The organism is Dehalococcoidales bacterium, from assembly GCA_028716225.1.
GTDB lineage: Bacteria > Chloroflexota > Dehalococcoidia > Dehalococcoidales > UBA5760 > UBA5760.
The window spans coordinates 1-115343 of the sequence record JAQUQE010000003.1; the positions used below are offsets into that span (position 1 = coordinate 1).

At 51.7% G+C, this 115343-nt stretch carries 110 protein-coding genes, 3 tRNA genes and 1 rRNA gene (1 of these 114 running past the window's edge); 47 read left to right on the plus strand and 67 right to left on the minus strand.

The genetic code is table 11. The annotated features are described in order from the left end of the window. Positions 1 to 1613, plus strand: a 1613-nt coding sequence (locus PHI12_02595; protein ID MDD5509691.1) for a response regulator, incomplete at its 5' end; no start/stop codon positions are given. 7 nt (positions 1614 to 1620) lie between these two features. Here the strand turns inward: PHI12_02595 and PHI12_02600 are convergent. Beyond that, positions 1621 to 1696 (minus strand) — tRNA-Ala (locus tag PHI12_02600). Between the two features lie 146 nt (positions 1697 to 1842). Here PHI12_02600 and PHI12_02605 point away from each other — a divergent pair. The 6 genes from PHI12_02605 (at position 1843) to rsfS (ending at position 8132) form a co-directional block, all read left to right on the plus strand. After that, the gene (locus PHI12_02605; protein MDD5509692.1) at positions 1843 to 3177 is read left to right on the plus strand and encodes a glutamine synthetase family protein; all 1335 of its coding nucleotides are present in this window, start codon (positions 1843 to 1845) and stop codon (positions 3175 to 3177) included. A gap of 26 nt (positions 3178 to 3203) precedes the next feature. Beyond that, positions 3204 to 4676, plus strand: coding sequence for an Asp-tRNA(Asn)/Glu-tRNA(Gln) amidotransferase subunit GatB (gene gatB, locus PHI12_02610; GenBank protein MDD5509693.1), 1473 nt, complete (start codon positions 3204 to 3206; stop codon positions 4674 to 4676). After that, the gene (secG, locus tag PHI12_02615) at positions 4677 to 4895 is read left to right on the plus strand and encodes a preprotein translocase subunit SecG (GenBank protein ID MDD5509694.1); all 219 of its coding nucleotides are present in this window, start codon (positions 4677 to 4679) and stop codon (positions 4893 to 4895) included. It begins immediately after the preceding gene. A 247-nt stretch (positions 4896 to 5142) separates the two neighbouring features. Continuing rightward, positions 5143 to 6249 (plus strand): alanine dehydrogenase, encoded by a 1107-nt coding sequence (gene ald, locus PHI12_02620; GenBank protein ID MDD5509695.1) that lies wholly within the window; start codon positions 5143 to 5145, stop codon positions 6247 to 6249. 92 nt (positions 6250 to 6341) lie between these two features. Then, positions 6342 to 7685, plus strand: a complete 1344-nt coding sequence (locus PHI12_02625; protein ID MDD5509696.1) for an aspartate aminotransferase family protein — start codon at positions 6342 to 6344, stop codon at positions 7683 to 7685. A gap of 102 nt (positions 7686 to 7787) precedes the next feature. Further along, positions 7788 to 8132, plus strand: coding sequence for a ribosome silencing factor (rsfS, locus tag PHI12_02630; GenBank protein ID MDD5509697.1), 345 nt, complete (start codon positions 7788 to 7790; stop codon positions 8130 to 8132). Positions 8133 to 8156: 24 nt separating this feature from the next. Here the strand turns inward: rsfS and ndk are convergent, their stop codons facing one another. The 6 genes from ndk to thiL are packed head-to-tail and all read right to left on the minus strand — an operon-like array spanning position 8157 to position 11925. Then, positions 8157 to 8573 (minus strand): nucleoside-diphosphate kinase, encoded by a 417-nt coding sequence (gene ndk / locus PHI12_02635; GenBank protein ID MDD5509698.1) that lies wholly within the window; start codon positions 8571 to 8573, stop codon positions 8157 to 8159. Between the two features lie 30 nt (positions 8574 to 8603). After that, complete coding sequence (locus PHI12_02640; GenBank protein MDD5509699.1) at positions 8604 to 9272, minus strand: HAD family phosphatase; 669 nt, start codon at positions 9270 to 9272, stop codon at positions 8604 to 8606. Between the two features lie 4 nt (positions 9273 to 9276). Then, a complete protein-coding gene (locus PHI12_02645) occupies positions 9277 to 9705 on the minus strand; it encodes a PaaI family thioesterase (GenBank protein ID MDD5509700.1) in 429 nt (142 codons plus the stop codon). Beyond that, positions 9695 to 10402: a tRNA (adenosine(37)-N6)-threonylcarbamoyltransferase complex dimerization subunit type 1 TsaB gene (gene tsaB, locus PHI12_02650; GenBank protein MDD5509701.1), complete on the minus strand. Its 708-nt coding sequence runs from the start codon at positions 10400 to 10402 to the stop codon at positions 9695 to 9697. The genes PHI12_02645 and tsaB overlap by 11 nt, the downstream gene beginning before the upstream one ends. Before the next feature lie 12 nt (positions 10403 to 10414). After that, positions 10415 to 10897, minus strand: coding sequence for a tRNA (adenosine(37)-N6)-threonylcarbamoyltransferase complex ATPase subunit type 1 TsaE (gene tsaE, locus PHI12_02655; protein MDD5509702.1), 483 nt, complete (start codon positions 10895 to 10897; stop codon positions 10415 to 10417). Positions 10898 to 10908: 11 nt separating this feature from the next. Further along, positions 10909 to 11925 carry a thiamine-phosphate kinase gene (thiL, locus tag PHI12_02660; GenBank protein MDD5509703.1) on the minus strand — a complete coding sequence of 339 codons (1017 nt, stop codon included), beginning with the start codon at positions 11923 to 11925 and terminating at the stop codon, positions 10909 to 10911. Between the two features lie 136 nt (positions 11926 to 12061). Between thiL and PHI12_02665 the strand changes: the two genes are divergently transcribed. The 3 genes from PHI12_02665 to ispE all read left to right on the plus strand — a co-directional run bounded on the left by PHI12_02665 (position 12062) and on the right by ispE (position 14619). After that, positions 12062 to 12796, plus strand: coding sequence for a metallophosphoesterase family protein (locus PHI12_02665; protein ID MDD5509704.1), 735 nt, complete (start codon positions 12062 to 12064; stop codon positions 12794 to 12796). A gap of 79 nt (positions 12797 to 12875) precedes the next feature. Then, on the plus strand, positions 12876 to 13739 hold the full coding sequence (gene rsmA / locus PHI12_02670; protein MDD5509705.1) for a 16S rRNA (adenine(1518)-N(6)/adenine(1519)-N(6))-dimethyltransferase RsmA: 864 nt from the start codon (positions 12876 to 12878) through the stop codon (positions 13737 to 13739). A 1-nt stretch (position 13740) separates the two neighbouring features. After that, a complete protein-coding gene (gene ispE / locus PHI12_02675) occupies positions 13741 to 14619 on the plus strand; it encodes a 4-(cytidine 5'-diphospho)-2-C-methyl-D-erythritol kinase (protein MDD5509706.1) in 879 nt (292 codons plus the stop codon). A gap of 107 nt (positions 14620 to 14726) precedes the next feature. On the opposite strand, the gene PHI12_02680 is transcribed toward ispE, so the two are convergent. Further along, positions 14727 to 15992, minus strand: coding sequence for a CCA tRNA nucleotidyltransferase (locus PHI12_02680; GenBank protein ID MDD5509707.1), 1266 nt, complete (start codon positions 15990 to 15992; stop codon positions 14727 to 14729). 97 nt (positions 15993 to 16089) lie between these two features. On the opposite strand from PHI12_02680, the gene PHI12_02685 reads away from it, so the two are divergent. Next, positions 16090 to 16635, plus strand: a complete 546-nt coding sequence (locus PHI12_02685; protein ID MDD5509708.1) for an AAA family ATPase — start codon at positions 16090 to 16092, stop codon at positions 16633 to 16635. Between the two features lie 2 nt (positions 16636 to 16637). Beyond that, complete coding sequence (locus PHI12_02690) at positions 16638 to 17120, plus strand: cytidine/deoxycytidylate deaminase family protein (protein MDD5509709.1); 483 nt, start codon at positions 16638 to 16640, stop codon at positions 17118 to 17120. Positions 17121 to 17136: 16 nt separating this feature from the next. Here the strand turns inward: PHI12_02690 and PHI12_02695 are convergent, their stop codons facing one another. From PHI12_02695 to aroF, 9 genes are read right to left on the minus strand one after another with little or no spacing between them, the layout of a single operon-like run. Further along, positions 17137 to 18009 carry a prephenate dehydrogenase gene (locus tag PHI12_02695; protein ID MDD5509710.1) on the minus strand — a complete coding sequence of 291 codons (873 nt, stop codon included), beginning with the start codon at positions 18007 to 18009 and terminating at the stop codon, positions 17137 to 17139. A gap of 18 nt (positions 18010 to 18027) precedes the next feature. Next, positions 18028 to 19095 carry a prephenate dehydratase gene (gene pheA / locus PHI12_02700; GenBank protein ID MDD5509711.1) on the minus strand — a complete coding sequence of 356 codons (1068 nt, stop codon included), beginning with the start codon at positions 19093 to 19095 and terminating at the stop codon, positions 18028 to 18030. Next, positions 19092 to 20183: a chorismate synthase gene (gene aroC, locus PHI12_02705; protein MDD5509712.1), complete on the minus strand. Its 1092-nt coding sequence runs from the start codon at positions 20181 to 20183 to the stop codon at positions 19092 to 19094. The genes pheA and aroC overlap by 4 nt, the downstream gene beginning before the upstream one ends. Beyond that, the gene (aroA, locus tag PHI12_02710; protein ID MDD5509713.1) at positions 20164 to 21438 is read right to left on the minus strand and encodes a 3-phosphoshikimate 1-carboxyvinyltransferase; all 1275 of its coding nucleotides are present in this window, start codon (positions 21436 to 21438) and stop codon (positions 20164 to 20166) included. The genes aroC and aroA overlap by 20 nt, the downstream gene beginning before the upstream one ends. After that, on the minus strand, positions 21422 to 21949 hold the full coding sequence (locus tag PHI12_02715) for a shikimate kinase (GenBank protein MDD5509714.1): 528 nt from the start codon (positions 21947 to 21949) through the stop codon (positions 21422 to 21424). The genes aroA and PHI12_02715 overlap by 17 nt, the downstream gene beginning before the upstream one ends. After that, a complete protein-coding gene (locus PHI12_02720) occupies positions 21946 to 22815 on the minus strand; it encodes a shikimate dehydrogenase (protein ID MDD5509715.1) in 870 nt (289 codons plus the stop codon). Before PHI12_02720 ends, PHI12_02715 begins: the two co-directional genes overlap by 4 nt. Next, complete coding sequence (locus PHI12_02725; GenBank protein MDD5509716.1) at positions 22812 to 23468, minus strand: type I 3-dehydroquinate dehydratase; 657 nt, start codon at positions 23466 to 23468, stop codon at positions 22812 to 22814. Before PHI12_02725 ends, PHI12_02720 begins: the two co-directional genes overlap by 4 nt. Position 23469: 1 nt before the next feature. Further along, positions 23470 to 24543, minus strand: coding sequence for a 3-dehydroquinate synthase (gene aroB, locus PHI12_02730; GenBank protein ID MDD5509717.1), 1074 nt, complete (start codon positions 24541 to 24543; stop codon positions 23470 to 23472). Beyond that, positions 24512 to 25600: a 3-deoxy-7-phosphoheptulonate synthase gene (gene aroF / locus PHI12_02735; protein ID MDD5509718.1), complete on the minus strand. Its 1089-nt coding sequence runs from the start codon at positions 25598 to 25600 to the stop codon at positions 24512 to 24514. The genes aroB and aroF overlap by 32 nt, the downstream gene beginning before the upstream one ends. A 365-nt stretch (positions 25601 to 25965) precedes the next feature. On the opposite strand from aroF, the gene PHI12_02740 reads away from it, so the two are divergent. Both PHI12_02740 and ispH read left to right on the plus strand, forming a co-directional pair. Next, positions 25966 to 26532 (plus strand): O-acetyl-ADP-ribose deacetylase, encoded by a 567-nt coding sequence (locus PHI12_02740; protein ID MDD5509719.1) that lies wholly within the window; start codon positions 25966 to 25968, stop codon positions 26530 to 26532. A gap of 43 nt (positions 26533 to 26575) precedes the next feature. Next, a complete protein-coding gene (ispH, locus tag PHI12_02745) occupies positions 26576 to 27424 on the plus strand; it encodes a 4-hydroxy-3-methylbut-2-enyl diphosphate reductase (GenBank protein MDD5509720.1) in 849 nt (282 codons plus the stop codon). Positions 27425 to 27457: 33 nt separating this feature from the next. Here the strand turns inward: ispH and PHI12_02750 are convergent, their stop codons facing one another. Then, on the minus strand, positions 27458 to 28639 hold the full coding sequence (locus tag PHI12_02750) for a glycerate kinase (protein MDD5509721.1): 1182 nt from the start codon (positions 28637 to 28639) through the stop codon (positions 27458 to 27460). A 204-nt stretch (positions 28640 to 28843) separates the two neighbouring features. Between PHI12_02750 and PHI12_02755 the strand changes: the two genes are divergently transcribed. Both PHI12_02755 and PHI12_02760 read left to right on the plus strand, forming a co-directional pair. Beyond that, on the plus strand, positions 28844 to 29074 hold the full coding sequence (locus PHI12_02755; GenBank protein MDD5509722.1) for a hypothetical protein: 231 nt from the start codon (positions 28844 to 28846) through the stop codon (positions 29072 to 29074). A gap of 215 nt (positions 29075 to 29289) precedes the next feature. Beyond that, entirely contained in the window at positions 29290 to 30846 is a 1557-nt protein-coding gene (locus tag PHI12_02760; protein MDD5509723.1) for a B12-binding domain-containing radical SAM protein, read from the plus strand. Positions 30847 to 30930: 84 nt separating this feature from the next. Here the strand turns inward: PHI12_02760 and nusB are convergent, their stop codons facing one another. The 6 genes from nusB to PHI12_02790 form a co-directional block, all read right to left on the minus strand. Further along, positions 30931 to 31341: a transcription antitermination factor NusB gene (gene nusB, locus PHI12_02765; protein MDD5509724.1), complete on the minus strand. Its 411-nt coding sequence runs from the start codon at positions 31339 to 31341 to the stop codon at positions 30931 to 30933. A 74-nt stretch (positions 31342 to 31415) separates the two neighbouring features. Beyond that, a complete protein-coding gene (gene fabD, locus PHI12_02770; GenBank protein MDD5509725.1) occupies positions 31416 to 32336 on the minus strand; it encodes an ACP S-malonyltransferase in 921 nt (306 codons plus the stop codon). 10 nt (positions 32337 to 32346) lie between these two features. After that, entirely contained in the window at positions 32347 to 33297 is a 951-nt protein-coding gene (locus tag PHI12_02775; protein MDD5509726.1) for a nitronate monooxygenase, read from the minus strand. A 14-nt stretch (positions 33298 to 33311) separates the two neighbouring features. Further along, a complete protein-coding gene (gene rpmF / locus PHI12_02780) occupies positions 33312 to 33515 on the minus strand; it encodes a 50S ribosomal protein L32 (GenBank protein ID MDD5509727.1) in 204 nt (67 codons plus the stop codon). 69 nt (positions 33516 to 33584) lie between these two features. Beyond that, on the minus strand, positions 33585 to 34064 hold the full coding sequence (locus PHI12_02785; GenBank protein MDD5509728.1) for a DUF177 domain-containing protein: 480 nt from the start codon (positions 34062 to 34064) through the stop codon (positions 33585 to 33587). A gap of 183 nt (positions 34065 to 34247) precedes the next feature. Beyond that, positions 34248 to 37212 (minus strand): 23S ribosomal RNA (locus PHI12_02790). 291 nt (positions 37213 to 37503) lie between these two features. Here PHI12_02790 and hisS point away from each other — a divergent pair. Then, a complete protein-coding gene (gene hisS, locus PHI12_02795) occupies positions 37504 to 38760 on the plus strand; it encodes a histidine--tRNA ligase (GenBank protein ID MDD5509729.1) in 1257 nt (418 codons plus the stop codon). A 6-nt stretch (positions 38761 to 38766) separates the two neighbouring features. Here hisS and recJ read toward each other — a convergent pair whose 3' ends face one another. After that, positions 38767 to 40449 carry a single-stranded-DNA-specific exonuclease RecJ gene (gene recJ / locus PHI12_02800; protein MDD5509730.1) on the minus strand — a complete coding sequence of 561 codons (1683 nt, stop codon included), beginning with the start codon at positions 40447 to 40449 and terminating at the stop codon, positions 38767 to 38769. Between the two features lie 148 nt (positions 40450 to 40597). On the opposite strand from recJ, the gene mtaB reads away from it, so the two are divergent. The 3 genes from mtaB to PHI12_02815 all read left to right on the plus strand — a co-directional run bounded on the left by mtaB (position 40598) and on the right by PHI12_02815 (position 44163). Next, positions 40598 to 41863: a tRNA (N(6)-L-threonylcarbamoyladenosine(37)-C(2))-methylthiotransferase MtaB gene (gene mtaB / locus PHI12_02805; protein MDD5509731.1), complete on the plus strand. Its 1266-nt coding sequence runs from the start codon at positions 40598 to 40600 to the stop codon at positions 41861 to 41863. A 37-nt stretch (positions 41864 to 41900) separates the two neighbouring features. Then, entirely contained in the window at positions 41901 to 42392 is a 492-nt protein-coding gene (locus PHI12_02810) for a ribonuclease H-like domain-containing protein (protein ID MDD5509732.1), read from the plus strand. A gap of 262 nt (positions 42393 to 42654) precedes the next feature. Further along, positions 42655 to 44163: a phosphoenolpyruvate carboxykinase gene (locus PHI12_02815; GenBank protein ID MDD5509733.1), complete on the plus strand. Its 1509-nt coding sequence runs from the start codon at positions 42655 to 42657 to the stop codon at positions 44161 to 44163. A 26-nt stretch (positions 44164 to 44189) separates the two neighbouring features. Here PHI12_02815 and folP read toward each other — a convergent pair whose 3' ends face one another. From folP to PHI12_02830, 3 genes are all read right to left on the minus strand, one after another. Next, on the minus strand, positions 44190 to 45089 hold the full coding sequence (gene folP / locus PHI12_02820; GenBank protein MDD5509734.1) for a dihydropteroate synthase: 900 nt from the start codon (positions 45087 to 45089) through the stop codon (positions 44190 to 44192). Positions 45090 to 45169: 80 nt separating this feature from the next. After that, positions 45170 to 47212 carry an MFS transporter gene (locus tag PHI12_02825; GenBank protein MDD5509735.1) on the minus strand — a complete coding sequence of 681 codons (2043 nt, stop codon included), beginning with the start codon at positions 47210 to 47212 and terminating at the stop codon, positions 45170 to 45172. An 82-nt stretch (positions 47213 to 47294) separates the two neighbouring features. After that, on the minus strand, positions 47295 to 47600 hold the full coding sequence (locus PHI12_02830) for a winged helix-turn-helix domain-containing protein (protein MDD5509736.1): 306 nt from the start codon (positions 47598 to 47600) through the stop codon (positions 47295 to 47297). Positions 47601 to 47841: 241 nt separating this feature from the next. On the opposite strand from PHI12_02830, the gene PHI12_02835 reads away from it, so the two are divergent. The 9 genes from PHI12_02835 to PHI12_02875 all read left to right on the plus strand — a co-directional run bounded on the left by PHI12_02835 (position 47842) and on the right by PHI12_02875 (position 57120). Continuing rightward, complete coding sequence (locus PHI12_02835; protein ID MDD5509737.1) at positions 47842 to 48171, plus strand: hypothetical protein; 330 nt, start codon at positions 47842 to 47844, stop codon at positions 48169 to 48171. Positions 48172 to 48247: 76 nt separating this feature from the next. After that, on the plus strand, positions 48248 to 49600 hold the full coding sequence (locus PHI12_02840) for a KamA family radical SAM protein (GenBank protein MDD5509738.1): 1353 nt from the start codon (positions 48248 to 48250) through the stop codon (positions 49598 to 49600). A gap of 14 nt (positions 49601 to 49614) precedes the next feature. Further along, positions 49615 to 50622 carry an ATP-grasp domain-containing protein gene (locus tag PHI12_02845; GenBank protein ID MDD5509739.1) on the plus strand — a complete coding sequence of 336 codons (1008 nt, stop codon included), beginning with the start codon at positions 49615 to 49617 and terminating at the stop codon, positions 50620 to 50622. 6 nt (positions 50623 to 50628) lie between these two features. After that, positions 50629 to 51633 carry an ATP-grasp domain-containing protein gene (locus PHI12_02850; GenBank protein ID MDD5509740.1) on the plus strand — a complete coding sequence of 335 codons (1005 nt, stop codon included), beginning with the start codon at positions 50629 to 50631 and terminating at the stop codon, positions 51631 to 51633. Positions 51634 to 51635: 2 nt separating this feature from the next. Then, on the plus strand, positions 51636 to 52115 hold the full coding sequence (locus PHI12_02855) for a GNAT family N-acetyltransferase (protein ID MDD5509741.1): 480 nt from the start codon (positions 51636 to 51638) through the stop codon (positions 52113 to 52115). Positions 52116 to 52192: 77 nt separating this feature from the next. Beyond that, on the plus strand, positions 52193 to 53971 hold the full coding sequence (locus tag PHI12_02860) for a histone deacetylase family protein (GenBank protein MDD5509742.1): 1779 nt from the start codon (positions 52193 to 52195) through the stop codon (positions 53969 to 53971). Between the two features lie 342 nt (positions 53972 to 54313). Beyond that, a complete protein-coding gene (locus tag PHI12_02865) occupies positions 54314 to 55642 on the plus strand; it encodes a CotH kinase family protein (protein MDD5509743.1) in 1329 nt (442 codons plus the stop codon). Between the two features lie 11 nt (positions 55643 to 55653). Further along, entirely contained in the window at positions 55654 to 56424 is a 771-nt protein-coding gene (locus tag PHI12_02870; GenBank protein MDD5509744.1) for a VTC domain-containing protein, read from the plus strand. A 36-nt stretch (positions 56425 to 56460) separates the two neighbouring features. Further along, on the plus strand, positions 56461 to 57120 hold the full coding sequence (locus PHI12_02875; protein MDD5509745.1) for a DUF4956 domain-containing protein: 660 nt from the start codon (positions 56461 to 56463) through the stop codon (positions 57118 to 57120). Between the two features lie 40 nt (positions 57121 to 57160). Here the strand turns inward: PHI12_02875 and phoU are convergent, their stop codons facing one another. The 7 genes from phoU to PHI12_02910 form a co-directional block, all read right to left on the minus strand. Then, the gene (gene phoU, locus PHI12_02880) at positions 57161 to 57829 is read right to left on the minus strand and encodes a phosphate signaling complex protein PhoU (protein MDD5509746.1); all 669 of its coding nucleotides are present in this window, start codon (positions 57827 to 57829) and stop codon (positions 57161 to 57163) included. Between the two features lie 19 nt (positions 57830 to 57848). Then, complete coding sequence (gene pstB / locus PHI12_02885; GenBank protein MDD5509747.1) at positions 57849 to 58631, minus strand: phosphate ABC transporter ATP-binding protein PstB; 783 nt, start codon at positions 58629 to 58631, stop codon at positions 57849 to 57851. 35 nt (positions 58632 to 58666) lie between these two features. Then, positions 58667 to 59527, minus strand: coding sequence for a phosphate ABC transporter permease PstA (pstA, locus tag PHI12_02890; protein ID MDD5509748.1), 861 nt, complete (start codon positions 59525 to 59527; stop codon positions 58667 to 58669). 7 nt (positions 59528 to 59534) lie between these two features. Continuing rightward, a complete protein-coding gene (gene pstC, locus PHI12_02895) occupies positions 59535 to 60467 on the minus strand; it encodes a phosphate ABC transporter permease subunit PstC (GenBank protein MDD5509749.1) in 933 nt (310 codons plus the stop codon). A 20-nt stretch (positions 60468 to 60487) separates the two neighbouring features. Further along, complete coding sequence (locus PHI12_02900) at positions 60488 to 61405, minus strand: phosphate ABC transporter substrate-binding protein (GenBank protein MDD5509750.1); 918 nt, start codon at positions 61403 to 61405, stop codon at positions 60488 to 60490. A 97-nt stretch (positions 61406 to 61502) separates the two neighbouring features. Then, positions 61503 to 63254: an ATP-binding protein gene (locus PHI12_02905; protein ID MDD5509751.1), complete on the minus strand. Its 1752-nt coding sequence runs from the start codon at positions 63252 to 63254 to the stop codon at positions 61503 to 61505. Positions 63255 to 63256: 2 nt separating this feature from the next. Further along, positions 63257 to 63952 (minus strand): response regulator transcription factor, encoded by a 696-nt coding sequence (locus PHI12_02910; protein ID MDD5509752.1) that lies wholly within the window; start codon positions 63950 to 63952, stop codon positions 63257 to 63259. A 377-nt stretch (positions 63953 to 64329) separates the two neighbouring features. Here PHI12_02910 and PHI12_02915 point away from each other — a divergent pair, with 377 nt between their 5' ends. Next, a complete protein-coding gene (locus tag PHI12_02915; GenBank protein ID MDD5509753.1) occupies positions 64330 to 65457 on the plus strand; it encodes an InlB B-repeat-containing protein in 1128 nt (375 codons plus the stop codon). A gap of 46 nt (positions 65458 to 65503) precedes the next feature. Here the strand turns inward: PHI12_02915 and PHI12_02920 are convergent, their stop codons facing one another. From PHI12_02920 to PHI12_02955, 8 genes are all read right to left on the minus strand, one after another. Further along, the gene (locus tag PHI12_02920) at positions 65504 to 66331 is read right to left on the minus strand and encodes a metal ABC transporter permease (GenBank protein ID MDD5509754.1); all 828 of its coding nucleotides are present in this window, start codon (positions 66329 to 66331) and stop codon (positions 65504 to 65506) included. After that, positions 66328 to 67098 (minus strand): ABC transporter ATP-binding protein, encoded by a 771-nt coding sequence (locus PHI12_02925; protein ID MDD5509755.1) that lies wholly within the window; start codon positions 67096 to 67098, stop codon positions 66328 to 66330. Before PHI12_02925 ends, PHI12_02920 begins: the two co-directional genes overlap by 4 nt. Before the next feature lie 5 nt (positions 67099 to 67103). Next, positions 67104 to 68054: a zinc ABC transporter substrate-binding protein gene (locus PHI12_02930; GenBank protein ID MDD5509756.1), complete on the minus strand. Its 951-nt coding sequence runs from the start codon at positions 68052 to 68054 to the stop codon at positions 67104 to 67106. A gap of 33 nt (positions 68055 to 68087) precedes the next feature. Beyond that, positions 68088 to 68528 carry a Fur family transcriptional regulator gene (locus PHI12_02935; GenBank protein MDD5509757.1) on the minus strand — a complete coding sequence of 147 codons (441 nt, stop codon included), beginning with the start codon at positions 68526 to 68528 and terminating at the stop codon, positions 68088 to 68090. Between the two features lie 324 nt (positions 68529 to 68852). Next, on the minus strand, positions 68853 to 70313 hold the full coding sequence (gene hpt, locus PHI12_02940) for a hypoxanthine phosphoribosyltransferase (protein MDD5509758.1): 1461 nt from the start codon (positions 70311 to 70313) through the stop codon (positions 68853 to 68855). 157 nt (positions 70314 to 70470) lie between these two features. Continuing rightward, positions 70471 to 70543, minus strand: a tRNA-Arg gene (locus PHI12_02945). Positions 70544 to 70849: 306 nt separating this feature from the next. Further along, positions 70850 to 73594, minus strand: coding sequence for an AAA family ATPase (locus PHI12_02950; GenBank protein MDD5509759.1), 2745 nt, complete (start codon positions 73592 to 73594; stop codon positions 70850 to 70852). A 2-nt stretch (positions 73595 to 73596) separates the two neighbouring features. After that, complete coding sequence (locus PHI12_02955) at positions 73597 to 74823, minus strand: DNA repair exonuclease (protein MDD5509760.1); 1227 nt, start codon at positions 74821 to 74823, stop codon at positions 73597 to 73599. A 328-nt stretch (positions 74824 to 75151) separates the two neighbouring features. Here PHI12_02955 and PHI12_02960 point away from each other — a divergent pair, with 328 nt between their 5' ends. From PHI12_02960 to PHI12_02975, 4 genes are all read left to right on the plus strand, one after another. Beyond that, entirely contained in the window at positions 75152 to 76936 is a 1785-nt protein-coding gene (locus PHI12_02960; protein ID MDD5509761.1) for an AAA family ATPase, read from the plus strand. A gap of 81 nt (positions 76937 to 77017) precedes the next feature. Then, positions 77018 to 77989: a TerB N-terminal domain-containing protein gene (locus PHI12_02965; protein ID MDD5509762.1), complete on the plus strand. Its 972-nt coding sequence runs from the start codon at positions 77018 to 77020 to the stop codon at positions 77987 to 77989. A 532-nt stretch (positions 77990 to 78521) separates the two neighbouring features. Continuing rightward, positions 78522 to 80474 carry a DNA methyltransferase gene (locus tag PHI12_02970; GenBank protein MDD5509763.1) on the plus strand — a complete coding sequence of 651 codons (1953 nt, stop codon included), beginning with the start codon at positions 78522 to 78524 and terminating at the stop codon, positions 80472 to 80474. 3 nt (positions 80475 to 80477) lie between these two features. Beyond that, positions 80478 to 83072: a DEAD/DEAH box helicase family protein gene (locus PHI12_02975; GenBank protein ID MDD5509764.1), complete on the plus strand. Its 2595-nt coding sequence runs from the start codon at positions 80478 to 80480 to the stop codon at positions 83070 to 83072. Positions 83073 to 83398: 326 nt separating this feature from the next. Here the strand turns inward: PHI12_02975 and PHI12_02980 are convergent, their stop codons facing one another. From PHI12_02980 to PHI12_03015, 8 genes are all read right to left on the minus strand, one after another. Next, positions 83399 to 84559, minus strand: a complete 1161-nt coding sequence (locus PHI12_02980) for an META domain-containing protein (GenBank protein MDD5509765.1) — start codon at positions 84557 to 84559, stop codon at positions 83399 to 83401. A gap of 168 nt (positions 84560 to 84727) precedes the next feature. Beyond that, a complete protein-coding gene (locus PHI12_02985) occupies positions 84728 to 85483 on the minus strand; it encodes a hypothetical protein (protein MDD5509766.1) in 756 nt (251 codons plus the stop codon). Between the two features lie 119 nt (positions 85484 to 85602). After that, positions 85603 to 85678: transfer RNA gene (locus PHI12_02990), tRNA-His, on the minus strand. A 92-nt stretch (positions 85679 to 85770) separates the two neighbouring features. Beyond that, positions 85771 to 86040, minus strand: coding sequence for a Smr/MutS family protein (locus PHI12_02995; GenBank protein MDD5509767.1), 270 nt, complete (start codon positions 86038 to 86040; stop codon positions 85771 to 85773). Between the two features lie 108 nt (positions 86041 to 86148). Further along, positions 86149 to 87366 carry a hypothetical protein gene (locus PHI12_03000; protein MDD5509768.1) on the minus strand — a complete coding sequence of 406 codons (1218 nt, stop codon included), beginning with the start codon at positions 87364 to 87366 and terminating at the stop codon, positions 86149 to 86151. A 102-nt stretch (positions 87367 to 87468) separates the two neighbouring features. Beyond that, positions 87469 to 88116, minus strand: coding sequence for a thymidylate synthase (locus PHI12_03005; GenBank protein MDD5509769.1), 648 nt, complete (start codon positions 88114 to 88116; stop codon positions 87469 to 87471). Positions 88117 to 88229: 113 nt separating this feature from the next. Continuing rightward, complete coding sequence (locus PHI12_03010) at positions 88230 to 88931, minus strand: hypothetical protein (GenBank protein MDD5509770.1); 702 nt, start codon at positions 88929 to 88931, stop codon at positions 88230 to 88232. Between the two features lie 16 nt (positions 88932 to 88947). Next, on the minus strand, positions 88948 to 89538 hold the full coding sequence (locus tag PHI12_03015) for a hypothetical protein (GenBank protein MDD5509771.1): 591 nt from the start codon (positions 89536 to 89538) through the stop codon (positions 88948 to 88950). Positions 89539 to 89670: 132 nt separating this feature from the next. Between PHI12_03015 and PHI12_03020 the strand changes: the two genes are divergently transcribed. Further along, on the plus strand, positions 89671 to 90087 hold the full coding sequence (locus PHI12_03020; GenBank protein MDD5509772.1) for an archease: 417 nt from the start codon (positions 89671 to 89673) through the stop codon (positions 90085 to 90087). A gap of 13 nt (positions 90088 to 90100) precedes the next feature. Continuing rightward, positions 90101 to 91561 (plus strand): RtcB family protein, encoded by a 1461-nt coding sequence (locus PHI12_03025; GenBank protein MDD5509773.1) that lies wholly within the window; start codon positions 90101 to 90103, stop codon positions 91559 to 91561. Here the strand turns inward: PHI12_03025 and PHI12_03030 are convergent. From PHI12_03030 to PHI12_03080, 11 genes are all read right to left on the minus strand, one after another. Further along, positions 91558 to 91719 (minus strand): hypothetical protein, encoded by a 162-nt coding sequence (locus PHI12_03030; protein ID MDD5509774.1) that lies wholly within the window; start codon positions 91717 to 91719, stop codon positions 91558 to 91560. The genes PHI12_03025 and PHI12_03030 overlap by 4 nt on opposite strands. Positions 91720 to 91820: 101 nt before the next feature. Further along, on the minus strand, positions 91821 to 93422 hold the full coding sequence (locus tag PHI12_03035; GenBank protein MDD5509775.1) for a cytochrome c biogenesis protein CcdA: 1602 nt from the start codon (positions 93420 to 93422) through the stop codon (positions 91821 to 91823). Positions 93423 to 93435: 13 nt separating this feature from the next. Continuing rightward, entirely contained in the window at positions 93436 to 94080 is a 645-nt protein-coding gene (locus PHI12_03040) for a hypothetical protein (GenBank protein ID MDD5509776.1), read from the minus strand. Positions 94081 to 94390: 310 nt separating this feature from the next. Next, a complete protein-coding gene (locus PHI12_03045; GenBank protein MDD5509777.1) occupies positions 94391 to 95110 on the minus strand; it encodes an aromatic aminobenezylarsenical efflux permease ArsG family transporter in 720 nt (239 codons plus the stop codon). Then, positions 95110 to 96078: a nitrophenyl compound nitroreductase subunit ArsF family protein gene (locus PHI12_03050; GenBank protein ID MDD5509778.1), complete on the minus strand. Its 969-nt coding sequence runs from the start codon at positions 96076 to 96078 to the stop codon at positions 95110 to 95112. The genes PHI12_03045 and PHI12_03050 overlap by 1 nt, the downstream gene beginning before the upstream one ends. Before the next feature lie 95 nt (positions 96079 to 96173). Continuing rightward, entirely contained in the window at positions 96174 to 96425 is a 252-nt protein-coding gene (locus PHI12_03055) for a thioredoxin family protein (protein ID MDD5509779.1), read from the minus strand. A 114-nt stretch (positions 96426 to 96539) separates the two neighbouring features. Beyond that, complete coding sequence (locus PHI12_03060) at positions 96540 to 96803, minus strand: thioredoxin family protein (GenBank protein ID MDD5509780.1); 264 nt, start codon at positions 96801 to 96803, stop codon at positions 96540 to 96542. Continuing rightward, the gene (locus tag PHI12_03065; GenBank protein ID MDD5509781.1) at positions 96800 to 97063 is read right to left on the minus strand and encodes a thioredoxin family protein; all 264 of its coding nucleotides are present in this window, start codon (positions 97061 to 97063) and stop codon (positions 96800 to 96802) included. The genes PHI12_03060 and PHI12_03065 overlap by 4 nt, the downstream gene beginning before the upstream one ends. 2 nt (positions 97064 to 97065) lie before the next feature. Beyond that, positions 97066 to 97323: a thioredoxin family protein gene (locus tag PHI12_03070; protein MDD5509782.1), complete on the minus strand. Its 258-nt coding sequence runs from the start codon at positions 97321 to 97323 to the stop codon at positions 97066 to 97068. Positions 97324 to 97344: 21 nt separating this feature from the next. Next, entirely contained in the window at positions 97345 to 98379 is a 1035-nt protein-coding gene (locus PHI12_03075) for a permease (GenBank protein ID MDD5509783.1), read from the minus strand. A 58-nt stretch (positions 98380 to 98437) separates the two neighbouring features. Further along, entirely contained in the window at positions 98438 to 98797 is a 360-nt protein-coding gene (locus PHI12_03080) for a metalloregulator ArsR/SmtB family transcription factor (protein MDD5509784.1), read from the minus strand. A gap of 169 nt (positions 98798 to 98966) precedes the next feature. Here PHI12_03080 and PHI12_03085 point away from each other — a divergent pair, with 169 nt between their 5' ends. Further along, a complete protein-coding gene (locus PHI12_03085) occupies positions 98967 to 100505 on the plus strand; it encodes a trehalose-6-phosphate synthase (GenBank protein ID MDD5509785.1) in 1539 nt (512 codons plus the stop codon). Here PHI12_03085 and otsB read toward each other — a convergent pair. Continuing rightward, on the minus strand, positions 100468 to 101277 hold the full coding sequence (gene otsB / locus PHI12_03090; GenBank protein MDD5509786.1) for a trehalose-phosphatase: 810 nt from the start codon (positions 101275 to 101277) through the stop codon (positions 100468 to 100470). The two genes, PHI12_03085 and otsB, sit on opposite strands and share 38 nt — an antisense overlap. Positions 101278 to 101388: 111 nt before the next feature. Between otsB and PHI12_03095 the strand changes: the two genes are divergently transcribed. From PHI12_03095 to PHI12_03120, 6 genes are all read left to right on the plus strand, one after another. Beyond that, positions 101389 to 102375 (plus strand): ROK family protein, encoded by a 987-nt coding sequence (locus PHI12_03095; GenBank protein MDD5509787.1) that lies wholly within the window; start codon positions 101389 to 101391, stop codon positions 102373 to 102375. Positions 102376 to 102386: 11 nt separating this feature from the next. Further along, positions 102387 to 103256, plus strand: coding sequence for a UTP--glucose-1-phosphate uridylyltransferase GalU (galU, locus tag PHI12_03100; protein MDD5509788.1), 870 nt, complete (start codon positions 102387 to 102389; stop codon positions 103254 to 103256). A gap of 116 nt (positions 103257 to 103372) precedes the next feature. Beyond that, complete coding sequence (gene alaS / locus PHI12_03105; protein MDD5509789.1) at positions 103373 to 105991, plus strand: alanine--tRNA ligase; 2619 nt, start codon at positions 103373 to 103375, stop codon at positions 105989 to 105991. 100 nt (positions 105992 to 106091) lie between these two features. Continuing rightward, the gene (gene ruvX / locus PHI12_03110) at positions 106092 to 106484 is read left to right on the plus strand and encodes a Holliday junction resolvase RuvX (protein ID MDD5509790.1); all 393 of its coding nucleotides are present in this window, start codon (positions 106092 to 106094) and stop codon (positions 106482 to 106484) included. Between the two features lie 116 nt (positions 106485 to 106600). Further along, entirely contained in the window at positions 106601 to 107497 is an 897-nt protein-coding gene (locus tag PHI12_03115; GenBank protein MDD5509791.1) for a helix-turn-helix domain-containing protein, read from the plus strand. Between the two features lie 62 nt (positions 107498 to 107559). Then, complete coding sequence (locus PHI12_03120) at positions 107560 to 108795, plus strand: cation:proton antiporter (GenBank protein ID MDD5509792.1); 1236 nt, start codon at positions 107560 to 107562, stop codon at positions 108793 to 108795. 21 nt (positions 108796 to 108816) lie between these two features. Here the strand turns inward: PHI12_03120 and PHI12_03125 are convergent, their stop codons facing one another. Beyond that, positions 108817 to 109566, minus strand: a complete 750-nt coding sequence (locus PHI12_03125) for a UPF0280 family protein (protein MDD5509793.1) — start codon at positions 109564 to 109566, stop codon at positions 108817 to 108819. A 3-nt stretch (positions 109567 to 109569) separates the two neighbouring features. Further along, positions 109570 to 109980: an NIL domain-containing protein gene (locus tag PHI12_03130; GenBank protein ID MDD5509794.1), complete on the minus strand. Its 411-nt coding sequence runs from the start codon at positions 109978 to 109980 to the stop codon at positions 109570 to 109572. 261 nt (positions 109981 to 110241) lie between these two features. On the opposite strand from PHI12_03130, the gene PHI12_03135 reads away from it, so the two are divergent. From PHI12_03135 to folE, 4 genes are read left to right on the plus strand one after another with little or no spacing between them, the layout of a single operon-like run. Further along, positions 110242 to 111534 carry a peptidylprolyl isomerase gene (locus PHI12_03135; protein MDD5509795.1) on the plus strand — a complete coding sequence of 431 codons (1293 nt, stop codon included), beginning with the start codon at positions 110242 to 110244 and terminating at the stop codon, positions 111532 to 111534. A gap of 17 nt (positions 111535 to 111551) precedes the next feature. Further along, positions 111552 to 112859 (plus strand): homoserine dehydrogenase, encoded by a 1308-nt coding sequence (locus tag PHI12_03140; protein ID MDD5509796.1) that lies wholly within the window; start codon positions 111552 to 111554, stop codon positions 112857 to 112859. Positions 112860 to 112869: 10 nt separating this feature from the next. Further along, positions 112870 to 113922, plus strand: coding sequence for a threonine synthase (gene thrC / locus PHI12_03145; protein ID MDD5509797.1), 1053 nt, complete (start codon positions 112870 to 112872; stop codon positions 113920 to 113922). A 33-nt stretch (positions 113923 to 113955) separates the two neighbouring features. Then, positions 113956 to 114534 (plus strand): GTP cyclohydrolase I FolE, encoded by a 579-nt coding sequence (folE, locus tag PHI12_03150; GenBank protein ID MDD5509798.1) that lies wholly within the window; start codon positions 113956 to 113958, stop codon positions 114532 to 114534. A 10-nt stretch (positions 114535 to 114544) separates the two neighbouring features. On the opposite strand, the gene PHI12_03155 is transcribed toward folE, so the two are convergent. Beyond that, positions 114545 to 114955: a secondary thiamine-phosphate synthase enzyme YjbQ gene (locus PHI12_03155; GenBank protein ID MDD5509799.1), complete on the minus strand. Its 411-nt coding sequence runs from the start codon at positions 114953 to 114955 to the stop codon at positions 114545 to 114547. Further along, positions 114921 to 115343 carry the end of a CHASE4 domain-containing protein gene (locus PHI12_03160; GenBank protein ID MDD5509800.1) on the minus strand. 2166 nt of this gene lie beyond the right edge of the window, so only the last 423 of its 2589 coding nucleotides appear in the window; the start codon falls outside the window, past its right edge; its stop codon occupies positions 114921 to 114923. Before PHI12_03160 ends, PHI12_03155 begins: the two co-directional genes overlap by 35 nt.

Below are 115343 nucleotides of genomic sequence, written 5' to 3' on the forward strand. Positions count from 1 at the left end.
GGAGACTATTTTTTGAGGCGCGTATTATTCCAGCATTTGAAAAAGAGGCTTTTGCTCTTATCCGCGATATAACCGATCAGAAGAAGGCAGAAGAGGAGTTGAAACAGGAGCGTGCGCTGTTTGTCAGCGGCCCCACCGTCGTCTTCAAATGGATTGCCGCCGACGGCTGGCCCATCGATTACGTCTCTCCCAACGTATACGGCTTGCTGGGCTATACCGCCGCGGAGCTGACGGTTGGTAAGCACCTATTCGGGGATATGTTACATCCCGACGACGTTCGTCGAATAGCCGAAGCAAACGAAAGGGCCGAAGAACAGGCGAACTGCAGACAATTTGCTGTTGATTACCGCATTCTGACTAAGGATGGTGCAATCAAGTGGGTGCATGAGCACACGATGCTGGTCAGGGATGACGAAGGAGCGGTCAAGTACCATCACGGCTACGTTACCGACATCACCGAGCAGAAAAAGGCGGAGGCGGAGAAGCGGAAACTGGAGAGCAGGATCCAGTTTACCGACAGGATGGCTTCCATCGGTGAGATGGCCTCCGGCATCGCCCATGAGATAAACAACCCACTAACCAGCGTGGTCGGCTTCTCCGAGCTGCTGATGGAAAAAGACCTGCCCGAAGACTTAAGGGAAGATGTTGAGACTATCCACAGCAGTGCCAGGAGGGTAGCCGACATCGTGAAGGGTCTGCTTACCTTCGCCCGCCAGCATAAGCCGGTACGAAATCGTACTAGCATTAACGAGATAATCGAAAGTACTCTGGCCCTGCGCAAGTACGCCATGGAGACCTCCAACATCGAGGTGATTACCATACTCGATAACGGACGGCCCTGGACGGTGGCCGATGCCGGCCAGCTCCAGCAGGTATTCCTCAACATCATCGTCAACGCCGAGATGGAGATGACGAAGGCTCACGGCAGGGGCAGGCTTACCATCAGGACGGAGCAGGCCGGTGACAGGATACGGATATCGTTTGCCGATGACGGGCCCGGCATAGCCGGGGAGAACCTGGAGAGGATATTCGACCCCTTCTTTACCACCAAAGAGGTAGGTGAAGGAACCGGCCTGGGCTTGAGCCTGGCCCACGGCATCGTCGCCGAGCATAACGGTGATCTGTATGTCGAGAGTGAGGAGGGCAAGGGGGCCACTTTCTTCGTCGAGCTGCCCGTCGTGATGGAGGAGGAGAAGAAGATAGAGCGGTTCGAGGAGGTCGAGACAGCCGGGAAGACCGTCGGGGGCCGGATACTGGTGGTGGATGATGAGCCGGCCATAATGGCGTTCCTGAAGAAATTACTCGGCGGCGAGGGTTATGATGTGGCGACGGCAGGCAGCGGCAGAGAAGCCCTTGAGATGACTAAGGAGCAGAGGTACAACCTTATCATCTGTGATATTAAGATGCCCGGCTTAAGCGGCGCCGAGCTGTACGACGAGCTGGGGGGAATAGCCCCTTCCCTGCAGAAGAGGGTCATCTTTATCACCGGAGACGTGATTGGCCCTGCCACCAATAAGTTCCTCAAAGCGACCGGAGTCCCTCACATAAACAAGCCCTTTGATATCGCCGGGCTGAAGAAAGAGATAAACCGGGTGATAGGTGAAAGGGTATAGCTATGAGTGGTGGAGATAGGGGGATTCGAACCCCCGACCTCTGCGATGCGAACGCAGCGCTCTCCCAGCTGAGCTATATCCCCCTCCGGGGAAATTATAACACACACTATTTTGCTATTGCGAGGGGTTGGAACTCACCTTTACTGTGCTGGACAGGAAGGTGGTAAGTAGGTTAATATTAGTAGGTTAATTTCCAGCTGAAGCTGGAGAACCGATAGGAAGTCTTAAGATGGACGAAAAAGATAAGGCCAGGGAATACGTCGCCAGAACGGTTAAGGATAGCAATATCAGATTCATCAGCCTGTGGTTCACCGATATCCTGGGTTTCCTCAAGAGCCTCACCATTACCCCCCGTGAGTTGGAGAGCGCTATGGTCGATGGGATTGGTTTCGACGGCTCCTCCGTTGAAGGGTTTGCCCGTGTTGATGAGAGCGATATGATGGCGCTCCCTGACCCGGCTACCTTTTGTATCCTGCCCTGGAGTAAGCCGGAGTACCCTGTCGCCAGAATGTTCTGCGATATTATGAGACCGGGCGGTCAGCCGTTCGAAGGCGACCCCCGCTATGTGCTGAAGAAAAACCTGGCCAGGGTCGCTGATTTGGGTTATGTCTTCAATGTCGGGCCGGAGCTGGAGTACTTCTATTTCCGGAACGATGAAGGAACACATATCCTGGACGAGGGTGGTTACTTTGATTTGACGCCTCTTGATGTCGCCAGCGACTTGCGGTTGCAGACGGTGGATACTCTGGAGCAGATGGGTATCCCCGTACAGACCAGTCATCATGAAGTGGCTACCAGCCAGCATGAAATTGACTTATCTTATTGTGATGCCTTGACTATGGCAGATAGCGTCATGACCTGTCGCCTGGTGATCAAGGAGGTTGCCCATCAACATGGTGTCTATGCCACTTTTATGCCCAAGCCTATCTTTGCTGTTAACGGCAGCGGCATGCACGTGCACCAGTCATTGTTTGCCGGTGCTAATAACGTCTTCTTTGATAAAAATGATAAGGACTACCTCTCGAAGATAGCCCGGCGTTACATGGCCGGTCTCTTGAAGCATGCCCCTGAGATTACCTCTGTAGTCAGCCAGTGGCTTAATTCCTACAAGCGTCTGGTTGTCGGCTATGAAGCGCCGGTATATATTTCCTGGGCGAGGCGGAATCGCTCGGATATGGTCAGGGTTCCTGATTATCAGTTTGGTAAGGAGAAGGCTACCAGGGTTGAGTTCAGAGTCCCTGACCCGGCCTGTAACCCTTACCTCGCTTTCAGCGTAATGCTGGCCGCCGGGCTGGAGGGTATCGAGCGGGAGTATCAGTTGTGTGCTCCCTCCGGGAAAAATGTCTTCGAAATGAGCGCTGACGAAAGAGAGCAGAGGGGTATTGGCTGCTTGCCGATGAATCTGTCTGATGCGATAGCCCTGACCGAAAAGAGCGAGGTGGTGAGGAAGGCTCTCGGCGACCATGTCTTTGACAGCTTCATTAGGAACAAAAAGATCGAGTGGGAGCAGTATCGCGTTCAGGTAACCGAGTATGAACTGAAAAGGTACCTGCCTGTTCTCTAAAATGGGGTATCGTCTTAGCAAGGACTATGAACTTTGAGACTGTCATCGGGCTGGAGGTACACGCCCAGCTGCTTACTAAGAGCAAAATGTTCTGCCGTTGTAGCGCCGGCTATTCTGATGCTCAAGCTAATACCTTTGTCTGTCCGGTGTGCCTGGGAATGCCGGGAGTCCTGCCCACCATCAATCAGCAGGCGGTGGAATATACCGTAATGACTGCTCTGGCGCTTGGCTGTGCCATCCCCGGCTATACCAAGTTCGATCGTAAGAATTACCCTTATCCTGATTTGATGAAGGGCTATCAGATTTCGCAGTATGACGCTCCTCTGGGGCAGGGGGGCTGGCTTACCATTGAGGTTGGTGGTGAGCAGAAGAGGATAGGCATAACCCGTGTTCACCTGGAGGAAGATGTCGCTAAACTGCTGCACCGTACCTCGCCGGACGGTGAGCACTATAGTCTGATCGATGTCAATCGTTCCGGAGTACCGCTGATGGAGGTAGTCGGTGAGCCCGACCTGTCGTCTCCGGAGGAGGCCAGGCAGTATTTGATGAAGCTGCGCAGCATACTGCGCTATCTTGGCGTATCCTCCGGTAATATGGAGGAGGGCAGCTTCAGGTGTGATGCCAATATCAGCATACGTCCTGAGCATACCACTGAGACGATGGCTAAGGTTGAGGTCAAGAACATGAACAGCTTCAGGGCGGTCTTCCGAGCTCTTCAGTACGAGGAAAAGAGGCAGAGGAAGGCGGCCGGCGAGGGCAGGAAGCTGGTTCAGGAGACCAGGGGGTGGGTCGAAGAAACCGGGAAAACGGTCTCTATGCGGAGTAAGGAGTATGCCCACGACTACCGTTACTTTCCTGAGCCGGATCTGCCGCCATTGACCCTGAGTAGGGAATGGGTAGAGGAGGCAAGATCAAGACTGCCCGAGCTGCCCGAAGCCAGGCGTGATCGTTTTGTTGGTGATTATGGCCTGTCTCTCTATGACGCTAATTCACTTACCGCCTTAAAGGAAATGGCTGACTATTTTGAGGCCTGTCTCAGGACTGAGGGATGCCAGAAGATACCCCCAGGTAGCGGCGCCAAGGAGGTCAGCAATTGGCTTTTGGGTGAGGTTAGCCGTATAATGAATGTGGCCGGTATTGATATCGTCTGTTTCGGAGAGCATGTTACTCCTGAACGGCTATGTGAGTTGATACTATGTACCCGCGGCGTTATTAATATCGCTACTGCTAAGTCTGTTCTTGAGGAAATGTTCAAGACGGGGAGGAGTGCCGCTGATATTATTGAAGAGCGGGAGCTTAGCCAGATTACTGATAGCGGGGAAATCGGAGCGGAAATTATTTCCGTAATAAAAAGCAATGCCCAGGCTGTAGCCGATTATCGGGCAGGTAAAATTCAGTCCCTTAAGTTTCTCGTTGGACAGGTAATGAAGGCTACCGGAGGGCGTGCCAATCCACAGGTAGTGACCGAATTACTTAGGCGAAGGTTAGAGGAAGAATAGATGCAGACCTATCTTAATATAGCTCAGATTGTACTGGCGATAGCCCTGATAGTAGTTATCCTGTTTCAGGTTAAAGGTGGTGGGTTGGGAGGCATCTTCGGCCAGCAGAGTGGTGTCTACCGGACCCGGCGTGGTGTGGAAAAGATGCTATTCAGGCTGACTATCGTCTTCGTCGTTATCTTTCTAGTAATCTCAGTGCTGACGCTCAGAATTGGCTGATAGTGCTGCTGTGAGCAGTTAGTTAGTGTAACTGGTGAGCTAATTTCCAGCTTACGAGCCGGGGCCACTTGAGTGATAGATTGGTAACAAAATTAGTGACGAAATAATAAGGGAATTGATGGCGGAATCGGTGGAGTGCAGAGAGCATTCGGTTGTATTTGATGGTATAATATATCTGGTGTCTTGCGGTAATATCGTTTCGCATAATATATCATAATTAATTTATAAGGAGGCAAGAGGATACAGGATGATCATTGGTGTTGTCAAGGAAATTAAGACTCAGGAGTACCGTGTTGGTGCTCCGCCCCTGGCGGCGGGTGTGCTTGCCAAAGCCGGCCATCAGGTGCTGGTTGAGACCAAGGCCGGAGAAGGCAGCGGTTTCAGCGATGAGGAATATGTCAAGGCTGGTGCTACCATCGTAAAGACGGCGAAAGAGGTCTGGGACAAGGCAGAAATGATCTACCATGTTAAGGAGCCTATTCCCAGTGAGTACCCTTTCTTGAAGAAGGGGCTGATTCTCTGGACCTATCTGCATTTGGCTGCGGCCAAGGAGCTAACGCTCACTCTTCTGGAGAAGGGAGTCACCGGTGTCGCCTTTGAAACAGTGGAACTGCCTGGTGGCAGCACACCCTGTCTTGACCCGATGAGCGAGGTCGCCGGCAGGTTGGCGGCTCAGATGGGGGCTCAGTATCTGGGCAAAGTGTATAAGGGCTGTGGTAAGCTGATGGGCGGTGTTACCGGTGTTCTGCCGGCGAAGGTAGTCGTTCTTGGTGGTGGTATCGTCGGTACCAATGCTGCTAAGGTTGCCCTTGGTATGGGTGCCAGCGTCACTATGATGGACATTGATGTCAAGCGTCTGCGCTACTTGAGCGAAACAATGCATGGTGACTTTAAGACGCTGGTTTCAAACCCCGCCAGCGTAGCTGAAGCAACCAAGGACGCGGATATGGTCGTCGGGGCTGTCCTTGTCAAGGGAGCCCGGGCGCCTATCGTACTGACTAAAGAGATGGTCAAGAATATGAAGCCCGGCTCGGTTATCGTCGATGTCGCTGTTGACCAGGGAGGGTGTGTCGAAACCACCCATGCTACTACTCATGATAACCCTGTCTATATCGTTGACGGCGTTCTCCACTACGGTGTCGCCAATATGCCCGGTATGGTTCCCCGGACATCTACGGTGGCTCTGGCTAATGCCACCCTGCCCTATGCCTTGAAGATGGCCAATATGGGGGTCCGGGAGGCTATGAAGGCTGATGAAGCGTTAGCTAAGGGGATGAATGTCTATGACGGGAAGGTCACCAATAAGAATGTTGCCGAAGCCCTGGGCCTGGAATACACTCCTTTTAAACCCTAACCGTATCGGGTACTGATTAAAGGCCGAAAGAGCTATTGGTATAGCAGATATATTATCGAAAAACAATAAATGACCAAGTAAGGAGGGCAAGAATGGTTTCCAAGCAAGAGTTGATCAAGAAGGATACGGCACACTGGTTCCACCCGCTGGGGATGCCGGCGGAAGCTCCCCACTTCATCTTCACCAAGGGAGAAGGTTGCTATCTGTGGGACATTGATGGCAACAAGTATCTCGACTTTTCCTCCGGTGGTGTTCATCTCTGCAACCTGGGCCACAATCATCCCAAGCTGATTGAGGCTGCCACCAAGCAGATGAGCGAGTTCATCTACTATTCTTCGGGCGCACCGGTAGCGAGCAACATACCGGCCATTGAGTACTGTGATGAGCTGGCGGGGGCACTGCCTGCCGGTATCGACCATGTTTACCTGACCGTCACCGGTACCGAGTCCACCGAGTCGTGCGTACAGATAGCCCGGGCCTACTGGGAGTCGGTTGGTGAGCTGGGCAAGTACAAGGTTATCTGTCTGGACCGTGCCTACCATGGTTCCTCGCAGCTTTCCCGGAGCATGACCGGGGCGCACGTTGGGCTATCCTGTTTCTCCCGCCGCAGTCCGGAAGTGGTCAAGATGCCTAACTTCGTTACCGGTATTGAGAACTGTTTCAAGACTGATGAAGAGAATGCCCGCTATCTGGAGCAGGTTATTCAGCAGGAGGGTGCCGATACCATTTCCTGTGTTATGGCCGAGGTAGCCCAGGGCAACGGTGGTGTGGTCTGGCCCGGCGAGAAGTGGTGGCCGATCACTCGTGAGATATGCAGCAAGCACAACATACTGCTGATTGCCGATGAGGTACAGACCGGTTTCTGCCGTACCGGCAAGTTCTGGGGAGTGGACCACTATGGTGTGATCCCCGATATGATCAGCATGGCCAAGGGTATTAACGGCGGCATCCTGCCCTTCGGAGCGGTTGGTTTCAGCAACAAGATATTTGATGCCATGGTCAACAGCAAGAAGAAGCTGATGAGCTACACCACCTCCGATGGTAATGCCGTTGTGCTGGCGACCGCGCTGGCTGCCCTGCGGATATACAAAGATGGTATGGCGGACCGTGTCGCCAAGCTTGGAGCTCTGCTCAGCAAGCGTCTTAACGAGTTCACCAAGCTGCCTGTTGTCGATGCTCCGATGGGCAAGGGTCTCTACCAGTCGTTCCTGATTTCGCTCAATAAGACCACCGGCAAGCCCTACAATGCTGCGGCGACCGTAGCGGCCAGGGAGAAACTCACTGCCGAGTGTCTCAAGCAGGGGCTTATGCTGACCTACTGTGACGGCTACCCGCACCGGCAGCCGATTGTACCGCCCTTTATCATCACCGAGGAAGAGCTGAATCACGGCCTCGATATCATCTACAGCGTCCTCAAGGATATCAAGCCGGTATAGTTGCCTGTTTCTTAGAGAGCCGATATTCGGAAAGGTTGAAATGGTAGTGCTACACCTGATAGCATTATAGCTATCAGGTGTAGCTTTTGTGGAGGGTAGTCTCTGGAATCACTAGAGGTAGCACGTCGGGCAGTAGAAGCCGCCAGCGATAAGAAGGCTGCCGATATCGTGCTGCTGGATGCCCGGGGTGTGTGTAGCTTTGCCGATTACTTTGTCATCTGTAGCGGTGATAGCGGCAAACAGCTTGAAGCTATTCGTGATGAAGTTAGCCAGGTGTTAAAGAAGACAGGGGTTACTCCCCATCACTGTGAGGGTACTACGGAGTCGGGGTGGCTGCTGGTGGACTTCAGTGATGTCATCGTGCATATCTTTGCTGCCCTTGAGCGGGAGCGCTACCAGTTGGACGAACTGTGGAGTAAAGCTGTCCCCGTAGTCCGAATACAGTAGGCCGCCGATCGCTTCACCAACGGGTTAAGCAAAGATTTCATTCTCTTTAAAAAACAGCGTGATCTCTCCGGCGGCGTTTTCTCTTGAGTCGGAGCCGTGGGTGCTGTTACGTTCGATGTCCAGGCCGTAATCACCACGGATGGTGCCGGTTCTGGCTTTGGATGGGTCGGTCACCCCCATCGTTTTTCTGATTACCTCCACCGCGTTATCACCCTCGAAGACGGCGGCCACTATCGGCGACGAGGTAATATAGGTCACCAGGTTCTTAAAGAAGGGCTTGTCCCTGTGGATTGCATAATGGCGCTCGGCCAGTGTTCGGTTCATGTGTAGCATCTTCAGCGCTATCAGTTTCAGCCCTACCTCTTCGAAGCGGCTGATGATAGCACCCGCCAGCCCCCTCTGCACCGCATCCGGTTTAACCAGTACTAAAGACCTTTCCATATTTTCTGAAGCTCCTTTGATAATATTCTGCTAATTGCTGTGGTCAAGCAGGCTCTCTAAATCACCCGGTGTTACCTCCTTGAGGCTGTCGACAATCAGGTCTGCCCCCTTAAGGCTTGTCCTGGGGTTGGTGTTGGTAACTGCCAGACAGTGCATTCCCGCCTTCCTTGCCGCGGCAACGCCGGCAATGGCATCCTCAATGACGATACAGTCCTTTGGTTCGACACCCAGTTTCTCGGCGGCCAGCAGGAAGCCTAAAGGACTTGGTTTCCCCTCTTTTACCTCTCTACCGGAGACAATGACCTGGAACAGGCTCTCTATCTTTAACTCGCGGGTAATCAGCCGGACGTTTTCCGGGGGGGCTGAAGAGCCTAAAGCCTGCAGAAAGCCGTATTCCTTCAATGATTTGATTAACTCTACTGCTCCCGGCAGGGGCTTCAGGTGGTTCTTCGCCCTATTACGGAAGCTCTCCTCTTTTTCTGTGGCAACGCTTTCTAATTCGTCCGGAGATATGTCTGTCCCCAGCACTATCCTGGTGATCCTATCGTTTCTCTGCCCGAAGTTACGCTTGAAATCATCCTCGGTGATGGTTACCCCTCGTTTCCGGAAGACTTCCTGCCAGGCCTTAAAGTGATAGGGGGCGGTGTCGGCAATAACGCCGTCCATGTCCCATATTACCGCTCTGGTCTTATTGGACATCACTTTAGAAGTCGCATCCTTTCTTGCTGATGATGTACTGGGTGGCTTTAGCTTCGGTTACCACCGTGCCGTCGCTTAAGGTCAGTTGTGCCCTTGTTTCGGCAAACCTCCGCTCGCGCTTGGCTATCCAGGCCGTTATCTTGAGGTGTTGGCCTATTGAGACCGGCCGTCTGAATTTTACCTCCATGGTTCCGGTGACCCCGGCAACATTCTCGAAGTAGGCGGCATAAGCCATTGCCTCATCAAGGAGAGTGGTCAGGATACCGCCATGGATAATGTCCTTCCAGCCCTGGTGTAACTCGGTCGGGGTAAATTCGGATTTCGCCGCTTTACCATCCCAGTGGAACCTTAGTCTCACCCCGCAGGGGTTATTCCTGCCACAGCCGAAACACATATCACTGGGGGCGATTGATAGTTCAGGTTCAGTTGTCATTTTGGCTCTCTGTATTCCTTGGCTTTTTCGGTCTGGTAATATGTGGTCGTCTCAGGTATAGCGGGCTTAAGGCAGCCGGGTTATCGTAGTTTCCTGTCTTAAGCTGCCGCTCTCCCAGTTCGGCGAGGAAGCTGCTCCGGCGCAAGCTGGCTGCTGGCGATGCTATCACGGCTTTTTGTCTGAGCAGCTCTATCAGTCTGGTGCCGGTAAGGGGTGTGATTTCACCACAGAATATCGTCCTGGTGGTTATCTCCGAGCATAGAGTCTCCAGAGTGGTGATTTGTTCGCTAAATATCTTTTGCCAGCAGTTATATCTTGTCCGGTAGACAGCGGTGGCAATTTCTCCTCTCCCGGCCTGAAATATCGGGCAGATGGGTAGATTGGTTACCGCATACTGGTAGGCGGCTACTTCCAAGGTGCTGATGCCTACTATCGGAATTGCCAGACTGAAGGCCAGACCTTTGGCTGTACTGATGCCGACCCTTAATCCGTTGTAGCTGCCCGGTCCCTTGGCCACGATAATCCCGCTTAGTGAAGCGGGGCTTAACCTGGCCTGGCTGAGCAGGTTAGCCAGGCGTGGCAATAACTGGATAGAGTGGTTCTGGCCGCAGCGCCAGGTCAGTTCGGTATACACTGTGCCATCTTTTGTTAGCGCCAGGCTAGCCGTATCGGTTGATGTGTCTATTGACAGTCTCATCGCGCGCTCTTTCTAAGTGACTTTTGGGGACGGGTATTTTAGTTTTGTCAGTAGTTCTTGATAGCGCCTTCCGTGTGGTCTAAAATGTAAGCTGCGTTTGCTATTGTCCAGATAGCCTGTCTCTATCAGCAGGTGCTCTGGTGGCAACAGGCTAAGCCCTTTGTCCGCCCATTCAACTACAGCAACGCCGCTACCATAGAGATAATCGTCCAGACCCAGGTCGCTTATCTCTTCCAGACGGTCAAGCCGGTAGAGGTCTATGTGGTATAACGGTAATCTGCCGTAAAGCTCTCTCATTATAACAAAAGATGGGCTCAGCGCATAATCCTTTATCCCCAGTCCTCGGGCAATGCCCTGGGTGAGGCAGGTTTTGCCGCTGCCCAGTTTACCGGTGAGGAGGAAAACGTCACCGGGTAAAGCTAATCTGCCGATGCGGATTCCGATTTGTTGGGTCTGTACCGGGCTGTTACTGACTAAATCGGTCTGGTGAAAAATATGCCTCTCCTTTAGTTTTGCGTTTTCTTGAAATGTTCCCAGCCTCCCCCGTTAAGTTCTAGCTGTTTTCCCCTGTTGTCGATCAGGGTTACCTGGCCCATCTTATCAGCGGTCATTTCACCGATGATAGTTATTGGACATGAGGAGAGCTCTCTTATCCTGTTAATCACCTCGGCGCTTCCGGTAAAGAGGAGTTCGTAGTCTTCTCCTCCCGATAGTGCCAGTTCAAGCGCTTTATTGCTGAAGTTAGCCTTGACATCGGGGTGAACAGGTATGTGGTCAACCTCTATCCTGGCGCCAAGGCGGCTGGCCCGGCAGATGTGGCCTAGATCTGAGCATAGCCCGTCACTGATATCTATGGCTGCCCCTGCTCCTTCCTTAAGGATTAGCTGTCCTTCCGATATTCGGGGAAAGGGGTGAAGAAAAGCCTCTTTCAAGGTGGCGATGTTCTTAGCCTTAATATCGGGCCTTCTCAGTATCTCCCAGCCGGCGCTGGCGGCGCCCAAGTAACCGGTAACGGCTATTTTATCTCTTGCCCTGGCTCCCGAACGGGTGAGGATATTATCCTTCCCGTCCTGCGTGATGCCCAGAACGGTGATGTTAATCATAATCTGTGCTGCGTTGCAGGTATCGCCGCCGACGATAGCTACTCCCGTCTGCTCGGCTAGCTCAACCATGCCCCGGTATAGAGTGGTGATATCTTCCACATCGGTTGTTTCCGGTAGGGCTATTGATACTACGGCATAACGGGGTATGCCGCCCATTGCGGCGATATCACTCAGGTTGATGGCCAGAGCTTTCCACCCCACTTCTTTCCAGGGGGAGACCGCCAGAGAGAAGTGTATATCCTGGATGAAAGAATCAACGGTTACCAGCTGTGTTGCGGTGCCGCTGTGCCAAGCGGCGGCATCATCGCCGATTCCGATTAACAGTTGCTGCCAGGCGGGATTCTGTTCATCCCGGGAGCGCTGTACTATTTTAACCAGGAGGTCGATCAGCCCGAATTCGCCCAGTTCAGAGACCTTCATAGCTAGGATTATAGCATGCCCTTATCGGGGCAACAACAGAACCCGGTATCGGTCTGTATCAGGATGAAAACCAGGGTAATGGGGTAGAAAACCCCTCTAGCTATATCGACGAAAAGTTGTTATATTGTTAAGCAGGATGCGTTGCGCGATTATTGCCGATATTCATGCCAATCTGGCCGCTTTCTCTGCCGTACTGGCTGATATCAAGCAGCGGGGAGGGGTAGATGAAGTATGGTGTCTGGGAGATATTGTCGGCTATGGTCCTGACCCCTGCCAGTGTATCGAGATATTGCGTCGGCTGGAAAACGTCTGTATTGCGGGTAACCACGATTGGGCGGCAATCGGTAAGCTCAGTCTCTCCGAATTTAACCCTGACGCTGCTTACGCTTGCCGCTGGACAGCGGAGCAGTTAAGCGCTGAGGATGTGGTCTACCTTGATGGCTTACCCGAGGTTGCCGAGAAGGGTGATTTTACTCTGGTACACGGTAGCCCGAGGCAACCGATTTGGGAATACCTTCTCTCCATCGGCAGCGCCAGAGAGAATTTCGCTTACTTCAGCTCGCAGTTCTGTCTGGTGGGTCATTCTCACGTACCTTCTATATTCAGATGTACCGAGACCGGTGATTGCTCCTTCAACCCGTTTTCGGCTAACGTCGGGCTTGCTCTGGGTAAGAGTCGTTTGATTATTAACCCTGGTAGTGTCGGCCAACCCAGAGATGGTGACACCAGGGTTAGTTATGCTATTCTTGATGATGAAATCATGATGCTTCGGCTCTACCGGGTCCCTTATGATATCAGTCTCACTCAGGCCAGGATGGTGAAACATAATCTACCGATGCGTCTCGTCTCTCGCCTGAGCCGTGGTATCTGACTACTTTAGATAAAGGCGGTCGTTACTTTTCCTCGCAGTAGTTTTCCAGGAGGTTTTTTCGCTGAAGGCGGGATCACTTTTGGCTCAGACCAGGGGGCAGTTGCGTCGCTTTGACCTGCGGGCGAGAAAGGGTTTGGGACAGCACTTTCTTATCGATGAAGAGGTACTTAAACTGACCACCTCGTCCGCAGAGCTGACTGCCACTGATGTGGTGATAGAGGTCGGCCCCGGGCTTGGCGTGTTGAGCAGGGAGTTAGCCAGCCGGGCGGGTCGGCTGTTTACCATTGAACTGGACAGCAAACTGGCCGTTATTTTAAAAAATGACCTGGCCCATTTTCTTAACGTTACCGTGATTAATGATGACGTCCTTAATATTGACCCGGCATCCCTGCTGCAGGGGGGGCAGGTCGGCTTTTCTCCGGTAACAGACAGCCCCTTACACTATAAGGTGGTGGCTAACCTTCCCTACTATATTACCTCTGCCGTGCTCCGCCATTTTCTGGAAGCCTCCTTGAGGCCCCGGTTAATGATATTAATGATGCAGAAAGAGGTGGCTCAGGCGATTGTGGCCGGACCGGGGGGGATGAGTCTGCTCAGTATCAGCGTGCAGTTTTATGCCCGACCGGAGATAATAGAATATGTGCCGGCGCACTGTTTTTACCCCCAGCCGAAGGTTGACTCGGCACTGCTCAAGGTGCTCTCCTATCCCGAACCGCCGGCAGTAGACCGGGTTAGCTTTTTTAGGTTGGTGCGCGCTGGTTTTACTGCTTCCCGCAAGCAGATATGTAATTCACTAGCCCGCGGCCTCGGCTTACCCAAAGATGAAGTTATTTCCTGGTTAGTGAAGGTCGGGATAGCGCCGCAGCGCCGGGCTGAGACGCTTGCTCTTGACGAGTGGGTGGAGCTGTGGCGGGTGTTTACTCAAGTGGAGAGAGGAGAGTAAAATGCTTGAGTTCATGGCGCCGGCGAAACTGAACCTGACCCTTGAGGTCCTTGCCCGGAGGGAGAACGGTTTTCATGAAATCCGTAGTGTTGCCCAGACGATAAATCTATGCGATACCATCCGTTTCCGGCCGGGCGAAGGTGTCGAGTTTAGCTGTTCTGACACCGATTGGGCTGCTTCGGAGAGCCTGATGGCTAGAACCGTCAATTTGCTGAGAGAAGCTACCGGCTGTTCTAGAGGTGTGTTAATCGAGGTGGAAAAGCGTATCCCCTTGCTTTCCGGATTGAGCGGTGACAGCAGTGATGCGGCGGCTGCTCTACGCGGGCTTAATCGGCTCTGGGAACTGGGTTTATCTCAAGAAGAACTGCTCGGTCTGGCCGCGCGTTTGGGCTCTGATGTTACCTTCTTTCTCTACGGTGGTACCGCTTTACTTGAGGGTAGAGGCGAAGCGGTGACTCCGCTGCCTCCGTTTCCGCATAACTGGGTTGTATTGGTGCTGCCGCCGGTACCCAGAATGCCGGGTAAAACGGCACGGCTCTATAGCGGCATCAGGGCGAGCCACTATAGTGACGGAAGCATTACGGATAGGCTGACAGCCTGCCTTAACCGGGGTGGCGGAATGCCCTACTCCTTGCTGTTTAACGTGTTCGATGAGGTTGCTCTGGTTAGTTTCCCCGGCCTTGAATCATACCGGCAGCAGTTCCTGGAGGCCGGAGCTCCTGAGGTCCACCTGGCCGGCTCGGGGCCGGTCCTCTTTAGCTTGGTGCGGGACAGGGCCGGGGCGGAGGAGATATGCCAACACCTTAGCGAGTTGGGGCTCAATCACTATCTCACGGATACCATGACCGCCTTTGAAGGTACCGGAGCAGAATTACTGTAATTAGCCAGTGCTGTTGACGGTTGGATTAAGAGGGGCATTAGTACCATTCTCGCCTGCTGGTTCTGTAGCTAGCGTTGTTGCTGGCGGAGCTATTTAGTTTGTACCCCTTATTCCAGTTGCTCTTCGCCCAGCCACTCCCTGGCCAGTTTCTCCTCATCCGCTTTGCTGCTTGCTCTTCCATCCAGTCTGGCATTGTGTAGCAGCTTAAGGATCTCCTTAATCCGGGGGGAGGGGGGAAACCCCATTGCTATCAGGTCGTGGCCGCTTAAGGCCGGTTTGACATAACGTAGCTCATGCAGGAAGATTTCCAGGTGCTGGCGGGCAATAGGAGAACCTACGGCGAGTAAATTAGCGGTTATGGCTGATTGAGTATGGCCGTGAATGATTTGATAGACCTTACTGCGTTTGAGCTCGGGGTAAGCCAGTGTTCTCAGTTTGCTCTTTAAGGCGATGGTGTCTTTTATCACCTGGGCTATCGAACCGGGTAACCTCAGGTATGAGATAAACTGCTCGCTGTTTTCTTCACTTAGCCGGTAGACCAGCAGGGCTAGATAAAGGCTGAATGAAGATTGGTCCGGCGCAGTCTGCTTACGGGCCGCCTGAAATCTATCGCAGAGCCAGCCGTTACCCTTAATCTCCGGATGTAATCTGGCCAGTACCCCCAGCTCTTCGGCACGGCTCAGAATCTTCTCCGGTTCTTCCTCCTGAAAGATGCATTCCAGCTCGTATCGTATTCGGTCGCCGCTTATGGTATCCAGCATGGTGATATCCCGCTTAAGCAGCCTGAGGGTGTCCTCCTCCAGTTGAAAGCCCAGTCGCTGCTCGTAGCGCAGCCCGCGCCAGATACGGGTGGCGTCGTCAATGAAGCTTTTTTCGTGTAGAATACGGATGAGTTTATTCTCAAGGTCACACTGACCTGCGTGGCGGTCAATCAGTTCGCCATAGCGCTCGGGACTGAGACAGACCGCCATTGCGTTGATGGTAAAATCACGGCGGAAGAGGTCTTTCTCAATTGAGCTCGGCACTACGTTGGGCAGTGCCCCTGCCTTTGCGTAGCTCTCTGAGCGGGCAGTGGCAAAATCGATGCTCCATTTCCCCCACTCCAGCTTGGCGGTATTGAAGCGGGGATGGGTGGTCAGTCTTGCCGGTCCGGTTCCGGCTAGCTGTTTGGCTAGCTCGATGGCGTTACCCTCTATCACCAGGTCAAGGTCAAGGTTAGGTTTCTCTAGAAGCAGGTCGCGTACTACCCCGCCGACGAGGTAGAGACTATCTCCCTGCCTGGCCGCTGTGCTGCCGGCGGTCTGTATCAGGTTGACCATCTCAGCCGGTAGCTGCGCTATTATTCTGCTGCTTAGATTGGTCGTCCTGCCCATTTTCCCGCATTATAGCACAGCTTGCCGGCGTATGTATGCAGTACTGATTGCCATTTGCGGGGAATTCTGCTTATAATGAAGCTCGTACGGGTGTATTATGAGAGTGGTTTCGATTGTTGGTATGGCCGGCTCCGGAAAATCCGAGGTGGCCAGGGTATTTGAGACAAACGGTTTTAGCCGGATCAGGTTCGGGGATATTACTGACGATGAGGTAAAGAAGCGGGGGCTTCCGCTAAATGAGCAGAACGAGCGTATCATCAGGGAGTTACTGAGAGAAGAGCATGGTATGGCGGCCTATGCCCGGCTCAATCTGGACAGAATCGATCTGGCATTGCGATACTCCGACGTGGTCGTAGACGGGCTTTATTCCTGGGAAGAGTACACTCTGCTTAAGGATTACTACGGAGGGACTCTCTCGTTGGTCGCTGTTTGGGCTTCACCCAGGACGAGGTATAGCCGGCTGTGTGTCAGGAGAGAGCGTCCCCTGACTATGGCAGAGTCTGCCAGTCGGGACAGAGCGGAAATAGAGAAAGTAAATAAGGGTGGGCCTATCGCGATGGCTGACTTCACTCTGATAAACGAGTCCTCTCTGGATGAGTTGAAGAAAGAAGCGGAAAGGATCGTCTCGCGAATGCGGGATTAGAAGTGGGCATAACGGTCAGACTTTGTAGCGACGAGTATTTTTTGAAGATAGCTTCGGTGGTTGCCGAGCGCTCCACCTGCCGTCGGCACCATGTCGGGGCGGTTGCCGTAAGAGATAAACACATACTGGCGACTGGCTACAACGGTGCTGCCGCCGGCATCAAGGACTGCCTTGAGCTTGGTTGTCTCAGGGATGAAATGAAGATACCGTCAGGGACGAGGCATGAAATATGCCGCGGTATCCATGCCGAGCAGAATGTAATCGTTCAGGCCGGTCTTCACGGTGTCAGCCTCGAGGGGAGTACTATCTACTGTACTCATACTCCCTGCATACTTTGTGCCAAGATGCTGGTTAATGCCAAGATCAGGCGGTATGTTAGCTTTGGCAGATATAATGATAATCAGTTTGCCGCACTGTTCGAAGAGGCCGGTATAGAGTTTGACTTAGAAAAAAGGCCGTCTTCCCGGATAAGCTATCTTGATTAGCTCGCTTGCGTCGCTTTTATAGCATATCGAGGAGCTTGTACATATCTTCATAGGCCTTGCCAAAGTCAGGATTAATGGTATTAAACCTGGCTTTCAGGGTCTTCATCTTACGGGCAAACCCGTCCCTGTCTTTCTTTGCCACCAGGTCGGCCCAGGCTTTTGCTTTTTCCTGAAATTCCTTCTCAGCTTCGGCCAGATTGGGCAGGCACATCTGCAACGAGGCGTAAAGCTCGGGGTCCTCGGAAATAACGCTTTCGGTCAGGGTCGACAGCAGCTTAAAGGTGATGCCGCTAGCATTGCCAACTTGTCTTAAGCGGTTGAATCTCAGTATCGTATCACCGGCGACTATTGCGATGAAGTGGGAAAGACCCAGGACGACAGTCATAATTTCATCGTGTTCTTCCGGGCTGACCAGGGTTACCTTGGCCTCTCTTTTTTCCAGGTATTCCCTGGCTCTCTCGGCTATGGTCTGCTCCTCTTCGTTAGTGGGGGTTAACATAAAGCTCCTGTTGGCGATATCTCTGGCACCGGGGCCAAACATCGGGTGCATGCCCAGCACCTTCCTTGATTTTATGTGTCTGTGAATTGCTGCCATCGGAAGTACTTTTACCGAGGTAATATCTATAATGATCTGCTCGCTACTGGTATGGGGGCCGATTTGTTCTACAACCGCCTCAAAATTATCTATCGGCACCGATATCAGGATGACCTGGGATCTCCGCACCGCTTCTATATTGTCTGTGGTGGCTTCAACAGTAAGCTGTTTGCCGGCCTCCCGCAGCTTTGCCTTGTTTCTCCCGGTTATTGTTACCTGGTGGCCTTCTTTCAGGGCAAAGCGGGCGAACCAGCGCCCCATATTTCCCGAGCCGCCGATGACTGCAATTTTCATGATTACCTCGTGGTTTGCTTAATTCGTCTTGGGGTAAGAACCCAGCACACGCAGGAATAGTGTGGCCTCCTCCAGATTGGCTAATACTTCTTTCGGTGCCTTGTCTTCCCGGTGGCCTTCAAAGTCGAGATAGAAATTGTATTCCCAGGCCTTTTGCCTTGTCGGGCGGGACTCAATCTTGGTCAGGTTGACGCCCTTGCTGGCGAATTTATTCAGCATTTCGTAGAGCGCCATCGGTTTGTGCTTTACTGAGAAGACTATCGATGTCTTGTCGTTTCCCGACGGGGGACAGTCCTCCTTGGCCAGTATGAAGAACCGGGTGAAATTGCTCGGGTTGTCCTCTATCTCCCGGGCCAGTATCTTCATCTGGTAGATTTCAGCGGCCCGGGCACTGGCGATTGCCCCGGCGTCAGTTAAGCCTTTCTCCTTGATCATCTTTACGCTGGTGGCGGTATCCGAAGTTGGGGCTAATCTGCAGCCCAGCTGTTTTAAGAATGTCCGACATTGTCCCAGGGCTTGGGGGTGCGAGTAGACCTTCTTAACCGCATCCAGTCGTGTCTCGGGGTTGGCTACCAGGCAGTGAGTAACATGGAGCTCTAGTTCACCGCACACCTTAAGGCTTGATGTCAGCAGCAGATCGTAAGACCTGCCTATTGTTCCTTCCAGGGAGTTCTCTATAGGAGCAATGCCGAACTGTACCTCGTCCTGCTCTACGGCCCTGAAAACGCTTTCCAGGCTTTCCTGAGGCTTGGTTATTGCCAGCGGGCCAAAAAACTTAAGGGCGGCCTCTTCGCTGTATGCCCCTGGCTCACCGGGAAAGGCGACCTCAATACCCTGTGTCCTGCGGCAGGCCGTCATTATCTGCTGGTAGATGCTCTCGATAACTCCCTGGTCCATATTTTCACTGCGGGCAATACTCCTGATATGTTCGGAGACCTTTTTCTCTCTTGCCCGGTCATTGATTTGTTTCCCCTCCCTTATTTTCTCTTTCCCTATCTCCCGCGCAATCCTTATTCTCTCACTGATTAGCTTGACAATCTCAGCATCGGTTTTATCGATTCTTTTTCTTAAATCTTCCAGGCTCATTTTATCACCCTCGGTATTATTCCTGCCCGCATCGCCATGTCACAGATGGTTACCGCCATCATTGATTCTACAACAACCGCCGCCCGCGGTACGATGCAGGTATCATGCCTTCCCTGGATGGACAGACTGGTACTCTCCATGTCCTTGATGTTTATCGTTGGCTGCTTCTTTCCGATAGATGGCGTTGGCTTAATCGCTACCCTAACCACTATCGGCATACCGTTACTTATTCCTCCCAGAATGCCTCCCGAGTTGTTAGTTGTGGTGACTATATTGCCGTCTTTGATGGTGAAAGGGTCGTTATTCTCAGAGCCTTTCTTAACCGCTACGGATAAACCAGCTCCGAATTCGATCCCCTTAACGGAAGGGATAGCCAGAATAGCTTTGGCCATTTCACCGTCCAGTGTGTCAAAGACCGGTTCTCCTAAACCGGCAGGTACGTTAAGCGCGATTCCTTCTATGATGCCACCCAGGCTGTCCCCTTCTTTTCTGACCTCTTCAATAGCCTTAATCATCTCTTTGGCAGCATCAAGGTCAGCACATTTTAGCGGGTTCTTCCCCAGGTTTCCCCTTATTCTGTCAAATTCTTTCGGCTCGGCTTTGATACTGCCTATCTGAATAGTATGGGCTATGACCTCAATGCCGATCCGGCCGATCAATTTCCTGGCAATAGCACCAGCCATAACAAAGCCGGCGGTAATTCTCCCGGAAAACCTGCCGCCGCCTCTGAAATCGTTGAATCCTCCGTACTTAACGAAGGCGGTGTAGTCAGCCTGTCCCGGTCTCATTAGGAATCTGGTCTGCTCGTACTCTCTTGAGTCTATGTCTTTGTTCCATATCACCAAGCAGATAGGGGCGCCGGTAGTGATACCATTTCTGATTCCGGCAAGGACTTCAACTCTATCCTCCTCTGCCCTCTGTGTGGAGGCCATATCCGCCCCCGGCCTTCTTTTATCAAGGTCTTTCTGTATATTATCTTCGGTAACGGCCAGTCCGGCCGGGCAACCGTCGATAATGATCCCGACACATCTGCCGTGGCTTTCTCCAAAGCTTGTTATGGTGAAAAGCTTACCCAGACTGTTCTCCATTTACCTTCACCTTACCTCCGATGCTTCTTAATACCTCCCAGAAATCAGGAAATGTTTTGGAGACGCATTCCGCATCGTTTATTATCGTTCCTCCGGCGACAAGCCCGGGTATACTGAATGCCATAGCAATACGGTGGTCATTCTTACTATCGATGGCTGCACTCTTCGGTTGGCTGCCGGTAACAGTTAGTCTATCCTTATCTTCCTGTACTTCTACCCCCATTTTCTCCAGCCCCTCCCTTAATGCGGAGACCCGGTTTGATTCCTTTATGCGTGCCCTTGCCACCCCGCTAAACTCGCTCCTGCCGCGGGTCAGTGCCGCCAGAACCGCCAGCGTCGGCAGCAGGTCTGTACAGTCGGATAAATCAGCCTGTATCGCCTTCAGGCTGGATTTTCTCACCGTTATAGCGCTCTTGCTTAACTCTATTGAGGCGCCCATATTCCTGAGAAAGTCCAGCATTATCCTGTCGCCTTGCCGGCTTTCCAGGTTCAGGTTCTTTACCGCTACCGTTCCTGATAGCGCCCCCATAGCCAGGAAATATGAAGCCGATGACCAGTCTCCCTCCACCCGGTACCTGGAGGGCTGGTATCTCTGCGGCGCTATCAGGAATTCTCTCAAATCCGGAGAGGCGGCCACATTTACGCCGAACCTTTTCATACAGTCCATGGTCATCATAAGGTAAGGCTTTGACTCTACCGGTGTGGTCAGTCTGATCCGGACTTCCTGTTTGGCAAGCGGGGACGCAATGAGCAGCGCTGAGATATACTGAGAGCTGATATTACCGGGTAGCTCCGTTACGCCGCCTATTAGTCCGCCTCCCTTGACGGTTACCGGGGCTACTTCACCCTGGCAGGAGCAGTCTACTCCTAATTGCCTTAGTGCCTGAACCAGCGTTTTGACCGGCCTCCGGGCCAGGGAAGTGCCGGTAACTAAGCGGAATTTCCCTGATATTGACGAACAGACCGCCGTCATTAATCTCAAGGTGGCGGCGGAATCGGCGCAAAAGAGGTCTGCCGCTGCCTCGTGCAACTCTCCACCGGCAACCCGCCATAGGCCGTCTTCCTGCTGAATTTTTACTCCGATACTACCCAGTACATCCCGGGCAGCTTCAGTGTCCTCTGAGATCAGGGGATTTATGATTTCACTCTCGCCTCTGGCTAAGGCAGCGCAGATAAGCCCCCTGATAGTATAGCTCTTCGAGGCCGGGGCGATAACTTCCCCTGTTAATATGCTTTTCTCAACTAAGGCTTTCATACTCTTTTATCTTGGCTGTTATTTGCCTGACCACGGAGTCGATATCCAGCCCTGAGGTATTTACTGTGACGTCGGCAGCCCGTTCGTAAAGCGGCCTGCGGAATCTTAACAGATCTTTAATGGTCAGGGCAGGGTTAGCTACAGCAAGCAGTGGCCTCTCATCGATATCTCTTGATATCCGCCTTAGTATTACCCGTGGTGAGGCAGTGAGGTATACGATTACCGCTTCCTTTCTTAGCCGGTCAATGTTTATTTTGTTTAATATAACACCACCCCCGCAGGCAATAACAGCATTCCTCTGCTGGCTGACTTCCTTAACGACCTCAATTTCGAACTCTCGAAAGGATATTTCCCCGTCCTCCTTGAATATTGCGGGAATAGTCTTCCTTGCTTTCTTTTCAATGAGGAGATCAAGCTCAAAGAACTCCTTACCCAGTTTCTCGGCCAGGGCCTTACCCACCGCAGTCTTTCCTGTCCCCATGAAACCGATCAGGGCGATACTCGTCTTCACTTTCCTAAGGCCTTCATAGCTTCTTTTTTCATCAGCTCGAGGGGAGCTTTAAGACCCGTCCATTTTTCAAAGGCCAGTGCTCCCTGCCAGGCAAGCATATCGAGCCCGCTTATTGTACTGGCACCGGCTGCTTGCGCTTCTCTGAGCAGCCTCGTCTGTATAGGGTTATATACGATGTCGAAAACAACCGGGGTTGATTTCAGCAACCTCATCGGGACCGGTGTCTCATTGGTATCGGGGCTCATGCCGACGCTGGTTGTATTAACCAGGATATCGGTTCCTTCCAGTGCTTCTGCCAGATTTGCATCGTTTAGTTCCAGCGCTGCCGTCTCTTTCTTAAAGGCCCGGGATATCTCACGAGCCAGGTTTTCTGCCCATTCTATCTCCACCTGCCGGTTCAGAATAACCAGATTGGCGCCGCTTTCCGCAAGGATGAAAGAAATCCCTCTTGATGCGCCGCCAGCGCCCAGGACAACTACTTTCTTGCCCTCTGGTTTGATCCCCTTGTCCAGTAGTGCCTGTAGGAATCCGGTAGCATCGGTGTTGTAACCTCGCAAAGCCCCATTGTCATTGACTATGGTGTTAACGGCACCTATCCGCTCGGCAATGGGGTCCAGCTCATCCAGAAATGAGATGACGGCTACTTTATGAGGGATGGTGACGTTCAAGCCGGCCAGGTTGAGGGCTCTGGCTCCTGCAATCGCCTGGCCCAGGTCATCTTTTTTTACCCGGAAGGGAAGATAGACGTAGTCTATGCCCAGTTCGCTGAAGGCAGCATTATGCATCACCGGTGACATGGTGTGCTCGATAGGGTCACCGATGACTCCGCAGACCCGTGTTTTCCCCGATACAACTCTATTTGTCATCTTGGCACCATATCATAGAGTTTCCTTAACTGTCTGGCAGTTATCTGGCCGGGTGCGGACTCTCTGCCTTCTTCGATCGATGCGTAGGTAAAATCGCCACCGACCAGTGGACAGAGAACCCGGCTCACCAGACCCAGCGGGCCCATGGCAAAGGAAACCATCCTTGTTTTAGGGAACTCGGTGATGAGCTTCAGTATGGTCAGGTTATCCTCCAGGCTCCCTGCTGTGGTGATCACCTTGCATACATCGGCGCCGGCTTCCATCTGTTTCTTGACTATTTCTTTGAGGCTGTCGAGGGGGGGCGTTTTTTTTAGTTCGTGGAATGACAGGAGGCACTTTGTTCTCTTCTTAATCTGCGGTATGATTTTTCCCAGTTCTCTTGTCTCGACCTCGATGTCAACCATTGCGCAGCCAAGCTCACTGGCTTTCACCAGCTCCTCCGTCCGTTCTGCTTCGCTCTTTTCCCACCTGCCTCCTTCAACAGCGCTCCTGGCGCAGGCTATCCATGGTTTCTCAAGCCGCCTGGCTATGTCCTGCCATCCCTCTCCAATGAAGTCTATCCGGACCTCGAATAGTTCAGCGAAAGGCTCAATCTCCCTCAGCGCTTTCTCGTCCCTGTTTGTGATAACAGCACAGATTCCGGGCTTTTTCATCCTAACCTATCAGGGCCTGCTCTACTAAGGACAGATCCACCTCTTCGGTAATGAACACCTTACCCAGCGATTCGGGCAGGATAAATCTCAGCCTTCCTTTCCAGACCTTTTTGTCCTGCTTCATCGCCGCAACCAGTTTTCCCATTCCCGGGTCGGGCAGTCTGGTGGGTAATCCAGCCCGCTTGATAAGGTCCTCCAGTCTGTCCAGTTCATTTTGTTTAAGTATGCTCATCCTTTGGGAAATTCTGGCCGCTGCTAACATCCCGATGGCTACCGCTTCACCGTGGCTTACCTTGAAATTTGAGACTGACTCAACGGCATGCCCCACGGTATGGCCGAAGTTCAGGATGGCCCTTAGCCCCAAGTCCTTCTCGTCCTTTTCCACTACCTCCGCCTTAATCTTAGCCGACCGGAAGACGATTTCCTCAACCGTCTCCGCATCGAGCAGTTTGATCTTATCGAGGTTATTCTCGAGGTAGGTAAAGAATCCTTCGTCTCGAATAACTCCATATTTTATCACTTCAGCCAGTCCGTTGGTAAACTGCTTGTCGTCAAGGGTTCTGATGGTATCAATGTCGCTGATTACCAGCCTTGGCTGATAAAAGGCCCCGATTTTGTTTTTTAACCGGTCGTGATCCAGCGCCACCTTACCGCCGATGCTGCTGTCAACCTGTGCCAGCAGGGTGGTTGGTAACTGTACCAGCGGGACTCCCCTCAGGTATGTAGCAGCCACGAATCCGGCTAAGTCCCCGATAACCCCTCCCCCCAGGGCTAGAATAGGCGTGGTTCTTTCCGCATGGCATTCGGCTAATTCACGGTATAGTCTGCCGGCCGTTTCCAATGACTTTTGCTCTTCCCCATCGGGGATGGTGAGGTTGGTTACCGCAAATCCTGACGCGGTCAGGCTACGCCCGACGACGTCACCGTACAGGTCATGCACTACGGGGTTGCTGATGACCACCAGCCTGCCGTCAAAGCCTATTTCCTTTAGCTGATGGCCGCTTTGCTTCAGTATTCCCGGCCCGATATCAATATCGTAGCTGTTACTGCCCAGCCTTAGTCGAATTTCTTTCATTTTTTCTTGTTGGGATCAGTTTGCTGATTTTACGACAGGTTTCAATAGTCTCCTTAAGTTCGTCAGGTGTGATAGCTTGCTGTGCATCAACCAGCGCTTCCGCCGGGTTGTAGTGCATCTCAATCATCAGGCCACTGGCACCTACGGCGATAGCGGCACAACTCATTTTGAAGATAAGGTCTCGGCGTCCGGCCGCATGACTGGGGTCTACGATGATAGGCAGGTAGGTTTCTTTTTGAATGATCGGGACGGCGGACAGGTCGAGAGTATATCTGATGTAGTTCTTACCTTTGCCTACAGGTAATACTCCTCTTTCACAGAGAATAATGTCCCGGTTGCCTTCAGCGGCAATGTATTCCGCAAAAGACAGGAATTCTTCAATGCTGGCGCCGAAATGGCGTTTGAACAGGATAGGTTTCTTTGTCCTGGCGACCTTCGTAAGCAGGTCTTGATTATACATGTTTCTCGTCCCTATCTGGAGTATGTCGGCATACTCAGCAGCCAGTTCAACCTGTGTTTCTCCCCTTACCTCGGTTATCGTTGCCAGGTCGAATCTGTCCCCTGCTTCGCGGAGCCATTTAAGGGCCTCTCTGGCTTCTTCCCAGCCTATCGAGCCCAGCCCCTGGAAAGAGTGTACCGAGCTCCTCGGCTTGAAAATACCTCCTCTCAGGATATGAGCTCCGCACTTAGCTGCGTCTTCAGCAATTCTCAGCAGTTGCTGGTGGCTCTCTACGGCACAAGGCCCGGCAATAAATACCGGTTCGTCTCCGCCTATCTCAATGTTCTTTACCCTAACCGTCGTGTGCTCTGTGCCATCGTCGAAGAATTTGGCGTATTCCTTACTGATTAGCTTGTAGGGGACTTCAACCATGGCGGCCTCTTTTACACCGGGTAGTGCGGTCAGTTGTTCAAACGGCACCTTGCTTTCGTCTCCGACCAGTCCGATTATGGTACGGAATTTCCCCTTGGAAACATCGGCTCTAAGACCGAGTTTATTTATTTCTTTAACCACATTGTTTACCTCATCTTTTGTGGCGTCGGTTTTCATGATTATCATCTGTCCCCTCACTTTTCATCTGGATATAATATTTCGATGCTGTTTGCTCTTGTTTTGCTTTTAAAAATAGAAAGACCCTCCCGCTTTAGGAGGGTTTCTGAGCTTCGACTGTTCAATTTGTTGGCTCGTAATGCATCTATTTAATGCTGATCCCTCCAGGCGCACCTTATGCGCCAGGTAAATGCAAAACGGGTATAATAACACAATTTGTGAAGAGCAACACTCAACATATTGACGTTCACCTCGTCTATGTAGACTAAGTTAGCATAAGGAACACGGTTTGTCAATATATTTCCCCTGATGCTATGCTGTTCGGGCGGATGGTTGCCGATGTGGTAGAATGGGAGAAATCAGGGAGTGTGAATATGGAGAACCGGGTTACGGAAGTTAATGTCGGTAGTGCCAGGCTGCATATAATCCAGGGGGACATTACCAAGCAGAGTACCGATGCCGTTGTCAATGCCGCTAATTCCAGTTTAATGGGTGGTGGTGGCGTCGATGGCGCTATCCATAAGGCCGGTGGTCCCACCATTTTAGAAGAGTGTAAAAAGATTGTATCCCGGCAGGGGCGGTTGCCAACCGGTAAGGCGGTAATTACCACCGGCGGTAATCTTAGGGCAAGGTATGTGATCCACACCGTTGGTCCCGTCTGGCGTGGCGGTGATAAGGGAGAATCGGAACTGCTGGCCAGTGCCTATCAGGAGAGTTTACGTTTGGCTGTGGGAAACAAGCTGCACAGCATCTCCTTTCCCTCAATAAGCACCGGCATCTATGGCTATCCGGTTGAACTGGCGGCCGAAGTGGCTCTCGGTACTGTCGTCGCCTTCCTGCAACAGGGTCCTGCCGCTCTTGAAGAAGTGGTCTTCGTGCTGTTTGATAGCGAGACATTTGCTGCTTACTCAAGGGCTCTAAAGGAATTGGTTGAGCAATGATGAGCCGGGCGGGGTTTTGTGGGGCGTATTGCAGGACTGAGTTATGCTAGAGATTAAAAAAGACAGTGGCATAGGGTTTTGTTTCGGGGTTAGACGGGCTATTGATATTGTTGAGAAGATTGCTCGTGAGCGTGGTGCTTTAGAGACGCTGGGGGCTATTGTGCATAACCAGCCGGTACTGCAGAAACTGGCCGGTATCGGGGTCAGGATGGCCGGAGGAGTGGATGATATCAAGGGGAATATCGTAGCTACCAGCGCCCATGGCATAAGTCCCCGGATGGAGGAGGATCTTCGGGCCCGTCATATTGATATAGTCAGTACTACCTGTCCCTTTGTTCACCGGGCTCAGCTTGCCGCTCAGAGGTTAGCTCAAGCCGGCTTCCGGGTGGTGATATATGGCGATGCCAATCACCCGGAGGTTGAGGGGGTTATCGGATGGGCTAAGGGTAAAGGGGTAGCTACACTGGATGAGAAGTTCGTGTACGGGATTAAACCTTTGCCAAGCCGGTTGGGGGTTCTATCTCAGACAACTCAGATTCCGGCCCATTTTACTGACTTTGTCAAGAAGCTTGTTGATCTTACCTTCACGAAAGACTCTGAGTTATATGTCATTGATACTATCTGCCACGAGATCAGGGAACGGCAAGCGTCTGCTCTTGAACTGGCTTGCAGAGTGGACTTGATGCTTGTTATCGGTGGTCATAACAGTGCCAATACCAACTGTCTTGCCCGGTTATGTTCTCGAGTTACCAAAACTTATCTCGTTGAGACGGTTGATGAGATTGAATCCGCCTGGTTCAGAAGTCAGCGCTGTGTAGGCATAACCGGTGGAACCTCTACGGCTGAAGAGACCATAAATGATGTAGTTGTCAGGCTTGAGTCAATAGGCTGAGCCTGGACATGAGTATGGAATTCAAGTTTCCCCTTATCGGTAGCCCGGCTGTCTTTTACAGATGAATAGCCGCATGGCACGTTCGGTAACATCAGTAATTAGCTCCTCCGCAATCTCGGTGGACTGACTGAAGGTGATAGGACCGGGGGCGATACTGAAGACCGTGTCAATCCCCTCTCTGTATACTGCAGAGTAACCGTTGCCAATTTCACCGGTGATAGCAATGACGGGTAACCCGAAGTCCTTGGCCTTTCGGGCGACTCCCACCGGCGTCTTGCCACTGGCGGTTTGGCTGTCTATTCTACCCTCTCCGGTAAAGACCAGGTTGGCACCCCGCATTTTTTCGGCGAGGCTGGTCGCTTGAATAACGATATCTATACCAGGGAGCACCTGGGCTTTGAGGAAGGCGATTAAACCGGCACCCAGGCCGCCGGCTGCGCCGGCTCCGGGGATATCCCTGATGTCGGCGCCGAGTTTTTCTTGGATAACATCTGCGTAGTGGGCTAACGCTGCGTCAAGTTGTACTATCATTTCCGGAGTAGCTCCCTTTTGCGGACCGTAGATAAAGGAGGCTCCCTCGGGGCCGCAGAGAGGATTGGTAACATCAGAGGCCAAGAGAATATCACAGTCGGCTAGTCGCGGGTCGATAGTCGTTGTGTCGATGTCTTCTAGGTCAATCAGCGCCGCTCCTCCCGGGGCGATGGCTGCTCCCTTGGCGTTGATCAGTTTGATGCCAAGAGCCTGGGCCATTCCGGCGCCGCCGTCATTGGTAGCGCTCCCGCCGATACCGATGATGAATTTCCGGCAGCCTCTGGCAAGTGCGTCGCGGATCAATTCGCCGGTGCCATAGGTGGTAGTCAGCAGGGGATTACGTTTCTCCGGTGGGACCAGATCAAGACCGGAGGCCTCTGCCATCTCGATAACGGCGGTCACCCCATCGCTTAACATGGCCCAGCGAGCCGTGATGCGCTCTCCAATCGGGTCGGTTACCTCCACTGATATGATGTTTCCCCCGATGGCATCGACCAGGGCCTGCATCGTACCCTCTCCACCGTCTGCCATCGGCACAATTACAGTTACCGCATCGGGAATTACCTGTTTAATCCCTCTGCTGATTGCCCGCGATACCTCTAGAGCGGTAAGATTTCCCTTGAAGCCCTGCGGGGCGATAACAATCTTCATGACATCACTGTTCCGATAGTGTCTCCATGCCACGGGGCCATCCTGTGAGTATCTGGATACCGGGTATGATAAATCTACTTATTATAGTTCATTTCCCCTGACTGTCAACACTAACTTACTAACTTCCGGTGAAACAACCATATTAAATTACTATGCCATATTAGATTAGAGGTAAGACTTTGACACATTACCGCTGGTTACCTATAATAAACCTGATAATATCTGTCAGGAGGGGCTTTGGCGGAGAAGCATAGACCTAAGGTGTTGGGTCAGGAGCATATGCTGGACGCTAAGGATATTGAGCGGCAGCTTGATATGATAGACCAGCGTTTGGATAATATCGACTCGGTGGTTAGCGCGGTTGTGGAACGCGTAATGAATCAGCCGCTGATTATTAATGTAACCTGTCCTCACTGTGGGAAGACCGTTGATATCGCTGTCATGGGTAGTATGAAACCGGCGAAATAATAGAGAGTTTGGCCCGCATTGAATTATCCCTAGCGGTAGTGCCCCCTTACCGGTTAACCGGTTTCTCAGTAACAGAACCCCTGCCAAGCGTAGGATTATCTGTCGGGTGTGGAGTAGTGTGGAGATTTGCAGCATGATATTTGACTTTCGCTTTGGAAGCGTTTATGCTAGAAATTTGAACTATAGAAAAGTTCAAACGCAAAAGGAGCGGTAATTTGAAAATACTTCTAGTTTATCCACAGTATCCAGATACCTTCTGGAGCTTTAAGCATGCTTTGAAGTTAGGCCCGAGGAAGGCATTGAATACGCCTCTGGGCCCGTTGACTGTCGCTGCCATGCTCCCCGGCGATTGGGAGAAAAAATTTGTCGACATGAATGTAAACAAACTGACCGATAAGGACATCAGGTGGGCTGATTACGTCTTTATCAGTGCTATGGTGGTACAGCAAAGGTCTGCCCAGGAGGTCGTTAAGCGCTGCAAGAGCTTCAATACTCGAGTTGTGGCCGGTGGGCCCTTCTATACTACCGGATACGGGTTGTTTGATTTTAGTGAGATCGACCATATCATACTCAATGAAGCGGAGGTTACTCTGCCTCTCTTTCTGGCAGATCTGGAAAAGGGCTGCCCCCAGCACGTCTACAGGTCTGATGAGAAGGCTGATGTACATAAGACTCCCATACCCCTCTTCTCGCTGGTTAACCTTAAGAAATATGCGCAGGTTACTATCCAGTACTGTCGCGGTTGTCCGTTCGATTGCGAGTTCTGCGATATTGTCGTTATGGACGGGCATAAGCCCCGTACCAAGACACGAGCCCAGATAATTGGGGAGCTGGAAGCGATATATGCCCAGGGCTACCGGGGTACCATCTTTATTGTTGATGATAATTTTATCGGAAACAGGAAGAAGCTTAAGTCAGAAATTATGCCGGTCATAATTGAGTGGCAGAAGGCCAAAGGTTATCCTTTCCGGTTTCTTACCGAAGCATCGGTTAACCTTGCCGATGACGAAGAGTTGATGCAGTTGATGTCCGATAGCGGCTTTACCCGGGTATTTGTCGGCATCGAAAGCCCGAATGAAGAAAGCCTGACCGAGTGTCATAAGTTCACCAACAAGAATCGCGACCTGATAGCTTCTGTGAAGAGGCTGCAGAACTATGGTTTTGAAGTAATGGGAGGTTTTATCGTCGGTTTTGATAGCGATCCGGTCTCGATCTTCAAGAGTCAGATCAATTTCATCCAGAATAGCGGCATCGTTACCGCTATGGTAGGCTTGCTCAATGCTCCTCCTAAGACGAAACTTTGGCATCGTCTGATCAAGGAAAACCGTGTCCTGCCGGGAGGTAACGGCGATAACACCGATGGTACCACTAACTTCATACCTAAAATGAGGTATGATGTTCTGGTTAATGGCTACAAGCAAATCCTGCATACGATCTACTCCCCCAAGCAGTATTATGATCGGATCCAGACGTTCTTTCAGGAGTATCAGCCTAATGGTAACTTAGGCTCTCGGTCCAGGCTCAAAGTTCATCACATAGTAAGCATGATCAAATCTGCTCTGGTTCTGGGTGTTAAGGATGGAGCCAGGATGCACTACTGGAGGCTGATGTTTACCACACTGCTGAAATATCCGAGGCTTCTCGGGCTTTCGATAACACTGGCTGCCCAGGGTTTTCACTTCCGTAAGGTCTACGAGAAGGTCAGTAAGATACAGATTGATGACACCATGCTGGCCCGGCAGCTAGAGGTATTGGACGGCGGGTCCCTTTAAGCACTGATGGTATCAGGCTAGCCCGGCTAAGCCGTGTGAATCTGCGGGGCACTGGGGCAGCGCAGTTAATAAATGCCGGTCCCTTTACCTGCTGGTGAGAGTGCTGACTGAGCCCAGGACTCCGTTGATGAACCGGGGGGAACTATCGCTGCCGAACTCCTTGGCTAGCTCAACCGCCTCATTTACCGCTACCTTAATCGGTACCTCATCGTCGAACAGCATCTCGAATATCGCCATCCTCAGGATATTCCGGTCGACCATGGGTATTTGTTCCAGCGGCCAGGCGGGAGCAAAGTGTTGAATATTGTGGTCGATTTCCTTCTTGTTGCTCATGACTCCGCTGACCAGTCGACAGGCAAAGGTGTTATTATCTTCACTTAGCCTCGCATTTTCTAGGAGATGAACTATCGCCTGTTCTGCTTTATGTCCTGCGGAATCAGCTTCATAAAGTGCTTGGAGAGCCAGCATTCTTGCTTTTCGCCGTGCCCCCGACATGATTACCCCCTAGCCCGAGCTGATGCTGCGGCGATACCTGAAGCTAGTAACGAGATTGATGGGCCGAAATCTATTCAATCAGAGAGGCTATTAATGGCTTGTGCATCGCCTATATTGATGGTCTCAGCATCACTATCTATTCTTTTAATCAGTCCGCTGAGCACCTCTCCCGGGCCTATCTCGATGAAGGTGGAGATACCACCTGCTATCATGTATTCGACGGAGCGTTGCCACTGAACACTATTGCATAGCTGTCTGAGTAGCTCCTCCTTGATCTGCTCGGCAGTAGTCATCGGCTCAGCCGTAGTATTGGCCACAATAGGGATAATCGGCTCACGGAAAGAGATGTTGGCTATTATTTCAGACATGCCCTGGGCTGCCTGCTGCATCAGCGGTGTATGAAAGGCACCGCTTACGGGTAATGGAATAGCACGCCTGGCTCCTCTGGCTTTGGCTAACTCTGCAGCTTTGGCCAAGTTTTCCTCCGCCCCGCTGATGACCATCTGATTCGGACAATTAATGTTAGCCAGCCAGGTACCGGTCTCATCACAAACTTCTGCCAGTGGTGCTTCGTCGAACCCGATTATTGCTACCATACCACCCGGTTGAAGCAGCCCGGCTTGATACATCAGTCGTCCCCTCTCTCGAGCCAGATAGACGGCGGTGGCGAAATCGAGCACCCCGGCGGCTGCCAGCGCGGTATACTCACCCAGGCTGTGACCAGCAACAAATGCTGCCGGAGGCAGCCCGTTGTTTTTCACGTCGCGGACAGCCTGTAGGCAGGCATAGCTGGTTGTCAGTAGCGCCGGTTGAGCATTTATCGTTAAGCGAAGTTCTTCTTCCGGACCCTCGAAGCACAGCCGTGACAGAGGAAAGCCCAGGGCCTCATCGGCCTGCTCGAAGATTGCCCTGGCGGAAGGGAAATTGTCGTGGAGATCACGCCCCATACCTACCTTCTGAGAACCTTGTCCCGGGAAGACATGGGCTACCTTCATAATATTGAGTTTAGCCGCCCTTCGTAGAATTATTGAGCCGTGTTATTATCGCCTCAGCCTCGCGGACTATTTCTTCAATGATAGTCTTGACCGGCTTGATTTCATTTATCATACCGCAAATCTGTCCTGCCAGAAGGGTACCCCCTTCGATATCACCATTAATCATGCCCTGTCGCATCTTACCGACACCGAGCTGGAACAGCTCTTCTATCGGAATACCGGCGCTCTCCTTGTCCATGAACTCCCGTGTGAACTTGTTCTCCAGAGCACGTAAGGGGTAGCCGGTGCTCTGACCGGAAAGGACTGTGGAGCGGTCACTGGCGTCGACGATCGCCTTTTTGTAGTTGGGGTGAGCGATACATTCCTCGCTGCAGACAAAGCGGGTTCCCATCTGAATACCCTGAGCCCCGAGTGCTAGAGCGGCTGCCAAGCCTCGTCCGTCGGCAAACCCTCCGGCCGCCACTACCGGTAGCTGGACTGCGTCGACTACCTGGGGTACCAAGGCCATCGTGGTTGTCTGCCCTGTCTCTCCTCCCGATTCCATCCCTTCAGCCACGAAAGCGTCGACGCCGGCTCGTTGCAGCCGTCTGGCCAGGGAAACACTGGCCACTACCGGCATTACCCTTATCCCGGCTTCCTTGAATCTGGGGATATAGGGTCCGGGATTGCCGGCGCCGGTAGTTACTACCGCTACCTTCTCTTCCAGAATTACCTTGATAATCTCCTCCGCTTTGGCGGCTATCAGAACGATATTCGCTCCAAATGGTTTATCCGTTTTCTGTTTAGTCAGGCGTATCTGTTCCCTGACCCACTCCGGTTCTGGAGCGCCGCCGCCGATAATACCTAACCCACCGGCATTTGAAACGGCTGCAGCCAGCTCGGCTGTAGCAAGGTGGGCCATTCCCCCCTGAATAATCGGGTACTCAATACCGAGGAGGTCGCAAATGTCGGTTTTAATCATAAAGTAGTTCTCCCTTAACCAGTTTTCTTTTGCGGGCTCTTGATCTCAATGACTTCCCTGCCGTCGTAGGTGCCGCAGGTAGGGCAAACACGGTGGGACAGTTTGGGGCTGTTGCATTGAGAACAAGAACTTAATTGAGTTACAGGTAGCAGCTTGAGATTGACACGTCTTTTACCCTGACGCGCCTTGGCGTATTTCCGTTTTGGTAAAGCTCCCATAATCTACCTTGTTCCTTTCCTTTTCGCTACCGAGTCATCACTAACCGAGAATTGGTTGCCCAGTCCGGACTAGCGGTGCTCTATCTCTTGAGATGAACATTGGCAGGGTCCCTTATTCAGGTCGTGACCACAGGTCGGACATAGCCCGGCACAGTCCTCACGACAGAGCAGTTTCATCGGGACAGCCAGCAGAGCATATTGGCGCACCGCTTCGGTCAGGTCAAGAATATGCTGTCCGTTGATAGTAAAACACCCCGGTTCATCAGGTAGAGACTGCGGAATCCCGCTATCTATGTTGACGACGGGGAAATACTCCTCTTCAATTTCTAGTGTCAGCGGAGCACGAAACAAATTCAAGCAGCGACCGCAACTGACCTCAACCCCGGTATGTAGTGTTGCCTTAACCAGGATGCCCCGGTTGGTGCGCACCAGGGAAACATCACCCTGGACCAAGCTGTCACTACCGGAGATATTAACGGTATCACTTACCCTGTAATTTCGTGTTGCCCCAATGGATGATTTAAGCAGCCCGGATACGTTGGTCTGCATTACATCCGACCTCCACCCGAACCAAACTCAGCTTATTATAAGCTGAGTTGCATACCTGATGTCAAGCGTGCTTATTTCTTTTTGGCATTACTGATCCCGGACCTTGGACAAACATAAAGAGCCCAGATTCCATACCTGAGCCCTCTTTACTTTCGGTTAAATCGACTAATATCAATTCTGAAGCAGGTCAAGCCCTCGACCATTAGTACGGCTAAGCTAAAAACATTACTGCTATTACACACGCCGCCTATCAAACAAGTAGTCTACTTGCGGTCTTACCCCCGGTGACGAATCACCGGGATGGGAGATCTAATCTTGGGATGAGCTTCGCACTTAGATGCTTTCAGCGCTTATCCCGAACAGACTTGGCTACCCAGCACTGCCCCTGGCGGAACAACTGGCACACCATAGGTCTGTCCCTCTCGGTCCTCTCGTACTAGAGAGAGCTTCCCTCAAATCTCCGGACGCCCACGACGGATAGAGACCGACCTGTCTCACGACGGTCTGAACCCAGCTCGCGTGCCGCTTTAACGGGCGAACAGCCCGACCCTTGGGACCTGCTCCAGCCCCAGGATGCGACGAGCCGACATCGAGGTGCCAAACCTTGCCGTCGATGTGAACTCTTGGGCAAGATAAGCCTGTTATCCCCGGGGTAGCTTTTATCCGTTAAGCCACGGCCCTTCCACTCGGAACCGTGGGATCACTTTGCCCGACTTTCGTCCCTGCTCGACTTGTTGGTCTCACAGTCAAGCTCCCTTATACCAATACACTCTACGAGTGGTTTCCATCCACTCTGAGGGAACCTTTGGGCGCCTCCGTTACTTTTTAGGAGGCGACCGCCCCAGTCAAACTACCTACCAGACACTGTCCCCCAGCTTGCTCTAGGGTTAGAGGCTAAACTTATCAAGAGTGGTATTTCAACGCTGGCTCTACCGAGGCTGGCGCCCCGGTTTCTCTGCCTCCCACCTATCCTACACATGGTAAGCCCAGACTCAGTGCCAAGCTATAGTAAAGCTCCACGGGGTCTTTTTGTCCTGTCGCAGGTAACCCGCATCTTCACGGGTATTTCAATTTCACCGAGTCCCTCGTTGAGACAGCATCCAAGTCGTTACACCATTCGTGCGGGTCAGAACTTACCTGACAAGGGATTTCGCTACCTTAGGACCGTTATAGTTACGGCCGCCGTTCACTGGGGCTTCGGTTCAGAGCTTTGGATTACTCCTGACCCCTCCCCTTAACCTTCCAGCACTGGGCAGGTATCAGCCCCTATACATCAGCTTACGCTTTAGCAGAGACCTATGTTTTTGTTAAACAGTCGCTTGGATCCATTTAGTGTCACCCCTAAAAGGGGCACCCCTTCTCCCGAAGTTACGGGGCTAGATTGCCGAGTTCCTTAACGAGGGTTGTCTCGATCACCTTGGGACATTTATCCCCACCTACCAGAGTCGGTTTGCGGTACGGGCACTCTTACTTCATCGGTAACGAGGCTTTTCTTGACGGCCTGGAATCAGATGAATCGTCTTGGGTCTCCCCTCAACTTCCCCCCACCTTCAGCTACATATCCGGGGTGGATTTGCCTGCCCCGGCATTGCCTATAGTGGGTGACGCACCATGTCCAGTAGGTACGCTCAACCTATCCTCCCGTGTCCCCCCTTCACCTCCGTAAGAGTGGTACGGGAATAATAACCCGTTGTCCATCGCCTACGCCTTCCGGCCTCGGCTTAGGCCCGACTAACCCTACGCGGATTATCCTTCCGTAGGAAACCTTAGGTTTTCGGTGGGTGTGTTTCTCACACACCTTTATGCTACTCATGCCGACATTCTCACTTCCCTTGACTCCACCACTGTTCACGCAGCAGCTTCAACGCTAAGGGAACGCTCCCCTACCCTCCCTGATAAATCAGGAAGCCATAGCTTCGGTGACGAACTTTAGCCCCGCTGGATTATCGGCGCAGCACCACTCAACCAGTGAGCTGTTACGCTTTCTTTAAAGGATGGCTGCTTCTAAGCCAACCTCCTGGCTGTCTGTGCAATCCTACTTCCTTTACCACTTAGCTCGTTCTTAGGGACCTTAGCTGATGGTCTGGGCTGTTTCCCTCTCGACTATGGAGCTTAGCCCCCACAGTCTCACTCCCAGATTTTGACTAATGGCATTCGTGGTTTGGTTGGGTTTGGTAAGATACTATCCCCCTAGTCCATCCAGAGCCCTACCTCCATTAGTGAACATCTGAGGCTGCACCTCAATGCATTTCGGGGAGAACCAGCTATTCCCGGGTTCGATTGGCATTTCACCCCTATCCACAGCTCATCCTACAGCTTTGCAACGCTGACAGGTTCGGGCCTTCACTCCGATTTTATCGGAGCTTCACCCTGGCCATGGATAGCTCACCCGGCTTCGGGTCTAATCCGTGCAACTAAACCGCCCTATTAAGACTCGCTTTCGCTACGGCTCCGCAATGACAATTGCTTAACCAGCTACACAGATTAACTCGTCGGCTCATTCTTCAATAGGCACGCCATCACCCCAATAAATTGAGGCTCTGACTGCTTGTAAGCACACAGTTTCAGGTCTATTTCACTCCCCTCCCGGGGTACTTTTCACCTTTCCCTCACGGTACTAGTTCACTATCGGTCATCAAGGGTATTTAGCTTTGCCCTGTGGTCAGGGCGGATTCCCACAAGATTCCTCGTGTCCCGTGGTACTCAAGTACAGATGGAGAGCCTACCCCTTTCATCTACGGGACTTTCACCCTCTGTGGTAGCTCTTTCCAGAGACTTTTGATTAGGGTTTGGTTGATAACTCTCTGACTCTCTCTGAGCTGAGTCTCACCTGCCTTACAACCCCCCATAAGCTTAGGCCTCAGAACCACTTAGCTTACAGGGTTTAAGCTTTTCCCCTTTCGTTCGCCACTACTCAGGGAATAATTTCCTTTCCTCGGGGTACTGAGATGTTTCACTTCCCCCGCTTACCTCCTCCCAGCCTATGTGTTCGGCTGGGGGTACTCAGGTTTTACCTGAGTGGGTTGCCCCATTCGGGAATCCCCGGTTAAGCTTGCTAGACAGCTAACCGAGGCTTTTCGCAGTCTTGCCACGCCCTTCTTCGGCCCTTGATGCCAAGGCATCCACCGTGTGCCTTAACCGCTTGACCTGCTTCAGATTTGATATTAGTCCTTATTCAGTTATTAAGGTACAACAGACACAAAAACGGCCTGGTGACTTACCACCAAGCCGCTCGCCTGGTTTTCAATCACCCTGCTTCCCTTTTTATGTCTTAAACATCCTCATAGGCTATTACAGCAGCACCTTATGCTGATAGGAAATAGTAGCATATAATAATAGCCTTGTCAACTCGGTGTGCCGGGCCATATGATTAGGATACCTGTCCTTCTTTACAAGTTCACATCGATACTGTATTCTAGCTTAAGGTAAGGAGGACGAGTTGTATCAGGCACCACGTGGGACCTTCGACATTCTGCCCGATGAGCAGGCATACTGGCGTTATATTGAGCAAAAAGCCGTTGAACTCTGTCAGCTCTATGGTTATCAGCGTATCGATACACCCGCATTCGAAGAAACACGGTTGTTCTCTCGCAGCATAGGCGAGGTTACCGATATTGTGGAAAAGGAAATGTATACCTTCGAAGACAAGGGAGGTAAACAGATAACCTTAAGGCCTGAGGGAACGGCACCGGTCTGTCGGGCCTATCTGGAACACGGGATGCATAATCTACCGCAGCCGGTGAAGCTGTTTTATTTGGCATCTATTTTCAGATACGAAAGACCCCAATCGGGAAGATACCGTGAGCATCACCAGTTCGGCTGCGAGGTTTTTGGGGATGGTGCCCCTGCTCTTGACGCCGAAGTGATTGACATCGCCTGGCAATTCTTCTCGTCATTGGCCATCGGTCAACTTTCCTTGAATCTGAATAGTATTGGCTGCCGGGAGTGTCGGCCGGGGTATCTAATCGTGCTGCAGGAGTATTACTCCCGTTACAACCGGGACCTATGCCCGGATTGTAGGGCCAGGCTTAAGAGAAACCCCCTGCGCCTGCTTGATTGTAAGCAACCGTTGTGTCGGCAGGTGGCCAGTTCGGCACCGCAGAGTGTTAACAGCCTTTGCCCACAGTGTGGTGAGCACTTCGAACAGTTGAAGAGATATCTGGGGTTGCTTGAACTTCCCTTTGTGGTGAACCATTGTCTGGTCAGGGGGCTTGATTATTATACCAGGACGGTTTTTGAGATTCAGCCTGAGGCTGAGGGTGCCCAGAGCACTCTGGGGGGTGGAGGAAGATACGATTACCTCATTGAGGAACTGGGCGGTAATCCTACCCCGGCGATAGGTTTCGCCAGTGGTATCGAGCGTATCGTCCTGAACCTGAAGAGGCAGGAGGTTGCCGTCCCGGCGCTGCCCCGGCCCCGGGTCTTTGTTGCCCATCTTGGTGACGAGGCCAGGGTTGAGACAGTGAGGCTGGCATCGGTGTTGAGACGGGCTGGCATCGGTGTACTGGAGCCTGTCGCTGGCAAAAGCCTGAAAGCTCAGTTGAGGCAGGCCAATACCCTTAATGTTGCTTATACGGTGATAATCGGTGAGCAAGAAATAGATACTGGCACCGTGATGCTGCGCAATATGGCTACCTCTGAACAAAAAAATATCCCGGTTGCCCAATTGCCGGGCTATCTTCAGCGCCTGGATTGAAGTAGGTTACTCTACCGGGGCGAAGTCCAGGATGTTGAGCCGTAGCCTTTCCGCTCCGCACCAGGAATCCACTTCCAGGTTATAGACGATGTCGAGCAGCGGGGTTATCCCTTTTGAGTAGTTGCCGGCGTGAAAGGCTATCCCGTCCCAGGTGGAGCCGCCCTGCCTTAGTTTGAGATTGAGGTGTGCCCCTTTATTGCCGATTACCCTTAAGTTGGTTACCTCTAACTTGCGACTGATGAAGGTGGGTACCGGATTACCCTTGCCGAATGGAGCCAGCTTCTGCAGGTTGTGAAAAGTTTCACCGGCCAGTTCAGCCAAGGTAACCTCGGCGTCAATATCAAGGTGAGGGCGGAGGTCAATCCCGGCCAGCGTGGTGGTTGCTATCCTGATGAGGGCTTCTTTCAGGCGGGGCAGGTCCTTGGTCGGCAGGGTAAAACCGGCTGCCTGAGGATGTCCGCCGAATTGAGAGAGGAAGCTCTGGCATTGCTGCAGGGCCTGGGTGATGTTAAACTCCGGGATGCTGCGACAGCTCCCGATACTTGTCTGTTTGCCGGTCTTGATTACCACTACCGGGCGGTAGAATTCCTCGCGCAGTCTGCCGGCCGCCAGCCCGATGACTCCCGCCGGGAATTCCTCATCGCTGGCGATCAGAATCGGGGCAACCCCTTCAGCCAGTATCTGCTCTCTGGCCTTGCTGATTACTTCGCTGGTCATTCTTTGTCGCTCCGTGTTTTTCTGTTCCAGCCATAGGCTAAGCTGGCGTGCTTCCTCTGCGGAGTCTGTTATCAGAAGCTGGTAGCTGGGCATAGCGTGCCCCAGCCTGCCGGTAGTATTCAAGCGGGGGGCTATTACCCAGGAGATACTCTCCGCGTCGAGACTGCCGATGGTCAGGCTGGACTGATTCACCATTCCCCTTATGCCGGTGCGTGGCTTGGCGTTGAGCAGCCTTAGACCTTGCTTGACCAGATAGCGGTTTTCTCCTACCAGGGGCATCACATCGGCTATTGTGCCCAGGGCTACCAGGTCGAGAAGGTCGTCCAGCCCTTCCTCCTTGCCGATGCTCTGTAGCAGGGCCTGAAGGAACTTGAAGGCTACGCCGACGCCGGCCAGCTCTAAAAAGGGGTACCGCGAACCGGGTAGTTTGGGGTTAACTACGGCAACTGCTGGAGGAATGGTGTCCGGGGGGGTGTGATGGTCGGTAATGATAATATCGAGCCCCTTCCTTTGTGCCTTCTTGACCTCAGCGAGGGCGGTGATACCGCAGTCAACGGTGATAACCAGGCTGATACCCTGCTGGCGGAGCTTCTCCAGAACGGGTGTCTTGACGCCGTGTCCTTCATTCAGGCGATGCGGGAGATAGGGGATAACATTACCGCCGAGCCTGCTGATTCCCTGAACCAGCAGGATGGTGGCAGTGATGCCGTCGGTATCGAAGTCGCCATAGATAGCGATGTTTTCTCCGCAGAGCAGGGCACGGTAGGTACGGGTTACTGCCTGGTGCATATCAGGTATCAGAAAGGGGTCGGCTGATAGGCGTTTGTCGGCGGCGATAAAGGATGCCAGATGGGTTGGTTCGGTGAGGCCGCGATTGTAGAGGATTTGGGCTATTAAAGGAGAGAGGTGCGGATTTTCAGCGAAATAATCGGCTGGAGCCGGTGGCAGGACGTTCCATCGGCTTTTATTCAAACTCGTCTCTCCTTAATCACTGCGGAATATTTCTTGATGGGGTTGTCCTCCTTCCGTTTGACCGGCTGGTGTAGGAAAATTATAATGCCATTAGAGCTAGTCGGTCAATTCAGAACCGGAAGCCTGCTTTTTGGATAGAGGATTTTGATTGGTAAGTATCAAGGTTGCCCTGGATAGTTTGGGCTGCAAACTAAACCAGGCGGAGACAGATGATCTGTTCCGTCAGTTTGCTGGGGCCGGCTATCAGATGGTTTCACCCGATGAGGCTGATATCTACATCTTAAATACCTGCACGGTTACCCATATCGCCGACCGTAAGTCCCGTCACCTGTTGCGATCGGTCCATCGTCGTAATCCTGGTGCTGTGGTGGTGGCTACCGGGTGTTATGCCGAACGGGCCCCTGCTGAACTGGCTGGAGTTAAAGGGGTCAGGCTTGTCCTGGGAAATAGTGATAAACCGAACCTGCTGCGGTTGCTGGAGGAGTCCGGTTGTTTTGACAACCGGATTGTTGGACAAGATGGTTTGGCGAGTGACAGCCGTGATAGTTTCCGGACACGCGCTATGGTCAAGGTTCAGGATGGCTGCAGCAACTTTTGCACCTATTGTATCGTCCCGCTGGTACGTGGTGGGGAAAGGAACCTTGATGTCGGCGGGGTAGTTGGTGACATCAAGCAACGGGTGGCTCAGGGCTATCGGGAGGTGGTATTGACCGGAGTCAGGATTGGTTCTTATTCCGATAACGGGGTTACCCTGGCGGGTTTGATTGAGCATATTCTGGCGGAGACCGGCGTGGAAAGGCTAAGGCTATCCTCGCTTCAGCCCGGTGAGATCTCCCCCGAGCTGATTTCTCTCTGGCGTGACGGGCGGTTGTGTCCTCATTTTCACCTCTGCCTGCAGAGCGGCAGTGATAGTGTTTTGGGTAGAATGGGGAGGCGCTACTCCACTGCTGAATTCGAGCGGGTGGTATCCTGCATCAGAAATGCTGTAACATGTGTGGCAATCACTACTGATGTTATGGTTGGTTTCCCCGCTGAGACTGACCGGGAGTTTGAGGAAAGCTATCGCTTCTGCCGCCGCATGGAGTTTGCCCGCATTCATGTCTTTTCCTACTCACGCCGCAGAGGTACCGAAGCCTCCGGGTTTCCCGAGCAGGTTGGCGACAGGGTGAAAAAGGAGCGGGCAGACAGGATGCTGGCGCTGGCCCGGGAGAGTGCCGGGGATTTCAGGCGGCAATTCCTGGGCATGATGCTCATGGTACTCTTCGAGCAACGCTCCGGCGCTACCTGGTCCGGCCTCACCGCTAACTATATCAAGGTGTATGTTAAGAGTAGCACTGATTTGACCAACGTATTAAGGCCGGTAAGGCTGTTGCGGTTTTATCGGGATGGGGTGTGGGGGGAAATAGTAGCATAGCCGGAGAATCTGCCAAATAAAAAGAAGGGGCGTTTAGTTGCGGCAGTATCTAGAGGCGTTTCTCGATATTGAGACGACCGGGCTTTCTCCTGAATACGGAGAGATCACTGTGATAGGTATTCACCTCTCTAACGGGCTTGATACCAGCTTTGTCCAGTTGGTATGGCCGGAGATCACGGCTGACAGCCTGTCTGAAGCTCTGGCAGGTGTAGATGTTATCTACACCTATAACGGCAGCCGTTTTGACCTTCCTTTTATCTGCTCGCGTCTGGGGCTTGACCTGACCGGACTTTTTAGGCATCAAGACCTGATGTATGACTGCTGGCGGAAGAATCTCTACGGTGGCTTGAAGTGCGTGGAGAGGCAGTTGGGCATACCGAGGCGGCTGACGGAGGTAAACGGATATCAAGCGGTGATTCTCTGGTGGCGGTATATAAACGATCATGACCGGGATGCCCTTGCCACGTTGCTTGATTACAACAAGGAAGATGTCATTAACCTGAAGGCATTAAAAGAAGTGCTGCTATGACATCAAGACTATAGTCCCGTAGCCGTAATAACTAATAGCCGTTATTCTATTTTGCCGCGCAGTTTCCTTACCGGATTACAGGATTCGCAGGGTACTTTGGTCTGGCAGAGCCCGCAGCTGATCATACCTGCTTCATACTCCTTACTCAGGTAAGCAATGTTATTACGCATATAGGTTTCACACTTTACCTTTGTATAATAATTGATGGCTAGTTATAATAGTTATAAATTGGCCGGTCAGATTGATCCGACGGGGGTGTGATATGGAGAAGATGCGCCATAAGTATCTCGGGATGTTCGAGCCGAAGAGGATAATTGATAATCCCTCGGATGGGGAGTTGAAGGAGTGGGCTTTTGAGAAAGGGGGGGTGATAACGGAGTTCGGTAACCTGGCGGTAACCACCAATGTACGGAACAGGATTGCCAAGTTTACCGAGGTGGTGATGAGTGAGCCTGCTCCGGAAGACGACCGGCTTATCCGTAATGTTATGGATTACCTGAAGACTAAAGAGATGATACAACTCGACCGGGTGATGTGTCATAATCCTGCATTCAAGAGGAATTGTCGTGTCTATGTCACTGCCGATTATCCCCGTATACCGCTGATGTGGGGCAATACCCTGTTTCCCTCACAGGGTGGTGAACCTGATTTCGTTAGTATTACTGTTCCGGAATGGCCGGAGAAGAGGACCCTGGTCTTTCCCGGCTCGGGTCTGACCATCATTCTGGGTAGTGATTATAAAGGCGAGAACAAGAAGGCGATGTTGCGTCAGGTGATGTACTGGGCGAAGCAGGATGGCAACCTGGGGCTTCATGCTGCCAGTAAAATAATAAGGGTATTCCGTAGCGGGGAGCTCAAGGAATTCGGTTTTCTCCTCTTCGGTCTCAGCGGTACCGGCAAGACCTCACTCTCCTGTCACTCTCACTGGTTGCGTCCTCCGGAGAGGGTGGTCATCCGTCAGGATGATGTTGTGATACTGAGGGTTGATGGCAGTGCTGTCGGTACCGAAGAGTCTTTCTATCTTAAGACTGATGGACTGGAGCCTGACTCGCAGCCGCTTTTATATGCGGCGGCGATAAGCCCGCGGGCAATACTGGAAAATGTCTTCGTTGATCCTGAGACAGGTAAGGTGAACTTCTTTGACACCACATTGACCTCCAACGGGCGGGCGATGGTGAAAAGGGGTGACATCGCTTTTACCGATGGTAATATTGATTTGCAGAAGGTCGACTTCGTCATCTTTATCACCAGGCGTCAGGATATTCTCCCTCCGGTGATGCGGCTTACCCCGGAGTGGGCTGCCGCTGCCTTTATGCTCGGTGAGTCGGTAGAGACCTCAGCCGGTGATCCGGCAGAGGCGGGCAAGCTGCGGAGAGTGGTCGGCACCAACCCCTTTATTGTCGGTTCGGCCGACGAGGAAGGTAATACCTTCCTCAACATCCTGAAGCGTAATCCCGACATACAATGTTTTATTCTGAATACGGGAACAGTGGGTGGAGCCGAGAGAGGGCAGAAGATTACGGTGAAGGACTCGGTGAAGATATTGGAAATGATTGCCCGCGATGAGATTGTATGGCAGCAAGATAAATTCTGGGGCTATGATGTCCCGGTGCATATACCCGGTATTGATATGACCCGGTTTTATCTTGATAATTACTACTCCAAGGAGCAGATACAGGGAATCTCGGCGGATCTGAAGCAGGAGAGACTGGCGTGGCTTTCCCGTTTTGAGCGTCTGGATAAGGCTATTCTCCGTGCCATTGCGCCTTGAGTCGGCAGCGAATTTACTGCTTGAATCTAACCTGCTTTTCTCAGTCTGCGCATACGTATCCGGTCGGAGGCCGAGCGGGCGATAGCATCGCTGACCCGGCAGACTCTTACCATCTGCTGCACATCATGTACCCGTACGATATCGGCACCCTTGGCAATACTGATGGCTACGGAGGCGGCGGTACCTTCGGTACGTTCATCAGCGGGAAGGTCAAGAACTATACCGATAAAGGATTTGCGGGAAGGCCCGACCAGAATCGGTCTTCCCAGTTCGTTCAGCTCTTCCAGCCGCTGTATGATTTCCAGATTTTGCTGCCAGGTTTTGCCGAACCCGATACCGGGGTCGACGATAAGATTCTCCCAGGGTACCCCCAGGCTTAATGCCATCTCCAGGCTTTTCCGAAGGGATGAGGTTATCTCAGTGATGACATCATCATAATATGATACTTCGCTCTTAATTCTCGGGTCGTAGCCTGATTTGTCACGCTGGTTGCTCATCAGAATAAGAGGAATTCCCTTTTCCGCAGCCAGTTCAGCCAGCCGGGGGTCTCGTTTCAGTCCCCACTGGTCATTGAGCATCGTTGCTCCGACCTCAACCGCCTGGCGGGCTACCTCCGATTTGTAGGTGTCAACACTCAGGGGGATGTTTACCTCGGAAGCCAACCGCTCTACTACCGGAACAACGCGCTTAATCTCCTCGTTTATTGAGATTGGGGTTGAGCCGGGGCGGGTGGATTCGCCGCCGATGTCGAGGATGTCGGCGCCTTCACTTACGAAGCGCTGTGCCTGTGCTGCTGCTGCTTCGATGTTACTGATTCCGTCACCGGAAAAAGAGTCCGGGGACACATTGATAACTCCCATAACATAGGTCCGCTCCCCCCAGTGAAACTCGGTATTACCGCATCTGGTAGTGCCGAACCGGTTCATAATCAGCCCCCCTCCCTCTTTTCAATATTATATCGCTAAAGTCAGGAAAGAGCACTTCTTCAGGATTGGTTAGTATCATCTTACTTAGGCAGGTCTGCTGCGGGTATCGCCTCCTTGACTCTGGCAACCGCCTCTGAGCCAATGGCCTCGGCGGCCTGTAAAGCACCTTCAACCGCCTCGGTCGCCGCTAATTTTTCCGGTACGCCTGACTGAATAGACAATTCTTTGGCTGTCTCTATTGTCTTGGCAGCAGCGGCCACCAGATCACCGTGTGTTTCAGCAGTCCCCTGTATGACGCCCTGGCTGGCTCCCAGTATGGCATCGTGCGGGTCTGCCCCCGCCCGGGTGGAGGCTTCCACCACACCTGTCACCACAGCAGCGGCCAGTTGTCCTGAGTCCACCGGTTTGTCATCGGCAATATGTACCGCTCCGCGTGCTGCCTGCCTTGAAATCTCTTCTCCGTGTATCCTTACCTCTGCCTTTTTACCTTTCAATACTCCATTCAGGCCGTCCTCCAGGGACTTGCTGACTTTCTTGGTTACCCGTCGGCCGCGCATGGCTGCCATGGCAGCCACCCGGCCAATCTCCGCAATTTGATAAGCAGTAACGCCCAGGGCAGCATCCAGTCCCATCGGTAGCCGCCTTAGATTACCGAAGGGGAAGTTGGCTGTCAGGTTGAAGGCGGGTACGGAACTCATGGGACGGGAGAACTCGCGAGTTGGGAACATCAGTGATTCAAGTATTACTTCGCGACTCACCTCTCCCTCCTCTCGCAGCCTTGCCAGCATGGCTAGAGTAACCAGTCCTGCAATAAAGGTGATACCGAACAAGAAATCGTAGCCCATCATATTGACAACCGGAAACTGAACCGAGCCGGTCGGGGCAATCCAGGTAAGAGTAAGGTCTAGCTGACGCGTGCCGAAGAAGATGGCCAGCAGACCGCCTACCAGAGGGCCTAAACCGGCCCCCAGATTAGTCGCCAGTGATGAGGCTGCCAGGTAGGAGGTTGCCTCCCCTTTAGGGGCCAGTTTCAAACCGATGGTACCTACGGTCAGTGTCACCCCGGCGTTGGCAATACCGGCGAATATATGCAGGATGAATAGCAGGGGTAAGGTAAGGAAGTATCTTTCCGGCATAGTGGTAAATATCCAGCCGAGAATGACCAGCAGGTAGAGCGAGGCGCATATGGAGAGGATCACCTTATTGCCGAATCTATCGACGAAATTACCCCATACCCGCAGAAATAATATATTGAAGATTTGCCCGGTGATGCTCAGGATAATCACCCATGTTAGCGATAGCCCAAGTTGCTCGAACATATAGACAGCAAAAAAGGGAACCGCGAGGTTCAAAGCAAAATTCCACGAAAACAGAAATTGTACCAGCCGCTTGAAGTTCGTGTCCCTGAAGGGTACCATGAGTCTTTGCCAGAGAGAGGTTTGAGGCCCGGTTACCGGTTGCATTAACGGTTCAGGCATGCGTGACATGAAGATGGGACTGAGCAGCCCCAGACTCAATGCTCCGAAGAGAAGGACGTAGGTATAGCCAAAGACAGCACTACCTGTGGCGGCATGATGAAGCCAGTAGTCAACAAATAGCGCGGCTGCCAGGCTGAAGGCGATGCCGGTGGCTGTAGCGAAGATTAGCCTTCTGGAAAAGAATCTCCCCAGTATCGTTTGGGGAACTAGGTCGCGGACCCAGCCATTCCAGGCGGTGTTGGTCGAGGCATGGAAAAGGCCGCGGATGGCCATCAGAGCCAGTAGTAGGGATATCGCTTTATCCCCGGGGATTGCTATGAAGGTTGGGATGAGGGCGATGGGAATCCAGAACGACTGGGCGATAAACCAGCTAATCACAGCTATCGCCTTACGCTGCCTGAATTTCTCCACGAGAGAAATGGCGGGTAGCTGCAGTATTTGCATCAGGAACGGTAGCGCCGCCAAAATGCCGATTTGCAGACTGTTGGCGCCCAGTGCCAGGGCATAAGCCACCAGGAAACCGCTGGTGGTAATGCTGTTAAAACCGAGAGATACTGTTCCTTCCAGTGTTAACCAGCGTAAACCGGAGGCTAGCTCCGCCTCGGAAATGGTGGGTTTAGGCTTGAAAGTCCGGGGGAATTTCACGGGAAATAGACCTCAGGGGGCTAATATTACGGTGCTCTCCTCTACTTCTTCGTCGAAAGAGCTGGATTTATGGCGGATCACGCTACGGCGTCCCGGTTTTTGGCTTTCGTGTTTTACTCTTCCACCCCAGCATTACCAGCAACTCTCCTACTGCAGCGTCACCCATTTCTTCCTTCATTGGCATGTTAGAGTGGATCTTGTATTTATTCTGCCGGCCTACTTTGATTTTTGTAATATATCCCTCTGCTTCAAGATCCATGATGATCCTGTGGGCAGTTCGTTCTGTTACTCCGATATTGTCTCCGATTTCTCGGGCGGTAAGATTCGGGTGCTTGGCAATGGTTGCTAAAACCAGTCCGTGATTGGTGATAAAAGTCCAATCGCCCATTTCAAACCTCCTCAAAAATAATTTTTAAAATCACCCCAAAAATACTTGACAAAGTCCCCAAAATATTTATAATTCTATTCCAGACATATATTTCTAGTCTTTTATATGTTGTATTATGTTACCAGAAAAGTAATGCGAAATCAATAGAGGTGGCCGGCTGATTAAAGTCATAAAGTTCAACTGACGGTAGTATACAGTCCGAGAGGACTAATTACAGCTAATTTTTTAAATGGGGGGTTAGTTGAAGCATCTGCATTTGAGGAGGAATAGCGAATCGAGAACATTACCGGATGCGGCACAAAAGTATCTGAGGCGGCAGTTTATGCTTCAGAACGAATATGTTGACAAGCTCAGGTGTTTTGAGATGGATGGCATCTTCCGTGAGCGACCGGTAAAGCGTATCCGTGTCTTTAACCCCGCCCTGGCTAAAAAGAACCGGGTAGCTATTCGTACTAATTCAGACCTGGAGCTTCATCCTGAGGTACTGGTCTTTGAGGGACATATTGATGCGGAGGATAAAATTTACTTTGCCGATCGGCGAGCGATGATGCGCAAGATGGAGGAATCATAGTGCGGTATCGGTGGACTAACAGGGTTATTTGAGTATTTTACCGTTATAGAACGGGGAAAAGGAGATAGGAAACAGAGTGAACACATCAGCAAGGGCTATAAAAGACCGGCCAGTAATCGGATGTAAAGAAAGATCAGATAGGGCAGAAAATAGCGGGGGTGTCGTCGAAGACGAACCTCCCGGTAAAGCCGATACCTTCGGCAATTGCGCAGAGGAACCACCAAGTAAGACCGCCACCAACAGAGACAGGTTTTTCGGTAATGTACCGGACAGTAACTGGAACGACTGGAGGTGGCATTTTCGTAACCGCATCACTACTGTTGATAAACTGGCTGGCTTTATCCCGCTGTCCGGTAGTGAGAAGGCTCAGATCAAGCTGGTCACCATGAAGTACCCCCTTTCCGTGACCCCCTATTATCTCTCGCTGATCAACCCGGACGATCCGGAAGACCCGATTAGGAAACAGGCGATACCATCTATCCTGGAGATCACTATGGGGATGGTGGGTCTGGAAGACCCTCTTGATGAGATGAGGGATTCGGTAGTGCCAGGTCTGGTTCACCGCTACCCCGACCGGGTCTTGATGGTGCTTACCGATATCTGTCCTATGCTCTGCCGGCACTGTACCCGTAAGCGAGAGTGGCGGAACGGCGGTTGGGTACGTAATCCCGCCGAGGTTGAAGCCATGCTTGACTATATTCGCCACCATGAAGCCATCAGGGATGTCATCATATCGGGCGGTGACCCCTTGACGCTTTCCACGCCTCATCTGGAGGGGGTCATCTCTAAAATCAGAGCTATTAAACATGTGGAGATCATCCGTATCGGGACTAGATTTCCGGTAGTGCTCCCGCAGCGTATTGACGATGAGCTGTGTGCGATGCTGTCCCGGTACGGTCCGATATGGCTCAACACGCATTTTAATCACCATCAAGAAATCACCCCGGAAGCGGCGGCGGCCTGCGACCGGTTACTCCGTAGCGGTATTCCGGTCAACAACCAGTCGGTGCTCTTGCGCGGAGTGAATGACAGCGTGGCGGCTCAGATGAAGCTGTGCCACGGACTACTCAGAATTAAGGTGCGCCCCTACTATCTGTTCCAGTGTGACGAGGTGCAGGGTACCGAGCACCTGCGCACCCCGGTTGATGCTGGTATCAGCATTATTGAAGGGCTACGCGGACATACCTCAGGGCTGGCGGTACCTACCTTTGTGATAGACTTACCTCAGGGGGGTGGCAAGGTGCCCGTACAGCCAAACTATGTCCTGACAAAGAAGAAGGGAGAGCTGCTGCTGAGAAACTACGAGAGACGCTTCTTCCGTTACCGCAATCTGAAAGTACCGGCAGATCTGGAGCCGGAGCCGGCACCGGAGGTAATAAGTCCTTTAAGCGGTTCTGATTCCGGCTTACTGGTAGAAACGGGGGCCTAATCCGGGGGTTAGTGATGCGTATTGGTCTGGCCTATGATCTTAAAGAGGTTATCAATCCGGAGGCGGATGGTCCTGAGGATGCCCTGGAAGAGTATGATTCCGGTGAGACGATTGATCTGATTAGCACGGCGTTTAAATCAGCCGGTCATTCGGTAGTCAATATGGGCGGGGGATCTGATTTTCTTCTTAATATTCTCAGGGAAAGAGTTGACCTGGTCTTCAACATAGCTGAGGGTAGGGGTAACTACCGAAGCCGGGAGGCCCAGGTGCCCTCCGTTCTGGAGATGCTGGACATCCCTTACTCCGGTTCTGATCCTCAGTGTCTGGCGATTTGCCTCGATAAGCCCCTTACCAAGCAGTTGATTAAAGCCGCGGGTGTCCCTACTCCGGCCTGGCATGTTATTGATACTCCGGAGCATCTATCAGCGGTGTCCTGGAACGGACTAGCCTACCCGGCGATTATCAAGCCCGCTTACGAGGGTTCAAGCAAGGGCATTCATGTTGGCTCTCTGGTAAGCAACCCGGAGGAAGCAGTTGAGGTGGTAGGGCGTCTTCTTAAATGCTATCGGCAGCCGATGATGCTGGAGGAGTTTATTCCCGGTGATGAGGTCACTGTAGGTGTAGTCGGTAATACACCGCCCGCAGTACTGGGTATGATGAGGATAGTGCCCAAGAAAAAGGTTGACCATTTTGTCTACTCGCTTGAGGTGAAGCGTGACTACCTCAATCTGGTTGACTACGAGTGCCCGGCCCGTCTTGAAGAAGATGTCTTAGCGGAGATAGCGGCATCCAGCCTTAAGGCCTTTTCCGTGCTGGGGTGCCGGGACTTTGCCCGGTTGGACTTTAGAGTTGGCCCGGATAGAATACCCTATTTTATTGAGGTAAACCCTCTGCCCGGGCTTGGTACATACAGCGACCTGATTATCATGGCACTCAAGCTGGGCTGGCGTTATGAGGAACTCATCGACACTATACTCAGGGCGGTGGTAAAGAGATATCCGCAATGCGTGCTGGCTCGGTGAGAGGGTATGGTATCAAGGAGACGTATTGCAGTTGTCTATAACGAGCCCTCCCCCTCGCGTTACGATACCACCGGGGAAGAAAAGGCTGCTCTGGGTGTTCTGGAGTCGGTGGAGGCGGTCAGCCGTGCTCTTCTTGACCTTGGCTATGACACCCTCAATATTCCGCTGGCCTCTCCTATCGAGGCAGCCCGGGAAAAGCTCGGGTCTTTGAAGGTAGATCTGGTCTTCAATCTCTTCGAAGGCTTTTGTGGGCAGCCGGAGACCGAAGCGATGGTACCCGATTTTTTAGCCGGGCTTGGTATAGCTTACACCGGCTGCCCGGCTAGCGCGCTAAAAGTAGCCCTGGATAAGGCTAAGTCCAAGCAGATTATGAAAGCGGCTGGAATCAAGACGCCCGATTCCCAGCTGCTTACTTCCGAGGCTCTCTCCCGGTTTAACCTGGGTTATCCCTGTATCGTCAAGCCCCGTGGTGAGGATGCGAGCCACGGTTTATCTCAAGCCAGCGTGGTGAATGACCTTAAGTCACTGGCAGGTCAGGTTAGCAAAGTGTGCCAGTTCTATGGCGGTGAAGCGCTGGTAGAAGAGTTTGTTGATGGGCGGGAGTTCAATGCTACCGTTCTCGGCAACGGCGGTGGTGTCGTACTACCCGTATCGGAAATCGTCTATTCACTGCCTTCGGACATGCCTCGAATTCTTACCTTCGCTGCTAAATGGGAACCGGAAAGCCGGTACTTCAAGGGAACGAAGAATATCTGTCCCGCCCAAATTTCCTCTACCACTCAGCAGTATATTACCGGAACGGCACGCAGGGCTTTCTTGCTGCTGTGCTCCTGGGGCTATGCCAGGGTGGACATGCGTTTAGATAGAGAAGGTGAGCTCAACGTAATCGAGGTGAATCCAAACCCCGATATCTCCCCCGGTTCTGGAGCCGTGCTTCAGGCTGAAGCCGCCGGGATGAACTACACCCAGTTCATAGATAAGATTACCCGGCTTGCTTTTAAGAAGGGTTAGTCATGACAGTCAGTATGAGACCTATGACCCGGGATGATAAGCCGGAAGTAATCAGGCTGCTTAAGGCTACGCCGGAGTTTGAGCCGTCTGAGGTGGTGGTAGCGGAAGAAGTTATCGATTGCTACCTTGACCGACTGTCCGGATCAGGGTACCACGTTCAGGTAGCGGTAGCAGAGTCGGAGGTGGCCGGCTATGTCTGCTACGGGCCCACCCCAATGACTGAAGGCACCTGGGACCTTTACTGGGTGGCGGTCTCCGCTGAGAGGCAGGGTGGAGGTATCGGTAGTGCCTTAGTTAAACTGGCTGAAAACGAGGTAAGAAGCGCCGGGGGGAGGCAGATTCTTATTGAGACATCATCCAAGCCGGGGTATGAAAAAACGAGGCGTTTTTACTTCAGCCGGGGTTATCAGATAGTCGGCTGTATCCCTGATTTCTATACGTCCGGGGATGATAAGCTTGTACTCCGAAAACTATTGGTGTGATACCCCGGGGCGCAATCCGAAGATCAGGATTATTGATATAATAGTGTTGCGGCGTCGAAAAAAAGCGGGATAAGAGCGTGTTTAGAATTCGTAGAGTTTACGACAATGTAACTCCGCTGAACGAAGAAGCAATTGGCCAGGTTCAGGAAATCCTCCGCACCCAGTTTCCTGGTCTGTCCCGGAGGGACATTGCCAAATTACCCCAACAACTGCGCAACCCTTTGAAGTATCGCTTTCGTGCCATTCTCTTTGTGGCCGAGGACTCGAAGGATAGGGTGATGGGTTTTGCCATTCTCTTTCACGAGCCGGTGCTTAACTTTGGCTTCCTCGATTTCATATCCGCGGCCGAACGAGAGACTGGTAAGGGTATTGGCAGTGCCCTCTACGAGAGGGTTTGTGAAGAAGCCCTCTTCCTGAAAACGGTCGGGCTTTTCCTGGAGTGCCTGCCGGATGATCCCAAGCTGTCACGTAACCCTGAAATCAGAAAGCAGAATGTCGCTCGGCTGCGCTTCTATGAAAGATACGGTGCCAGGCCGATTGCCAACACCGCTTACGAAACCCCTCTAGAACCTGGAGGCGATAATCCCCCTTACCTGGTTTATGATGACCTGGGCCAGGGTAGACCTCTGGGGCGAGATGAAGCACGTGCTATTGTCCGGGTGATTCTGGAACGAAAGTATAAGGGTGTCTGCCCTCAGAACTACATTGAGATGGTGGTCGAGTCGTTTCAGGATGACCCGGTAAAACTGAGAAAACCGAGGTACGTAAGGAAGAAGCCGCCGGTACCGGTCAGGATTTCCCCGCCGCTTGACAAACGCATCAGGCTGGTTATCAACGACCGACACGCCATTCATCATGTCGAGGAGCGTGGCTACGTTGAATCTCCGGTAAGGATAAGCTCGATTCTGGAGGAGCTTGAGACCACCCGGCTTTTTCACAAGGTCAGCCCCCGGCACTTCGCCGAAAAACGAATCAAGGCAGTCCACCGCAGCCAGTTTGTTGACTACCTGAAGAAAGTGTGCACTAACCTCGACCCGGACAAGTCCATTTATCCCTACGTCTTTCCGATTCGTAATGTCGCCCGCCCTCCCAAGGAGCTTTCCATCCGGGCAGGCTATTATTGCATCGATACCTTTACGCCGATAAATCGGAATGCCTATCTGGCAGCCAGAAGGGCGGTAGACTGTGCTCTGACTGCAGCGAAAGAGATTCTGGACGGGTACCGTCTGGCTTATGCCCTGGTCAGGCCGCCCGGTCACCATGCCGAAAGGCGTGCTTTCGGCGGCTTCTGTTACTTTAACTCGGCGGCCGTAGCTGCCGAGTATTTGAGTGTTCATGGTAAGGTTGCCATACTGGATATTGACTATCACCACGGCAATGGACAGCAGAATATATTCTACGAGCGTGCCGATGTCTTGACCGTATCTATTCACGGCCACCCCAATTTTGCCTATCCCTACTTCAGTGGTTTTGAAGGCGAGGAAGGTGCCGGCCCCGGCAAGGGGTATAATGTCAATATTCCTCTCCCTGAGAATGTCAGTAATGAACGCTATCTCAATGTGCTGGGTCGAGCACTGGGGCGAGTAGCCAGATTCAGACCCAAATTTCTCATCGTTACCCTTGGACTGGATACGGCTAAAGAAGACCCGACGGGTAGCTGGAGCTTACAGGGCGAGGATTTCCAGACTATAGGAAAGATGATTGGCTCGCTCCATTATCCGACCATTGTCGTCCAGGAAGGAGGCTACGATACCAGGGTGCTCGGTATCAATGCCCGCCACTTTTTCGAAGGGCTCTGGACCGGTTCTTTCACCTTACCCCCGCGCTCCGGCAGGAAAAAGCCGGCGATGGAATAGTATCGGGGTGACTTGATGGGCCAGGGTGGTATTGTCGGCTTCTACAGCTGCCCGGATTGTTGCTGTTACCATCGTTATCCTGAACCACACAAAAATGACATTTGTGCATCCACTCGGGCAAACTCCAGTCTTGAGCACAACGCTCAGCATTCAGTTGGAGGCACAGTGATTTGATAGGCTTATGACAGGATGTTAGACTACTACGGTAATGATGATTGGGTGCTTTTACCTGAATTTGGTGTCTATTTCCCCATCTACGCCACTTAAAGAGGATGATAATGTAGTATTGGTATGAACAAAAGAGAATTTGTAGCTAGTATAGTAATTATTGTTGCAGGCATAATGGCCTTGTTAATTGCAGGAGTACTGTTCCAAGAGAGGGGGACCACACCCGCCACGGAGCAGTATCTTCGACCGGAAGGATGGACAGAAGAAACTCACGGTGACGATGTAGATCCGAACTATAAAATTGTCTTCCCCCAGGATCAAGTTAACCGGATGAAGATCACTATTTCCCCGGATGATTGGGAAGCAATGCAGGCAAATATGACCGATCTACTGGGTGCCCCCGGAACCAACCAGCAGGTTGACACGAAACCGGAGAGCCCTATCTGGGTACCGGCTAAGATTGAATTCAACGGTCTGATTTGGAACAACGTTGGTATCCGCTACAGGGGCAGTTCGACACTTATAAAGTGGGGCAGTGGCACACTGAAGATACCTTTGAGGTTTAACTTCGATAAGTTTGAGGATAAATACCCTGAAATCAAAAACCAGCGGTTCCATGGTTTCAAGAAGCTGGCGATGGCGAATGCTATCTTTGACCCGACGTATATGCGTGACGTTATCATGTCCGACGTTCTGGCAGAAGCGGGTTTAGTAGCCGCTGAGACCGCCTATTACGAAATCGTCATGGACTATGGTGAAGGTCCGGTTAACCTTGGTCTTTATGTGGCGATAGAGGTCATTGAGCATACAGTCATTGAGCGTTACTTTGGTGATAAATCAGGCAATATCTACAAGGGACAAAGCGTGGGGGTTAGCCTGGCAGAAGGTACATTCGATTTGATTCGACACGGCTTCGTGAAGAAAAACAACGAAACTGAAGCTGATTGGGGTGATATTGAAAAATTGTATGCCATCCTCCATTCGAAAGAGCGTATATCTGATCCTGAGGCCTGGCAGGAAAGTCTGGAGTCGGTATTTAACGTAGACGTCTTTCTCAAGTGGCTGGCTATCAGTGCTGTCATCGAGCACTGGGATACGTACGGGGACAGGCCAGATAATTTCTACCTCTATAATGATCCTGACAGCGAGTTGCTTACCTGGATATCCTGGGACCATGATATGATACTGGGCATAGTGGGTGAGGGGAAAAGCAGCGCATCCCTGGGTAGAGAGGAGATAGGGCGGGACTGGCCGTTGATTCGCTACCTGCTGGATGACCCAATCTACTACAACCGCTACGTAGATTATATCCGGGAAACGATTGAGGGGCCTTTTGACCCGGCTAAGCTGGAGGTAAAGTGCAGGACATTGGCAGAATTGATTGCTCCCTATATTGCGGAAGAATCCGGTGAGGCTGCTTTTGAATCGGGCGTTGAGAGGTTAATCAACCGTATTTACGAGCGTTATCAGGTGGCCGGGGATTTTCTGGATACTTGGAGGTAGACAAGTTGGCAGTGCAATTACACGATGTGTCGCTTGGTACTATAGATATATTGCCGGAGAGGTTTGAACGTAAGTATTATTTGGTACCTGAAGAAGCCGGTATCGCTTATGGGCTTCTTCGGCACATGTGTCTACCGGCTAGAGAATATTTTTCCGAACAGATAAATAGTCTTTACTTCGATACTGCCGGCCTGGAACAGCATGAAAGGTCCGCTGCGGGTGACTATAACAAAGATAAGGTACGCATCCGCTGGTACGGTGAGGATAGGGATATGAATGGAATGCGGTCCGTGTTCATTGAACTGAAATCGAGGCGGGGTTTCACCAGTACCAAGCAACGACTGAAGTTATCCGTACCGGCCGTGAGTTTGACGCCAGGTAATCTTGTCAGAGGCATTGTCCCTATAACCCTGCTGATGGATACCCTGGCAAGATTTGGCTATTTCCCGCACGAGATGCTCCACCCGGTAATCAAGATATCCTACTGGCGTCATCGCTTTAGCGAGATTATGACCGGGCAACGGGTTTCGCTTGATTGTCATATTCGTTCTACGATGGTAATGCCAGGACAAGGTAATGGTGAAAAGGAGCTGGAGTTACCCGGCGGTATTATAGAGATTAAAGGATTGGCTATGGATCTTCCTGTCAGTTTGATACGAATGAGGACGTTATATGTAGATTGGACTAGATTCTCCAAATATTCCTCGTGTATCGATTCGCACCTCGAAGAGCCCGGCTCTATGGGGCGCCTGTCACCCTCAGGGAGAATAACCCAACTATAGTCAGCTATGATAACATGATAATACTAGGAGGAATAAATGCCAGAGGGATTTGATCTATTTGCATCCTTACCAGAAATGAGAGAGGCCATTATACCCCTCGGATTCTCGATGTTAGGGGCTGTCATTACCTATTTGATATATAACCTGTTTTACGGCTCTAGCCATATCGGGGCCGGTGTACATCGCACCTTTCTTGTCGGTGGCCCTGTTATCACAATGATATTCCTGGTTATCCAGACCTCTATACCACTCGGTCTAGGGTTACTCGGAGCACTTGCCATAGTGCGTTTCCGAACGCCGGTAAAAGACCCAGCCGAGATAGGATTTCTACTTCTGTTGATTGCTTCCTCGCTAGGGGCCGCAACCGGTAACTACCTGATAACTGCTTTAATGTTTATTATTGTCTTCGGTGCTCTAGGGGTACACAGGTTAATAAGCAACCGGGTTACTCTATTGGGAAGAGGACATCTGATGATCGCTGTTGACCGAGGCTCTTTTCCATCAATAGAGAAGAAGCTGATGGCCTTCCTCTCGGAGAAGCTTACAGGCTTGCATCTGGAGACTATATCCACTATTGATGATCGGATTAGCCTAAATTACCAATACAAACGTCGGGCAGATTTCGACTGGCCGGCTTTTATAAATGAGTTAAACCAGATTGCAGGGACGTCGGGGATTGAGGTTTTCGTGAGCTAATACCGGCTGAAATCGAAAGCGTGGGCGGTTATGAGGTCATTTAGTACTTAGATACCCCTATTTCCTCCATTTTCCCTGTGACGGTAAATACTATACGTTCGCAGATGTTGGTTACTCTATCGGCGCTGCGCTCCAGGTTGTGAGCTACCCAGATAAGCCGGGTGGCTCTGGTAATGGTCTTGGGGTCCTCGGCCATAAAGGTGAGTAGCTCTCGGAAAACCTGGGAATACAGATTATCCACGTCGTCATCTTCAGCAGCGACCCGGCGTGCCGTTTCGGTGTCATTGTTGATAAAGGCATCCAGGCTCTGTTTCAGCATACTGATAGTCTTTTCAGCCATACGGGGGATGTCGACCAGCGGCTTAAGCGGCGGCTCGTCTCCTATCATCAACACTATCTTGCTGATACCTTCGGCATGATCACCGATCCGTTCCAGCTCGGCGATGATATTGAGTACGCCGATAATAATACGCAGGTCGCTGGCCATCGGCTGCTGGGTAGCGATCAGTCCGATACAGTCGCCTTCTATACCGAATCGCTTACTGTTTATCTTCTGGTCATCTTTAATAATCTGGTGAGCGAGGGACAAGTCTCTGTTCTTGAGCGCTTCGATGGACCGCTCGAGTGCTTTTTCTGCCATGCTTCCCATCGCCATAACGTCGTCCTGAATCGCCCTCAGCCTTCTGTGAAAAACCGTTCTCGTTTCCATTATTAACCCCTCCTGGTATTTAACCGAACCTGCCGGTAATATAGTCTTCCGTACGTTTATCTCTGGGATTTGTGAATAGAGTTGATGTGGCGCCGTATTCCACCAGTACCCCGGCTCTATCCTCTGCCATCATGAGAAAAGCGGCCATATCCGATACCCGTGCTGCCTGTTGCATATTATGGGTGACGATAACCACAGTATAGTCTTCAATCAAAACCCTCATCAGGTCCTCAATTTTTAGTGTCGCTACCGGATCGAGGGCGCTGCAGGGTTCGTCCATCAGGATTACCTCGGGCTCCACCGCCAGGACCCGGGCAACGCACAGCCTTTGTTGCTGCCCCCCAGATAGCGCCAGGGCAGAATTGGCTAATTTGTCTTTCACCTCGTCCCACAGGGCTGCCTGACGCAGACTTCTCTCGACAATTTCTTCAAGCTTACCCCGGTTCTTCATGCCGTGTCGTCGTGGGCCATAGGCCACGTTTTCGAATACAGACATGGGGAAAGGATTCGGTTTTTGGAATACCATGCCTACCCTTTTCCTGAGATCGACGACGTCGATAGACTCCTGATATATTGATATGCCTTCAAGCTCCACGCACCCTTCTACCCTGACATTGGAAATAAGGTCATTCATCCGGTTAAAAACACGCAGGAAAGAAGATTTCCCGCAACCGGAAGGTCCGATGATAGCCGTAATCGCCTTTTCCGGTATTTCCAGAGTAACGTCCCTTAATGCCTGGAAGGAACCGTAGTAAAGGTTTAGCTGTTCCGTTCTTAGTTTTACCCGGTTATTCCGGCTCATCTTGCTATCATTTGATACCGCTAAGTTTACACTCATTAGCTGTGACTCCTTCGCCCGGACCTTGATCTTATAACGGCAGAAGCAATATTGAAGGCTAGAACTACTCCCAGCAGTACCAGGGCAACACCCCACATCGTGCCCTTGGGCATACCGGGAACGTGAGCTGCCACAGTGTAAAGGTGGTAAGGGAGGGCCATAAAGCGGTCGAAGAGCGACTGCGGCAGACCGGGAACCAGAAAAGCAGCCCCCACTACTAATATCGGGGCCGTCTCTCCTGCCGCTCGAGAAATGGCCAGGATGACCCCGGTGAGAATTCCCGACCAGGCCTGAGGCAACACCACGTGCCTGATCGTCTGCCACCTGGTAGCCCCGATAGCCAGACTCCCCTCCCGGTATTCCCGCGGTACTGCCAGCATGGCTTCTCTGGAAGTTGTCACCACCATTGCCAGTGCCTGACAGGCCAGGGTTAGACTGGCCGAAATTAGCGACATGCCGAATTGGAATGTCATCACAAACAGGCCTAAGCCGAAAAGCCCGTAAACGATACTGGGAACACCGGCCAGGTTGAGGATGGCCAGGTTAATAATGCGGGTTATCCGGTTGTCTTTAGCATACTCGGAGAGGTAAATACCGGCCGATACGCCTATCGGCAGGGAGAATAAAACCGTACCCAGCATAAGTAAGAAAGTGCCTATCAGGGCCGGGAATATGCCTCCGGCCTTGCCTGCCTCTGTCGGAGGCTGAGTAAGAAACGCCCAGTCGATTACTCCGGCGCCATTAGCGATTATGTAGATGATGATAAACGATACGATGGCTATGACGACGATGGTAGCCAGGCCCAATAGCCCGAAGGCAGCGCGCTGTGAAAATTGACGTGATGATCGTGGACTATTCATCTGATCGCTACCTCGCAAACCTTCGTTTTTGACGTTCCAGAACCCTGCTGGCGATAAGGTTAACCCCCAGTGTAATGAAGAATAAGACCAGGCCGATGGCAAATAGTGCCTGGTACTGTAGGCCACCACGTACGGCATTGCCGATTCCGGAGGCAATGGCTGCCGTCATCGGCATCATCGGTTCGGTTGGTGATTGGGGTACTGCCAGAGCACCGCCGGCTACCATTAGGACCGTCATTGTCTCACCGATAGCACGACCTACACCCAGCATCACGGCTGCGGTAATACCGGATAAGGCGGCCGGTATAGATACGTGTCTGATTGTTTCCCACCGAGTTGCGCCGAGAGCATAGGATGCCTGCTTGAAATCATCGGGGACAGCTCGCAGAGCATCTTCAGAAACGCTGATAATAATGGGCAGACTCATCATCGACAACATGATCGCTGCGGAAAATCCGGTCAGCCCGGTATTGAGGTTAAAGGTGCTCTGAACCAGCGGCGACAATATCATGAGACCGATAAAACCCATCACTACCGATGGTATCCCCGCCAGCAGTTCAACGAGGGGTTTTACCATGTTTCTTACCCTCGGTGAAGCGACCTCAGCAAGGTAAGCAGCACAGGCGATTCCGATAGGTATCGCAATCGCTGTTGATACCATAGTGACGATCATCGTGGATACCAGGAATGGCAATATGCCGAAGGTGGGCGGCTCGGATACCGGGTACCACTTGGCTCCTGAGAAAAACTGCCACGGATTCGTGTGAAGAAAAATCGGCGCACCTTCTCGTATCAGAAAGAAGACGATCCCCAGTAGAATTACTATGGCCAGTATTCCGGCAAGGAGAATCCACCCCTCGATGAACCTCTCGCCCGAACGCCGACGCCGCAGCCCCCCGACTTTACCGGCTGCGGCGATGACAGCTGATATGCTTCGCATTAGCATATTTCCCCTCTACTTTATGGCAGCGGGACGTAGCCCACTTCATTTACCTTTAGCTGACCTTCTGCCGAAAGGCAGTAGTCGATGAAAGCCTTGATGATACCCTCCGGCTCGCCATCAGTATAGTAGAGTAGCGGCCTGGCAATAGGATATGTTCCATTCAGAGCTGTTTCCACACTGGGGAGAATACCGTTGTCATTGGTAGTAATCTTAATACCCAAGGGCTTCACTTCATCCGTGAGATAGCCTAATCCGGGGTAAAAGATGGCATTAGGGTTGCCGGCCGTTTCCGACACTCCCCCTTCAGTCGATGGCAGCATCAGTACATCAGGTCCATACTCCAGGCTCTTGTCTTCGGTAGGCAGTCCCTGCATCTGTACCACGTGCTCCTTGAAGAAGACATGGGTACCGGAGTTGGTATCCCGTGAAATAGCCACGATTTCGGCATCGTTACCACCGAGTTCACTCCAGTTAGTTATCCGGCCGGCATAGATAGCTGAAATCTGGGCGATGGTCAACTCGGATACCGGGTTGGACGGATGCACTACTACCGACAGGGCATCGGTAGCTACATGAATCTCGTAGGGGTATACCCCCTTTGACTCAGCCTGTTCAATCTCTAGCGATTTGATCTTGCGTGATGCCTGACATACTTCGGTAGTACCGTCTATCAGGGCTGCTATACCCGCTCCGGAACCGGGACCGCTGACAGAGATTCTCACACCGGGATTTATCGTCATGAAGTCCTCGGCCCATACCGAGGTAATGGGTGTTACCGTATTTGACCCGACTATACTGAAGGTGCCGGATAGCTCTGTACCCGGTGATGGAGTGACTGGCGCTGGCCCGGGGTTGCCGGCACAACCGGACAGGCTAAGACCGCCTACCAGCAAGGTTGATAAGATTAACCACTTATGCCATTTCTTGATTCTCAATTATATTTATCCTCCTTTATCCTTTAACCCCATCATAGCAGGCGGAGTTTAAGACGAGTTTAAGCGCCTGTTAAATTTCTGTTAAATCTGATGGGGTCTAAAGAAGAGGCAGGGTAAAACTGAAGACAGAACCTTTTTCCTCCTCGCTCCGGGCTGAAATCTTGCCTCCGTGAGCCTGTACTATATGCTTGGCAATGGCCAGACCTAACCCGGTACCGCCACCCGAACGCGACCTGTCTGCCTTGTAGAATCTTTCGAAAACGTGCGGTAAATCTTTCTCGGCAATCCCTATCCCATTATCAGCGATACTGACCGAAACACTCGAGCCCTCTTGTCTGATTGAAATCGTTACTTCGCTTCCCTGCGGGCTGAACTTAACGGCGTTATGGATCAGATTAGTCATTACCTGTCGAATTCGTTCTCTGTCGACATTGACGGGCGGCAGATTCTCGGTGAGATCGGTGGTAATAGCAATACCCTGCCGCTCGGCGTAGGGGCTCAACCGGGCCACGACCTCTTTCAGCAGCTGGTTAGGCTCCGTCTTCTCCAGATTCAGCTCGGCTTTCCCGGTCTCAATACGTGATAGCTCGGTGAGCTCGGCCACTATCTGTGTCATACGGTCTACTTCACCGTCAATGCTGGTTAGAAAGCCTCTAACCACTTCCTGATCATCGACAGCGCCGTCTTTGAGTGTTTCCACGATTGCTTTGATGGTGGTTAACGGCGTCCTTAACTCGTGGGAGATGTTGCCCACCAGTTCTCGCCGCATTGTCTGCAGGTTTCTCAGTTCGGTGAGGTCCTGGAACAAAACCAGTGCTCCGGTCGGTCTGTTGATATTAAGGGGTATCGCTATAATCCGGAGAAATCGACCGGGCGTTCCTACCTCAATTTGAGCGGTCTGTTCGCTTTTTGTCTTGAGGCATAATCCTAAAAGCTCGTCTATTTCGTAATCGCGGACAACCTCTATGAATTGCCGGCCCAAAGCCTTGTTCTTCTTGAATCCTAACAGCCTTTCGGCGGCTGGATTGACGAGTATAATTTCTCCTCCGTCATCTGTTATTATGATACCGTCTGCCAGGCTGGACAGGATGGCCGATAGCTTATTTCTCTCATCGGATATTGCGCCCATCGTCTTTTTTAAATGCAATGACATCTCGTTGAAAGCCTGTGCCAGTTGTCCTGATTCATCACCGGCAGGGATATCGATTTTTTGATCGAGCTCTCCTGCGGCAATTCTTCTGGCTGCCCTGGTAACCTCTTTTATGGGCTGTGTCGTTGCCCGGGCGATGAATAGCCCGGCTAATACAGCCACCGCGCCGGCGATCACGGTTGCCACTATAATAGTATTGGTCACCCTGCTTATGGTACCGTCGACTTCCGTCATGGGTAACGCGACACGGGCTACCCCGAACACCTGCTCTTGATCGGTGATCGGCACCGCAACATACATCAACCGCTGGCCGAGTGTAGTGCTGAAACGAATGCTCTCCCCCCGCCCCGTCTCCAGAGCATCTATTACTTCAGTGCGGCCGGCGTGATTCTCCATAGTCCGGGGGTCTTCTTGAGAATCACCGAGCACCGTGCCATCCCGGGCGATAATGGTAACTCTGGTTTCAATACGCTCTCCCAGTGTCTTGCTTAGCTCGTCGAGGCTATTATCTTCGGAGTTCAATAAGATAGGGCGGCTGGTCTCGGCAATAAGCATGGCTTCAGCCTCGAGTCTGATGCGCAGGTTATCGGTTTGAGTTTCTCTAACCGAGCTAACCAGATAGAATCCCAGGCCGACCATGCTGCCCAGAATAAGCAAGACGAATGGTACTGCTATTCGCCATTGAATACTGCGGAACACCTTCAATCCTCTAGTTTATAGCCCACGCCTCTTACCGTAATAAGATGCTCGGGTTTTCCCGGATCGGCCTCTACTTTCTCTCTGAGCCAGCGGATATGGACGTCTACGGTGCGTGTTTCTCCCTGATAATCATAACCCCAAACTTTTTCCAGAAGCTGCTCCCGGCTAAAGACTATTCCTTTATTCTCAGCCAGGAAGAGCAGCAGGTTAAACTCCATCGTTGTCAGCTTTAATGCCAGGCCTCTAATGCTTACCTGGTGCCGCATTTTGTCAATCTCTAGCTCACCCGCTCGAATAAACATTTCCTGCTTTGACGGTTTCGTCTCGACCATCTCGGATCGCCGCAACATCGCTCGAATGCGAGCCAGGAGCTCCCTCATACTGAAAGGTTTGGTAAGATAATCATCAGCCCCGACTTCGAGGCCGACGATTTTGTCGATCTCGCTGTCTTTGGCGGTAAGCATTAGAATGGGCGTCGTCATCTCTTGGCGCAGGATACGGCATACGTCAAATCCATCGATCTCCGGCAGCATTACATCGAGCAGAATAATGTCCGGCTGTTTTTGTCGTGCCGCCTCAAGCGCCTGGCTGCCGTCAAGTGCGGTAATAACATGATATCCTTCTTTGGTTAGGTTAAATTTGAGGACATCGAGTAAGGCCCTGTCATCTTCTACTATCAGTACAGTTCTTTCCGCCATGCTGCCCAGTCCTGGCCGTCCGCTTAACTATACGTTAGCATACCACAGCCGGCTGTATGCTTAAAGAACACGAAAACGTTATCAACCTTTTTTATAAAATTTGACACAGAATTCCCGTGTTGATATCTTAAATATAAGAGTGGTTCGATCATATTAGTGGAGTTAATGAAAATATGGGACTGAAACTAGCTGGTAAACCATGGTTTTGGTTATTCGTTGGCTGTCTGCTGGCTCTCTTGTCGTTGCCGCTGGTCTCGGCTAAGCCGGCTTATGGCTGAGGCTGCAGCAGCGGTGGGTCGTCGAGTTCGACGGCGGAATATTTAGATTTAGACGTTGGCCCGGCAGGCAGTGGCTCAATAGCATTAAACGGGTCTTCCCTGGAAGCTTTTCCGGCCAGTCATCGGTTCTATGGCAGGGAGTTTGTTGATCTCGAGGCAATACCGGCTCCGGGATATTACTTTAACAACTGGAGCGGCGATTTAACCGGTACTGAGAACCCGGTATCAGTTAATGTTACTCATGATTCTCTCATCGTGGCCAACTTTTCCCCGATAGTGCATACCCTCTCTCTTGAGGTAGACGGCAGCGGATCTATCCAGCCTGCGGCTGGAGCTTATCAGTATAATGAGGGTGAAGTTGTCACCATCAAGGCCGTTCCGAATCAGGGCTGGCAGTTTGACGGGTGGAGCGGCGGAGTAACTAACCCCGACTTGACCACGACGACTGTCACTGTGAGTTCGGATAAGACCGTTACCGCCGAATTTACCCCGATAGTGCATAACCTCTCTCTAGGGGTAGACGGCAGCGGATCTACTAAACCGGTGGTGGGAACCCACCGGTACCGTGAGGGTGACGTGGTTACCGTTATAGCCATTACCGGTGAGGGCTGGCGGTTTGACGGGTGGAGCGGTGATGTAACCAACTCCGAATCGGCCGTGACGACGGTCACTGTCAGTTCGAACAAGACCGTTACCGCCAACTTTACCCCGATAGTGCATACCCTCTCTCTGGGGGTAGACGGCATCGGGTCTATCCAGCCTGCGGCTGGAGCTCACGAGTACAATGAGGGCGATGTGGTCACCATCACAGCCACTCCGGGTGAGGGCTGGCAGTTTGACGGGTGGAGCGGTGATGTAGCCGACTCTAAATCGGCCGTGACGACAGTCACCGTGAGTTCGGATGAGACCGTTACCGCCAACTTTACCCCGATAGTGCATACCCTCTCTCTGGGGGTAGACGGTATCGGGTCCGTCCAGCCTGCGGCTGGAACTCACGATTACAATGAGGGCGATGTGGTCACTATCACAGCCACTCCCGGTGAGGGCTGGCAGTTTGACGGGTGGAGCGGTGACGTAGCCGACTCTAAATCAGCCGTGACGATAGTCACCGTGAGCTCGGATAAGACCGTTACCGCCAACTTTTCCCAGGCTGAACCGTCCTGGTGGAGGGCTCTTCATACCATCTATGATAAGGCCATGGCGATGTTCAGATCGCTGGGTGATTGATGTTAAGTAAGCGCAGAACATCAGGTTCATGATTCATAGTTGAGTGTTAAACCGGCTTCGCTTCCCGTTTCCTGTTTTTCAGCTTCAAAAAGCCGAGAGTAATCAGGAATACCCCGCCGCCGACCAGAATTATGGTGGCTCCCGAGGGCAAATCGACGGCGTAGGAAAGCCATAGTCCCCCGAAGGTAAAGCCGATCCCCAGCCCGACAGCCAGCATCATCATTTTCCTCAGATTGCTGGTGAAGCGGCGTGCCATTGCCGCCGGTATCGTCAGCAGGGCGATAATGAGAATGATGCCGACGATTCTAATCAGCAGCACCACGGTTAGGGCAATTAAGCACAGCAGTGTCAGATACAGGCGTTCTACGGGCAGTCCCACCACCCTGCCGAATTCTTCATCGAACGAAAGCGCGGCAAATTCCTTATAGAGCAGGCTGACTACCAGGATTATGACCCCGTCCAGGGCAATCATCAGTAACAGGTCCGAAGCGGGTACTGTTAAGATATTGCCGAACAGGTAGCTGAAGAGGTCCGGGGCATAGCCCGGCGTTAACGCAATGAATATTATGCCCAGCGCCATACCTATCGACCAGAAGATGCCGATGGCGGTGTCTTCTGCCAGTTTGGTGCGGCGTACCAGGGCCCCCATGCCCAGGGCTGAGGCAATCGTAAATACCAGCGCCCCGATGATGGGGTTGATGCCCATGAAGTAGCCGATGCCGATACCGCCGAAGGAAGCGTGCGCAATGCCGCCGCTGATAAAGACCATCCGCTTTACTATGACATAGGTGCCGATAATGCCGCAGGCAATAGCCGCCAGCAATCCGGCCCAAAAGGCATTCTGCATGAATTCATACTGTAATATTTCTATCATCTGTCCCCGTGCTTTTTCAGGACGCGGTGGGGTATGCCGTGCGCTATCATCTGTATCGGGCACTGATAGGTCGCTTCCAAATCGTCGGCGCTGATTTCTTTAGTGCCGTGGTAGAAAAGGCGGCGGTTAAGGCAGGCTATTTTGTCGACGTATATCGAGACGGCGCTGATGTCGTGGGAAACTATCACTATCGTCATCTCTTTCTTCAGCCTGGCCAGCAGCTGGTAAAACCCTTCCTGCATGGCGGTGTCGACGCTGGCCATCGGCTCATCGAGCAGCAGCAGCTTCGGCTCGCCGACCAGGGCCCGTGCCACAAAGACGCGTTGCTGCTGTCCGCCCGACAACCGGCCGATCTGGCGGTCTTGGTACTCCAGCATGTCGACCGATTTGAGTGCTTGCCGGGCAGCATTGATATCCGCGGCACGGTAGTTATGAAACAGCCTTTTAGCGCCCAGTCTTCCCATCAGGACGACATCCCGTACGTTTACCGGAAAATCCCGGTCGAAGAGGCTGTACTGGGGAACATAGCCGATGTGCCCGCGAACATTAACATCGGAGGCAGGCTTTCCCATCACCCGGACCTTGCCCCGGTCGGGGTTGATCAGCCCCAGTACGGTTCGCAGCAGAGTCGTCTTGCCTCCGCCGTTAGGACCGATGATGCCGAGGAAATCGCGGTGATACAGCGACAGGTCAACTGCCTCGAGGACGACGGTACCGTCGTATTTCACCCAGAGGTCTTCGATTTCTAAGACGGCCGGCTGTGCCATGTTATTCACTCCATCGCCTGCACTAGCTCGCCCAGCAAAATGCGCAGGTTCGTTACATAGTCTCTTGCCAGCGGGTCGATCAAGACGACCCTGCCGTCGATGGCATTGGCAATGACTTTGGCGCCGTTCGGATTAAACTGGGGTGAGGCGAAGACCACCTTTACGTCGAATTCCCGGGCCTGTTCGATCAGATGGGCCAGTCCGGCCGGCGTTGGCTCCTTGCCCTCGTCTTCAATCGGCAGCATGGTGAGGTCGTAATCCCGGGCGAAATAGCCGAATGAGGGGTGATAGACCATGAACACCCGGTTTTCTACTCCGGATAAGCCTTCCGCGATATCCTGGTCCAGTTGTATCAGCTCCTGCAGGTAGGCATCGCGGTTTTGCTCATAGTAGTCGCGGTTATCCGGGTCTACTGCTATCAGACCGCTGGCGATATTCTGCACCATGACCTGGGCGTTGCGCGGTGACATCCAGATGTGCGGGTCCATGGCTCCGTGCTCATGCTCCTCATCTTCGTGTTCGGCCGCCGTTTCCTGGAGCTGGATGCCTTGCGAGCAGTCGACCACGAGCATGTCTCGATTTGCGGCGCTAAGCTTGTCCATCCAGCTCAGCTCGAATTCCACTCCTGAGCCCACCTCGGCATACATCCTGGCCCGGGCCAGCTTCTCCATCTGCCCCGGCGTCGGTTCGTAGGTATGAGGACTTGCTCCCGGCGGCACCATAACGGTAACGTCGACCCTCTCCCCGCCGATGCTCTCCACGAATTCAGCCTGGGGCAGTACGGTGACCACTACTCCCAGTTCCGTTGCCGGTTCCGCATGCTCAGCGCAGGAAACAGCCGCTGCCGGCAACGATGCTGTAAACAGCGCTGCCAGGATCAGGGGAAACGCCTTCCGGCGAGTTCCCTGCATCTTACCTTCATTCTGTAATCGATGATGGTTTTCGGTTGTTGGCAAAATAAGACCCCGATTGGCTTTGTTATGGAAACTCTAGGTGCCGGCCGTCTGCTGACAGTCGGGGCAGATGCCGGTGAATTCGAGGAGATGTTCTTCGATCTTGAACCCGGTTCCTTCCGACAGCTTTCGCTCGATGTCGGCCAGGTCGCAGTTGCTGAAGTCGACGACCCTGTTGCACCCGGAGCATACCAGGTGATGGTGATGCTCCAGGGGTCTCCGGACCAGATAGCTGCGGCCGCTGCCTGCGGTATGAACTTCGCAGATCAGCCCCAGATCGGAAAGAATATTGATGGTGCGGTAGATGGTGGTCAGGCCGATATTTTGATGCTCGTCTCTTACGCTTTGGTATATTGCTTCCGGAGTAAGATGGTTGTCGCTCCCCATGATTATCTTTAGCACCGCCCGCCGCTGCGGGGTCAGTTTATATCCGCGCTGCCTCATTATGCTGGAGATTTTTCTTTCCGATAATCTCATGACTATAAATGAAAACTCTTTTCGTTTGTAACTATGGACGTATAGTACCATGGCCTCGGCACTGTGTCAAATAAAGACATCATCGGATCCCTGAAGCTGGGAAGTCGAAAGGGGAAGTTTGAGGGATTAAATAACAGTTTCGATGTATTGCATGGTATGGTTGTTGTCTTCTTTTGGTACTCAGCGGCATTGACATGCTGCTGTGAATATGAGATGCTTATAGTTGCTCCAAGTGGTCGAGCAATTGTGATCCTTCAGAAAAGAAGTAACTGGGTACCGCAGGGTAAACGGAAGTAACTGATCCGGAGGATTGCAGAAGCGAAATCACTTGGGGCGTTTCTTTTTTTCTTTCCCTGCCCCATCATTCTGCCGGGTCTGTTTGCCTAAATCTACTATACCTACGAAGGGTAGGTTCCGGTACTCTTCCTGGTAGTCCAGCCCGTAGCCGACGATAAACTCGTCGGGTATTTGGAAACCCACGTAGTCCAGGTGTATGTTGGCGATCCTGCGTGCCGGTCTGTCGAACAGCGTGCATACCTTGATGCTGTCGGGGCCTTTGGCGTGCAGATGGTTCAACAGGTAGCTCAGCGTCATTCCGGTATCGATGATGTCTTCTATGATCAGGACATGTCTGCCGGTAATATTCAGGTCCAGGTCCCTGGTTATCTTAATGACGTATTCATCCCCGCCGTAGTGCGATATCGCCATGAAGTCTATATCGAGGGGGACTGTTATCTGCCTCATCAGGTCGGCCATGAAACAGAGGAAGCCGCGTTGAATGCCGACCATAACCGGGCGGCTTTCCTTATAGTCTGCTGATATCTGCCTGGCCAGGTCTGCCACTCTCTCCTGGATTTGTGGGGCCGAGTACAGTATGCTGCCGATCCCGCGGGCTCTGGTTTGTGCCAGCGGGCCGTGTCCGTATTTGGCTAGCAGACGGTCGAAGTCTTTCTTGTACAACAGGGTAATGTTGATATCGGGATAGAGCTGCCTCAGGCGCCTTAGCTTGCGGTTCTTCTTCGTTACCAGTCTCTGCCGCATTGTGGTCAGCTCGACATAAAGATCAAGCCTGGGTAGATAGAAGTCCGGGGTGAACATCTCTACCACCGTCTCTTCCTTCCTTGTCAGAGCAAACGACCGGGGTTCGTACACCCAGTCGATGTTGTAGAAATCCAGGATGTCGGCGAACTCCTTCTCGCTGGGATGGGCGAAGTTGACCATGGTGCTTTGCTGCAGGCACACCTTGATATCTTCCGGGCCGCCCTTCGCTTTCTGTCCCTTCTCCGGCCGGTTCAGCGATTCCGTGTACAGAGCTATGCCGCTTAGCCCGGCCATGGTCTGCAGGAACTTGATGTCCTGGTTGCTGAATTCGTACTGTTTTTTAGCATAAACCCTGAGACTGCCCAGGGTGAGCTCCCCCCTTTTTATCGGCACACCTATTACCGACTTAATACCCGCTTCGACGGCCTCGCGGGGATATTGAATGTGCTTGTCCTGGCTGGAGTCGAGGATAACTACCGGTTCCCTGGCGTATACTTCGCCGAGACTGGCGTCGGAGCTGAGCAGGCCCTTGTGCAGATAAGCATGGGGTAAGCCCCAGGTAGCCCGATGGACCAGCCTCTTGTTCTCGGGGTCGAAGGTAAGCACGGATACGCCCGCCTTCATGGCCACGGCAATGCTTCTCACGATTTTTTTGAGTACTTCCCTAGGCAGCAACTCGGTATTTACCGCCGCAACTGCTCTGCAGGCTGCTTTGTAGTAGGCTTTTTCCTTGCTTATCGCCAAGCCGGTTCCCTTTCCCCCCGTTCCCCGGGTATTTCCAGGAATTCCATTCCTTTCCCCCGAATCTTATTGACCTTATTATACAATAGAAATGCCGGAATGAAAGCAGTCTGATTACGTAAAATTGCCGGGGTGTCGGCAAGATGGGGTAAGTTGAATACGCGCCTAGAGGGATTCGAACCCACGACCCTTGGTTCCGAAGACCAATGCTCTATCCACTGAGCTATAGGCGCTTGAAGCTAAATTGTAGTCGATTCCCGGGGTTATGTCTACTTTTGGTTATTCTTTTCCGGCAAATCTTCCTGATGGTCATTATACTTTCCGGTAAAGGCCCGGTCAAAGCGAGAGGCAGCCGTCTCTTGAAGAGCTCGATAAGCAAGTTCGAAAACCAGGCGAGGCTCACTAGAAGCGTAAATTACAGCCGGGCATTTTGGAGCCGGATAATCTATGAAGTCACAACTTGACGGAATGCGGGGTCACAAAACGATGAAAAGTTCAATTCACCGGGTGCAATGCTTTGAGTAGGTGTCACCTTGCACTTAATACCTGCAATCGTGTACGAAGTCGATCTGCTTTGCGTCGGTAAGATAGTCGAACCTCTCAGGATGGCATGTGAGAATAAAGAGCTGTAGCTGGCCAAATTGCCGTTGACCTTCCTGATATGCTGGTTTACCCTTCGCCGCAGACTTCAAGATGTCAAGCATACCGCGGTGTTTGATAGGATCGGAATGAGCCAAGATGTCGTCAAGTATTGCTACTTCGGCTTCATCCTTGGCTAAGATGCCGCCAAGCGCCAATCGGACTAATAGCGATAATTGCTCCTCAGTACCAAAAGACTCCTCTGAGAATGGGATTGCTACCTCATTATCTCCTGTTTCGACGGAGACAAGTCCTGTGGGAAAGTAAGACTGTTCAAATGCGACATCCCTGTAATCATCAATCCCAAGACCTCGAATCCAGCCCAGTACTCGCTCTCTTATTGGATCAGTTTTACTTACTACCTGAGAGTCACGTGCATGGTCGAAAAGTTGACGGAGATGTTTGTGAGCTTCGGCCTCCAGAGTTGCCTCCTCTAGCCTAGCTGTAACCTCTTCGAGAGCTCGCTCAGCCTCCGCAATTTCGGCATGGAGTCCCTCGGTAGCTTTTAGTTCACCCCGATATCCTTCGAAAGTTCGCTGGGCAGTCACTAGTCGCTTTTGCCTGTTTTCAAGAGCACTTGTTGCTGCTTGCAGTCTCTCGTCAACAGTTATTTCTGCTTCAGTGAGAGTTGTATCAGATACCTCTTTCTCTGCTTCTATCTTCCGCTCTTTTGCTTTCTCAAGCGCCTCTTTTATGGAGACTGAGTCACCCATATTCTTGAGTTGATCTCGTAGGTTTTCAACGGTAGCTTGTGCTCTAGTCACCGCTTCTTTGGCACTCATATACTTTTCAATCTGTTTCTGTGAAGTTTGCCTGGCCTCAGCAGCGAACGTCTCAGCTTTTTTGCGGGTAGTAGCTAATTCCTTGACTTTTTGCTGATAAGCCTCTTCGAATTTACTGAACTCCGCTTCGTCAGGTGCCCACTCCTTCAGATAAGGTCTTCTCTTTAGAACAATGCCTATTTCCGACTTCTTTTTATTGCGTTCAGAAACTAAGTCCGTAACACCTTCCGGGGACAAATCACTCAACTTTACTCTACTTTCCTCGAGGCGTTCTTCAAGATGGTTACGGGTCAGACTTCTTTGAGAAAGACGATTAAGCACTTCCTCTGCATTTGGATCTTCACCCCATGCTGTAGTGGTGTCCCGGAACTGTGTTTCAAGTGAGGAACATCGGCGAGCTGCCTCATCAAGATTGAAATCCCGCACGCGCCTACCTGCTTCGATTTTACCGAACTGTGGTATCTCTAGAACAGCACGCTGCTGGATAGAAATGGACTTAGGTACCCCTCCCGAAAGGCTAACTTCTTCCGTATCTCCAGAGTCGCATGATATTGGCACAGTTTGGTCATTCGTGCTAGTCAGAACTATGTCCAAACCATCGGCTTCTAGTTGTGTCTTGAGTCTGAGGATCTCAGTTGACAACGCTCTGAGTTTATCGAGCTCATCCTTAGATGGCGCAGGCGTTTTTACTATTCTGTCCTTGAGTTCAGTTATTTCGTGCTCAACTGCTGACGTCTTTTCAATTGTTTTGTCCAACCAGGCTATCCTATTAGTTGCATTCACTAGTTTCCGTCTGTCTTGCAGTTCAGCATTCTGTTGGCTGTGTGTATCCTCAAGGTCACGCGCTTCATTTGCCTTTGACTCGGCTTCGAGCTGAGACGTTTTTGCACTTTCGCATTTCTCTTTGGCGCTTTCAACAGAAGCATTGTATGCAATAAGCTGATTTTCTGCCTCTACCAACTGACTTTGTAGCTTTTTAAAGTCAATACATTCTTTCTCACATGTATTGAACGCTACTTTTGAGATTTCCAGTTTTCCAATCGCTTTCTCGTGTGCCTGGCGGCGTTCTTGAGACTGTTTTTGTTCTGCCTTAAGGTTTACAACTTCTTCCTCCGACTCCGCCACTTGCTTCTCATAGGTTGGGATTTCTGTTTCGATCTCTTCAAGACGTAGGGTAGTCTCTTCTACTTGCGCCAGTTTTTTCCCAGCTTCTAGTAGCGACGCTTCCTGCTGTTCATTGTCCCGACGCAGTGCTGCCAATGGCGAGGTGCTTTTCTCTGCCATCTTCTCGGTAAACCAAATGGAGCAACGTTTGTCTAATGCTTTCTTAAAGTCTATATCCTCTGATGTTACCAATGTTCCCAAGATACTTTCGAGTCGTTTCTCCAGTGTTTCATCTAATTCTCTCTCTTTGGGGGGTGTGGTTACACCTTGTTCCAGCCATAGAAGATGATTCAAACCTTGCTCTGATGAGTAGGAGCCCAGTAGTTCCCTTACACGACGACTAGCCTCTTTAGGATCACTAATCTCTGTTACCCAGCGTCCATTCGCCCATCGCTCGAGCAAAGCTGTACCTTGCTTACCTTTAGAAAATACTTTTAAGATCCTATAATGGGCACCACCCGTTTCAAATTCCACCACTATTCTCGGAGTCTTCTTTGTTCCCCGAGGGATCGCATTTTGGATTTCTCTATTTCCTGAATCGTGGTCAAAGTCATATAGGCAACTACGCACAGCCTTAAATAGGCTGGATTTGCCGCTGCGATTTGGTCCGTGTAGTATGATGATACCGTCAGGTAGGTTAACCAGCTTTGCTTGGTCTATACAACGCCAGTTCTCTACCTCAATTGCACGTAGAATCATTGTTACTCCTCTTTTTTAGCTATTTGGTAGAGAAGCATTATTGCTCGCTCGGCAACGGATTGCCTTGAGAGAATCTCTTCTGGCTGAACCGTGGCGGTAGTTTTGGCTTCAGTAATGAGATCTTCGAGAACACCACGTAGGACTCCTCTTCCGGCAACTTCCCGTATCTCCTCTTCTTCTGGCATTAGATGAAGCCTACTCATGTCAATCTCATGATGAAGATACCGTTCTTCCAATACATCCTTAAGTTCATCTAGTCGCAGCATTGCTTTAGCGTTTAGAACACCTTCAAGACGAAGTCTAATTAGTGAGCGCTCTGGAGTCGGGCGGGTTGCGATTTCAGAAATCAGTTGCCCTACTTCTTTCTCCGAGAGGATCGTGTAGACTTCACTCTTCCACTTCAAGTGTCCAACATTCAAGCGCTCAATTTGAGGTTCTACACGTGGTCCATCTATGGTAACAAGAAGCACCTCACCCGGTCCTTCGTCAAAGAAAACTTCCCTATTCGCGCCAGAGGCATAAGGAACCCAACCGGTGTACGGGTTATCAACGCCACGGAAACACATCGGCTCATGTACACCTGGATAGGTGGTACGACACGTACCATCACTATCATTATAGAAACCCATCTTGTGCCAATGACCCAGTGCAAGGTAGTCCAACCCTTTATTTTCAGCAGCGTTTCTATCTATGAGATGGTCGTCATCAGGCAAGTTCTCTCTGTCACGTATACTACCATGAGCGACACCGATACGTATCACGTTATCGTCTTCAGATGTAGACCGAGGTGGTATCCACAGAGTGGGGTCTTCCAATGAAGTCTTACGAAAGACCGGGCAAGGGAATAGCATCACGCCAGCTTTGACCTCAAGCGGTTGTCGGCTAGATAATACTCTGACTCGTTCTTTCTGTTCTTGGCACCAAGGTTCTCTTTCCCAAACTGATCCGGGTATTGCGGGGTCATGGTTTCCTGGGAGTATGAATACTGGCACAGTCGAACTCTCAAGAATATAGAATGTCCTTCGCGATGTGGTTGAGTCAATGCTGATATCATCGAAGAGGTCACCTGCGATTATGATAAAATCAACTGCGTGGCCTTTTGCCTCCACCAGAATTCTCTCCAGTGCTTGTATACGTGCACCTCGTATCTTATCCGCACAATTCTTCTTAAAACGTGTCAAACGGAGCCCCAAGTGCAAGTCAGCAGTATGAATGAAGCTAATCTTCATAAAATTGTATCCCTCGTTGTTCGAGCGTAACTAAAAAGAATTTGCACATAAAGGACGTCTTTCTGTAAGTAGCAAATTCTAAAGAATTCCCTAAGATGTCACATGTGCAGTCCTACTCCGTCAGTATGGTTTTTGGCTGTAGTAAGCGGTATGATAAAGCTTTTAGTGACGTAAGTCAATACGGTATTCCACATTAAGACCCACTTTCCCTACCAGATCTAGTAATCGAATACTAGATACCATTGCTTATGGACACTTCCAAGAGTTGACAAGAACTATCTGAACAACTAAAGTGTCAACTACCACAATTGTAGTATGAGGTATCGAAATGCACTGCATCTCAGAGATAACCGCTCATAATTTCCGGTCTTGTATCCACGCCACATTCCCTTTGTCAGAATTTACTCCCTTAGTGGGTTACAACAATGGAGGTAAATCGAACATTCTCACCTCAATTCGCTGGTTACTTAGGCCATATTCTCTAAGTGCTATAGACTTCAATGATCCCCAATCACCTGTAATTGTCGCTAGTACCATTACTGGTATCACGCCTGAGCTACTAGACAAGCTTGCAGAGACGCACAGAAATCGTGTCCGGAATTTTTGCACAGATGGTACATTAGGAATCAGGCGCACACAAGCTTCACCCGGCCAACCTGTTAATAGCATTGTTCTTGAAGTACGCAATCCATCTATTAGCGATGAGGACTCAGAAAACGCTTGGTCTAGAAATCCGACAGGTATTGATGCCGCGATCAAAGTCCTTTTCCCCGAACCGATTGAAATCGGTGCCATGGAAGATGCAACTGAAGACATAGGAAAGTCAAAATCAGGAACTACTATAGGAAAGCTTATCGCAGAGATCATGGAGCCTATTGAACAACAGCATGGTACTGAGATTCGCCAAACGCTGGATGGAATACGACAGCGACTTGAGGCCGAGGGCGCCGAAAGAGCACCCGAACTCAACCAGTTCGATAGAGGAGCAAATGACAAACTGCAAGATATTTTCCCTGGGATAGCAGTTCGTTTGCATGTGCCTACGCCCGAATTTAAGGCTCTATTCAAAGACGGGACGATCAGAGTATTCGAAGAAGGTGAGACCGTAGGAAGAGATATTAACCAGGTAGGGCATGGTGCCCAACGCTCAATCCAAATGGCCCTAGTACGATATCTTGCCGAGATGAAGGTACGTGGCGATGCCCAAGATGCTGCTAGAACGCTCTTACTTATTGACGAGCCAGAATTATATCTTCACCCACAGGCAATCGAACAAGTTCGGCTTGCTTTAAAGACATTGGCGAGGCAAGGTTATCAAGTAATTTTTGCCACCCATTCGCCACAAATGATAGAAAAAGAGGACATAGGGAATACGCTTATTGTATGCAAAACAATCGAACAGGGTACACATACTCGGAAACGGCTTACAGATGCGATTACTGAAATCGTAAACGACGCCCCGAGTCAGGCACGAATATTGTTTGAGTTAAGCAATTCTAGCAAAATACTATTTTCAGATCGTGTGCTGATAGCAGAGGGACCCACGGAAGAAAAATTGCTGCCTGATATTTTCCATCGTATCAAGGGATATGCGCTGAGTACTAGAAAAATCGCCCTTGTCAGCCTTGGCGGATCCGGAAATACCGCAAAGGGACTGCGCATTCTCGATGCTATAGGTATTCCCGCTAAGGCCTTAGTGGATTTGGATTATGCATTTCGAACCGCCACGAAGGCAGAATTCTTAAGTAACGACGACGCAGACATAGCTGGGTGTTGTAGAGTCTGCTCAGAAGTATCCGCCCAATGTGGGTTTGCATTAGCCGAGGACGGCTTCCCTAAAAGAAGTGAAAGCATGTCTGCTAGCGATGCATTCGCTCTGCTGGCTACATTAGATGAGGCGCGAGTATATATTTCCAACCTCCACGATAAACTTAAAGAACAGAGCATTTGGTTGTGGAAGAAGGGGACTATTGAAGATCACCTAGGTATAGATAAAAAGGGGGAGAGTGCTTGGGCTGACTGTGCGCAGAATATTCAACAGAATGGATGCGAGCAGACTATTGCCGATTACCATGGAATTGTAGACCTTCTAAACTGGGTAGATTCGGACTAGAACGCCTAGTAATTATATGGCAGTGTATCATTAATTAAGAGAGATGATTAAATAGCAGTGATAATGAAGAGGTTTAACTTGGTGAAATCAAGCGAAATTACTACAATAAGTAGTCTCGCTAAAACTGGGAATCAACTAGTACTAAAGGGGTTCACATTTCCTAACCTAGACCTTCTATTTATTTCCGACAAGGATCCAAAGAATATTTCGGTAGGCTTATCCATATCAATTTCAATTTCATTCTATGATGGTGAAATCAAATTCAGTAACAATGAAAGCGACGATCCAAGTACAATTTTCCTGAAACTACCAATCAAGAAGCCAACCAGACCTGATAGTGTAGAGGCCCTCGGATATTACCCGAGTTATGCTGCCTTGAGACCAGAACAACGATGGGTATATCTTAATTGGTTGCAGGATGTGACTGAAGAAGTGGATATTGGATACGTATTTATATATTATTACGGCCTGGAAAGGCAACTGTTGACTGGTAAATTCGATAGAGCTTATGATGAAATACTAAAACTAAGAAGATTTCATCGGCATAAGTCATTCTTGGGATATAGCGAGTCCTCTTTGGTGAATTCGTCATTACTAGTGAAAAGACCTGACAAATTAACAGAATTACAGAGCAACAATGAAATATCAGCTTTTGGTAATTCCCTATTTCTAATTGCATATTACAATAACTACAATCTGTCTGTAGAAAACCTGATGCTAATTTTCGACAGAATGTCAGGGTTAAACAAGAGGTACTTCAGAGAAAACCGCCATCAATTTAAAAAATTCCTTTTGGAGACATTGACCAAACGTTTCGCTGTCGATTCCTTTCCTTTTGCGAAAAATTACGATGTTGATGAAGCCACATGCGCTCGGTATCCCTTATTTGCAAATACTTCACTACCAAGTAATATAAGAGCACCAGATCTGCCAAACTTCTACGCACACGAAAGACTGACGAATGAACTCAAAAATGTTTTTACTATAACCAGCGAGAGATTTAAGAATTGGAAGAAAGAAAAGAGGGGGAACAATACACAAACAAGAACATGATTTTGTTAAAGGCTCCGCCTTAACAGATTTGTACCTTAAACATCCTTTCATGTAATGCTCTCAGAAGCTGTACCACATTCCTTTGTTCGGCTACGTCCAAGTACCGAGCCACTGCAATTACATTTCACTCTACAGTTGACATTGTTGCCTTGTTCTACTTTCTGACGTTTCGTGCATCGGGAAGAACTATCATTCCTTACCCAAAAAGGTGACTCCTTGTTCAGTCTTAACGATGGGAGTATAATCGGGGTAATCAAAAGGACTTTTCTTAACGGGTTTCCAATCAAACCGTGGGAGTTACATGTCTCGACTCACAGATCTAATCGCACAAGCCAAGGCTAAAGACCCCCGGTTGGGTGCCGAATTGGAACGTGAATTCAAGATACTCTCTTCTCGTCGCGCCTTCGGGCTAAACTTTGAGCGACACTGGCCTGAGGCTGTGGAACTACCACAGCGACCGGTGCGCAAGGGCGACAAAGTGAGGATTTTGCCCACACGAGGCTCTAAGAACAAAGGGGACCAGCGACTTTGGGTGGTTAAGAAAATTGAAAAAGCCGAAGACACACAAATCGCGCGTCTGGAACTACTTGGAGCTACCGAACCTGAAACCCAAGAGATTGCCGTTGATGACTTAGTCGTCGTGGCAGAGTTCCGTGACTACATCTATCCAGGGCTTGTCAGCACCGGTAAGGTCGAAAGTGGAGGCGACAAGCCTTTCCACACGGTAATCAACGGTGAGAATTATCTCGTACTAAAAGCCCTGACTTATACGCACCGCGGTAGGTTCGATGCGATCTACATAGATCCACCCTATAATTCAGGGGCAAAAGATTGGAAGTACAACAACAACTACGTAGACAAGGAAGATGCATACAGGCACAGCAAGTGGTTGGCGTTTATCGAGCGGCGACTCCTTATTGCCAAGGATCTCCTCAATCCTAAGGATAGCGTCCTCATCTTCACGATTGACGAGAAGGAATATCACCGATTAGGGCTGTTACTGGAACAAACCTTTCCGGGACAGCGTATTCAGATGATCAGTACCTCGATCAACCCAAAGGGGTCAGCACGTGGTAAGGAGTTCTATCGCGTGGATGAATACATATATTTTGTATATTTCGGAGCCGCTGTGGTTCAAAATACTATGATTCAAGGACTCTGCATTACAAATTCGGAAGCAGAAAGCATGGAGAAGATCGCGGCTGAAGTCTGTGACTCACCGCCCGTGAAACCACCAACGATACGATGGGCATCGCTGTTACGCAGTGGCAAAGGAGCACACCGTGAAGAATCCCCCCTGAAGTTTTACCCAATCCTGGTAGATATCAAAATGGCCAAGATTGTCGGCGCTGGTGATCCATTACCACTTGGCCAACATCCTGAGGATTATCTTGCTCCTGAAGGACTCACTGCAATTTGGCCCACCAGGCAGGATGGGAGTGAAGGGCGATGGCAGTTAAACCAAACAGCATTCCGTACACTATTGGCCGACCAACACATTAAGATTGGCTCTATTGATCAGAAGACAGGAAAAGTAACGTTTTACTATCTTATGACTGGGCAGCGCGAGAAGTTAGCAACAGGCGAGCTTTCGGTAGTAGGGAAAGACAAATACGGTGGTCTTGAGTTGGAATATTCTACTAGCGACGCTGTTACCGGTAGACCTAAAACACAGTGGGCAAGCAAGGCACATAGCGCAACGGATCATGGGTCCTCCCTTCTTAGAAAAATCATCCCTGGGCGTAACTTCCCCTATCCCAAGTCTTTGTATGCAGTCGAAGATGCCCTTCGCTTCTTCATCATGAATAAGCCAGATGCATTAGTGCTCGACTTTTTCGCTGGATCAGGGACTACCGCGCATGCCGTCATGCGTTTAAACCGTCAGGATAACGGTCGTCGCCAATGCATCTCGGTTACCAACAATGAGGTTGCCGCTGACGAACAAGCGGCATTACGTAAACAGGGACTGCGCCCTGGTGATGCTGACTGGGAGCAGTGGGGTATCTGTGAGCATATTACAAAACCTCGAGTCAAAGCCGCGATAACTGGCAAGACTCCGAGCGGCAAAGCGATCGACGGTGACTACAAGTTCACGGACGAGTTCCCCATGTCAGAAGGTTTTAAGGAGAATGCTGAGTTTTTCACTCTTACCTATGAGACGCCTGTAGCTATTAGCCATAACTTGTCTTTTAAACGTATCGCGCCGCTGCTATGGATGCGTGCTGGAAGCATGGGGTGTCGCATTGACGTACTCCCAGACTCGGGTTGGGACGTAGCCGATACGTACGGTCTGCTTACTGACCTCGACCAAGCGGCGCCATTCATCAAGGCTGTTGAGAAATTTGAAGGTCTACGCATTGCATATATCGTGACCGATGATGACCGCCGTTTCCAGGCAACTGTACGACGTTTACCCGACTCGGTGGAGGCCATCCGGCTTTACGAGTCGTATCTCTTGAACTTCAAAATTATACATGGAGCATGATCGATGAAGTTTACACTAAAAGACTATCAGAACGAGTCAGTTCGAGATGTTCTCTCCAATCTTCGCAAGGCGGTTAAACGCTGGCACGAGGATGGCGACAAACATGCATTCTCACTGACGGCAACCACTGGTGCTGGTAAGACGGTTATGGCGGCCGCCGTATTTGAGGCGTTATTTTATGGTGACGACAATTTTGATTTTGAGCCCGATCTTGGAGCGGTGGTGATCTGGTTCAGTGATGACCCGTCCCTAAACGAGCAGACGCGATTTCGTCTCATGGAAGCTTCCGACCGGCTTACCTATACTGATCTCGTTGTTGTGCAAAACACCTTCAATCGCGAAAAATTTGAGGTAGGAAAGGTGTACTTCCTAAATACTCAGAAGTTGAGTAAAAAGAGTCTTCTTGTGCGGGGACACGATCCCCATAAAGGGGATACGAGCCAAGGTGTATTATCTCCCGAAATGCGTCCAGATATGCGCTCTCACACCATCTGGGACACGATACAAAATTCCATTGAAGACCCATCCTTGACGCTCTACCTTGTGCTTGATGAGGCCCACCGAGGTATGGGAAACCTATCCAAGGAGATACAGGACAATAAATCTACCATAGTCAAACGACTCATCAACGGCTCGGCTTCTGTGCCTGCGATCCCTGTAGTCTGGGGTATTTCAGCTACGGTAGATAGGTTCAATACTGCGATGGCTGGAGCCGAAGGGCGAAGTACTCTCCCAAACATCGTAGTGGACTCTGCCAAAGTACAGGAATCAGGCCTATTGAAAGACACGATAATTCTTGATACCCCTGATGAGGTGGGCCAGTTTGACACAGTGCTCGTACGACGTGCCACCGATAAGATCAAGGAATCTAGTGCTGCATGGGCTGATTACACTAAGCAGCAGGATGATGCGAATGTTGTAAAACCCCTCATGGTTTTACAGGTTCCAAACAAGCCTGATCATGGAGAGATCGGGCGCGCTATCGACACGATTTTTCAGCAGTGGCCAGAACTGACGAGTGATGCCATTGCGCACGTATTTGGTGAGCACACAACTCAAACCTTCGGTCATCATTCAGTGCCTTACATCTCGCCGGAGCATGTACAAGACTCTAATTGGGTGCGCGTGCTAGTTGCGAAAGACGCTATCAGTACCGGGTGGGATTGTCCGAGAGCTGAAGTTATGGTTTCTTTTCGCCCCGCTAAAGATCGCACTCACATCACACAGCTGATGGGACGAATGGTACGAGCTCCTCTCGCCCGGCGTATTCCAGGCAATGATCGGCTCAACTCTGTGGATTGCTTACTGCCCTTTTTCGACACCAAATCCGTTGAAGTGGTCGCAGACATCCTCATGAGGGGAGGCGATGACGGAGATACACCGTTGACAGGGCGTCGTGTACTCATCAATCCTAAGGAAATGACGCCGAATCCTTCTGTGTCTGAGACAGTATGGGACAAGTTTCTTTCATTGCCATCTCAATCCTTACCGCAACGGGGAGCTAAACCAGTAAAGAGATTGACCGCTCTTGCCCATGAACTTGCCTCGGATGGGCTTTTAGCCCATGCGGGTAAGATAGCACACTCGGAGATGCACAAGGTTCTGGATGCAGCCAGAGTTCGTTACGCAGGTGATATCGACTCCGCACGCGAGGCCGTTCTAACGGTTGAAGGCAAGAGCCTCACCGCCGACATGAAGACCATGAGTAAGACCTTCGACGACTTTTTGGAAGCCGCAGACTATGCTGTTATCGAGGACGCCTATCGCCGTGCCTCACGCAGCCTGAGTGCGGATATATCACGCACATACGCAGATTATCTGGCAGCCCAGAAAACCCATGCAGACTCACTTGAAGACGCCCTCGTAGAAGCTCATGCGGACATAGCAGCACTTGGACTTGTGCAAGAAGTCAAGGATTTTCTCGATGCCGAGGCAGACAAGATGGCCAAGGCCTGGTTAGACAAGTATCGCATATCAATAAAGGGATTGTCGGATGAGAGGCAAGAAGTATACCGCTCAATCAAGAGTATGAGCACGGAGCCAGCAGATATTGATCTTGCTAAGCCAAAATCTTTGATAGTACCCAGTACCGTGCTTGAAGCGGATGGCAACGAAACGCCCTTGCCTACCTTCAGATCCCATATGCTTTGCGACAAGGATGGGATGTTTCCCGCCGAGATGAATACGTGGGAGGAAAAAGTTCTGAGAGCCGAAATGCAACGCCAAGGCTTCATGGTATGGTATCGCAATCCATCACGTTCCAGTCAGGATTCGCTGGGCGTTGCCTATACAGATAATAACCAAGTCAAGATTGTCAGGCCTGATTTCATTTTCTTTTCAATGCAACCGGATGGTACCATCATAGCGGACATCGTAGACCCCCACGGAATCCAGTTCAGCGATGCACTACCAAAACTTAAAGGGCTAGCCCACTACGCCGAGACTCATCCTGAAGTCTATCGTCGCGTCGAGGCTATTGCTAGGGTTGGAGACAAGTTGCGAGTATTAGACCTGACCGATTCAACAGTTCGCCGCGAAGTGGCCAATGCTAAGGACGCGAAGAGTCTTTATTGTGGCACCTCAGCGAGCGACTACTGAATATTGCCGAACGGTTCTATGATACGGGGATAGGCTTTAATCTCACAAGCTATGCTAAAAAATCAGGGCATTGTTTCAGGTGTAGCTCGACTATTCTCCTCCGTCTCCAGCATCCAATTCGCATCATACATTTGCTTATTAATTTAGTTCCGCTCAGCTTCTGATTGCACGAAACTTACGAATGTTCAGTTGGTTTAATTCAAGGCTGTAGTACGCACCGCTTAATATTCATCACGTTCATCGCGAATACCAAATCGGCGTGGTGAAAGCTATTTCAAGCGGGGCCGATAAGCTTCTATCATTTGGGTATCAGCGCTGCTTCTTTGTCATTGTGGGGTGAAAATCAGTACTCCGTCTCCGGAACAATAGATGGAGAGCTCATCGTCGTGAATATTGTATGTCTCGGCGGCACTGAGCAGCTCAAAGAAATCGTGTTCCTGAGTCATTCTTGCTGATGGGAAGCACAGCATCATCGTGGAGGTAATAGGAGGTATTACGGTCAGCTGATTGCCGTCGATTTCATAATTGACGGAGTAGCTGTTGCATCCCCCGGAACCCCCAACCTTTCCCTGATCGCTCTTGAATTCTGCGGTGACGGTGGTACCTGCCAGTAGAGAACTCGGAGCCCCTGCATCACCGTATGCCTGTAGTTCCCAGGTGATGTCTTCGATCGGGGGCATTTCTTCAGGCGGTGCTTCCTCGACCTGCTCGACAAATACCATCTCTTTATCGTCAGCACATGAGATAATCAGCTTGTCAGCATGGACCAGGAACGTCTCTGCCGTATTGAGCAGTTCAAAGAAATCATGTTCCTGAGTCATTCTTTCTGATGGAAAGCACAGCATCATAGTGGAGGTAATGGGGGGTATTATGGTCAGTTGATTGCCGTCGATTTCATAATTGACGGAGTAGCTGTTACATCCCCCGGAACCGGCAACCTTTCCCACATCGCTCTTGAATTCTGCGGTGACGGTGGTGCCTGCCAGCAGGGAATCCAGAGCCCCGGCATCACCGTATGCCTCTAGTTCCCAGGTGATGTCTTCGATTGGGGGCACCTCTTCAGGCGGTGCTTCTTCCACCACCTTGAACAGGGTAGTCGCCGTCTCCGACCAATCGCCGTTATTGTCCTGGACTATCAGGCTGATGCTGTGGTCACCCACAGATAAAGATGACGTCTCAAAGGTGGCGGTGGTACCCAGGTCGCCGTCCAGGCTCGAACTCCAACGGTAGGCTACCACGGTCCCATCCTTATCCGTGCCATGTCCTTGAAAAGACACTGACTGATCTTTGACTGCCTGGCTCGGGGTAACCGAGTCGATATAAGCAACCGGCGGGATATTGGCCGGAACCGGACTGGGTGACGGAGCCGGTGAAGGAGCGGGAGTCGGGGTCGGGATTGGTTCAATGGTACTTGTAAAGGGCAGGCAACTGGTTGCCATCAGGCTCGTTATAGCCGCTATAGCGATGACCATAATTAAGTTCTTCATTAATCTCCTCAACTCCAGGCAAACAACATGGTTCAAATTGGTGACTTTAATATACTCTTGAGCTTCCGAGCTGTCAATATCCTCTGAGGTTGAGAGCATCCTCTGTTAGAGCATATCCTTTGACCCCGGCATACCGTTATCTGCCGGTGAATATGAAATGCCGGTGTACTAGAAGGTGCCGGTTATGGTTGTATTGACATAATCATGTATGTGAGCGGCTATCCTGTCGTATGCCATGAAGCCGTCTTTGGAGGGAAGAATCAAGGACCTTATCTCATCGCCGTATCCTCGCGTAGCACAACCCATCACCAGCACCCCTTCTTTGACCGGTTCGTGGGTTTTGATGGCGTTTTCCGGCTTGGTGCCGGCACCCTCGACACGGATTAGCTGTGCCATCATTTTGAAATCGGTGTCGGACAGCGCCAGTTTCGGCCAGATGGCTATTTCGGCTTCGCCTCCCGCCCGGAGCGTGTTGGTCAGATCGACCAGCAGCGGTTCCTTCAGCGAAGGGTCGTGATTCAGGATGTCGGCAATCTTGCCGCCGCTCCACTTGAAGTCGACGATATTTCCCTTTTTATATTTTACCTGCGCCTTGGCGTTCAAGTTCTTCCAGTTTTTCTTGTCCTTGCCCACATAACAGTCCACGGCATAGAGGAAAAAAGCCGACCAGTTGTTCTCCGTACTCATGGTATCCTGCCGGGGCCGTGATGTTCCTACGTGCTGCATCACGGCGTAGATGATTTTATCGATGTTCATACCTTGTAATCTAATGCACTTCTGCCGGCAGTTTTCCGGCGGGTTTGCCGTATCCTGGACAAAGTCGACTGCGTCGGCGATTGCAGAAATTCCCAGGGAAGCGAGGTATTCACTCAGCGTTTTCAGGTGCTCCGCCTGGATCGGTCTCAGATCGATAAGCTTTACCATGGTTGTCTATTCACCTCCTGCTTGCCGCTCAGTCTATAGCAAAAAGAGTGCCGGCTGCTGTCGAGCCGGTAGTTTCGAAAGCCGGCGCTCTATCCGCTGGGATATAGGCGCGGGGCTGATGGGGTGAGTGGAGGGATTCGAACCCTCGACCTTCAGGGCCACAACCTGACGCCCTAACCACTAGGCTACACTCACCATAAGAACATAAGTATTATAGCTAAAAACCTCTTCTCCCCGCAATGTGGTGCGGGATGGGGAGCGGGCTGCTTCCGGCATGGCAATGACTTTCAGATAAGCTCGACTATGGTAACCCCGGCTCCTCCCTCTCCGTACCCGCCGGGCCGGTACGATTTGACCAGGGGATGGTGGGCGAGCTGCCTCCTGGCTACCTGGCGTATCGTTCCACTGCCCTTGCCGTGGATTACCCTTACCCGGTACAGCCCGGCCAGCATAGCGTCGTTAAGGTATTTATCCAGCTTTATCAGCGCCTCATCTACAGTGAGATGGCGGAGGCGTACCTCGTCGGTTACCGGTTCCACCCGTCTGTTCCTGTCCATGATCTGATAGTTAGCATCCCCCGGGCTAATTCTAGCACTATAAGCTGCGGCAGATAAAGCGCGTCTTTCCCGGCTGCGGCCGCACCGGAGCGGCCTGAACGCGAAGGTCTATTTCAGGATGTCGGTCAGATCCTGGCGGCCGGTTATTGAGGCCGCTTTGTCCAGGAAGTCCTTTATCGAGCTGCTTTGCTCCCTCAGCTTTTGCAGTTCGGCCCCTATCGGGTCGATTGAGGTCGGGCTGTCGGCATAGGCTCCGTGAAAAGCGAAGTAGGCCTGGTTAAGTTTCCTGATGTGATAGCCCATGGAGGCAAGATACTGCCGTTTCTCTTCCATGAATTCTTCCGCCGGCTCTATTTCTCCCCGGCTCAGGTACTGATCGACCGTCCTCCGTATCTCCCTCATCTCCCGGTTAAAGTCGAATCCCGATCCGTCAGGCGGATTTTGACTGCCGTTTTCTCCGACCCGGGCGTAGTATTTTTGGTACACGATAGCCCCGATTTCCTTGCTCGTCATACTGGCTACCGTCTCGTTTATGACGGCGATCTCGTAGTTCGGGGCAAGCCCGGTCAGGTCCAGGGTATACAGGATCCCCAGCGGCTTAAAGAACAGGTATTGGTGCAGCCATTCCTCGGTTGCGGCGTCGATGGTGAAGCTCAAGCTCGCTTCATTGGTGACAAAGCTGGGGTAGGTCGAACCCAGGCCGCCGATCTCCACGACCAGCGCCGAGACTCCTAATTCCTCGGCCTCTTCCTCGATAGCCCCCATCTCCGCTACGCTGATGTCCTGACTGAGCAGAATCTCCCTGATGCTCGCTATCCTGTCCCGGGGTGAAATCACCAGCAGGTGCGGCGGCCTCTCCAGGCTGAAATTGAGCGGGGGAAAGTTGATGCTCAGGCCGGTCAGAGGGTTGAAGATCCCCTCTTCGGCCAGGACTGCCTTGATCTGCTGCTCTATTATCCTCTCCACGGTGTTCTCCAGACCCTGCTTTCTCTTCTTCAGCAGGGTAAGCTCACCCTGCAGCAGCGTTAGGTCGCCCTGCCTGGTGCCGCTTTCTACGGCCCGGATTTCCCTCTCCTGCCTGTTGATCAGACTTACCGTGTCGAAATACTGGTAAACAATGTCGGTTTCTTGGGGATTGTCGAACCAGCTTTTAGCCCACTGGACCATTTCCCCGGGTGCCGTCCGGCATTCCCAGGCCACAACACTGAAGCCGTACGGCTTCGTGATTGAATCCAGCCGGTCATCGAAATCCCGGCTGTTATCGCAGCCGGTGACGTACAACCCGGCCAGCAGTAGGCTTACGATCAGGATTAGCTTTGCTTTCAATTTATTCTTTATGCCCCCGGCTGGGTAGATTGAGGACGGGATCGGAGCGGGTTCAGGTATGTCGGTCCGGTGAAGGGCAGGGAATGAGGGTATCCTTACCAGCTATTCCAATCTGGCTGCGGTTCTGGCCAGTTCCCAGGAATACTCGTAAAGGTGCATCCCCTTGCTGATGGCAATGATTTCACCGTCTTCGACGCCTATTTCTCCGGCCATATACTCCTTGAGAAGCTGCATCGCGGCCAGGTTGGAGGGAAAGCCGGCCCACAGGTCCCAGGAGCGGAAGTAGACGATAAAATTGAGTCTGTTGTTTAAGATTCTGGTATCTATCGACCTCAGACAGGGCGGGTCGGGTAGAAAGATGGACTGGGCATCACCGACCGTCATAAAGGCCTGGTTGGTATTATAGCCGTCTTCCTTGTACATCCGGATTACTTCTTCGATCTGCTTCTCCAGGTACTGTCCGTAGGTGTACTGCTCTCCCTCGGCTCTATGGGCGGTCATCAGGTAGGGAAGATAGCTCTCGATATAGTCCATCGTGGTGGGAGGGGGCACGCCTTGGGGGACGTCGGGGGTTAACGGCTTTATGCCGGGGCACGTAATCTTTACTACCACGAACTCGAGCTCTTTCCGGCGTTCGTTGGTGTAGCTGCCCCGCTCAATCGTGTATTCCCGGCCGTTGGCCAGGACCTCGCGTAAGCAGAGGAACCATGCCTCGGAAAGGTCCCTGGCTTCGATTGATGAGATTCTCATTAACTAACCCTTTCAGCTTGCGGGTGATAACATTATAGCTGAAATCGGGAGCATGCTCAATGAGCAGCAGCTCGAAAAGGTGGCTAGGCAGTTTGCTCCGGCTTGTGTCAGGGCTACCGCTTTTTGAAGAGGTTCAGGAACCTGTCCTCATAATCTTCGAAGAGGCCCCAGTGGTCGAGCTCGTCTTTCAGATCACGCGGTTCGCATTCACCGGTACGGGTCATTCTGAAGAGCTCTTCAATCTTGACCCTGGCGTCGACCGGGATGCCGCCGGAATCGATATTGAGGAGCCCTCTGGCTCCCATCTGCCGCAGGTTATTCTGTACCGAGCTTCCGGTTATCTCATAGATGAACCGCATCAGTGAGACATCCCAGAGTTGGTCCTCGCCCTTGATGATGGAGGTGAGCGGTTCGCCGCGCTTATCGATCTCGGCATTCAGCCGGTCCACTACCGCAGGCAGGCCGTCGGATACGATATTGAGCTCTTTGGGCTCGTTGCGGTAGCTGTAGAACAGCCCGGCGACGTTAGGGCCGTGTTTGCTGGTCAGCATCTCGAAATATCTTCTTGCTTCGGAGCTGAACCCTTCCAGCCGGGAGAGGTAGTAAGGGGTGACCACCTTCGGCCTCTGGGCAATGACCCTGCCTTCCCTGATTACGGTCTCACTGACGTCAGCTACCAGGTCCTTGTAGACCGGTTCGGTAATCAGGTAGTAGTAGATATTGGTCGTGCCGAAAGTGGCCAGGCTCTGCTTGGGCGGCCTTAATATCTCGGTATGTTCGACTGCCTCTCTAATTCTCTCGTCGCTCAGGTCCATATTTAATACTTGCCTCTCATGATATGGCTTTTAGCTCCTGCCTTAGTTCGTCCAGCAGCTTGAGGTATTCCGAGTTGAGCTGTGTCAGTCTCCGCCGCCATTCCGCCTGGAACTGGGGCTGCTTCTCGACATCGATCTTGATGCCGCCCGCCGCGCCCAGCTGTTGCTTAAGCGCCTGTCTGACCTGCGCTTCGAACTCGGTCTTCAGCGCCAGATAGGCCTGTTTTTTCTGCTGTTCTCCCATGTTATGATAGTGTTCGAAGATATGCCTGATCTTGCTGTAGACGTTTTCCAGGCCGACCCGGTCTTTCTTTACCGCCTTCAAGCCCTCCATCGCCCGCTTGTTCTTTTGCTTCAGCAGGTCGTTATCGGGCAGGTTGATGTTCCTGATCAGGGTATCATTAAGCCCCTCTAGAATATATTCTTTTTGCTTTTCATCGTACTTGCCCAGCTCGGGTATCAGGTTGCAGTCTCCCCCGAGATATCCGGCGGCCAGCTTTGCCCCCTCGGGGACGTATTTCCATCTCAGGCGTTCCTCTTCGGTTATCTCATCGAGCTGCGCCAGCTTTTCCATTGCTATCTCGCGGGCACTCTTTATCTCACCCATCTCATTCTCCGGTTATGATCTTTGGCTACACCTGAAATTATATCAAATCTAAGGAAAAGCTTAAATTGCCGCTCCCGGTTTGTGTGTACTCCCGGCGGTGATATAATTTAGGTATGGGGTGTATCGATATCGGTGCAAAAAGACTTTGAGATTATCGACCATACCGCTGACGTCGGCATCGTTGCCTACGGCGACGATATCGGCCAGGCTTTTGGTAATGCGGCGCGGGCTCTGTTCAGCCTGATAACCGAGCTTGATTCCGTGGCCGAGGTCGTCTGCCGGGACACGGAACTCAGCGCGGTTGATGAAGAAAGCCTGCTGGTGGCATGGCTGAATGAGCTTATTTATCTGTTCGATACCGAGAACATTGTTTTCAAGCGCTTTGATGTTGCCGTGCTTCCCGGCTCAAGCCTCAGGGCGCGGAGCTATGGTGAGAAGGTGGACGGCTCGAGACACCGGCTGAAGACGGGGGTCAAGGCAGCCACCTACCATATGCTGAGAGTTGAGAAGGACAACGGCTGCCGGGTACGGGTAATACTCGATATTTAAGGGGGTATAGTTGATGCCATCACCCTGGAGAGAAGCAGTAAACAGGATCGACGACTATCGCTGGGAAATCCCGACGGGTTATAAGCCGGGTATGCTGGTACCCGGTCTGGTTTATGCCAGTGAAGCCATGCTCGACCACATCTGGCATGAGCAGGCTTTCGAGCAGGTGGCCAATGTGGCTTTCCTGCCCGGTATCGTCGGCTACTCGCTGGCGATGCCGGATATCCATTGGGGATACGGCTTTCCTATCGGTGGTGTCGCTGCCACCAGGGTCAGCGACGGGGTGATATCACCCGGCGGTGTCGGCTTCGATATTAACTGCGGCGTCAGGCTTTTACGGACCAATCTTACCGCAGCAGAGGTAAGACCCCGGATCGAGCGATTGGTAGGCGATCTTTTTACCAGTGTGCCCTCGGGACTTGGTTCGGAAGGGAAGATCAGGGTGAGTGAAAAAGAGCTGGACCAGGTGCTGGTAAAGGGCAGCCGGTGGGCGCTGGAGAGGGGCTATGGTAACGCTGCCGACGTTGTCGTTACTGAAGAGACGGGTTGTATCAAGGGGGCTAATCCGGATAAGGTAAGCGGCAAGGCTAAGAAGCGGGGCATACCGCAGCTGGGGACGCTGGGTTCGGGCAACCACTTTCTGGAGGTGGAGGCGGTGGATGAAATCTACGACCGGGTGGCGGCCCGAGCGATGGGCATAGCCGATGTGGGGCAGGTGGTGGTGATGATTCACACCGGTTCCCGGGGCTTTGGCCACGAGGTCTGCGGAGACTACGTCAGGCTGCTCGGCGAGGCGGTGAGGAGATACGGCATCAGGCTGCCTGACCGACAGCTTTCCTGTGCCCCGGTAAAATCGGTGGAGGGGCGGGACTACCTGGCGGCGATGGCGTGTGCCGCCAACTATGCCTGGGCCAACCGTCAGTGCATCACCCACTGGGTCAGGGAGTCCCTGGCCAGGGTTCTGCAGAAGAATGAAAAAGAGATAGGCCTGGAGCAGATCTATGATGTCTGTCATAATATCGCCAAGCTTGAGGAACACACGGTTAACGGCAGGAAGGAAGTCCTCTGCGTTCACCGTAAAGGGGCCACCAGGGCCTTTCCGGCGGGACATCCCGATATCCCCGATATCTACCGCGATATCGGCCAGCCGGTCCTCATCCCCGGCGATATGGGACGCTGCTCTTACATTGCGGTGGGTACGGAAAGAGCCATGCGGGAGTCGTTCGGCTCTACCTGCCATGGGGCGGGGCGGGTGCAGAGCCGCTCTGCTGCCAAACGCAGCTTGCAAGGCAGTGTGGTGGCCAGGGAGCTGGCGGCCCGCGGCATTACGGTTAAAGCGGGTAGTATGGCGTCACTGGCCGAAGAGGCCTCCCCGGCCTATAAGGATGTCAGTGAAGTGGTCGATATTACCGATAGAGCGGGCATCTCCCGCAAGGTAGCCAGGACGGTACCGATAGGTGTGATCAAGGGTTAGCATGTAGGGGCGCGGCGTATTTCCCGGACGCGGTTGGTGCCGTAATTCTGGCCAGGCTGGAAGGGCAGCTCAATTATGATTTCTTTCGCCGCCATCGATACACCAGCGGTATGGCGATAGCGGCGGCTGTTGCTGCGATAACACCACCGCTGTGCCACCCCGTCCACTCGCCTGACAGTGCCGGGGGTGGTGAGGCCTCCTCATTAATGGTAAAGGAGCCGCTCAAGCCGTTAACATCAATCGAGTAGGTACCCGCTCCCTAAGCAACGAAGAAGCCTGTACTCAGAATCTGCAAGCTCTCGAGAAGCATATATATGCCCAGTCCCATGATGATTATGCCTGCGATCAGGTGTAGCTTCCTGGTGTGCTTGTCCTTCCACTGGTAGACGTCCTGTGCCCGGCCCAGTCCGAAGTATATGCCCAGTGTGATACCTAAGAAAGGCGCTATAAATATTAGATTATATAGCAGAAGCGGCGGTACGTTTGCTAGCAACCCCTGGGTGGAGAGAATACCGGCGGCGATGATGTATGGTCCGATGGTACAGGGTAGCAGGAAAACGGTTACTATGACTCCGGCAACTGCGGCACCTCTAGCTGAGGTGACGTTAGACATCAGTTTCTTCACTCTGGGGCGCATCAGCATAGGCATTTCTGTGCCAACACCACCGGGTTTGTATTTTACAAAGTCCCGGATATTGAGAATGCCGAAGACTATGGCGGCGATGGCTAACGCCGTAAAAAGCCAGAAACCGACATTGGCCAGCATCTGGACAAGCTGGAAGAACTTGATGAAGACGAGTCCGTAGACAAAATACATGCCGAATACCACCCCGGTGAAAGATAGCCCGGCATAAAGTACACTCCGCCGGTTTCCCCGGTTATAGGCAACGATATAAACTAAGAGCAGGAGTAACACCGTGAAGGCGCAGGGATTAACGGCATCAGCGGCCGCCAGTGAAGCAATCTTGGCCAACGTCAAGCCGGTTGTGGGTTGTGGCACTGGTGCGGGTGTTGGTTCAGGAGTCGGCTCAGGGGTAGGCTCCGGTATTGGTGTCGGTTCCGGAGTTGGTTCAGGGATCGGCTCCGGGGTAGGCTCCGGTATGGGTGTCGGTTCCGGGGGCGGCGGTGTTGGTGGAGTAACTGCTTCTTCATTCCATTGCAGTATCCAGTCATCAATCTGAATGGCCTGTTCAAAACTAACATTTCCGCCCGGGGTCACCACATCCTCCGGATCAATGACATTATAATCAATACCATCAAGAACATCGCTCAGGTCATCGTTAATCAGTAGTTGCTTTAGTAGTTCACCATCCCCCTGGGGTCCAGTCTTGATCAAAACTTTCTCTTCATGCCATACGACGGGATAACCAGGCAGTGCGGCGAGGTCTTGGTCAGCGAAGCTTACTGAACTACCATCAACCAGCGGACAGGTATGGCAATCATATCCGTCTAAGACATCCCTGATACCGTTAATAATAGGAGTACCATTGATAATGTAATTATCCTGGCACAGGATCACCTGGGGAATCCTGAACTGCGTTTTGTATGCGGCGATGAATTCGTCGAAAACTTGAGTATTCTCCTGGTAGCCGTATATCTCGTATTCGATAACCACCAGATTGGGGTACTCTTCAGGCAACTGCTCCAGCAATAGGGGAGAAACACGGGCGCAGTCATGACACCCGATCCCCCCGAAGTAGACCATACAGATATAGTCTTCCTCTTCTTCCTGGGCATGAACTGGACTATCTTGAGCGATCGGACATAACCCAAAAACTAAAACAGCGCTAAGTAATCCTAATAAGTAACCCCTTAACTTCCATCCCGCTTGGTTGCTTACCAATCCTATCAATCTTCGCACTTACCCCTCATCACTATGAAGAATCACGCCTGGAATGCCGTAGTTTTCTAAGCGCTAGTGGGATCACAATGGCCAGGACCACCGCCGCAAGGATAATTACGGTAAGCCACCATTTAGACTGAATCATCGGCGCTTCCTTGACTGAAAATGATCCGTGCAGAGTATCGAGTGCTATCAAGTGAGTGCCTGCTTCAGCTTCAGATACGGCAAAGGTCACCGTCTCGCTAGTGCCACCGGCGAGGTTTATTTCCTTTACTTGCTCTATCAAATCATTTATTTTAAGAGTCAACGTATAGCTGCCTTCCAGTTCGCCGGTGTTAGCGACCAGAGCGGTTATCAGCACCTGCTCGCCAATATTTACCTCAGATGGATTGACGATTAGCGAATCCAAGGCAAAAGATGCCGGTCTCTTAACGACGTCAGGTGCAAAGTTGGCAGTAATGGTCATCGCTCTAATGGCCCTTATCTCTACCGGGTTATCCTCGCCCATCGGCTCTCCACTCCAATGAGTAAAATGAAAACCCTCTTCTGCCAGTGCTTCAATCATAATAGTATCAGTAAATTCAATTTCGAAGACCTCGGGATAGGAACAGGGGAAGTCCTCGCCAAGCTTGATGGTGCCTCCTCCTATGGGATTAACATCGACCTCAATATTCACGGTCGTCGGATGACCTGACGACCCGCCGCCGCCCCCTCAGCCAGCCTCAACCGGCTTTGCTGTAAACAGCATCGCTGCTAGCGGTGCTATCAGTATAAGGATGGCCCACGGCAAAGCGGTTTTCAATAATCTGTTATTCATTCCTTGCCCTTATCCTGGTGTAAGACGATAATTTGCTCTTTAAATGTCACCGGAATGGCTTGTTTCTCTGTGGCGGGAGACTAGTATTATCCTAACAGTAATTGATAGTAACATATCGGTTTTTCAGTTATCAAATAGTCACGAGAAACTAGATATGCTTTTCAATCTTTTAACCCGCCTGTAGCCATAAGATCAAGTAGTACACCCCGATACCGATCAATACCCAGGAGGTAACAATACGAATAATTCCCTGAGCGCGGGTCAGTTTTTCAAACCATGAAGAAACCCGGGTGATGCCAAAGGATAACGATATGCCGAATATCAATACCGGGAGCCCGGTACCGATGGCAAATACTGCCGGTAGAGCCACCCCGCCGGTCGATTTAAGGCTGAGTGGAATCAGTGTTCCAAAGTATAGTACAGCGCTATAGGGGCAGAATGCCAGGGCAAAAACGATTCCCAGCAGGAAAGCTCCTATCTTTCCCCATCGGCTTAATCTGGCCCCTAGCGAAGACATTCCGGAGCCTCCGGCAATAAAGCGGAACCGATGCACATTGAGCAGTATTACGCCCACCGCAATCAGAATCGGCCCGAGAACTTTTTCGCCGGTATCCTGAAGAAACATCGCTGCTCCGGGAATCTCGAGGCTGGCCCTGATAATCAGGAAACCCAGAACAGAGTAGGCTACCATTCTACCCAGTGTATAGAGTGCGCTGGCAGTGACTGCATAGCGGCGTTCGGTAACTCCCCGGCTGATGTAGGCTATCGCTGCGATATTGGTGGCCAGAGGACAGGGACTTATCGCGGTGAGTAGGCCCAGAGAGAAGGCTGCGATCGCGGGAGTACCCAAGATTCCGGAAGAACCGGAGATAAGGCCGCCGAAATCCATCAGCTAACTCCCTCGAGCGCATTATCAATCTTGGTTCTCATGAAAAGGGTAAAGCCTTCCTCGTCTCCTATGAGCTGCCAGATTTCGCTGATATGCTCAATATGGTCGGTGTTATCGATTACGGTATTGATGAATAGCTGAGATGTGTAGGCACCATACTTTTCGATAATGGCAGCATTGCTTTCCTCCTGAACATTGATCGACTCAAAGGTAATCTTGCCGCTATCCAGTTCCTCCTGGAAATAGGCTTCCAGGGTATAGCGTGTTGCTGCCTCGGCCCAGTTGCAGCTGTAACAGCGGTTGGTCCGGTGAAAATAGACTAAATCTACCCGGTTGGCTTGCGGATCAGGGCCGGTAGCCGGCGCAGGTTCATCTGGTGCAATTGGAGCCAGAATAGCATATCCGCTGTGAGAGTTGATCAACGTGCTTATCCTGTGATTATTGATATCCACTTGCTTGTAGCGCATCGTTTCCCATCCGCCATCATCAAACCGCGCGATATAGATGTCACCCTCCTTCGTTCCCTGGGGTATTTCAGCAGGGTTATAGCTAAGAGTAAGTCTGATCGGGGGATCAATGGTAATGCCTTCCGGTAGAAAGTCATAAGCCGGGCCAATGATGACGGTGTTTTCCGGAGCAGCCGGGGGATCGAGACCAATTATCACTTGAATAGACTGCACAGGGTTCTGCCCGCTGTCGAGGATCGAAGTACCCTTGTCTACTGAAAGAGTTATCGATCCGTCTGCAGAAATTACCTCGGAATCTGATAATATCTTTCTTCCACTGTCAACCGGAATCTCGGATTCTGTACCAAGGATGTTAATTTTCAGATGTGAGGCATTCTCATTTCCATTATTATTAGAAGGTGCACTGGGTGAAGCGGTACAGCTTGCCAGCAGTAAGGCGGATATTGCTGCCACTGCTAATACCAGCAGTTGTTTCCGAACGGATTTGGCTCTCTCTAACATCGGCCCCCTCTTTTTTCTTAACTAACCCCGCGGTACTTAACTTAATATGAAGTTAAACACGATGGATTGTTGGCGTTTTATTGCTATGCTTCCGATCATTTTTCCTGGCTTAGAGCAGTATTAATCAGTTCACCGATCTCTTTCTTGCTAAGCACCTTTCCGGAACTTACCAGTTTGCCGTTTATCACCAGGCCGGGAGGGAACAGGATAGCGTACTCGACCAGTGTTTTAATGTCCTGGACATATTCCACATCAGCATCGATACCCAGTTCCCGGACGACTTCCCTTGTCCTTTTATCTAACTCGTGACACTTCTGGCATCCCGGACCCAAGACCTTGATTTCCATGCGTCCTCCCTATTAGGTTGAGTGTCGAAATATGTCTCGGTTGGCGAAATTTGGGCAATGCCAACTATCTCTTCACCCAACCGGCAGTGGTAAGGTTAACTACTACTACGCAGGTTATTCTAACCCTGCCTCTTTCAGGGCTGAGATTAGTGACTCCTTACTGGGACACAGACCCATTATCCTGACCAGGCCGCCGATGACTAATGCCGGTGCTGTAGTCAGGTTGTACTTCTCGAACAGCTCATTCCTTCCTTTATGGGGAACGATGTCAACCCGACTGCCGTACTCTTTTTTGATTTCCTCGAGGAGCTTGCTGAGGCTGACTCCGCCCGAGCAGGTCGGTACCGACAGAAATGCTTCGATCTTCACCTTGTTCATAGTCCGCCCTCCCTTAGTGCGTTGTCGAGAGTGGTCCGGCTGGGGCAGATGCCCTCGATTCTTATCTTCTCGTTAACCACTATTGCCGGAACACAGCCGAGTTTGTATTCCTCAAACTTGGCTATTGCCTCCTGCCCCACCAGCTTAACGACCTCCAGCCTGTCCTTATACTTCTTGGCATACTCGTCGGCCAGCGCCAGAATAGCGACACACCCGGGGCAGGGCGGGTCCCCACTGAATACCTCCATCCTTACTTTCATGCTCATACCTCCTGTTCCCTTTTTACTGCTTTTTCTATCTCTTCTTCGGGAATAAGCTTTCCTGACGATATAATCTTGTCGTTTATTACCATAGCCGGCATTAGCATTATGCCGTATTTGTCCCCTTCCCTAGAAAAGACATCGAACTTGGTTACCTCAACCTGGCCGGGATACTTCCCGGCAACATTCGTTGCCCTTCTTTCTAGTTCTTTACATTTAACACACGGCGGTGTAGAGCCGAAGATTTTTATCTTTATCATATTCACCTCCTCCTTATGATATTATGCTATCGACCCGTATATCAGGCCGGTGATTGTGGCGGCTGCTACCACCAGTGCAACATAAGTCAGCATTTTTTTGGTACCCATAATGCCCCGGAGGGCGAGCATGCTGGGTAGTGACAGGGCTGGTCCGGCCAGAAGCAGTGCCAGCGCCGGCCCCTTGCCCATGCCTAAATCCAGGAAAGTTTTAATGATAGGCACCTCGGTGAGGGTAGCGATATACATCAGGGCTCCGCCGATGGAAGCGATAAAGTTGGCAAAGATGGTATTCCCTCCCATATAGGCAGCCATTGCGGTCGGCGGAATGACCACGCCCAGTATCCCGGCGATAAATACCCCGATTAACAGCCATGGCAGGATGCGCTTCAAGAAGTAAAGGGTCTCTTGCATCCATTCCTTAATCTCGTCTCCGGTAAACCAGCGCCACATAGAAAATCCCAGTACGACGCATAGAATGGCAAAGGGAATCCAGTTCTTTCCGGCGGCGGTAATCAGAATACCGAGTAGTGAGCCAAAGAAAATGCCATATTGCCATGGCTTCTTCTTGTCGGTATCAGCTTCGACTGGGGCAAAGGCCTGGTCCTGTGCTTTTTGTACTTCCTCTTTCCTGAAGATAAAGGCCATGATTAAACCGATGCAAACGGCAAAGGCGATGGCCGCTACCGCTCTCGCTATTCCCAACTGGTAACCCAGTATGTTGGCGGTATAGACAATGGCCAGTATGTTGATGGCAGGTCCCGAAAATAGGAAGGCTATCGCCGGACCGAGTCCGGCCCCCCTTTTGTAGATACCGCCGAATAGCGGCAGTACCGTACAGGAACACACTGCGAGAATTGCCCCCGAAACAGAGCCTACTGAATAGGCTATCGGTTTCTTGGCCTGAGGGCCGAAGTACTTGAGAATGGCAGCTTGCGAGGCAAAAGCAGAAATGGCTCCCGCGATGAAAAGGGCTGGCACCAGACAGCTAATGACATGCAGGGATAGATATTCTGCCAGTCCGTTCAGGCCGCCGCGTAGAATTTCAATGGCTTCCATTTAGTTACTATATCCTCGTATGCGCATTAACGCATTAATTTCAGACAAAAAAAGAGTGTTACTGTCTTAGCTTCCTAACACAGCCGGGGCCGACGCGTTCGGCTTTCATCAGACGCTCTCTGTCCTGGACGACCAATCTGTTTTCCTTAAGCGACTTCTTCACCGCTTCAACCAGGTAAGGGAAATATTCTGCCATTCCGTCTCTGTCTATTGAGTATAGTGACCATAATCCATCTTTCCTTAACTTAAGAAAACCGGCATCGTATAAGATACCCAGATTACGTGAGGCCCGGGTCTGGGATACGTTAAGTGCCTGCATTACCTCACAGACACAGCACTCCCTTTCCAGCAGCAGGTTTAATATCCTGAGCCTGGTTTCATCGGACAGGGCTTTTAGCGCTCTTATCAGGTTATACATTCTTCTTTACCATATATGCGCATATATGCCTATAGTTTAGTTCCTTTTCAGGGCTTTGTCAAGTGGTTTTATTGACAGGCTGGCTATCGGGATGCTACAGTTCGGCTAGTTTCCCGGGGATATAGAATCAATGCCTCCGCATTATACATTCCCGGGAGGGGGATCCGGATTGGAAGTTGGACAGGAGGATAGAGACGCCCGGCTCAAGGATTTATGCAGCAGCAGGTTATCCGGCAGGCGGATCATTCTGGCCAGCAACCGTGGGCCTATCGAGTACTACTTGACGGAAGAGGGTCAGCTTCGCTCGCGCCGCGGCAGCGGCGGAGTGGTTACTGCTCTTAGCAGTCTCGGCCGGTATGTTGAGCTTGACTGGATAGCCTGTGCTATGGGACGGGGAGACAGGGAGATTGCCCAGAAGGCGCAGGGCAGGCGTTTTAGGGCACCGGTAAAAGGTGACAAACTGTATCTCCGTTTCGTCTTCTGCCCCAGAGATACCTACCATAAATACTACAGCGTTATCTGCAACCCTCTGCTCTGGTTCCTGCAGCACTATATGTGGAACTCGCCTACTACACCCAACATCGATATCGATACTCATGATGCCTGGGAGCAGGGATATGTTGAAGTGAACCGGGCCTTCGCCAGGACGATTATCGATGAGGTGATGAGAAGTGAGTCACCGCCGATAGTGATACTTAACGACTATCATCTCTATCTGGCTGCCGCCTACCTGAGGCGCCAGATGCCTGATCTGGTAATACAGCACTTCACTCATATCCCCTGGCCGTCGGTAAGCTACTGGGAGCTGTTGCCGGGCTATATGCGGCAGGCTATCTTCCGGGGTTTATGTGCTGCGGATATTGTCGGTCTTCAGACAGCCCGGGACGTTCACAATTTCCTCCACTGCTGTGAATCATCCCTTGACGGGGCCGAGGTAGACTATACCCGGCATACCGTTAAGACGGAGGGTCGCCTCACCCGGGTTAAGGTATACCCGATATCAATCGATACCGCCGGCATCAGGAAGCTGCTTGCCACGCCCAGGTTGCAGGAATATGAGCGGGAGCTGGCGAGCCTTTGCGGCGAGCGTACTATAATTCGCGTTGATAGGGCTGAACCCAGTAAGAACATCATTCGTGGTTTCAAGGCCTTTGATATACTGCTGGAGCGTTACCCCCAGCTTCGGGGGCGGGTCAAATTCATCGCCTTTCTGGTGCCCACCCGAACCCATCTTAGGCTATACCGGCGCTATATGGAGGAGGCCACCCAGCTGATAGAGGCGATAAACAGCAAGTATGCGACGCGGGAATGGTATCCCATCGATTTCTTCTATGAAAACAACTATATTCAGGCCCTGGCCGGCATGCGGCTTTATGACGTTCTGCTGGTTAATGCCGTTATTGATGGTATGAATCTGGTTGCCAAGGAAGGTCCCACGGTCAACGACCGGGACGGTGTCCTGGTACTTTCTGAAACGGTTGGTGCCTGCGAGCAGCTAGGTGCTTATGCCCTGACGATAGCCCCGGCTGACCTGGAGGGGACAACGGAGGCTCTCTATCAGGCCCTGATGATGCCGCTCGAGGAGAGGAAGAGGCGTGCCGGTGCACTAAAAGAGTCGATCGAAAAAGAGGATATCACTCATTGGCTCTTGTGTCTGTTGGAGGATGCGGTCAGCTTGATCGAAGAGCGGTATTCGTCATCCACTTGAGAAGGAGCTCGACGTCACCCACCCCTTTCAGGGTAAAATCTGCTTCTGTCTCCAGGTTTCCCGGTGTCTCCGAACCGATGATGCCGATGGCAAGTCCCTGGAAGTCTCGTTCGTGGCAGGCGGCGTGTATCGCTCTGAAGGCATCAATGTCCGTGTAGTCGTCGCCCAGGTATATACCCCCCTTCAGGTTGTACTCCCTGATCAGGTCCATTGTCGCGGTGCCTTTGTCGGCCTCTATCGGGGGCAGCAGGTTGAAAGACATTTTCCCACGAGTAATCCTGAGACTTTTGGTCTGGGTTGAGTCGTTCAGTGTGTTTAATATTTTTCTCTCCGCCAGTTGAGGTTCTGGTGAGAGACGATAGTGAATAGTAGCCGTTATCCCCTTGTCTTCAATGATGATACCCTCATCGGAAAGCAGCGGGTTTAATTCTTCGATCACCGACTTGATTATTCCGGAATAATCAAGGGTATTGTCCTTCAACTCGATTCCGCCCGCTCTCCAGCGCTCCAGACCATGATTGCCGACGTAGACCATGCTGTCAACTCCTACCATTCCCCGAACTTGATTCAGTGGCCTTCCCGAGATAGCGGCTACCAGTGCTAGTTGACCGGAGAGTTTCAAGAGGTATTGTCGGCACAGTGGAGAGATGCTGGCCCGCTGCGGTGTAGGGGCTATCTTGCTGATCGTCCCGTCGACATCGGTAATAAGCCCGAAGGGAACCCGTTCCAGAATTTTCCGAATAGACTTCAGGTAGTGAAACGCATACGACACGGGTTAAATTTAGCAGGTGATACCTTATCGAGTCAATACCGGCAGAGGGGAAACGGATTTGTCGCGAGCAGTCTCGACAAATCGTATGATATGGGATAAAGTGGTACCAAGATGATGAAAGCCGATGGTTGTAGCCCTCCGGTTATCGCTGTAGATTTGGGTGGTACTAAAATAGCTGCCGGTATCGTTTCTGCTGGATATGAGATACTGGCCAGAGAATACTGTCCTACCCTGGCTGATGACGGTATTGAGGCGATAAGCGAGCGGGTAGTTTCTGCGGTCGGTCGGCTTATCAACCGGCAGGGTATGGACTTGTCCCGGGTGTGTTGTATAAGCATTGCTGCTTGCGGGGTGATCGACTCGGAAAACGGGGTAATAGTCTTTTCGCCGAACCTGCCCGGCTGTCGTGATATTACGCTGCGGGATATGTTAAGGGATAGGCTTGGTGTTAGGACGATGCTCATCAATGATGCCAATGCGGCGGCCATTGGTGAGCATCAGCTTGGTGCAGGGAAGGGGGTAAATAACCTTGTCTGCCTTACGCTGGGCACCGGCATCGGTGGGGCGATTATCATCGACGGCAGGCTGTACACAGGCTCATCCGGTAGTGCCGGGGAGATAGGGCATATGGTTATTGAGGCTAACGGGGCAAAGTGCCGGTGCGGCAATACCGGCTGCCTGGAAGCGCTGGCTTCGGGCACTGCTATTGCCAGGGAGGCGGCAGCACATGTTGCCCGTGGGGAACCGTCATCTCTCAGTGAGATTGTTGCGGGTAGACTGGAGGATATTACCGCAGAAAAGGTAGCCTTAGCCGCTCGAGAGGGAGACTCTCTTGCCCTGAATGTCATAAATCAGGCTGCCGCCTACCTGGGAGTGGGTATGGTAAATCTGGTTAATATCTTCAACCCGGAAATGATTGTAGTTGGTGGTGGGGTGGCCGGGATGGGAGACCTTTTGCTTGATCCGGTCAGGAGGGCGGTGAGGGAGAGGGCGTTTCTGGTATCGGCTGAGGCGGTGTCGATAGTCTCCGGCCGGCTTGGCAGCGATGCCGGAATGCTCGGTGCTGCCATTTTTGCCCTTCAGCAAGGGGGGAAATAAGGAGGGACACCATGAAGGTTCGTAAGGCAATTATCACTGCTGCCGGTTGGGGTACCCGATTCTTGCCGGTAACCAGGTCACAGCCTAAAGAGATGTTGCCGCTGGTCAATAAGCCGCTCATTCAGTATGCCGTTGAAGAGGCCATCAATTCTGGTATCGAGCAGGTTATTTTGATAACTGCGATGGGTAAGCATGCCATAGAGGACTACTTTGACCGCTATTTTGAGTTGGAATACGTTCTGGAGCAGAAGGGGGATACCAAAATGCTTCAGGAGATGCGCCGGCTGTCCAACCTGATCGATATCTGCTACATCAGGCAGAAGGAGCAGCTGGGGCTCGGGCATGCCGTTCTTATCGCCAGGAATGTCATTGCTGACGAACCGTTTGCTGTTCTGCTTCCCGATGATATCATCGATAGCCGGGTGCCGGCCCTGAAACAGATGCTCGATGTTTATCAGCAGCGGGGTGCCAGCGTGGTTGCCGTCGAGCGGGTGAATGCCCGGGATACCGCGAAGTATGGCATTATTGAGCCGGAGGAGATTTCCCCCCGTTTGTACCGGGTGCTGAGTCTGATTGAAAAGCCTCCGCCGCAAGAAGCGCCGTCTAACCTGGGCATAGTGGGCAGGTATGTCCTCGCACCTGAGGTATTTGATGCGCTTGCCGCTACCCCGCCCGGCAGGATTAAGGAGATTCAACTGACCGACGCTCTGCAGTTGTTGCTCAAGCAGCACGCGATAAACGCCTGCGAATTTGAAGGGGTCCGCTATGATACCGGAACTCCATCCGGTTGGCTTGAGGCAACGATAGCCCTGGCGCTAAAGGACCCTGATATCGGGCCGGGACTAAGACAGTATTTAGATAAATTACTCCAGGGACATTGAGGCTGTTTATCCCTTTTGCCGTGTTGCATATCGAGAAGTTTCTCTTCATTGACAGCCAGTATAGCTTGCACTAAAATCGTATACATTGGTTATTCTTAGACAGAGGTTGGAATAGGATGACAGGTGATGAAATCCGGTCGGCATATTTGAATTTTTTTAAAGAGAGGGGGCATGACATCATCCCCAGCGACTCTTTAATACCCCGGGGTGATCCCACTTTGCTCTTTACCAGTGCCGGTATGGTGCAGTTTCAGCCTTACTATTTAGGCGAGAAGCAGCCGGCTAATCCCCGCTTAGCTTCATGTCAGAAGTGCTTTCGGACTACCGATATCGAATCGGTAGGCGACTTGATTCACCTCACTTTCTTTGAGATGCTGGGTAACTTCAGTATCGGGGACTACTTCAAGCAGGAAGCTATTAGCTGGGCGTGGGAATTTGTTACCCGTGATTTGGGGCTGCCGCCATCCCGGCTGTGGATAGGCATCTTTCTTGATGACGACGAGACCCTGGGTTACTGGCGTAAACTGGGAGTTCCGGAGGCAAGGATATTGCGGTTTGGTGAGGAGGATAATTTCTGGGGGCCGCCCGGTAATTCCGGACCGTGTGGTCCGTGCAGTGAGATACACTATGATCTGGGCGAGAATATCGGCTGTGGAAAGCCTTCCTGTAGCCCCGCCTGTGGTTGCGGGCGATTTTCTGAGATCTGGAACCTGGTTTTTACCCAGTATAACCAGGATGAGACTGGCCGCCGTACTTTGCTTCCCAAGCCCAATATTGATACCGGGATGGGTTTGGAGAGAGTAGCCGCGATAATGCAGGGTAAAGCTTCCGTCTATGAAACTGACCTCTTTATGCCTTTGCTGGAGTGCGTATCGGGACTTGCGGAGAAGAAATATGGTTCTGATGAAGAGACTGATAATGCGATGCGGGTGGTAGTTGAGCATGGCCGGGCGGTTGCCTTTCTGATCGGTGACGGGGTAATACCTGCTAACGAGGGGCGGGGCTATGTACTGCGACGGCTGCTAAGGCGGGCGGCGGTGTTTAGCCGAAGATTGGCCAAGGATAAACCATTTCTGGCCGAGGTGGCTAAGGCTTCTATTCGGAAGATGAGCCATATCTATCCGGAAATAGTGCAGAGGGAAGACTTTATTATCAGGGTGATTGAGAGTGAGGAGGCAAGATTTAGTGAGACACTCAGTACCGGTCTGGGATTGTTAGACGAGATTATTGAAGAGGCAATCGGTAAGGGTATAAAGGTAATCCCGGGTAAACAGGCTTTTAAGCTGTACGATACCTACGGCTTTCCCATAGAGCTGACTAAAGAAGTTGCCTCTAGGTCCGGTTTATCGATGGATTTAACTGGTTTTGAAAGGGAAATGGCAAAGCAACGGGAAAAGGCCCGCGCCGCCCACAAGTTCGCCAGGAATCTGAACATACCGGGTAAAATGGATAAGCGGCATGAGGTTCGGAAGACCACCTTTGTCGGTTATGATGGCCTCAAGCACAAATCGCCTGTAGCCTACCTTATGGTTGATGACAGACCTGTCGAAACGGTGGCAGAGGGGAAGGAGGCAAGCGTTGTTCTGGAGGCCTCTCCTTTCTACGGAGAAATGGGGGGGCAGGTGGGTGATACCGGTGAGTTGATTGGCACGGCGGGCAGATTCTCTGTCACCGATACTACTCGCAGCTTACAGAATGCCATAGTACACCATGGTTATGTCAGTGATGGCAGTATTGCCGTTGGTGATATCGTTGAGGCGATAGTGGATGGACAGCGGCGCCTCGATATAGCCCGTAATCATACGGCAACCCATTTGCTGCAGCTTGCCCTGCGTCAGGTATTGGGCGAGCATGTTCAGCAAAGAGGTTCGCTGGTAACTCCGGAGCGGCTCAGATTTGATTTTTCCCATTTGGCAGCGCTGGCGAGGGAAGAACTGAATAGGGCAAGCCATATTGTTAATGATAAGATCCGTCAAAACCTGAAGGTGTATAGTGCAGAGGTCTCCTATTCAAAGGCGATTGCGGAAGGCGTGATAGCTTTATTTGATGAAAAGTATGGAGATATAGTCCGTGTGGTGAAAATAGGGGAGGCGGCTGTCAGTGCAGAGCTCTGCGGCGGCACTCATGTCGGTTCAACCGGAGAGATAGGTTTCTTTCAGATTGTTAGTGAGGGTAGCGTCGGGGCTGGTTTACGCCGTATTGAGGCTGTTACCGGCAGGGAGGCTGAAGAATTCGTCAACCGGCGATTTTTCAGTTTGGATAGGATTGCCGATTCTCTGGGGACGACAGCGGGTGAAGTTCAGGACAGGGTAGCTCTTTTGTCGGTTGAATTGGAAACGGAGCGCCGCCGAGTCTTGACCCTGGAGCGGGAGCTGTCCCGGCAACTATCGGTGTCTTTGCTGAGTCAGGTGGCAGTGATTAACGGGGTCAACGTGCTGGCTGCTAGGGTGCCGTCTTGTCGTTTGGAAGCTCTGCGCGAACTGAGCGACCGCCTCCGTGAAGAGTTGAAGAGTGTGGTGATAGTACTGGGTACGATTTGTGATGATAACCCCCTTTTTCTGGCGGCAGTAACTCCGGATCTGGTGGCTAAAGGCTATAATGCCGGTGAGATAGTTCGAAAGGTTGCCAAGGTGACCGGGGGTGGTGGTGGAGGTAAAGCTCAATTCGCCCAGGCAGGTGGCAAAGATAAAAGCAGGTTGGAGGAGGCTCTTCATCTGGCGAAGAGCCTGGTTTAGATCGATTGGGTTTAGCCTGTTGATTTCCCGCGGTTAATTTTGGTGACCACGGTCAGGATGCTTTTGAGGTCTTTTAAGGGAGGCAGGCATAACGCGTATCTTGGGTCTCGATATCGGTGATAAGAGGATCGGGGTAGCCATCAGTGACCCCCAGGGTATATTAGCAACCCCGTTTACCATTATTAACCGCCGCAACGAAGAGGCAGATATCCAGGCCATTACTGATATTATCAGCCTGCATCAGATTGAGCGGGTTATTGCCGGTCTACCTCGTTCTATGGACGGCAGTATCGGTGAGCAGGCAAAAAAGGTGGAGGCCCTAGTCGAGAGACTGCGTGGCCAGACCAGAGCTCCGGTGGAGTACAGGGATGAGCGCCTATCAACAGTTTCTGCCCGGCGCTTGATACAAGATGCTCGGAATAAGAAAGCCAGGTACGACGATGCTATAGCGGCTGCTCTTATTCTGCAGTGCTATCTGGACGAAGAATATTAGGTAGGGTGTTCTAATCGTGGCCAGCTTACGGGTTTCATATTTTATGCCGTCTTCTTACCGGAGTATACAGTTGTTGCCGGTGGTGTAGAGGGATACTCGTTTGAGGAGGTAGAGGAATGATAAAGTGGTTGACTGTTGAAGAAGCACGGCGCTACCTTGAGTTGCCCCGTGCGGATTACTTGAAGAATTATGTGGCGGCCGGAGAGTTGGCTGAGACGCGCAGAGGGACCAGAGTAGTGTTCTCACAGGAAGAGCTGGACAGATGGAGGAATGAGAGAAAAACGTTCGTTCTGGATATGAGGGACTATATGAAGTGCCTGCACTTTGCTGTGGGGAGCCTCTACAAATACTGCTCGGTCTTCGGGTGTGCCGCCAGTAGTTCCTCGGATCTGGCTAAAGTCGTTGATAGCTTTATGTTGCAGAAGCTGGGTGAAACTGCCTTTCAAGAATTTATGGCTAAGAATTTCAAAATATTCGTCAAGTTTGAGTTTGAGTTTCGCGAGGAAGTCGTCAGTCAGGAAGTTACCGAGATTGCTTTGCCGGGTAAATGGCTCAGTGTGTATAATCCCCCGGAAAAGTTGAGGCTTACGGTTAAGACAATTGAGATGGGTAATGCCAGGCTCGTCATTCCCGAGTCCGAGGTGGAACACCGCCGGCACCATGATTTGATTGATGTATACGTGATGGTGCGTGTAGAGTTGCCCCCTGACCATATGTTTCGGGTTCTGGGAGATAGCTTGTGTTCGAGGCTTGGCGCTAGAAGAGAAGAGACGACCCTCTCTCGCTCCGAGTACCTTGAAGGAGATTATGGTATTGTCACAGACGAAGCGCTGATTCCTCGCCTTGAGCCTATCCGGACCGAAATCGTCGGATATGCCTGGCTTAGTGAGTTGCTTGAGGCCGGAGTTCAACCAGGCATCCCGGCGCAAAAGCTGCAGCCCGGTTATTACCTGCCTGCCGGAAGTCTCAGGAGGGGCGATTTGGAGTGGCGGAAACTTATTGAGCTGCTGTGAAGTGAAGTTGTGCGGGGACAGCGTGTGACCGGCATAGAGTAGAGATAGAGGGGTTGCTCTTTGTGACCACAGATTTGGCGTTAGCGATAGGGGTGATGATAGTCGTCGGTTTTTTCGGCGGGAAGTTGGCCAAAAAGCTTAAACTCCCCAGGATTACCGGCTATATTGTCGTCGGTCTCTTGCTGAGTCCCTCCGCCCTGAATCTTGTACCGAGGGCTACGATAGAGAGCCTGAATATAGTTACCTCTGTTGCGCTGGGAATTATTGCCTATGCGATTGGTGGCAGTCTACGCCTGGGGTCTATTCGGAGGCTGGGTAGAAGCATTGCCTGGATAACGATGGTGCAGGCTTTAGCCGCCTGGCTCATCGTTACTCTGGTAGTGGTCTTGCTGGCCCCTCTCATCTTGAATGTCCCTCAAGCAACCGTTCTGCGTTTTTACTTCCCGATGGCTTTTATCATTGGGGCGATAGCATGTGCTACGGACCCGGCAACGATTCTGGCGGTAACGCGTGAGTACAGGGCGAAAGGGCCATTAACGACGACGCTCTTGGCCTTGGTGGCAATTGATGATGCCGTTGCTGTTATTGCTTTTGCCATTGCTGTCGGGGTGGCACAGCCGCTAGTGAGCGGCATCGGTGGCGCTTCTTTCTATCAGATGTTGGGGGTTCCTTTTCTGGGGGTAATCGAGTCTGTCGGAATAGGTACTGCCTTCGGCTTCGCTTTGGTTTACATAACCAGACTGACAAAAACACGTGCCCTGCTGTTGATGGCAGTTTTAGGGATTATTACGCTATGCACCGGGGTCGCCAATATGCTGGGTGTTTCTTTGATTATGGCGAATATGGCTGTCGGCTTTGTCGTGACCAATAGGATGGCAGAGGATGAGCCATTTATTGTGGTTGAGGGTGTTGATGAACTGGTCTTTGCTGTATTTTTCGTACTGGCGGGAATGCACTTCGATTTTGACGTCATGAAAGTTGTCGGCGTTATGGTGTTATTGATATTTGCTACCAGATTTGCTGGCAAATACTACGGGGCGAGGATTGGTGCCGGAATCTCTCATGCTGAAGAAACGGTGAAAAAGTATGCCGGATTCGCCCTGCTGCCCCAGGCCGGCGTTGCCATGGGACTGGCGCTCCTGGCGCGAAATGCGTTTCCCGCCTTTGGTGACATTATTTTGAATGCCACTCTTGCTGTTGTCATCATTAATCAGCTGATTTCACCGCCTATGGTGAAGCACGCTATCTTCAAGGCCGGTGAAGCAGCCGGCATGGGTAAACCGGTGCCTGATACTTAATGGCAGGTTGGTACACACTTTTTATTCGGTAAGGCTCTGGTCTTGCAGGGATATCTGGCGGAGTTTTACTTCGCCCCAGAGACCCATATGGCTGCCGGTGATGATTACTGTCCCTTTTATTCCCTCGATACGTTGAGCCGTCTCAATTCCTCTCGGTATGTCGCTCGGTTGCTCAATCAGGTTGCCGATGGCAGTGGCAGCAGTGTCAGCCAGAGTGGCTGATTTGGACAGTACTATTACGGCGTCAGCCTTACCGTAACTGAAGGAGTGTCCCACAGTTCCCGACGATGTACAAATTCCCAGGGGGGTATCTGCCCCGTCGATTTCCAAACCGATTCTGCCGTTCAGAGGCGATTTACCGGCGTAAATCCCGATCAGCCTTTTCTTAAGACTCTTGAGGTAAATATCACCGCCGTTTTCTACGATTATCTCCGGCGAAAAGGGGAGTAGTTCGGTACCAACAAATTCAGCGATGGCGCCGGCTACTCCTGCCATGGGGCCGGTTCCGGCGCTCTCGGCTGAAGTTGACATCACCTTTACTATCTGTGGGGCGTCGCTTTCGACACTTATCGGTTTAAGGGAGGTTTGAAAATCGGGATGTCGCTCGATATGCCTTTCCAGTATACTCCGGTATTTTGTCACCAGCCTGAAGGCTTTTCTTTTCAGATTGGTTGAGGCACGGATACACAAATCCGTCTCTTTTACTACGACGCTAAAAGAGATTAGATCTATATCTCTAATCCAGTGTCGATAGGTTCTCGGCTGATACATAAACTAGAAGTGGAGTTCCATAGCTCTCGGGGGGCAGGCCTTCAAGCAAAGTCCGCAAGCCAGGCATTTCTTGTCGTGAAAACTAACTATCCTGCTGATCGGGTCAAGCTCGAAGGCACCGGAGGGACAGATAGTTATGCAGGCGCCGCAGTGAGTGCACCTTTCCTCATTGCGAGTAACATTCTGGCTGAGCGATTGCACCGTGACGCCGGTTTCGGTTAGATACCTGACGCCTTTTTCATAGTCTTCCTGCTTCCCTTTGAGCTCCAGTACCAGCAGGCCCTCTTTATCGGGGGTAACTGATGCCTTCAAGATGTTGAAATCAAGGTCGTAATGCTTGACCAGCCGGCTTATCATCGGCTGGTCTACCAGTCGTTTCGGAAAGTGTAAGACTATTTTTCTCGATACCGTCATTGAGACTACCCTGCTGCTCACCGTGTGAGAGTAACCCGATTACTCTAATTAAACAATCGTTCATCGAGTTTGTCAACGTGGGGAGGCATCTGCCTGAACCGGGTAAAGGTCATCCCCACCGGCGGTCTCCCTAATATATTTGTAAAGACTGTTTTTGGCGTTATACAATGGGGGGAAGTTTCTACCGGTTTTTCCCGGGTATGTAGTTTGGGCCTGTTCCGGAGGAACAGATTGTGTTTACTTTAACTTGCGGGGGTAAGTTTGGCTAAGAAAAAGGAAGAGAAACACGAGCGTGGGTTTACCCGACACCAGCTTGCCCGGTGGCAGCAGCAGAAGAAGCGGCAGCGCATTTTTCTCATCTTGGGGCTTGCTGTTATTGCTGTCGTCGGCGGCGTTATCGGGTCTGGCTGGTATCGTAATGAGTACCGGCCGATGCAGGAGGTTGTGATTAAGGTAAACGAGACTGAGTTCGATATGGGCTATTACGTTGATACGCTAAAGACCAGCGGTAAGCTGTATCAGCAGATCTACGGGGAGAGCCAGTACCTCTTCTATATGCAGTCCGTGGCTGACCAGGCGATTACCGGTATTCAGCAGAGGGAGCTAATCAGGCAGGGTGCTATGGCATTAGGTATCGTAGTTAGCGATAGCGAGGTTAGCAAGGAGCTCAAGGGGAATGATCCCCCTCTGGGTAACGAATATCGTGACCTGGTCAGGGGTGATATGTTGCGTAGCAGGTTACTTGACGAATATTTTGAGAAAGAGGTGCCGCAGTTTGCCGATCAGAGACAGGTTATAGCGATGTTTCTCGAGAGTGAGAGCCGGGCAGCTATGGTCAGAAAGATGCTTGAGGCTGGAGAAGATTTTGCCGAACTGGCCGGTGATTTTTCTCTGGACAGCCTTAACTTGACTGAGGATGACCAGGCCGGTTGGTACCCGGCGGAAATTCTGTCGGAAGGACTGGGGCTTGGCGTGGTTGAGGACTACGTTTTCGCTGCCGGGGTAGGGCTGAGCGGACCGGTTTATGACGACACCAGGACTAAAGACTTCGGCTATTGGCTGGTCAAGCTGGTGGAGAAAGATGAGGATGAGCAGGGCGAACTGTTTAATGTTCAGGTAATGCTGTTGGGCAGTGAGGAAGAGGCGCGGGGAGTGATAGACCGGTTGGAACTCGGGGTTAGTGGTGACTTTGGCGAAATAGCCGGCGAGCTTTCTCAGGATGCTGCCTCGAAAGAAGACGGCGGTGATTTGGGCTGGCTTGATCCTGATGAGATAGCTGAGCCCTTTGCAGATTTTGTTCTGAATGCTGAACCGGGGTCACTGAGTGAGCTGATAAAGGATGATACGGTTGTCACCAACGGTGGCTATTGGCTGATTGATGTCCTGGGTATTGAGGAAGGCAGGCAGATTTCTGAGGTCGACCGGGACTTCCTGAAGAGCATGGCTCTGGATGAGTGGATTTCTTCTTTATGGGATGATCCGGAGACTGTAGTGGAAAGCTACCTGGATGCCGAAAAGATAACCTGGGCGATAGACAGGGCTGTCGGTAGTTGAACCGGGGGGGTATCGAGATGATGGAAAGGGATTGCGTCGGGGTTGGTATACTGGGGCTGGGGGTGATTGCCGGACAGGTTGCCCGTGTTCTGCGTGACAAGTCAGAAATCCTGGCCGGTCGGGTCGGTTGCCCGCTTGTCTTACGAAAGGTAAAGGTTCTGCCTGATGACTTGAGCCGGCCGCAGGTAAAGGAGATGGGGGCTCATCTCTTTACCACCGATGATGAAGAGTTTTTTACCTCACCCGGGATAGATATAGTTGTCGAAGCCATCGGGGGTGAGCATCCGGCCCTGGAATATTTGACCCGGGCGCTTGGTGATGGTAAGCATGTTGTTACCTCCAACAAAGAAGTTATTGCCAAGCATGGGGCTGAGCTTCTGAAACTGGCAGACCAGAATGGGGTGGTGCTGCGTTATGAAGCTAGTGTTGGTGGGGGTATCCCCCTGATTTCCCGTTTCCGGTATGATCTGGTGGCTAACCGGATAGAAGGTATCTATGCGATTATCAACGGGACGACCAACTATATTCTGACTCGAATGGCTGGAGAGGGCGCGGACTTTTCTTCGGTTCTGGCCAGGGCTCAGGATTTGGGTTATGCCGAAGCTAATCCGGAGAATGATATAGAGGGGATAGACGCTGCCTATAAACTGGCTATTCTGACCTCGCTGGCGTTCCACACCGAGGTCAGACCGGAGGATATCTATCACGAAGGGATTTCACGATTATCCAGCCGTGATTTCCAGTATGCCCGGGAGCTTGGTTTCGCTATCAAGCTGCTGGCCATTGCTAAAGAGAGTGATGGAGTGGTTGAGGTCCGGGTGCATCCGGTCTTTATACCGGAAGACTCTCTTCTGGCTAAGGTCAATGGTGTCTATAATGCCGTTCTGGTTGAGGGGGATCTGGTTGATAAAGTCCTCTTCTTCGGTCAAGGCGCGGGTCCACTGCCTACCTCCAGCGCTGTAATAGCTGATGTTGTCTCGGCGGCGCAGGATGTCCTGCGTGGTATTAGCGGCGGAGTCAGGTGGGAGTTGGGGCCCGGCAAGGTGATCAAACCCATGTCTGGCATTGAAACCAGCTACTATCTCCGTCTCAACATTGCCGATCGGCCTGGTATCCTGGCTCAGATTGCCAAGGCCCTGGGTGACCGTCAGATCAGTATTTCCTCTGCCATCCAGAAGCTGGCTGACCGGGTGGCTCAGACCGCTGAAATTGTTATCATTACCTATCCTGCCCTGGAAAAATCGATGCAGTCGGCGCTGGGAGAATTAGGCCAGCTATCCGGGGTAAAGGAAGTAAGCAACTTAGTTCGGGTGGAGGCTTTATAATAGAGTAGCAATGAAAAACGGAGTGCTAGCCAGATATAGAGACTATCTACCGGTTACCCCTGATACGCCGCTTTTCTCGTTAGGCGAGGGAGATACCCCGCTGGTCAGGTGCCCGTCTCTTGAGAGAGAGACTGGCTGTGGGGAACTCTATTTTAAGCTGGAGGGGTGTCAGCCTACCGGTTCCTTTAAGGACCGGGGTATGGTTGTCGCGGTGGCCAAGGCGATGGAGGCCGGCAGCCGGGCCGTAATGTGCGCCTCTACCGGTAACACCAGCGCCTCAGCGGCGGCCTATGCTGCCTATCTCGGGATTGAGGCTATTATTGTGGTACCCGAGGGTAAAATCACGATGGGTAAGCTGGCTCAGGCTGTCGTCTACGGAGCCAAGATAGTTGCTATTGAGGGAAATTTTGACCAGGCCCTGACTATCGTAAGGAGTCTGACCGACAGGCATCCGGTTACCCTGGTGAACTCGGTTAATCCCAACCGTATCGAGGGCCAGAAAACGGCTGCCTTCGAGATTGTTGATAACCTGGGGGCTGCGCCGGACTACCTCTTTATCCCGGTGGGGAATGCCGGGAATATTACCGCCTACTGGAAAGGTTTTATGGAATACTTCGGGTTGGGTAAGGCGAAGGCTAAGCCCAGGATGATGGGTTTTCAGGCTGAAGGTGCTGCCCCTATTGTCCGGGGATATCCTGTTAAGGAGCCGCAGACCGTCGCTACCGCGATACGAATCGGTAATCCGGCGAGTTGGCAAAAGGCGGTGGCGGCTCGTGATGAGTCCGGGGGAACTATTGATATGGTCAGCGACGATGAAATCCTGGCGGCTTACCGGCTTATGGCGGCTAAAGGGGGTATATTTGGTGAGCCGGCTTCGGCAGCTCCACTGGCCGGTCTAATCAAGCTCTCTCGTTGTGGGATGGACTTTTCGCAGAAGAGGGTGGTCTGTGTGGTGACCGGTAGCGGCCTTAAGGACCCTGATAATGCACTGAAAAGCGCAGAGCCCTTCCTTAAGCTGCCGGCTGACTTGGCTGCTGTGGAACGGGCTTTGGGTTGGGGCTAAAGAAATAGCGTCGAGAAATTAACGAGGAAGGTAGTGTTTGACTCGGATAAAATTCAGGCGGCGGTAGCTTCCATTATTGAGGCTATCGGAGAGGACCCGCAGCGTGAGGGCTTGGTGGGTACTCCCCGCCGTGTCGCTGAGATGTATGCCGAGCTATTCAAGGGGATGGGTGTGGATCCCAGGGAAGTGCTCTCGGTAAGCTTCGGAGAGGGACACCGTGAAATGATCATCCTCAAGGACATCCCGTTCTATTCTATGTGTGAGCATCACCTGCTGCCCTTTTACGGACTGGCTCATATCGGCTATATCCCTAATAACGAAGGAAGCGTAGTCGGTGCCAGTAAACTGGCCAGAGTAGTCGAGATTGTAGCCCAGCGCCTGCAGCTTCAGGAGAGGATGACCTCTCAGATTGCCGATGCTATTGCCGATGGGATCAATGCCAAGGGAGTGGCTGTGGTCCTCCAGGCAGAGCATATGTGTATGGTTATGCGTGGCATCAAGAAACCGGGCAGCAATATGGTCACCTCGGGTTTGCGGGGTATATTCCGTACTGACCCCAAGACCAGGGCCGAGTTTTTTTCGCTGATTCGAAGTAAGTCTCCTATCGATTAGGCAGGCCCGGTCACTCACCCATGATCTGCAGTATCACCCGTCTCGAGCGGGGCCGGTTATCGAAATCGATCAGGACTATCTGCTGCCAGGTACCCACCACTAGTCTCTTATTGCTGAAAGGTACTGTCAGCGAGGCCCCCTGTAGTGAAGCACGGACGTGTGAGTAACCGTTGCCGTCGCCCCAGCGACGGTCATGGGCGTAGGCAATATCTTTAGGGACAATTCGCTGCCACATATCCTGCAGATCGGCCAGTACTCCGGATTCGAACTCGATGGTGGTTAGGCCGGCCGTTGAACCGGCGATAAATATCGTGACAATGCCGTTAGCTACCCCGGCCCTGGCTAATTCCTGCTCTATGTCGGGTGTGATATCGATAATATCACACTCACCTCTGGTATTGAGAGTAATTTCCCTGGTCACTATCATATCCCCTACTCCTGTTGTCCAATATCTGGTTTATCTCTTTCTTCAGCCCGGCGGTATCAAAGGGCTTGGGAACACAGGTGGCTCCGGTCGCTTTAAGGAACTCTCTGGCATCGGAGCTGATCATGTCTCCGGTGGTAAAGATGGCCCTCTTCTGCAGGGAAGGGGCTGTCTTCCCCAGCTCATCATACAGTTCGGTGCCGCTTAAGCCGGGCATTTTGATATCACAGATGATAAGGTCGTAACCCTGCTCCTTAATCATCTCGAGGGCCTCTCTGCCGCTGCCTGCCGTCGCCACATCATAACCCTCGCCACCGAGCACCTTCTTCAGGAACGCCAGTATGGCCGGCTCGTCATCCACCACCAGTATCAGGCCCTCGACGGC

What these genes read in the sequence shown, in the direction of transcription:
- PHI12_02605 (MDD5509692.1), top strand. Translation starts at nt 1,843, where the DNA reads ATGGACGAAAAAGATAAGGCCAGGGAATACGTCGCCAGAACGGTTAAG.
- gatB (MDD5509693.1), top strand. Translation starts at nt 3,204, where the DNA reads ATGAACTTTGAGACTGTCATCGGGCTGGAGGTACACGCCCAGCTGCTT.
- secG (MDD5509694.1), top strand. Translation starts at nt 4,677, where the DNA reads ATGCAGACCTATCTTAATATAGCTCAGATTGTACTGGCGATAGCCCTG.
- ald (MDD5509695.1), top strand. Translation starts at nt 5,143, where the DNA reads ATGATCATTGGTGTTGTCAAGGAAATTAAGACTCAGGAGTACCGTGTT.
- PHI12_02625 (MDD5509696.1), top strand. Translation starts at nt 6,342, where the DNA reads ATGGTTTCCAAGCAAGAGTTGATCAAGAAGGATACGGCACACTGGTTC.
- ndk (MDD5509698.1), bottom strand. Translation starts at nt 8,573, where the DNA reads ATGGAAAGGTCTTTAGTACTGGTTAAACCGGATGCGGTGCAGAGGGGG.
- PHI12_02640 (MDD5509699.1), bottom strand. Translation starts at nt 9,272, where the DNA reads ATGTCCAATAAGACCAGAGCGGTAATATGGGACATGGACGGCGTTATT.
- PHI12_02645 (MDD5509700.1), bottom strand. Translation starts at nt 9,705, where the DNA reads ATGACAACTGAACCTGAACTATCAATCGCCCCCAGTGATATGTGTTTC.
- tsaB (MDD5509701.1), bottom strand. Translation starts at nt 10,402, where the DNA reads ATGAGACTGTCAATAGACACATCAACCGATACGGCTAGCCTGGCGCTA.
- thiL (MDD5509703.1), bottom strand. Translation starts at nt 11,925, where the DNA reads ATGAAGGTCTCTGAACTGGGCGAATTCGGGCTGATCGACCTCCTGGTT.
- PHI12_02665 (MDD5509704.1), top strand. Translation starts at nt 12,062, where the DNA reads ATGCGTTGCGCGATTATTGCCGATATTCATGCCAATCTGGCCGCTTTC.
- ispE (MDD5509706.1), top strand. Translation starts at nt 13,741, where the DNA reads ATGCTTGAGTTCATGGCGCCGGCGAAACTGAACCTGACCCTTGAGGTC.
- PHI12_02680 (MDD5509707.1), bottom strand. Translation starts at nt 15,992, where the DNA reads ATGGGCAGGACGACCAATCTAAGCAGCAGAATAATAGCGCAGCTACCG.
- PHI12_02685 (MDD5509708.1), top strand. Translation starts at nt 16,090, where the DNA reads ATGAGAGTGGTTTCGATTGTTGGTATGGCCGGCTCCGGAAAATCCGAG.
- PHI12_02695 (MDD5509710.1), bottom strand. Translation starts at nt 18,009, where the DNA reads ATGAAAATTGCAGTCATCGGCGGCTCGGGAAATATGGGGCGCTGGTTC.
- pheA (MDD5509711.1), bottom strand. Translation starts at nt 19,095, where the DNA reads ATGAGCCTGGAAGATTTAAGAAAAAGAATCGATAAAACCGATGCTGAG.
- aroC (MDD5509712.1), bottom strand. Translation starts at nt 20,183, where the DNA reads ATGGAGAACAGTCTGGGTAAGCTTTTCACCATAACAAGCTTTGGAGAA.
- aroA (MDD5509713.1), bottom strand. Translation starts at nt 21,438, where the DNA reads ATGAAAGCCTTAGTTGAGAAAAGCATATTAACAGGGGAAGTTATCGCC.
- PHI12_02720 (MDD5509715.1), bottom strand. Translation starts at nt 22,815, where the DNA reads ATGACAAATAGAGTTGTATCGGGGAAAACACGGGTCTGCGGAGTCATC.
- PHI12_02725 (MDD5509716.1), bottom strand. Translation starts at nt 23,468, where the DNA reads ATGAAAAAGCCCGGAATCTGTGCTGTTATCACAAACAGGGACGAGAAA.
- aroB (MDD5509717.1), bottom strand. Translation starts at nt 24,543, where the DNA reads ATGAAAGAAATTCGACTAAGGCTGGGCAGTAACAGCTACGATATTGAT.
- aroF (MDD5509718.1), bottom strand. Translation starts at nt 25,600, where the DNA reads ATGATAATCATGAAAACCGACGCCACAAAAGATGAGGTAAACAATGTG.
- PHI12_02740 (MDD5509719.1), top strand. Translation starts at nt 25,966, where the DNA reads ATGGAGAACCGGGTTACGGAAGTTAATGTCGGTAGTGCCAGGCTGCAT.
- ispH (MDD5509720.1), top strand. Translation starts at nt 26,576, where the DNA reads ATGCTAGAGATTAAAAAAGACAGTGGCATAGGGTTTTGTTTCGGGGTT.
- nusB (MDD5509724.1), bottom strand. Translation starts at nt 31,341, where the DNA reads ATGTCGGGGGCACGGCGAAAAGCAAGAATGCTGGCTCTCCAAGCACTT.
- fabD (MDD5509725.1), bottom strand. Translation starts at nt 32,336, where the DNA reads ATGAAGGTAGCCCATGTCTTCCCGGGACAAGGTTCTCAGAAGGTAGGT.
- PHI12_02775 (MDD5509726.1), bottom strand. Translation starts at nt 33,297, where the DNA reads ATGATTAAAACCGACATTTGCGACCTCCTCGGTATTGAGTACCCGATT.
- rpmF (MDD5509727.1), bottom strand. Translation starts at nt 33,515, where the DNA reads ATGGGAGCTTTACCAAAACGGAAATACGCCAAGGCGCGTCAGGGTAAA.
- PHI12_02785 (MDD5509728.1), bottom strand. Translation starts at nt 34,064, where the DNA reads ATGCAGACCAACGTATCCGGGCTGCTTAAATCATCCATTGGGGCAACA.
- PHI12_02815 (MDD5509733.1), top strand. Translation starts at nt 42,655, where the DNA reads ATGGAGAAGATGCGCCATAAGTATCTCGGGATGTTCGAGCCGAAGAGG.
- folP (MDD5509734.1), bottom strand. Translation starts at nt 45,089, where the DNA reads ATGAACCGGTTCGGCACTACCAGATGCGGTAATACCGAGTTTCACTGG.
- PHI12_02830 (MDD5509736.1), bottom strand. Translation starts at nt 47,600, where the DNA reads ATGGGCGATTGGACTTTTATCACCAATCACGGACTGGTTTTAGCAACC.
- PHI12_02845 (MDD5509739.1), top strand. Translation starts at nt 49,615, where the DNA reads ATGCGTATTGGTCTGGCCTATGATCTTAAAGAGGTTATCAATCCGGAG.
- PHI12_02850 (MDD5509740.1), top strand. Translation starts at nt 50,629, where the DNA reads ATGGTATCAAGGAGACGTATTGCAGTTGTCTATAACGAGCCCTCCCCC.
- PHI12_02855 (MDD5509741.1), top strand. Translation starts at nt 51,636, where the DNA reads ATGACAGTCAGTATGAGACCTATGACCCGGGATGATAAGCCGGAAGTA.
- PHI12_02865 (MDD5509743.1), top strand. Translation starts at nt 54,314, where the DNA reads ATGGCCTTGTTAATTGCAGGAGTACTGTTCCAAGAGAGGGGGACCACA.
- PHI12_02875 (MDD5509745.1), top strand. Translation starts at nt 56,461, where the DNA reads ATGCCAGAGGGATTTGATCTATTTGCATCCTTACCAGAAATGAGAGAG.
- phoU (MDD5509746.1), bottom strand. Translation starts at nt 57,829, where the DNA reads ATGGAAACGAGAACGGTTTTTCACAGAAGGCTGAGGGCGATTCAGGAC.
- pstB (MDD5509747.1), bottom strand. Translation starts at nt 58,631, where the DNA reads ATGAGCCGGAATAACCGGGTAAAACTAAGAACGGAACAGCTAAACCTT.
- pstA (MDD5509748.1), bottom strand. Translation starts at nt 59,527, where the DNA reads ATGAATAGTCCACGATCATCACGTCAATTTTCACAGCGCGCTGCCTTC.
- pstC (MDD5509749.1), bottom strand. Translation starts at nt 60,467, where the DNA reads ATGCGAAGCATATCAGCTGTCATCGCCGCAGCCGGTAAAGTCGGGGGG.
- PHI12_02910 (MDD5509752.1), bottom strand. Translation starts at nt 63,952, where the DNA reads ATGGCGGAAAGAACTGTACTGATAGTAGAAGATGACAGGGCCTTACTC.
- PHI12_02920 (MDD5509754.1), bottom strand. Translation starts at nt 66,331, where the DNA reads ATGATAGAAATATTACAGTATGAATTCATGCAGAATGCCTTTTGGGCC.
- PHI12_02925 (MDD5509755.1), bottom strand. Translation starts at nt 67,098, where the DNA reads ATGGCACAGCCGGCCGTCTTAGAAATCGAAGACCTCTGGGTGAAATAC.
- PHI12_02935 (MDD5509757.1), bottom strand. Translation starts at nt 68,528, where the DNA reads ATGAGATTATCGGAAAGAAAAATCTCCAGCATAATGAGGCAGCGCGGA.
- PHI12_02950 (MDD5509759.1), bottom strand. Translation starts at nt 73,594, where the DNA reads ATGATTCTACGTGCAATTGAGGTAGAGAACTGGCGTTGTATAGACCAA.
- PHI12_02955 (MDD5509760.1), bottom strand. Translation starts at nt 74,823, where the DNA reads ATGAAGATTAGCTTCATTCATACTGCTGACTTGCACTTGGGGCTCCGT.
- PHI12_02960 (MDD5509761.1), top strand. Translation starts at nt 75,152, where the DNA reads ATGCACTGCATCTCAGAGATAACCGCTCATAATTTCCGGTCTTGTATC.
- PHI12_02975 (MDD5509764.1), top strand. Translation starts at nt 80,478, where the DNA reads ATGAAGTTTACACTAAAAGACTATCAGAACGAGTCAGTTCGAGATGTT.
- PHI12_02980 (MDD5509765.1), bottom strand. Translation starts at nt 84,559, where the DNA reads ATGAAGAACTTAATTATGGTCATCGCTATAGCGGCTATAACGAGCCTG.
- PHI12_02985 (MDD5509766.1), bottom strand. Translation starts at nt 85,483, where the DNA reads ATGGTAAAGCTTATCGATCTGAGACCGATCCAGGCGGAGCACCTGAAA.
- PHI12_02995 (MDD5509767.1), bottom strand. Translation starts at nt 86,040, where the DNA reads ATGGACAGGAACAGACGGGTGGAACCGGTAACCGACGAGGTACGCCTC.
- PHI12_03005 (MDD5509769.1), bottom strand. Translation starts at nt 88,116, where the DNA reads ATGAGAATCTCATCAATCGAAGCCAGGGACCTTTCCGAGGCATGGTTC.
- PHI12_03010 (MDD5509770.1), bottom strand. Translation starts at nt 88,931, where the DNA reads ATGGACCTGAGCGACGAGAGAATTAGAGAGGCAGTCGAACATACCGAG.
- PHI12_03015 (MDD5509771.1), bottom strand. Translation starts at nt 89,538, where the DNA reads ATGGGTGAGATAAAGAGTGCCCGCGAGATAGCAATGGAAAAGCTGGCG.
- PHI12_03025 (MDD5509773.1), top strand. Translation starts at nt 90,101, where the DNA reads ATGCCATCACCCTGGAGAGAAGCAGTAAACAGGATCGACGACTATCGC.
- PHI12_03045 (MDD5509777.1), bottom strand. Translation starts at nt 95,110, where the DNA reads ATGGATTTCGGCGGCCTTATCTCCGGTTCTTCCGGAATCTTGGGTACT.
- PHI12_03050 (MDD5509778.1), bottom strand. Translation starts at nt 96,078, where the DNA reads ATGTTAGAGAGAGCCAAATCCGTTCGGAAACAACTGCTGGTATTAGCA.
- PHI12_03055 (MDD5509779.1), bottom strand. Translation starts at nt 96,425, where the DNA reads ATGGAAATCAAGGTCTTGGGTCCGGGATGCCAGAAGTGTCACGAGTTA.
- PHI12_03060 (MDD5509780.1), bottom strand. Translation starts at nt 96,803, where the DNA reads ATGAACAAGGTGAAGATCGAAGCATTTCTGTCGGTACCGACCTGCTCG.
- PHI12_03065 (MDD5509781.1), bottom strand. Translation starts at nt 97,063, where the DNA reads ATGAAAGTAAGGATGGAGGTATTCAGTGGGGACCCGCCCTGCCCCGGG.
- PHI12_03070 (MDD5509782.1), bottom strand. Translation starts at nt 97,323, where the DNA reads ATGATAAAGATAAAAATCTTCGGCTCTACACCGCCGTGTGTTAAATGT.
- PHI12_03075 (MDD5509783.1), bottom strand. Translation starts at nt 98,379, where the DNA reads ATGGAAGCCATTGAAATTCTACGCGGCGGCCTGAACGGACTGGCAGAA.
- PHI12_03080 (MDD5509784.1), bottom strand. Translation starts at nt 98,797, where the DNA reads ATGTATAACCTGATAAGAGCGCTAAAAGCCCTGTCCGATGAAACCAGG.
- PHI12_03095 (MDD5509787.1), top strand. Translation starts at nt 101,389, where the DNA reads ATGATGAAAGCCGATGGTTGTAGCCCTCCGGTTATCGCTGTAGATTTG.
- galU (MDD5509788.1), top strand. Translation starts at nt 102,387, where the DNA reads ATGAAGGTTCGTAAGGCAATTATCACTGCTGCCGGTTGGGGTACCCGA.
- alaS (MDD5509789.1), top strand. Translation starts at nt 103,373, where the DNA reads ATGACAGGTGATGAAATCCGGTCGGCATATTTGAATTTTTTTAAAGAG.
- PHI12_03115 (MDD5509791.1), top strand. Translation starts at nt 106,601, where the DNA reads ATGATAAAGTGGTTGACTGTTGAAGAAGCACGGCGCTACCTTGAGTTG.
- PHI12_03125 (MDD5509793.1), bottom strand. Translation starts at nt 109,566, where the DNA reads ATGTATCAGCCGAGAACCTATCGACACTGGATTAGAGATATAGATCTA.
- PHI12_03130 (MDD5509794.1), bottom strand. Translation starts at nt 109,980, where the DNA reads ATGACGGTATCGAGAAAAATAGTCTTACACTTTCCGAAACGACTGGTA.
- PHI12_03140 (MDD5509796.1), top strand. Translation starts at nt 111,552, where the DNA reads ATGATGGAAAGGGATTGCGTCGGGGTTGGTATACTGGGGCTGGGGGTG.
- thrC (MDD5509797.1), top strand. Translation starts at nt 112,870, where the DNA reads ATGAAAAACGGAGTGCTAGCCAGATATAGAGACTATCTACCGGTTACC.